Here is a 112,881-nt window from a genome sequence, read left to right as displayed (position 1 = left end):
GGACGGAGCGGTGGGCTCGTCGGTGATCACGGGCCACATCAACTACCAGGGCCAGGGCACCGGCTACGCCGCACGCTTTGCCAACATGAATCTCGGCGACGAGTTTGAGATCTACATCGACGGCAACCCACAGACGTTCCGTGTGACCCAGGCGCCGTACCGCCTGCCGAAGGGTTCGGACTTCCCGCCGGAGGTCAACGACGCCACCGGCCCGAACCGTCTCGTGCTGATCACTTGCGGTGGCCAATTCATTGGCGGTGCGCTGGGCTACGCCGATAACATCATCACCATCGCCGAGCCGGTATAAGGTACGCTCCCTATAAGACCGAAAGGGAGTATCAATGGTTCACGATCAGAACGACCACGAACTCGAGCAGATGCGCGACAATAAGAAGCCGCTGTGGATCGCGCTCGCCGTCATTGCCGCGATTGCGCTGGTGTTGACGGTGGCGGGGCCGTCGATACGCGCCGCGTTCACGCAGGAGGAAGAGACCGCCGCAACGTCGACGTCCGCGGACGCCGAGTACAACGGCGCTGACGTCCACTTCCTGGGCATGATGGTGCCGCACCACCAGCAGGCGATCGACATGTCGGACGTGCTGCTGGATTCTGACGTCGACGATGCGCAGGTGCGCGACCTCGCTCAGCGCATCAAGGACGGCCAGGAGCGCGAAAACGAGCAGATGAACGCGTGGGCCGACGAGTGGGGCATCGATAAGGATATGGCCGCTCACTCCAAGCACATTGCCAACGGCATGTTCCCGCCTGAGCAGATGGAGGAGTTTACGCAGTTGCGTGGCGACGACCTGCGCACCGCATTCCTCGAAATGATGCACTTCCACCACGCGCACGTGATCAAGATGACGCAGGGCGAGGTGGACGGCGGCGCCTACGAGCCGCTTCGCGAGATGGCCAAGGAAATGATCGAGGTCCAAACCGCCGAAATGGGCGAGATGGAAGAGATCCTGGGCTACAACCCGACGAAGTAGTTAGATAATCTCCGCGCCGGCGTCCTGCATCTCCTGCAGGGCGTCGGCACCGCTTTTATCGTCCACTGGCGAGCACATGCTGCGTAGCACGCGAACCTTGAAGCCCTCCTTCAGTGCGTCGAGCACCGTCGCCCGCACGCAGAAGTCGGTCGCGATACCGCACACGTCCAACTCGCGGACCTCGTTGTCGCGCAACCAGTCAGCCAGCCCGACGCCGCTCGGCGAGACCCCCTCGAACCCCGAGTAGGCGGCGGAGTACTCGCCCTTGCGGAAGAACTCGTCGATAAGCGAAGTGTCCACGGGGCCGCGCATCTGCGAGCCGTGCGAGTTGGCCACACAGTGCACGGGCCACGTATCCACGAAATCCGGATCGTCCGAGAAGTGCTCACCCGGATCGATGTGCCAGTCCTGCGTCGCCAGCACGTGCGAGTACTCCCGGGTGCGGTTGTCGGAGGACTTAATCAATTCCGCGATTTTCGACGCCACTTCATCCCCGCGGGCGGTTGCAAGGCTGCCGCCGGGGCAGAAGTCGTTCTGGACATCGACGATAAGAAGCGCAGTGTTCATAACTGTCAGCCTACTCTCAGGCGCGCTAAGCAAGAGTTAAAGCCCCTAGCCGGGGGTTCCGGTCAGGGGCTTGAAGTTTTGTGCGCCATCAGGGAATCGAACCCCGAACCCACTGATTAAGAGTCAGTTGCTCTGCCAATTGAGCTAATGGCGCTAATTTGGTTGTTGTTGCTCGCTGCAACGGGTCATTACATTAGCAGCGGGTTGCCAATGCGTGAAATCGGCAGGTGAGGGGCGGATTTTGTCGTCGTTAAGCGAGTGCAGAAACGCGGTGAATAGAGATAGTGGTTTTTGTGCCGATACCGGTTAAAGTAATGGCGTTTAAGAAAAACATTCGAGATGTTTAGGGGTTCGTCGTGCTTCACCTTCGCGCGGTTCGCCGCTGTACTGCGATGATGGCGGTGCTGGCTGCGGGGTCGATGATCGTCGCCTGCTCGCCGGCACAGAGCAACCAGTTGGAACAGGTTGCGGAAACGACGGAGGTGGAGACGTCGGAAAGCGCGCGCCCGCCGAAGGTGTCCGTGACCAACGGCGCGACCGACGTCGAGCCGGGCGAGCCGGTGACGGTGAGCGCGGAGGCTGGGCTGGAATCCGTGACCATGACCAACGAGGAAGGCCGCGAGGTCGAATCCGAGTTCAACGACGACAACACCGAATGGACCACCGCGGAACCGCTCGGATACGGCCGCGAATACACCATCGAGGCGCGTGATAAGGAAGGCCAGAAGGTCGTCTCGTCGTTTACTACGGTCTCGCCCGCGGCGACAGTGAACGCGTACCTCGGCCCGCTCGACGGCTCCGAGGTCGGCGTTGCGCAGGCGGTGACCATCCGCTTCGACAACGCCATCGAGGACACCAAGGCGATAGAGGAGCGCATCTCGGTGGAGACTTCCAACGACACTGAAGGCGCGTTCTTCTGGCTCGACCCGTACGAGGTGCGCTGGCGCCCGAAGGAGTACTGGGAGCCGGGCACCGAGGTCACGGTGAAGGCGGACCTGTATGGCCGCAAACTCGACGAGGGCGTTTACGGCGGCGACGACAGCGAGATCTCCTTCACTATCGGCAACAAGGTCGAGACCGTCGTGGACAACTACGACAAGATGCTGCGCGTCTACGAAAACGACGAACTGATCAAGGAGTTCCCGATCTCGCTGGGCACCGACGGGCAGTTCGACACCCCGAACGGCACCTACGTCGTTGGCGACGAGCACACCCACCTGACCATGGATTCGCGCACGTTCGGCCTCGGCTTGGACGCCGGCGGCTACGTCACCGACGTGGACTACGCCACGCAGTTGTCCTACTCCGGCATCTACGTCCACTCCGCGCCGTGGGCGCTGTGGGCGATGGGCTCGCAGAACCAGTCGCACGGCTGCATCAACGCCTCTTACGAGGACGCGCAGTGGTTCCAGGACACTGTGAAGCGTGGCGACCCGGTGGTGGTGAAGAACACCGCCGGATCCACCCTGACTCCGTACGACGGCCTGGGCTACTGGAACCTCGAGTGGGACCAGCGCTCCGGCGGCGACGGCGAGCAGCTGTACTCGTAGGTAAACGCGCTAGTTTTGCTGCGAGCTCACCGTGTAAAACGGGTAGTCGGTGTAGCCCTTCTCACCGCCGGTGTAGAAGGTTGACGCGTCCGGTGCGGTCACCGGCAGCCCTTCCTTCCAGCGGCGCACCAAGTCCGGGTTGGAGATGGCTAGCCGGCCCACTACGACGGCGTCCGCCTGCTGCACCAGCCGCTCGGCCGTGTCGCGGTCGGTTTCTTCACCGCGCCCATTGTTGAGGAACACGCGCGTGCGGCCATTCGCCCGGGCACGTGCGACCAGCTCGGTCACGACCTCCCCTGCGGGATCCGCGTGCGTGATGGAGACGTAGGCGATGCCGAGGTCGGCGGTAGCGCGGAGCAGCCCGCCGTAGGTGGCCAGCACGTCCGCCTCGTCCATTTCCTCGATACCTTGAATGTTGTTCTGCGGCGACAGGCGGATAGCCACCCGGTCCGCCCCGATTTCATCTGCCACGGCGCGAAGGATCTCCTCGACGAGCCGGAACCGATTTTCCGGGGATCCGCCGTAGACATCCTCACGCAAGTTCGAATTCGGGGAGAGGAACTGGTGCAGCAGGTAGCCGTTGGCGCCGTGGATCTCCACGCCGTCCATGCCCGCGTCGATAGCGTTTCGGGCGGCCTGGCGGAACTCGTCGACGATGCCTGGCAGCTCAGCGGCGTCCAGCGCGCGGGGGACCGGGCAATCCTTTCGCGATTCGAAGTCCCGGACCGCAGTGCCGGAGGCCACCGCGGATGGCGCGACCGGCTCCGTGCCTTCCTGCAGGCTGGCGTGGGAGAGCCGTCCGCCGTTCATCACCTGCATGAAGATGTGCCCGCCGGCCTCGTGGACAGCGTCGGCGACGCGGCGCCACCCGGCAATCTGCTCGGCTGTGTCGATACCGGGCTGACCGGGGAAGGTCCGGCGGCTGACGGTGGGGAAGACGCCTTCGGTGACAATGAGGCCCACCGAGGCGCGCTGCGAGTAGTAGGTCTTGTGCAGCGAGGTTGGCACCCCGTCGCGTCCCGCGCGTGAGCGCGTCAGCGGAGCCATGATAATGCGGTTTGGCAGGGTCATGCGACCCACTTCGAGGGAATCAAACAGTGTGGACATGCGCTCCACAACGAGTTCGCGGCAACAGCTATTCCGTGACCCACCGGAAATAAGAATTACCCCGCAACCTGTCCATACAGGCTACGGGGTATCTTCGGGGTGGCTGACGGGACTCGAACCCGCGACACCCAGGATCATGGGTAGAATGCATAGCGCGCTGTGGTGCGCCCCAGGCGGATTGGGTGTAGTGGCAGGTAATAGGTCATTTCTGTGCCATGATGGTCATAGGGTGAGCCAACTGGAGCGCACTGAAACTCACTGGACTACACGCAAATTGCGGGTAGTTTTGAGTGTAGTTTCGGCCCCGACGAGGACTGGCCCAGCTGCTGCTGCGATGCCCCCGAAGTTGGTTCGGTCGGTGTAAGCCTGACGGTTGATTTCCTCGGTGTGGCCGAAAAGGCGGCCCTCTGCTCGGACTACAGCGCGCTTTTGGTCAGTTCGTTGAGCGTGGTCCGCCAGAGGTGTGTCCGTGCATGCTTCAGTAAGGGGATGGACAGTTCTGTTGACCAAGCGGTGTAGGTAGCCGCAACGCATTTCCTACAGTTCCCGTCCTCCCAGACCTTTTTCGTGTCCGTGGGGCTACCGATCACAAACCGGTCCTCGTCGCCAGGCCGGCGGTCGAGGAAGTGGGCGTTGATCCGGGGATCGAGGATGGGAATCCGGTGAGCCCGGTTGGTCTTCGACTCCGAGATGGTGCCACCGCCTGATGCAGGGCCGGGATGACGGTGTGACGCCATGCAGGACCACCGGGAACGGTGTCTCCGTGAAGTAGTTCCAGCGACTCACCTTCTTCGATGCGATCGCAGTGCCAGACACCCTCCACAAGGTGGCCGGCAATCTCGCGAATAACCCTGAGGGCCTGCTGGACATCCTCCGTGACATCGGTGACGCACTGAAGATCAGTGCGATGTCGGTGGGCTCGATCACGCCCGTGAGCTCGAGGGTCAGAGGGACAGCATCGGGCGTGTCCACCCGCAGGATGGGGCCGAGTCGGTACTCGCGGTCCCTGGCGTGGTTCATACCGTGCAGATGATGCTGTCTTGCGGATAGAAGCCGAGGAGGGCAGGAACGTTGGCGATCAACTGACCTGGGTTGGTCAGAGTGGTGGCACGCGGGGCAGGGATCGGGGCAGAAATCGCGGTCTCCTAGAGTGATAGGGCAGAGTCAGTCTTTCTCCCGGAGCTGCGCAGCTGCTCATGCGCTGCGCCACGCGCACACTGCAGTGGGCAGGCGAGTCTACGTGAGCACCCGCAACTCAATGACGCGGGACCGGAAACAGCCTATCTTGAGCTCTCGGATGACCACACCGACACCTACCCTGATCAGGGCCGCCGTGAGGCCCCGGTGCTCGCTGTAGTCCTTGACGAAGACGCACTCAGAGGCTGGACTGTGATCTGGGAGCGTGATGCTTAGAACTTCAGAATCGCCGGTGTCGGGGTCAATGAGCTCCAGTATGCGCAAGTTGGCGTCGTGACGGATGACCCCGGTTAGTTCGTAGTTGGGTAGCGACAGGGTGATGGACATGAGAAAACCTCCGAGATCAGGTGTGAGTGTTCATTCCTGATCCCGGAGGCGGCTCTGGCGGCTCCTACAGCAGACGACGGGCTCAGCTTTGCACAATCTGGTCAACTGCCTTCGCAAACTGCTCATTGTTGAGGAGCCCCTGGTCTCTCAGCTCAACCAACCGTTGAATGTCGTCGACACGGTTGCTCGCGGACGACGGGACCGAGGCCAAAAACGGTTTTGCCAGGTGAGGGAAGTGGCTGGGGTCAAGGATTGACTTAATGAACGTGTACGGGTCGTTGTTCGCCGCCCCTTGGTTCACAGCCACATCAAAGCGAATTCTGTTCTGAGGATTCTCGTCCGCAAAGTCTCGGACGATCTTGCCAGTTAGAGTCAGAGCATCAGTCGCGTTTCTGACCTGCCTTTTGATTTCAGGACATTTATTCGGGTCGATGAATACCGCACCCGAGTAGTAGGGGGAGACGAAAACGGTGGGTTCCTTCCATTCAGCGTTCTCGCCGCTACCCATGAAGTTGATCAGTCTGATCGAGCTGGAGGATTTCGATGCGGACGCCTTGACGCTCCAGAGCGACCGCGATTTGTTGAGTAGGTCTCCAAGATCAAAGCCGTCTGCGTTGTGGCCCGACGGGGCGGTTAGAACCCCAGCGGACCACGATGCAGCGGCAAGGATCCATTCGGCCCCGTTGCCGAAAAGAAAACGCGTACCTCGGTCAGAGGGATTGGCGGCCGACAAGAGCGCCGAGAACGCGAACTCCACTTCGCGCCTCACGCTGCGAGATTCGTCAAGGTGTTTCTTGAGCTGGTCGAACTCAAGGGATCCGCTGCTGATCAATGTCCACTCCTCGATGTTTGGGTAGACCTAAGTCTAACCGAGGGGGTAGTGATTACCTGAACATATCTTCCGCGTAGATCAGGTCAAGGTCAAGATCAGTCGGGGGTATCAGTGCTTTATTAAGTCTGGCGACGAGGTGGCGGAGACGCTTAATGTTCTCGTTGACCTTGCCCGCGTTCATTTTGGTAACGAGTGATACCTCCTCGTCGTGGAGCAGGGCATTCAGCAAAGATTGGTCCAGCTCATCGATGCGGGGCACTGGCGTGGTCTCGAGCACACGTCGGGGTAAGGTGACGCCACCGTCAAGCGCCCGCCACCAGATATACGGAATCGATGAATTGAGTACGAGGGCCGCCATATCGCGGTCTTCCGCCGTCCTGAAGTGAAGCACTGCTTTCGACCCCCGGTCGAGGGGCCGGAAAGAAGCGGAGATGTAGTAGCGCGGAGTGAGCGCGACGGTGAGAGAGTGCGGCGTGACGTGCTTGACGATGAGGTCGCCGATGGCCTGAGGAGCTTCCGATAGCCAGTCCCCCAACGGCCCCAGTCCGGGAGGTAGCTTGGCCCACTCACCACGCCGACTCTTCTTAAGATCTGAGAGAAGCGAGCTACAGTTGGCGAACATCCTGGCTCTTGATACTGAGCGCCAGCGGATGATCGGTGTGATCCTCCAACGGTCGTGGTTCGGGCTGCAAACTGTGATAGCCGCCCGAACAAAGTTAGTCCTTGATGTGTTGGTGCTCCCGAACTTGTAGCCCCTGAAAAGCGTGTCGGGGACGTTGTCGAAGACAAAGACGTCTCCACCTCGGAAATGATCCTCAATGATCTCCCGCAGGACGCCGAATTTCGGCGCGGAAACGTAGGAAGCGGGTGTGACAGCAATGAAGCCTTCGGCGTTCTTAGCTATCTTCACCATGAAGTACGCGAAATTCTCCCTAGCAGGTCCCGTCATGAAATCGTGACGTAACTCAGACCTCGCGTATGGGGGGTTGACGATGACGAAATCATGGTCGGGCAGTTTGGCCCTGCTGAGAAAGTCTCGACGCACGGAGTGCTTCTGAAGCAGATGGAGGCCTGCGGAATCGGAGATCTGTAGGAAGTCGGCCCCGATCAACGCTATCGCGGTTTTGAGAGCAACTGGATCCGGGTCAATGGCACGAGTTGGTCACGGACGAACTTTCCCGTCTGTTCCTGATGGTGAACGAGATGCCATGCTAGGTTGCCTACGCCGCTGCAGGGTCCATCCATACGCCCTCACCAAAGTCCTTGGCTCGACTCGCCATGAACTCGGCAGCATCGTCGGGGGTGAAGTACTGACCCGAACTTCGACGAGAAGCAGGATCTAGGCTGGCGAGAAGTGCCTCGTAGCAGACGCTAATCTCCCCTATGGAAAGATCAGCCAGCACCTACCCCTGCCGGAGAGACCCCAAGTAACGAACAAAGCTCCGCTGCCAGACCAGAGCGTTGATTCGTCACCCGGGCGGCGACAGCCTGCAACCAGCGTTCCCGCGCTCCTCTCTTCGTTCCGACGTTGAGATGCTTGAGCACTTTCGTAACTGCGGACGCTGAAAACTGCTGGGTGTTGCCCACCGTGGTCGATCGAGGCGACATGTTATTCCTGCTCAGTAGGGGTACCGGGTTCATGCATGTAGCCCGGTTTCTAGGAAAAGAGCTGTTAGCTCTTTTTGAGATCCTATACTGATGCGAGCCGTTCAGCTAGCTAGCGTTTGCAGGCTGACTCACCCGACCGTGACGGTTACTGCGGTAACAGGTGCCTGCTAATAGACCGGGGCAGTCAGCAGTTCTTCGTCCGAGAGTTCGATGCCAGTAGTGACGACGCGGGCGATCCGATAGAGCGCCCCGGCTCGACGGCGGGCCCTGGTCGCCAGTGCTCGCCGACTTGCGAAGCCCAGACGGGGGCACTGTCGGGTTAAGGGTCAAAATGTGTGTCCGGAATTGGTGATTTCTGGTATCTGACCTTTGTGTTTTCCGGAAATATATGCCCCGAAAGCATATATCCGCTGTTGTGGTCGTATATCCCCGGTGTGGCGTGGTTGTTGTGGTAGGCGCCGGTGGTGTGGTGGCTCAATGCCGAGGAACCAACCACGCTGCCACTGCGGCGGCGAAATGAAACGCAACGGAACAACATCCAAGGGCACCACTCGGTGGCGGTGCAAGATCTGTGGTGCGTCAACCACCAAAAACCGCAGCGATATCACCTACGCAGCGGTGTTTCAACAATTCATCGCCCACTGCACATCGACCACCGCGCTGAGGCCGCTCGCAGAAGACGCTGGAATCAGCCACTCCACCATGAAACGGCGGTTTTCGTGGTACTGGCTCATTGACGTGCCCGATCCCACCATTGGGCACGAAGGCCGGGTCTACGACCAGATCTTCCTTGACGGCACCTACACCGCCGGCGGATGTCTCATTGTGGCCGCCACCTTGGATCACGTCATCGCCTGACACTGGTGCAAACGCGAAACCACGCGCGACTACTACCAGCAACTGTGCGAACGCATCCCCGCGCCCCTGATCGCCGTGATCGACGGTGGCCAAGGTGCGGCCACCGCGATCAAGACGTGCTGGCCCACAACCAAGATCCAACGCTGCCTCGTCCACGCCCAACGCGTGGTACGCGCTACACCACCTCACGCCCGCGCACCGATGAGGGACGGGCGATCTACCAACTCGCGCTCAACCTCACAAAGATCACCGATCTTGACGAGGCGGCCGCGTGGGGTGCCAAGCTCCACGAATACGGCAACGTCTACCGCGACTGGATGAACCAGAAAACGTGGACCACCGACCGTTGTACGAAACAACGCAGCTGGTCGTGGACGCATGAACGCACCCGCAAGGCCTACAACAGCCTCAACCACCTCTGACGCAACAACCTACTGTTCGTCTATCTCGACCCACCCGATGGTGTGCTCGATTCCAGCCGGATCAAATCGACCACGAACAGTCTTGAAGGCGGGATCAACGCCCAGCTGAAACTGCTTGCCCGCACCCACCGCGGCAGATCCGGGGAGCACCAGCGCCGGATGCTGGAGTGGTGGCTCTACCTCAAGGCGGAACTGCCTGACGACCCGGTTGAGATCGCCAGGCAGTCCAACTGGGGCCAAGACCAACTCGCCAAAGTATCCACCCTGACCCCACAACGAGAACCAAGCCGACCACGAAACCGGACGACCAGCCCTCTACGACAACGCTATCGACACCAACTACACACACTCAATCGGCATCCAAAAAGGCCACATCTAACCCCACGACACGCCGACGCCAGACACACATTTTGACCCTTAACCCGCACTGTCGCCCTGACTGTCTAACGCTTGAGCGTGTTTCAGGGTTAAGGGTCAAAATGTGTGTCCGGAATTGGTGATTTCTGGTATCTGACCTTTGTGTTTTCCGGAAATATATGCCCCGAAAGCATATATCCGCTGTTGTGGTCGTATATCCCCGGTGTGGCGTGGTTGTTGTGGTAGGCGCCGGTGGTGTGGTGGCTCAATGCCGAGGAACCAACCACGCTGCCACTGCGGCGGCGAAATGAAACGCAACGGAACAACATCCAAGGGCACCACTCGGTGGCGGTGCAAGATCTGTGGTGCGTCAACCACCAAAAACCGCAGCGATATCACCTACGCAGCGGTGTTTCAACAATTCATCGCCCACTGCACATCGACCACCGCGCTGAGGCCGCTCGCAGAAGACGCTGGAATCAGCCACTCCACCATGAAACGGCGGTTTTCGTGGTACTGGCTCATTGACGTGCCCGATCCCACCATTGGGCACGAAGGCCGGGTCTACGACCAGATCTTCCTTGACGGCACCTACACCGCCGGCGGATGTCTCATTGTGGCCGCCACCTTGGATCACGTCATCGCCTGACACTGGTGCAAACGCGAAACCACGCGCGACTACCAGCAACTGTGCGAACGCATCCCCGCGCCCCTGATCGCCGTGATCGACGGTGGCCAAGGTGCGGCCACCGCGATCAAGACGTGCTGGCCCACAACCAAGATCCAACGCTGCCTCGTCCACGCCCAACGCGTGGTACGCCGCTACACCACCTCACGCCCGCGCACCGATGAGGGACGGGCGATCTACCAACTCGCGCTCAACCTCACAAAGATCACCGATCTTGACGAGGCGGCCGCGTGGGGTGCCAAGCTCCACGAATACGGCAACGTCTACCGCGACTGGATGAACCAGAAAACGTGGACCACCGACCGTTGTACGAAACAACGCAGCTGGTCGTGGACGCATGAACGCACCCGCAAGGCCTACAACAGCCTCAACCACCTCTGACGCAACAACCTACTGTTCGTCTATCTCGACCCACCCGATGGTGTGCTCGATTCCAGCCGGATCAAATCGACCACGAACAGTCTTGAAGGCGGGATCAACGCCCAGCTGAAACTGCTTGCCCGCACCCACCGCGGCAGATCCGGGGAGCACCAGCGCCGGATGCTGGAGTGGTGGCTCTACCTCAAGGCGGAACTGCCTGACGACCCGGTTGAGATCGCCAGGCAGTCCAACTGGGGCCAAGACCAACTCGCCAAAGTATCCACCCTGACCCCACAACGAGAACCAAGCCGACCACGAAACCGGACGACCAGCCCTCTACGACAACGCTATCGACACCAACTACACACACTCAATCGGCATCCAAAAAGGCCACATCTAACCCCACGACACGCCGACGCCAGACACACATTTTGACCCTTAACCCGTGTTTCACGATCTAAAGCGTAGTTGCCGAGCTTTTAGCCGAAGAAAGAGTTAGCCCCTGACCTCATTTCTCGAGGTCAGCGGCTATTCTTTGGGGTGGCTGACGGGACTCGAACCCGCGACACCCAGGATCACAACCTGGTGCTCTACCAGCTGAACTACAGCCACCATCGCTGTTTTTTGCAGCGGGATACACCTTAGCCGTTCACCGGAAGTTTACAAAAACCGCTGGTAGGTCTCGGTCGCGCCGGCCGCAGCCTTCGCGGCCGCATCGGAATCCGGGCCGGGGGAGTCCACGAACACGGCGCGGCGGTAGTAGTCCAACTCGCGGATCGATTCCACGATGTCCGCCAGCGCCCTGTGTGCCATGCCCTTCTCCGGCTGCTTGAAGTATGCGCGCGGGAACCAGCGTCGCGACAGCTCCTTGACGGTGGACACGTCGATCATGCGGTAGTGCAGGGCGTCGTCGAGACGCGGCATGTGCGCCCGGATAAACGCCCGGTCCGTGGCGATCGAGTTGCCCGCCAGCGGCGCCGGGTGCGCAGGATCGCAGTGCTTATCGACGAGCGCCAGCACCGCATCCTCAGCCTCTCGGATACTGACCGTGGACGCCTTGATATCGTCCAACAAGCCGTTTTCGGAGTGCATCTGGGTGACAAAGTCGTCCATGCGCTGCAGGTCGTCGTCGGTGGCGTGGACGACCAGGTCCACGCCGTCGTCGATAATGTTGAGCTCCGCGTCGGTGACCAGCGCCGCAACCTCGACGATGACGTGGCGGGCCGGATCCAGACCCGTCATCTCAAGATCAACCCAGACAATGCGGTTGTCCTTGGCTGCGATTTCCATCTATTCCTCTCCCATCTTGGCGTAGAACTTGCCCATGATCGGCGGGAGCAACCCGCGCGGGGCGTATGTCGACACAACATCCATGGCCTTGCTCAGCGGGCCCGGCACCACGCGACGCCGGTTCTTGCGCATCGCTTTGAGCGTGTCGGCGGCGCAGGACTCGTAGGTGGTCCACAGAAAATCGGGCACTACCTTGTCCACAATCGACTGCTCCTCCTCCGGAATGTGCGCCTCGCGCACCGGGCCGGGGGCGAGCAGCGTGACGTTTACGCCGGAACCTTTAAGTTCGTAGTGCAGCGCCTCCGTGAACTGGTTGACGCCCGCCTTGGTGAACACGTAGGTGGCGTTGTTCGGAATCGGCAGGTTGCCGGCCGCGGAACCGACGTTGCACAGCGCGCCCTCGCCGCGCGGCACCATCTGATCCAGCACCGCCTTGGTGATGCGGAACACCGCCGTGGCGTTGAGATTGAACTGGTTTGTCTCGTAGTCCCAGTCCTGCTGCATAAACGGGCCGAACGAGGCGATGCCGGCCGAGTTGACGCAAATGTCGATCCGGCGCTTTCGGATGTGGTCGAGCAGCGCCGTCACGTCACGTTCCTTCGACAGATCCGCCGCGAAGACTTCGACGTTGACGCCGTGGGCGGAGGCGAGGTCGTCGGCAAGCGAGGTCAGCACCTCCTCGCGACGCGCCACGACAATGAGGTTGTGGCCGCCTTTCGCCAAGTCGCGCGCGATGGCCTCGCCGATGCCTTGGCTCGCGCCGGTGATCAGCGCGAACGATTGGGTGGAAGGTCCTGGAAAACTCATGCGTCCGAATCTACCCGTCCGCGATCTCGCGCAGCGCCGCCGTGTGGCGCTCGAACGCCTCCGCGCCCGTCGCCGTCAGCGTGACCCACACGGTGTCCTTCGCCCGGGATGAGCCGTACTCGCGAAAGCGCGTGACGTAACCGTGCTCCTCGAGCCGGTCCAACTGCTTCGACAACGCTGAATCTGACAGGTCTATTTGGTCCCGCAGCGAGCTGAAGCGCATCTCGTGCCGGGACGTTTGCTTCTCGACGGCACCGCCGTGGTACAACGCCGCACAGATCTTCAGCCGCGCCAGGGGGTGAATAACAGGGTCGATTTTAGGGGCGCTCATCGGTTCCTGCTTTCGTGGATCATGACGGCCGTGAATATGACCGCCGTGATTACGCCGGCGATGGTCCCGCCGACCACACTGCCCTCGGGGACCAACCAGGTCAGCGGAAAGACGAGCATTGGAGCAAGTGCGGAGGCCCAGTTCGGCTTCGGGTCTTCCTGTAGCGGCTGCTTCATGCTCGGGCGCACGTTACGGTTGTTGTCCCAGATGGCGAGCGCGATGCAGGCGACGACGATGAGCAGGAACAACACCCACCAGTACTTCCAGCCGATGATCGTGCCGGCGATCGTGACGCCGAAACTGGTGCCGAGGATGGCGTAGGCCCACGTCGGTGTGGGAGGCTTGCGGGCGCTTTGCTCGATCCCGTCCACCTGCTCGAGGGCGGCGCGTGCCTCTTCCTTTGAGATGTTGTTGTTTTCCATATGTGCAAGTGTGTCACTTGCTGGTGTGGAAAGCAAGGGGTTGGGGTGGCTGGGTGCGTGGTCGCCTGGGTGTGCGTGCGAGTTTGCGCGTTTCCTGCCTGTGCCGGCGGGCCAAATGGCGCATCCTGCATGGCGCATTTGGCGCGAAAGAGGCGAAATGTGCCATGCAGGATGCGCCATCCAGTGCCAGCGGGAGGTTCTAAACCTCGTGCATCTCCAAGTTCTTCGTCTCAGGGGCGGACAGGATCGCCACCAGCGAGATCACCGTGACCACCACGAGGTAGTAGCCCACAGCCTTCGGGCCGTAGTTGGTTTGCAGCGCCGTTGCGATGAACGGGGCGATCGCCGCACCCAGAATCGACGAGACGTTGTATGAAATGCCCGAGCCGGTGTAGCGCACATTCGACGGGAACAGCTCCGGCAAGATCGCGGACATCGGGCCGAAGATGAACCCGGTGAGCACCATGCCCAGGAACAAAAAGACGCCCAGCGAGAACATAGTGAACGTCTCCGGATTGAGCAGCCACTTGAAGCACAGGCCGTAAATGATGATCGCCACCGAGGTCAGCCCCAGCGTCGGGCGGCGGCCGTAGGTGTCTGCCAGGCGCGCGGAGATCGGGATGCCCACCATGAACCCGAAGATGCACACCAGCTGCAGCTTCAGGAAGGTCGGGTACTCGATGCCCAGGCCAACACCCTCCTCCGCGGAGCCGATGCCGTAGGAGAGGAACCACGTGGTCACGATGTAGAACAGCGTGTAGCAGCCGACCATGATGAACGTGCCCTGGATCAGCGGCTTCCAGGCGGTCTTGAACACCTCCGCCATCGGGGAAGCGGCCTTCTGGTCGTTCTGCTCCACCTGCTGGAACACTGGTGTCTCTTCAATCTGCAGGCGTACCCACAGACCGATGCCGACCATCACGATGGACAGCAGGAACGGCACGCGCCAGCCCCAGGCCATGAACGCGCCCTCGAAGTCGCCGGAGGTGTGGCCGAGCACGCTGACCAGGATGAGGAACAGGCCGTTAGCCAGCAGGAAGCCGAACGGTGCACCGAGTTGCGGCCACATGCCGGCCCAGGCGCGGCGGCCCTTCGCGGCGGTCTCGGTGGACAAAAGGGCTGCGCCGGACCACTCGCCGCCCAGGCCGAGACCCTGGCAGAAGCGCATCAACGCGAGCAGTGCCGGCGCCCAGATGCCGGCCTGCGCGTAGGTGGGCAGCAGGCCGATGATGAACGTGGTGATGCCCATGGTCAACAGCGCGCCAACCAGCGTGGCCTTGCGGCCGACCTTGTCGCCGAAGTGCCCGAACAGCACCGAACCGAGCGGGCGTGCGATGAACGCCAGGCCGAACGTTGCAAACGACGACAGCAGCGCGACCGTGCTCGACTCCGACCTAGGGAAGAAGAGGAACGGGAAGACCGCCACGGCTGCGGTGGCGTACGCGTAGAAGTCGTAAAACTCGATGGTCGTGCCGATCGTGGATGCGAGCCTGACGCGGGCGCGCTCCTCCGCTGTGGTCTCCCGGATGGCGGCTGGGGTTGGTGCCGCCGGTGTCGGGTGATGTTCGACGCTTGCTGTCATCGCTATTCCTTCCGTTCCGCCGTATGGAATTTATGTATCGCAGAATGGAAGGAATGTATCACATTGTGGGAATGGTGTTCCAAAAACGGGGAGCAGTCTGGAGTCGCGCCGGTGCGGGCGGGCCAAATGGCGCATCCTGCATGGCGCATTTGGCGCGAAAGGGGCGAAATGTGCCATCCACAATGCGCCATCCAGCGCCAGCCCCAGCAAACACCCCACAAGCACGAAAAAGGCGGCCGGCAACACCGCCAGCCGCCACAACCAAGGGGGGACTACCTAGTCCGCGCCGTCTGCCTCGAAGTCGTTGTCTTCGCCGGTTTCCTGCACGGAAGCGTCGGCATCCGGGTCGGACAGGTTGTCGATGCTGTCGACGTCTACGGGGGAGTTCTTCTCGTCAGCCATGTGTTGGCCTCCTTTGCGTCAAGGTGTGGGACTTCGTCAACTGTAGCGACGCACACGCAACAACAACCCCAAAACCGCCCTGACCAGGCAAAAAAGAAGCGCCCCCGGCAGGATTCGAACCCGCGACCAGCCGGGTAGAAACCGGATGCTCTAATCCACTGAGCTACGGAGGCAATGCGAACAATTGTAGTTATGGCCCAGGCAGGGGCGAAAGTAGGGTATGCAGCATGACTGAGACTGCCCGCAAACGCACTGTCGCCCCCGCCTGGCCGTTGTATCTCGCAGCATTCGTGGTCGCCGCGGTGGTGGCGGGCGCGGTGGCGCAGTCGTTTACCGGCGGTTCGCTCGCGGCGCTCGGCATCCCGGACCCGGGTATCGCCACGACGTTTGGCCTGCCGGCGCTTCGTGGGGTGGCGTGGCTGCTCATGGCGCTGGCCACGGGGTCGTTCCTGCTCGGGGCGTTTCTCATCCCGCCGAAGCAGACCCAGGACGACCTCAACGGCGCCCTCCTCACCGTCGACGGGCACATCGCTACCCGTACCGGCGCGCACGCCAGCGCAGGCCTCGCGCTCATCGGCCTGGTCATGATCCCGCTCGTGCTTTCAGACGTCTCCGGTCAGCCCCTGCGCACCGTGTTCTTCGAGGCCGCCGCCTGGTCGCAGGCGCTCGAGCAGGTCGCGGACGCGCAAGTGTGGCTGCTCGTCGCTATCTTCGCGGCCGTCGTCGCAGTCGGTGCCTACACCGCGACGAGTTGGTGGTCGCAGGTGGCGCTGCTGATCGGCTCGATCGTGGTCATCATGCCCATCGCGCTGACGGGTCACTCGGCCACCGGCGGCGCGCACGACTACGGCACCAACTCGCTGATCTGGCACCTGGTGGCCATGCTGCTCTGGGTCGGCGGCCTGATGGCGCTTACGGCGCATGCTTTACGACGAGGCCCTCACCTCACCCAAGCCACCCACCGCTACTCCCGCATCGCTTTGTTTTCCGTGATCGCGATGGCGGCTTCCGGCGTGGTCAACGCGCTGATCCGCGTGCGCCTGGAGGATTTAACGCAGTACAACTACGGTATCGTGCTCATCGTGAAAACGGTCGGCATCGTGGTGCTCGGCGTGATCGGGTATGTGCACCGCGCTCGCACGATTCCGGTGTTGGAGGGGGAGCCGACGGCGTTTCGTCGATTAGCGATGGGCGAGGTGCTCATCATGGCAGGTATTTCAGGCCTTGCGGTCACGCTCGGACGCACCCCGCCCCCGCCGCCGCTGGACCCGAATCTGACGCGCATGCAGGTGCAGATGGGCTACAACCTGTCCGAGCCGCTGACCTGGACCAACTGGGTCACCATGTGGCGCCCCGAACTGCTGTTTAGCGTCATCGCGATCCTGCTCGCGGTGTACTACCTGCACCTCACGCGTCGGGTGGACGGGTGGAAGGCGTCGCGGACGGCGTGGTGGTTGCTGGGGTGTGCAACGGTCGTGGTCACCTTGAGTTCGGGGTTAGGCATGCACATGCCGGCGTCGTACTCGGTGCACATGACGGTGCACATGATCCTGTCCATGGGCGTGCCGGTGTTTCTGGTGCTCGGCGCGCCGCTGACGCTGATTAGCCACGCGTACCCGGCCGGCGAGTTCAACCCGCGGATGTGGGCGGAGAGTTTCCAGCGCTCGAAATTCCTGCGCGTGGTCACGTTCCCGCCGGTGTCCGCCATCCAGTTTTTGGTGTTCTTCTACGCCATGTACATCTTCATCCCGCTCTACGAGCTGATGATCTCCGAGCACGCCGGCCACGTGATCATGAACGCCGTATTTATGGTCTCCGGCTACTTCTACTTCTGGGAACTCATCGGGCCGGACCACATCGAGGGCCGCGTGACCGCGAAGACGCGCCTGGCGTGGCTGTGGGTGTCCATGCCGTTCCACCTGTTCATGGGCGTCTACCTCATGCAACTTGGCGTGGTCATGGGGGAGGACTTCTACAACTCGCTTGAACTGCCGTGGGATCCGGACCTGCTCAAGGTGCAAAAGGAAGGCGGCGGCATCGCGTGGGCGTCGGGGTCCTTCCCGCTCGTCATCGTCTTCGGGGAACTGTTTCGCCAGTGGCTTCGCGACGACCGCGCCGAGACCGCCGAAGTCGACCGCCACGCCGAAGAGACCGACGACGAGGAATGGCGCCGGTACAACGAGATGTTGGCCCAATTTCAGAACCGCTCTTAGCAGGCGATTGTGGATAACAGGACAAAAGGCACCCGAAAGTTATCCACAGAAACCGTCCACCCCTTTACCGGGTTTTGAAACCGTGCGACGCTTTTGGTGTGCCAACCGGCACGCACACATCCGCAAATGGAAAGGGGGGCTCTTCCATGAGCCACAACAACATCACCATCATTGGCAACCTCACCGAGGACCCGAAAATCGTCGCGTTTGAAAGTGGGAGTGCGGTAACGAAGCTGCGCATTGCGTCGTCGAGAAGCAAGCGCGTCACCGACGACAAGGGCAAGGAAGTCTGGGAGGACTACGACTCGCTGTTCATCGACGTCGAATGCTGGGGGCAGCTGGCGGTCAACTGCGGCGCGTCGCTGAAGAAGGGCTTCCCGGTCATCGTGGAGGGCTCGCTGGTCAACGAGTTCTGGCAGGAAGGTGAGGGTGACAACGCGGTGACGCGTTCGAAGGTCCTGCTCAAGGCGCGCAACGTGGCCTTCGACATGAACCGCTTCCAGTTGAACTCCGCGCGCACGACCAATTCCGGCAACAGCCTCGACGGCCACGAGGCGGTGCCGGTGATGGATCTGGACGCGGTGCTGAAGCGACTCGGCGCCGAAGTCCAGCGCGCGCCGAGCTTCGACGACGCCGACGAGCCCATCGCAAGCGCCGAGGATCTCGAGCCCGCGGGGGCGCCGTTCTAAGGGGCAGCCGACTCAGCCGCGTGATGTACCCTAAGTGCGGTATTTAACGTCCACACTCACCAAAAAAGGGGAATTACGTGGCTGAGTTCATCTACACGATGAAAAACGTCCGCCGGGCCATCGGTGACAAGGTCATTTTGGACAACGTCACCATGGCCTTCTACCCGGGCGCCAAGATCGGTGTCGTGGGCCCGAACGGCGCCGGCAAGTCGTCGCTTTTAAAGATCATGGCCGGCATCGACCAGCCGAACAACGGCGAGGCCTTCCTCCAGCCGGGTGCTTCCGTTGGCATCCTGCTGCAGGAGCCGCCGCTGAACGAGGAAAAGACCGTCCGCGGCAACGTGGAGGAGGGATTAGGCGACCTCTTTGAAAAGAAGGAGCGCTTCGAGGCCATCGCCGAGGAGATGGCGACGAACTACTCCGACGAACTGATGGAGGAGATGGGCAAACTCCAAGAGGAGCTGGACGCCGCCGACGCGTGGGAGATCGACTCCAAGATCGAGCAGGCCATGGAGGCGCTGCGCTGCCCGCCGTCCGACTCGCCGGTGACCAACCTGTCGGGTGGTGAGCGTCGTCGAGTAGCGCTGGCGAAGCTCCTTTTGAGTGAGCCGGACCTTTTGCTTCTCGACGAGCCCACGAACCACCTCGACGCCGAGTCCGTGCTGTGGCTGGAGAAGCACCTCCAGACCTACCCGGGTGCTGTGCTCGCGATTACGCACGACCGCTACTTCCTGGACAACGTCGCCGAGTGGATCTGTGAGGTGGACCGCGGCAAGCTCTACCCGTACGAGGGCAACTACTCCACCTACCTGGAGAAGAAGGCCGAGCGTCTCGAGGTCGCCGGCAAGAAGGACCAGAAGCTGCAGAAGCGCCTGAAGAAGGAGCTCGACTGGGTCCGCTCCTCGCCGAAGGCCCGCCAGGCGAAGAACAAGGCGCGTCTCGAGCGCTACGAGGAGATGGCTGCCGAGGCGGAGCAGTACCGCAAGCTCGACTTCGAGGAGATCCAGATCCCGACCCCGCCGCGCCTGGGCAACAAGGTCGTTGAGGTGCAGAACCTGGACAAGGGCTTCGACGGGCGCGTGCTTATCGACGACCTGTCGTTCACCCTGCCCCGCAACGGCATCGTCGGCGTGATCGGCCCGAACGGCGTGGGCAAGTCGACGCTGTTTAAGACCATCGTCGGCCTCGAAGAGGCAGATTCCGGTTCCGTAGAGGTCGGCGAGACCGTCCAGATCTCCTACGTCGACCAGAACCGCGAGAACATCGACCCGGAGCAGACGGTGTGGGAGGTCGTCTCCGACGGCCTGGACTACATCCACGTCGGCCAGAACGAGATGCCGTCGCGCGCGTACCTGTCCGCTTTCGGCTTCAAGGGCCCGGACCAGCAGAAGCCGTCGAAGGTACTCTCCGGCGGCGAGCGCAACCGCCTCAACCTGGCGCTGACGCTCAAGCAGGGCGGCAACCTGATCCTGCTTGACGAGCCGACCAACGACCTCGACGTCGAAACGCTGGGCTCGCTGGAAAACGCGCTGCAGCAGTTCCCGGGGTGCGCCGTGGTGATCTCTCACGACCGCTGGTTCCTCGACCGCACCTGCACCCACATCCTCGCGTGGGAGGGCAACATCGAAGAGGGCAAGTGGTTCTGGTTCGAGGGCAACTTCGGCGACTACGAGAAGAACAAGATCGAGCGCCTCGGCGAGGAGACGGCGAAGCCGTCCCGCGTCACCCACCGCAAGCTCACCCGATAGGAGCACCTCATGGCTGAAATTCACGTGCACACCATCCCGGTGCGGTGGGGCGACTTCGACCGCTACGGGCACATCACTAATTCGGCGTACATCGAGTTGGCGCAGGAGGCCCGCTTGGCGTTTGCGGAGAAGTTCTTCTTCTCCCAGGGCCACGAGTTCGTCGTGTTCGTGCGCCGGCTCGAGGTGGATTACCTGCGCCCGATCCTGCCGAACACCACGCAGGTCACCGTGGAGACCCAGGTGTCCAACGTGGGCAGCACGTCGTTTACCACGCGTCAGGAGATCAAGGACGGCCAGGGCAACACCTGCTGCGTGGTCGACTGCGTGCAGGTCACCGTGGACACCGCGACGACCTCGCCGCGCGAGATCACGAAGAAGGAGATCGGCATCCTTTCCCAGGCGGCGGAGTCCTAGTTGATCACCCTCGACGTTGCTACCGGCGCGCGCGGCCTGGCCACGTTGCTCGGCCGCGCTGTCGGCCTGGACGAGCAGGCCTGCGCGCGCATTCAGGAGGTCGGCGACGGCGCGCTCGACGTGTTCGTGACCACGCCGTTCGACGTCATCGCTTCACGACGAATCACCGGCACCGTCTCCCGCAACAACGCCACCGTCGGCGCGCGCGACCTGCTCGAGGCGCTGCAGTCCGGCGCGCGTGAGATCGGCCCGGCGCGCGACGCGTCGTGGCCGGGTGCGCTGCCGCCGGCGAGCGGGTTCGTCGCTCGGGAACAGGTGCCCGTTGGCGTGGCGCGCAGGCTTGCCGACGAGGGCCGCAACCTGGCCCGCCAATTCTCCGGGCCGGCCGGCCCGCCGAAGTCGCTGCTCGACGGCACCGTGCTCACCGCCGACGCCGACAGCGCCGACCCGGTGGAGATCCCGATGCGGATGATCTTCGCCTGCACCGCACTCGGGCTGATCCCGGGGTTCGAGGCCCCGGCGGAGATCCCGCGGCACATGCGCGTGGCCACCTGCGGGCGCTGGACCCGCCTGGACGCGCCGTTCGGCTCCGTCTATCGCAACACCGGGCTGGGCCTGCTGTTTTAGTTAGTAGGCCCGCGGGCCCTGGTTGATCATCATGTAGGCGACCCGCTGCATGTGGTTCCACATCTGGGCGCGGTAGGGCTCGGGCAGTTCGTCGTCGTCAAACTGCTCCATCGATTTGCCCATCAGTTCCAACCAGCGGTCCGCTTCCTCCTCGCCGATGGCGAAGGGGAGGTGGCGCTTGCGCAGCATCGGGTTGCCGCGTTGCTCTTGGTACTCGCGGGGGCCGCCCCAGTACTGCACCAAAAACCAGCGCAGGCGGTCCTCTGCGCCTGAAAGATCGTCTTCCGGGTACATCGGGCCGATCAAGTCGTCGTCTTTGATTTGGGCGTAGAAGCCGTGGACGAGGCGGTGGAAGAACTCGTCGCCGCCGACGGCGTCGTAAAGCGTGTGCTCTTGCTTCGGACTAATTTCCATTGTTCTCCTTCAATTCCACGAGGACGGAATCCATTGCGGTAAGCACGACATCCTCGGAGTGCAGATCCTTCAGGATACGGTGGTTCAAGTAGCGTGCCACCGTCCACTGCTGGCCCGGCATCGTCTTCACCGCGAGTCGGAACGACACGTAGGTCGGGTTGAACTCGCTTGCGCCGAGCATTTCCGGCTCGCCCATGACCAGGTCGCGGATGGGTTCGTCGTGAATAGCGCGCTTCGCGGTCGCCTCGATGGTGGCGGAGACCTTGTCCGGATCCGCCATGACGGACACCGGGATTTGCAGGCGCGCGGTGGAAAAGCGGGCAGAGTGGTTGCCCACCTGGTCGATGTCGCCGTTGCGGATGTACCACAGGGCGCCGTCGATGTCGCGAAGCGTGGTGATGCGCAGCGTCATCTCCTCGACGTCGCCCACCACGTCGCCGACCTGGATCGTGTCGCCGACGCCGAACTGGTTCTCAATCAGGATAAACATGCCGGAGAAGAAGTCCTTCACCAGCGACTGCGCGCCGAAGCCGATGGCCACGCCGACAACACCGGCAGAGGCGATCAGCGGCGCGACGTTCACCCCCAACTGGTCCAGGATCGCGAGCACCGCCCACGCCCAAATCACAATGGCGGCGACGGAGCGGCCGACGTTGGAGAGCGTCGTCAAGCGTTGCTCGCGGCGCAGCTGCTGGGCACGGACCTGCTGCTCGCTGCGGCCCTCGACGGTGATGAGCGCCTGCGAGCGCTCGATGCCGTGGTGCGTGGTGCGGCGGATGATTTTGTTCGCCAGCCAGTTGAGCACCATCGCAACGATGAGGATGAGCAGGATCTTGATCGGCCGCTCGATGAGCATCTCGTGCGTTTCAGGGTTGTTCCACCACGCGGAGATGCCGGTTACGGCCTCGTCGACTTTTTGGGAGGCATCTTGAGTTTCCATCACGCGTCGAGTGTACGCGGTGCATATAAATGTCCGAAGAGTGGACAGCTTGGTCTAGTGTCTTTGCGTATGACTGCCAACGGATTCACCACTGACGCCATTCACGCAGGATACGAGCCGGACAGCCTGTACGGGCCGATCAATACGCCCATCTACGCTTCGACCACCTTCGCCCAGGACGGGCTGGCCGAGCTGCGCGGCGGCTACGAGTACACCCGCGTGGGCAACCCGACCGTGACCGCGCTGGAAAAGGCGGTGGCGACGCTCGAGGGCGCCGATTTCGCCGTGGCGTACGCCTCCGGCATGGCGGCCGTGGACGTGGTGTTGCGGGTGCTGCTCAAACCCGGCGACCACATCGTGGTGTCCAACGACGCCTACGGCGGCACGTACCGCCTGATCCAGCAGGTGTTCAGCCTGTGGGGCGTGGAAAACACGGTGGTGGACATGACCAAGCCGGAGGAAGTCGCCGCTGCGGTGCAGGACAACACGAAGGTGATCTGGGCGGAGACGCCGACGAACCCGATGCTGGACATCGTCGATATCGAAGCGCTCGCCGCCGTGAAACAGCACGCCACGCTGGTGGTGGACAACACCTTCGCGTCCCCGTACCTGCAAAAGCCGTTCGAGTTGGGCGCGGACGTGGTGCTGCACTCGACGACGAAGTACATCGGCGGCCACTCCGACGTCGTCGGCGGCGTGGTGTGCGGCATCGAGGGCAAGGTGGCGGACTTCCACGAGCAACTGCGCTTCTTCTTCGGCTGGGTCGGCGCGAACCCGTCGCCGTTCGACACCTACCTCACCGGCCGCGGCCTGAAAACGCTCGCCGTGCGCATGGACCGCCACTGCGACAACGCCGAGGCCGTGGCGACATACCTCGACGCCCAGCCGCAGGTCGCCCGCGTGTGCTACCCGGGGCTGGAATCGCACCCGGGACACGAGGTGGCGAAAAAGCAGATGACCCGCTTCGGCGGCATGGTCTCCGTGCTGTTCCAGACCACCGAGCAGGCCAAGCAGTTCTGCAAGTCGACGAAGCTGTTCTGCCTGGCCGAGTCGCTCGGCGGCGTGGAGAGCCTCATCGAGCACCCCGCCACCATGACCCACGTCTCCGTGGCCGGCTCGGCCCTCGAGGTGCCCGGCGAGCTCGTGCGCATCTCCGTGGGCATCGAGGACGAGGCCGACCTGATCGCCGACCTCGAGCAGGCCCTCAAGCAGCTCTAGTTCGCCGCTGCGTCCACCTCGCGGTTGCGCACGGCGCGCGCCGCGCGGTCCTGCCCCTCGGCGATGACGCGCTTCAGACCGGCCGGCGCATCGCCGTTTAGCAGCGCGTTCGCCTTATCGACGGCACCCGCCGTCACATCCCACCGCGGGTACATCCCCTCGAGCGTGCGCTGCGCCATCTCGTTGGTCAGCCGGTCCCACAGCGCGGGCGCCGCACGGAAGTACTCGTCGGTGAGCCCCTCCAGGCCGGCGTCGGTAAACGTCAGCCCGTCCATGAGGTAGCGCGCCTCGAGGTTGGTCAGATCCTCGTTGACCAGGGTGTCCCACGCCCATCGCTTATCGACGACCGCACGCGCCCGCAACCGAGAAATCGCCCCCTCCGAGGTGTCGTCCTGCTCTTCGTCCGCGGCTTCCAGCGGCAGTGCGCCCGCGGCGATGAGGTTGGTGATCGCCAGCCAGCGAATCTCCTGGTTGTCGGAAGTTTCCAGCAGGTCCTTGAAGTAGGCGACCGTTTCCTCGGTGGGGGTCAGGCGTGCCAGGGCGCGGTCGAAGATGGCTTTCGGCTCGGCGCCGCGGAGGGCGTCGTTAAGCAAATCCATGCCCTCGCCCTGCCAAGCCGGGTCAACGTACTGGCGAACCGCCTGGGTGGCCTGGGCGAGCAGACGCTCCTGCACGCTCGGGTGGGTCTCGTGGCTCGCTTCGCTCGCCACGAGACGGACAAACTCGCGCGCCGGGAGTCGGCCGTCGCGGGTTGCCTCCCACAGGCTCGACCACACCAGGGTGCGGGCGAGGGTGTCTTCAATCTTGCCGATGTTTTCGGTCGCGAAGCGCTGCTGGTGCTCGTCCAGCACCATGATGCAGTAGGTCAGATCGTCGTCGTTGACCAGCGCCAAGTCGTGCTCGATGCCGGAAAGTTCCGGGATCTCGGTGCGTTCGCCGTCGATGTCGGTTTCAACCTGTCGGATGCGGGTAACCGCGTCGTCGACAAGCTTGTACAGCCCCACGCGCACACGGTGGGGGCGGGGATCCTCCTGGACCACTGCGAAGGTGTCGCCGATTTCCGGGCGCAGCGTGGAGACGCCGGTGGTGCGCAGCCACTTTTCCGCCCAGGTGGACAGGTCGCGGCCCGAGGCGTCCTCGAGCGCGCCGAGCAGGTCCGCGAACGTGGCGTTGGAGTAGGCGTGGTTGTCGAAGTGCTTGCGCACACCGGCGAAGAATTCCTCGTAGCCCACGTACGCCTGCAGCTGCTTGAGCACGCTCGCGCCCTTGGCGTAGGTGATGCCGTCGAAGTTCTGCTCCGCCGTTTCGATGTCCGGGGCGTCGGCGGCGATCGGGTGGGTGGTCGGCAGCTGGTCCTGGGAGTACGCCCACGCCTTCTCCACGGACGCGAAGGTGGTCCACGCGTCGGCGTACTCGCCGATCGCCGTCTGCGCGGTGGCCGCGGACCAGGTGGCAAACGACTCGTTGAGCCACAGGTCGTCCCACCACTGCATGGTCACCAGGTCGCCGAACCACATGTGCGCCATCTCGTGCAGGATCGTGTCGTTGCGGCGCTCCAGGCGGTACGGGGTCGGCTCGGAGGTGAACACGTACTCGTCGCGGTACGTCACACACCCGACGTGCTCCATCGCGCCCATGTTGTACTCCGGGCAGAACACCTGGTCGTACTTGTCGCCGAACGGGTAGGTGCGCCCGAAGTTGGCGTGGTAGAAGTCGAAGCCCTCCTTAGTCTGGCGGAACAGGCGCTCCGAATCCATGTGGGGGATCAGGCTGGCGCGCGCGTAGAGGCCGAGCTCGATCGTGCGGCCGTCGCCGGCGTCGTAGGTGTCGGAGACGCGCTCGAATTCGCCGGCGCAAATGGCGATGAGGTAGGTGGACAAGGGGTAGTCGATCGTGGTCGCCCACGTCGCGGTGCCGTCGCCGTTGTCCTCGCGTTCGGTGGCCTCGTTGAGGATCACGGTGTAGCGCTCCGGCGCGGTGACGCTGATTGTGTACGTGGCCTTCAGATCCGGCTGGTCGAAGCAGGCGAAGACCTTCATCGCCATCGCCGGCTCGAACTGGGTGTACAGGTAATCCTTGCCGTCTACCGGGTCGGTGAACTTGTGCAGGCCTTCGCCGGTGCGGTTGTACGGCTCGGTGGAGGTGACGTGGAGTTCGTAGGCGCCGTCGTCGGCAAGCGAGAGCTCCCGGCCCTCAAGCGGCTGACCGTTGAGGAACGCCTGGAACTCCTGAGCGACGAGATCGAAATGTGTCTGCCCCGCCTTCGAGTCGAAGTGGATCGTCGAGGTCGTGGTGAACGTGTCCTCGCCGGTGATGTCGACGTGGACGTCGTAGCGGACATTGGAAATGAGCTGCGCGCGGGTTTGCGCGTCGTCACGAGTCAGATTTGTCTTCATCTGCCCCAACCTACACGCGCTATGGTGGGCGCTATGACGCAACAAGTGACATTCTGGTTCGACGTTTCCTGCCCGTTCGCATGGCAGACCTCCCGCTGGATGAAGGAGGTGGAAAAGGTCCGCGACATCGACATCGACTGGGTGCCAATGTCGCTCGCAGTGCTTAACGACGGTCGCGACATCCCCGAAGACTACGCCGCCATGATGGAAGCCAACTGGGGACCTGCGCGCGTGTTCGCCAAGGTCAAGGAGGAGGCTCCGGAAAAGGTCGACGCGCTGTACACCGCGATGGGCACCATCGTGCACGCCGGCGGCGAAGGCGGCAAGAAAGGCTACGGCGCCTACGACGACGTGATCAAGCGCGGTCTGGAAGAGGTCGACCTGCCGGAGCACTTCGCCGAGGTGGCCAACACCAACGATGTCGACGACCTGTTGCGCGGCTTCCATGCCAAGGCGATCGAGGCGGTCGGCGACGACGTGGGCACGCCTGTGGTTGCGTTGAACGGCACCGCGTTCTTCGGCCCCGTGATCACGCGTGTGCCGGAAGGCGAAGAAGCCGGCAAGCTTTTCGACCACGCCGTGGGCCTGGCGGAGTTCCCGTACTTCTTCGAACTCAAGCGCACCCGCACCGAGATGCCCCAGGTAGGCTAACCGCCATGCGTATTTACCTTGGAGCAGACCACGCCGGATTCGAGCGGAAAAACCAGATCAAGGCCCACCTCGAGGCCCAGGGCCACGAGGTGACCGACTGCGGCGCGCACGAGTACGACGCGCAGGATGACTACCCGGCGTTTTGCATCGCTGCGGCCGAGGCCGTGGTGAATGATCCGGGCTCGCTCGGCATCGTGCTCGGCGGCTCCGGCAACGGCGAGCAGATCGCCGCGAACAAGGTTAAAGGTGCGCGCTGCGCCCTCGCGTGGTCGGAGGAGACCGCGAAGCTCGCCCGCGAGCACAACAACGCCCAACTCATCGGCATCGGTGGGCGCATGCACACCGAGGAAGAGGCGCTCGCGATCGTCGACGCGTTTATCGCCCAGCCGTGGAGTGAGGAGGAGCGCCACCAGCGCCGCATCGACATCCTCGCCGAGTACGAGCGCACCGGGGTTGCGCCGCAGCCGTAACGCAGCCGAGCATTACCAGCCCGCGAAGTAGCGCTCCAGCTGCAGCGGGCCCTCCACAGGGGTCAGCCCGATCGCCTCGGGGTGGGCGGAGACGGGCTCCAACCCCAGCGCCGCCGCGCGCGCGGTGCGCAGCGTCGTCCCGTCCGGGCACAGCACCGACTCCGCGGCGAGCAGCAGCGACATGTCCTGCGGCGCCCAACCGGCGCCGACGGCCACGTTCACGCGGGCGTCGACGTCGGTGGTGCCGACGCGGGGGTCGTCGTCGAAAAGCGGCGGCACTTCTGACACCCGCACATACGCGCCGACCTTCAGCCACTCCGCGATGACGAACTCGCGCACGCCCGCCCCCTCCAACTCCGGGACCTCGACCTGGATGTCGAACGTGCCAAAGACCACCCCGTCCGGCCGCGCCAGCGGGTGGGTGACGCGCCGGGCGAGCGCGAGCGATTCGGCGTTTTTGACCTCGGTGGCGGTTTCGGGGTTGTCGTAACGCTTGCCGAAGTCCTCCTCCGGGTGGTGCGCGACGGCGTTCGGCTCGTGGATGAATGTCGCCCCGGCGTTCCACGCGCGGAAGCCGAACTCCCAGTCCTCGCCGCCGTAGCCGACCATCGAACCGTCGAACCCGCCGATGGCCTGGAAGAATTCGCGCGAGCACGTCAGCACCGCGGAGATGATAAAGCGCCACGAGGCGTGGTCGGCATCGCGCAGGTTGTCCGTCGCCTCCCATGCGTCTTGCAGCCACTGCGGCTCCGTGCCTTCCGCGCCGGTGCACCGCTTGCCGATGACCACCGCCCGCGAATCACCGACCACATGCGGCACCACTGCGGACAGGTAGCCGGGCTCGGGCACGGTGTCGGCGTCGAGAAACGCGAGGACCTCGCCGGTTGCCGCCTGCGCGCCGAGGTTGCGCGCGGCGGCGGCGCGGAAGCCTTTGTCCGCTTGGCGCACGACGCGCACGCCGTCGATGGCGGGAGGGGTGTCGGAGCCGTCGTCGGCGACCACGATCTCCACCGCGCCCGCGTAATCCTGCGCCCGCACCGCCCGGACAACGCGCTCAAGCGATTCCGCGTCGTTGTAGTACGGGATGACCACGCTTACGTGAGGCCAGCTAAACGCCATGTTTCCTCCCACAGTTGCGCAACCTCCGCCCAGCCGTAGCGCGGCGGGTCGAGTTGCTCGGGCACATGCTTATCGACGACCCCACGCCAATCCCCATCAACCAACGTGATCCGCCCCGGCAGCCACTGGTCGATCTCGCGCGCGTAGTCAGAGTCGCGCACCAGCACCGTCCGGCCCGCGCCGAGCCACGTCATCAGTGACCCAGAGGCGGAGAAGTGCCGGTGCGGGCACACCGGTACGGCGATGCGGCCCATTTCTTGGGCGAGTTGGTCGTCGCTAAGCCAGCCCGTTATTTCGGCATCGAGGCCCGCGGCCCAGTCCTCGTGGCCGGCGGAGACGGCGCCGAGGAAGCGCAGGCGACGGTCGGGCAGTGCCTCGATGAGGTCCTCGTGGCCCTTGCCGGGGTAGATGAAGCCGAGCACGCCGACGGTGCCCGGCTCAGGGTTGAAGGGGGAGTCGATGACGGGGATCGGCAGGCGGATCACGGTGGTTTCGGTGTTGAAGAACGACGCCTCGTGGTTGGAGTTGACCACGACGACGTCGGCGGCGTGGGCGAGCTGGTTGTACACCTTGGCGCGGCGCGCGTATCGAGCCTCACCCTCCTCCGGCTGGGGGATATCGTGCAAACTCACCGACAACGGGCCAGTTACCCGCGCCAGCAGGCGCTCAGCGGTGTCGTCGAAGAGGTGGTCGGTGAACGTGACGTGGACGGGGCCGTCTAGCGGGGTGTCGCCGAAGGTATCCTCGCGGATCACCTCGGCGTCCGTGGCGTTTGCGAGCCCCAGCGCGTACTCGGTCACGCCGTGGCCTTCGGGGCCGACGATGAGATGTTTCATAGCGCCAACCCTAGATTCGCGATCCGCTCTGCGTGGCGCTCCAGCCCGTGCCGCACCAGCGCGGGGCGCTCGCGGTAGAACTCCAGCTGGGCTGCGCGGATCTCGTCGGCGTCGATGACCCCGGCGGCCCGGTCGTGCCACACGTCGCGGCCCTCGACCGACACCCCCAGCGCCGCGGCCGCGTCCGGGTCCACCGGCGCGTCCAGGCCGCCGAGCATCTCGTAGTCCGGCGCCACCGGCTGACCGTCCAACCCCAGCGCGTCGAGCACCCGCTGCGCCATAAAGGTCAGCGTCGCGTTGTCCGGGTGGTTCACCGTGTGCCACACCGGGTTCGTCTCCAGGTAGTCGGACACGGTCACAGCCCCGTGCGCCTGTTCGCGGATGCGGATGTGTTCGATGGACATGGCTGCGGCTCGTCGATAAGCATCGCTCGAGGGCGCAGGCGTCGAGTCGTATCCTGCGGCGGCGACGAGTGTGCGCAGATCGTGGTAGGGCACGACCGGCGGGTTCAGCGACGGGTCGTCGGGGTCGCGGATGATGGCCTGGTATGGCATGAGGCCGTCGAAGCGTAGGACGGGGACGGTGACGTGGCGGGCGTCGTCGTCAAGCAATGCGCGCAGTTCACGCGTGCCCACCGGGAGGCCGCGGTAGCCGTCGCGGATGGGCTGGGTGACCAGAACGTCCGCGCGGCGCACAAGGTCCAGAAACCAGCCCATGTCGACGGCCTCCAACTCGTGGACCGGTTTGATGCGCTCGCCGGTGAAATGACCGGTGGACATGAGCAGTTTGCGCGTCGATTCCGCCTGGCAGTTGCCCACAACAACACACAGCATGCCCTCACACTATGCGAAAACGTTTATATTAGGGGAATGCGCGTTCTCTCCATCCCGGCCGAGCACCCGTACACGCAGGCCATCCGCCCCGCGTGCGCGGAATACCTGCCGGATCCGGACATCGACGGCAATTGGTGGCCGCACCCCGCGCTCGAAGCGTCGTACTGGGCGGTGCCGCGCGATGTGGACCTGGTGCATATCCACTTCGGATTCGAGCACCGCACCCCGGACGAGATCGCCGACCTTGTGCGCGCGCTGCCGGTGCCGTACGTGCTCACCGTCCACGACCTGGACAACCCGCACCTCACCGACCAGCGCCCGCACCACGAACGCTTGCAATTGCTTATCGACGACGCCAGCGCCCTCATCACCCTCACCGACCAAGCCGCAGACAGACTGCGCCGCGACTTCGGCGCAGGCGAGGTGCACGTGCTGCCGCACCCGCGCATCACGGACACTCACGCCAAGGCCGCGTCGAACGGGCGCGCCGCGGTGTTTTTGAAGTCCCTGCGCGCGAACGTGGTCGCCGACCCAGCGTTTTACGCCGCGATCGCAGCCGAGGTGCCGCTGGACGTTTACGTGCACGAGGGCGTGGACTTCAGCCCCGTCGACGGCGCGCACATGATCGTGCACGCGCCGATGAGCGACGCGGAGCTGCACGCCGCCGTGAGCCGCGCGGGCGCCTGCGTTCTGCCCTACACTCGGGGCACACACTCCGGGTGGCTGGAGATGTGCCGCGACCATGGCGTGCCCGTCGTCGTGCCGGACATCGGCTGCTACGCCGACCAGGCCGACACCCCCGAGGCTGTCGCGGTGTACCGCGCAGGCGACGGGCGGGATGCGGGACGGGCGGCGGCTGGGGTCGTCGTCAAGCAACGCGTGCCCTACGCGGGGGACCGGGCCGCGCAGCTGGAACAGGTGCGCCGCGCACACGAGGAGATCTACAACAAGGCGGTGGGTGCGTGACCGTAGCCGCGCAACCACGGGTGCGTTCGCCGCGCACCGACAAACTCCGCATCGCGCTCGTCGGCCCCGCGCGCTACCCCGTGCGCGAACCCTACGCCGGCGGGCTCGAGGCGTTTTGCCACACGCTGGTCGCAGCGCTTCGCGACCTCGGCCACGACGTCGACTTCTACGCCGCCGAAGGCTCCGACGGCAACGTCAAGGACTTTGAACTGCCGGGCGTCGACTGGGGCGCGCACGCCGACGAAGCGACCGACACCACCTACCCCGAAGGCGGCCGCGAACGCGAAGACGCCGCGTTTGTCGAGCTGCGCCGCCTGCTCGTCGCGCGCGGCTACGACGTGGTGCACAACAACAGCCTCAACCCGCTGATCTTCCCGTCGGCCGCCTCGCCCGAGCGCCTGCCGATGCTGACCACGCTGCACACCCCGCTTGTCGACGACATCCAAACCGCCATCTCCCAATCCGGCCTCCGCGCCGGACGCTTCGCCGCGGTAAGCCGCACCACCGCCCGCGACTGGCGCCTGCCGTCGGAGCCCGTGATCATCCCGAACGGGGTCAACGTCAACCTGTGGCGGCCCGGCCCCGGCGGCGACGCCGCGGTGTGGTTCGGCCGGCTCGTGCCGGAAAAGGGCGCGCACCTCGCCATCGACGCGTGCCGCAAGGCCGGGCTGCCGCTCGTGCTCGCCGGCCGCAACGGCGACCATCACTACTTCCGCGACGAAATCGAACCCCGCCTCGGCGACGGCGTCGAATGGGTCGGCGAACTGCCCCACGCGGAGCTTCGCAAACTCGTCGCAGGCTGCTGCGTCGCCATCGCAAGCCCCCGCTGGGAGGAACCCTTCGGCCTCGTCGCATTCGAGGCGATGGCGTGCGGCACCCCCGTCGCCGCGTTCCGGCGCGGCGGGATGGGCGAATTTCTTTGCGACGCCCCCGCGTGCCTCGCCCCCGCCGACGACGTCAACGCGCTTGCCGACGCCATCACCCGCGCGCGGGGCTTGGATAGGGAAGTGGTGCGGCGGTGGGTCGTCGATAAGCACTCGCTTTCGCAGACCGCGAAACGCTACACGGACGTCTACCGCCAGGTCGCGTCGTTTGGAAAGGTGGGAAAATGATCGGGATCTACGCCCACCACCACGGCTCCGGACACCTGCACCGCTGCCGCGAGATCCAGCGCGAACTGCGCGCCATGGGTCACGATGCCGAAATCCTTTCCACCGCCGACGGCGACGTCCCGCTTCCCGACGACGCCGGCTGGCCCCCGCGGGAACTACGCTCCGCGCGCGCCATGACCGCCGGCGGCACGCTGCACTACGCCCCCTACGGCGTGCCCGCCCTGCAGGAACGCTTCGCCGCAATCGCCGCGTGGATCGCGCAGCACCGCCCGCGCGCGTTCTACGTCGACGTGTCCAACGAGGTCGCCGCGTTCGTGCGGCTCATGGGCATCCCCGTGATCGTGCACGCCATGCCCGGCTACCGCGGCGACGCCCCACACCAACTCGCCTACACCCAGGCCGAGGCGATCATCGCCGCGTGGCCCGACTGGGTCGAGGTGCCGCAGCACCTGCGCGCGCACGCCGACCGGTTGCACGCCGTCGGCGGGATCTCCCGGCTGCGCCCCCGCGCGGGGGTGTCGCGCGACCCGCACCACGTCGTCGTCATGGCGGGCAAGGGCGGCTCCACCTGGGAGCCTGAGGACTGGGCCGCCGTCGAGCGCGCGCTGCCGGAGTACCGCTTCACATTCTTAGGCGGCGACAATCATGTCGACGACCCCACCGAACTGCTGCAATCCGCCGGCATCGCCGTCACCGCCGGCGGGCAGAATTCCGTTGCCGACCTCGCAGCGACGGACACCCCGGCGATCGTGCTGCCGCAGCCGCGCCCCTTCACCGAGCAGAAACTCGGCGCCCGCGCCCTCGACGGCCTCGCGACGGTGCGCAACACGTTCCCGCGTATCGACGAATGGCGCGACCTCCTCCAACGCCGCTCCACCAACTGGACGCGCTGGCAAACCGACGGCGCCGCGCGCCGGGCCGCCGAGGTCATCGCCCGCGTCGCCGACAACCCCGGCCAGCTCGCCACCTGCGTGATCACGCTTGCCGACGCCAACCGCGCCGACCACCTCACCCACCAAGTCAACCTCATGCCGATGGGCGTCGACCACGTCACCGTCGCACTTGACGACGCCGACGTGCTGGCCAAAGCGGTACCGAAAAGCCACGTCGTCGACGGCCCGCGCAACCTCGCCGCCGCGCGCAACCTCGGCGCCCGCACCGCCATCGCGCGCGGGGCGGACGTGCTCATCTTCCTCGACGCCGACTGCCTCGCGTCCGACGACCTCGTCCCGCGCTACCTCGCCGCGCTCAAGCAACGCCCCGACGCTGTCGCCGCTGGGCCTGTGACTTACATGAAGCAGGGCGAGCTACGCGTGACCGACCCGGACCCGCACCCCGCGCGGCCCAACCCCGCGCCCGGCGAGCTTGTCGACGCCGACAACTACAACCTCTTCTGGTCCCTGTCCTTCGCACTGACCGCCGACACCTGGGCCCGCATCGAAGGCGACTTCGGCGGCTTCGACCCCACCTTCGAAGGCTACGGCGGCGAGGACACCGACTTCGCGCGTGAACTTCAGCGCCACCGAATCCCACTCGTGTGGGTCGGCGGGGCGCACGCGTACCACCAGTGGCACCCGGTGTCGTCGCCGCCGTACGAGCACGCCGCAGACATCGTTGTTAATGCGAACCGCTTCTACGACAAATGGGGCGAGTTTCCCATGGAAGGGTGGTTGGACGCGTTTGAGGGGGAGGGGGTCGTCGCCAAGCAAAGTGCGCCTGAGCGCTATATCCTGCGAAACCATGAACTTCACCATCCACGAGGGAAGTAACGACTGCCCCGTCATCGTCCACGTGCCGCACGCTTCGCGCGTAATCCCCGCGGAGGTCGCGGCGGATTTCATCGCGACGGACGAGCAGATTGCCGAGGAGCTCGACCGCGTCACCGACGACCACACCGACACGCTTGCCGCCGCGGCGGCGGAGCAGTCGGGGGTGGCGCCGTGGATGATCGTGAACAACCTCTCGCGCCTGGTCGCCGATCCGGGGCGGTTTTCCAACGAGCGCGAATCGATGGATTCCACTGGTCGCGGCGCGATTTTCAAGAAACTCGCCGACGGCAACCCGCTGCGCCCCCTCGACATGGACGTCGCCGACCTGAAGGCCGAGTACTACTTCCCGTATGCCGACGCGGTGTCCAAACTCGTCGCCGGGCGGATCCAGGACTGCGGCTGCGCGGTGATCGTCGATGTCCACTCGTACAACAACCAGCCCGACGAGTACCGCATCCACCCGGGCAAACTCTTGCCGGACATCTGCATCGGCACGCACTCCGTGCACACGCCCGCGATTCTTGCCGACGAAGCTGACCGCGCCTTCACCGCCGCCGGCTTCAACGTCGAGCGCAACACTCCGTTCGCCGGCGCGTATGTGCCCGTCGATTACGCGAAGAACACTTCCGTGCTGGCCGTCATGTTTGAAGTGCGCAAAGATTTGCTTATCGACGACACCACCCGCCCCCGCGTCGAATCCGCCCTGGCAGAAGTGATGCGTAAGGCCGTCGAGATCTCGCGTACCGACGCCGCCCGCCCGCTCTAAACGCAGGCACGCCGAATAGCCCGCTCGGTGGCGGGGTATTCGGCTAGGTGAAGAGTTGTTCCATGGCGCCGGGGGTGTCGTTTTCTACCGGTGTGCCCCCAGGCGATACCCAAATCGGGGTGCCGTCTCTGATGCGGATGCGCCCGTATCTTCGCACCTCGGGGTCGTCGTCATTCCTACCGTTGTGGAACCGGCACAACGGCACCAGATTCGCCAGGTTGGTCTCCCCGCCGAAGCGCCACGCGTCGATATGATGCATCTCGCACGAATCAGCCCCGTGCCGGCAGCCCGGCACCGGACACGTGGGCGTCATCATCGACGCCAATACCCGCTGCTTGTCGTTGGCAAAGCGCGCCGTGCGGTACAAATTCACCGCACCTTCCACCGGGTGGAAGGCGGCGACTTCCAACGCCTCGCCGAACTCCTGTTGCAGAAACTCCGCCCCGGTCATCGTGGTGCCATCCGTCAGCGTGAGCACCACTTCGTCGCCAGCGCCGGACTGAATGCGCGTCCACTCCGGAAACGGCACCATAATGATCGGCCGTGGTACCGCACGCGCCACACCGCCACCCTCAACGTCGCCGTCGCCGCGCAGCAGACGCACCAGCGCATCAGCCATCTGCTCGGCTGCGGGCAGATCCGGGTTGATCACAGAGCGCAACGCGAACTCCAAATCGGCGATGTCGCGCTGGTTGTACGTCAACGCCACCGTGCGCATCCCGCCACGGGTCTTGGTGAACCGGCACGCCTTTTTCGGGGCGGGTTTCTCAGCACCGATCAGGCTGTCGGCAAGCCGTGACAACGCATCATAACGGCCGGAAAACTCGAGCAGCTCCAGTCGCAGCCGCCACCGCTCGGCAGGATCCGACACCACCGACAGTTTCCGTTCGATCAACCCCAACTGGTCCAACGGCATCGACCCCGCTGCCTTGCGCGCTGAAGCTTGTTTGCGGGTGAACTTCGTTTTGCCGAAGTAGACGTCGTGCACGCGAGACCAATCCTTCACACGCGACGGGGCCACGCCAGCATTCAGCGCGGTGTCGCGGTCGAAGTCGGCCAGATCCGCCAAACGCGGGCCGAGAAGGTCTGCAAAAGCCATGACCCAAACGCTAAAGCCGCCCCCAACGACCCAACAAGGCCCAACAAAAAATCTGTGGATAACCCACCGGCACACGCCGGAAAGTTATCCACAGATTGGCAAACCCCTTGACAGCTACCGCTTGGTCACTTTGCCGGTCAGTTTGGCAAGTGGCGCCGCAAACGACCCGCGGGCAACGAACCACCCGAGCGCGGTCACAGCCAGTGCCAGCAGGAACACCAGCACGCCGATCCAGTCCGACGACTCGCGCGCAGTGAACATGCCGTTCATGTTCGAGCGCACGCCGGTGGTCAGCACGAGGAAGACGTGGATGGCGATGAATACCAGGAAGTAGATCATCGTCGGGAAGTGCACGGCGCGCGCCCACGCGACGGGCACCCCGGTCCACGACTTCGGCCACATGGAGCTCATGCGGAACCCGGACACGATCGCCAGCGGCGATGCGATGAACACGGTGAGGAAGTAGAACAGTTCCTGCAGCGCGTTGTACGCCACCCAGCTGCGCTCGTTCGGCCAGTCCAGCGCGAGGTATTGCAGGCCGGCGGAGATGGCGTTCGGGATGGCCTCCCAGCTCGTCGGCACGATGCGCATCCATTGGCCGGTGGTAAACAGCAGCACGTAGAACACGACGCCGAGCACGACCCACGCGATGTCGAGGGTTTGGTGCAGCCATTGCGTCAGCGAGATCTTGCGTCCGCGTTTCGACGTCCAATAGCCCGCCGGCCGCTTCTCCCTCCGCACGTCGATGCCGGTTTTGATGATCATCGCCATGAGGAACATGTTGAAGAAGTGCGCCCAGTTCAGCCACGCGGGGAAGCCGACGGGGGCGTTGTCGGGAAGCGGCTGGGTGCCGTCGTAACGCTCGACGAAGTCGGCGCCGGTGTCGGTGCCGATAAACCAGCGCGCCCCGAGGATCGCAACCACTGCCAGCAGTGCGAGAGCCACGAGCCATCGCTTATCGACGACCCCACGCCCCCGCTCCGCCTCCACCGGTTCAGGCTTCGGCGTAGCGGCGGCAGCAGGTGCCGGGGCCGGTGCTGGTGCCGGTTCGGCTACCGGTGCGGGCTCAGCTGCGGGCGCAGCGGCCTCCGGCGGCGCGGCGACGCGCACGGTGCCAGCGGGCGGCCACCCGTCGCCGCCGGCGACACGTGGCAGGCCGCGGCGCAGCGGCACCTCGACGGTGTTTTCGGCGGACGCGGCAGCAGCGGTGTCGGCAGCAACAGGCGCGGCAGCAACCGGCGGCCACGGCTCGCCGCCTGGCACGCGCGGCAGGCCCTGGCGCATTGCCGGGGCTGGTGCGGGGGCGGGGGTGTCGTCGATAAGCGGGGGCCATGGCTCGCCGCCGGGAACGCGGGGCAGGCCGCGACGGAGTTGGACCATTACTTGCGTGCCTCGATTTCGGAGATAATGTCCGGCACCAGGTCGAAGATGTCGCCGACGATGCCGAAGTCTGCGATGTCGAAGATGGGGGCGTCCTCGTCGTTGTTGATCGCCAGGATGTGGTCCGCGGTCTGCATGCCCACGAGGTGCTGGACCGCGCCGGAGATGCCGATGCCGATGTAGAGCTTTGGGCTGACGACCACGCCGGTCTGGCCGATCTGCGCCTCGTAGTCCACCTGGTCTTCGTCGACGGCGGAGCGGGTTGCGCCGACCGCGGCGCCGAGGGTGTCGGCGAGTCCGCCGACGAGCTGTTCGAACATGTCGGCATCGCCAAGCGAGACACCGCCGGCGACGACCTTGTCGGCGGTGAGCAGGTCGGGGCGGGTGGAGGTGCGCTCGACCGGGGTGGCCGAGACGACCTCGACGACGCGTCGGCCGGAGGCCTCGACGGGCAACTCGCGCACCTCGGGCGAGGCAGCCGCGGCGCGGGTTTCCACGGCACCTGCGCGCAGTGTGATCACCGGCGCGGAGTGGGTCGCGGCGGCGGTGGCGTTGTAGGCGCCGCCGAAGTTCTGGTGGTCGGTGACGATGCCCTCATCGTCGCGGCGCACAGCCACGGCGTCGGTGAGCAGCGCCCTATCCGCACGCACGGCGACGCGGCCGGCGACTTCGCGCCCGCGCACGGAGTGGGAAAACAACACGGCGGCGGGGTTGATGGTGTCGATGGCGGCGGCGGTGGCGTCGGCAAGCGGCGCGTCGGAGACCAGCACCGTCGCCGCACCCAGCTCGCCCAAGGCGTCGGCGTGGGCGGTGGCGTCGGTAAGCACGACGGGCGTGCCGAGTTCGGACGCGGCGCCGATCAGCTCGGCGGCGCCGTGGTCGAGGCCGCCGTTAAAGGAGCGGTCCGGGACAACGAGAATTTCAGTCATGGGGGCTCCTTAGATGAGGTTGTTGTCTTCGAGGTAGTCGACAAAGCGGGCGGCGGCGGTGGAGTTACCGTCGATGATCTCGCCGCGCTCGCGAGCAGCGCGCTTGTCAATCGCGACCATGATCGCGCGCGGGTGGGTGAAATCCTCCGCGTCCACGCCCAGATCCGCCAGCGTGACGGCGTTGAGTTCCTTCTTCTTCGCCGCCATGAGCCCCTTGAAGTTGGGGTAGCGGGCGTCGGCGAATTCGTCGGCCACCGCAACCACCGCGGGCAGGTCGGCACGCAGTTCGACCACCGCGCCATCAGAGGCTTGCGTCGCGCTTATCGACGACCCCGTCACCGCCGCTTCCGTCACATTCGTCAGCACCGGCCAGTCGAGGTGCTCGGCGATCATCGGGGCGACAACACCGGTGCCGCCGTCCGAGGACATCGCGCCGGCGACCACCAGGTCGTAGCCGTTTTGGCGCACGAGCGCGGATAGCACCTCGGCGGTCAGCGTCACGTCGGCGCCGATCAGGGCGTCGTCGGAAACCAGGTACGCATCGGAGGCGCCCATGGCGATGCCGCGGCGCACGGAGTCGGCGGCGGTGTCGAGGCCGACGCTTAGGATTTCGACCACGGTGTCGTCGTCAAGCGACTCTGCGATGCGCAGGGCGGCCTCTACGGCGCGCTCGCCGACCTCGTCGGCAACGACGTCGCCCGAACGGTCCGTCAAGCCCGTCTCGAGGTTCATCTCGCGGTCGCTGTAGGTGTCCGGCACCTCTTTCAGCAGCACGGCAATACGCACGGCCACTCCTTATAGCTAGGGGTTAGGCAATCGTGCGCAGCTTAGCGCACTGTTAAAAGTCGAAGCCGCCGAAGTCGAAGCCGCCGCCGAAGTCGCCAAAATCCCCGCCGAAATCGCCGCCGGCATCCCCCATGTCACCCATGTCTCCCATGCCCTCGGCGCCCGCGCCCGCGTCGCCCAGGCCGCCGGCCTCAAACGCCTCAGCCGAAGCAGCACCGGACATGCCCGCGAACATGGTGGAGTAGAACATCATCGACGACGCCGCCCACATGCCCGTCATCATCGCCGGGGCCCACCATGCAGTGGAGTACCAACCGGCCGGAACCGGGCGCCCGGCAACCGCGCCGCCGGGGTAGTAGTGCGGGGTCGCCTCGGTGGCCACCGGCGATGCGGTGACCACGGTGCCGTCTTCCTGGCGCACGCTGCGCTCCTCGGTCACGCGCCCCGCCTGGCGCTGGCCTTCCAATTCAGGCAGCGCGGGGCCGGCGGGCAGCCCCATGATCTCGCGGGCGGCGTTGACGTAGTGTAGCCCCTCCAGCGCGGATTCGCGCGCGAGCATGGCCTGCTTGGGCGTGCGGGCGTCGGCAAGCCCTGCGGAAGCTGCGTTAAAACGCTCGGACGCGTCCGCCATCGCCTGGGTGGAGGCGGCGTCGTTGCCGGATAAGTTGAGCACCTGCGAGCCCAGCCGGTCGGTCCAGCGCTTCGCGTCCGCGTACGCGTCGTCGAACGAGACCTGCTGGCGCTGCTGCACTTGACGACGACCCCCCGACGACGGCAGCGCAAACAGCGCGCCGACGACGAGAACGATGAGCAGTAGACCGAGCATGGCTCCTCCTAAAATTCGTTGCTGTTTGGTTCAACGCATGCGCCTGCGCTAAAGTTCCTGGCAGCGATTTTCGCACATGGGAATGTCGTATAGTGGCTAATACCTCAGCCTTCCAAGCTGAAGACGCGGGTTCGATTCCCGTCATTCCCTCCAAGGGTAGACGCCGGTTCCGGTTGCGGGGCCGGCGTTTTTGTGCCCTTAATGCGAGGGGTGTTTTAACCCCCGCTACAATGTACGACCTGAGCCGCGTGCGGGCATTCCAATCCGGCTCATACCGTGGCGGTTTAGCCGCCAACCGGGGCGTGGCGCAGTTTGGTAGCGCACCTGCTTTGGGAGCAGGGGGTCGCAGGTTCAAATCCTGTCGCCCCGACAACGGCGGGTCCGCAGTAATGCGGGCCCGCCACATAAAAACCATCTGACACTCGTTGTTCGAACAAGTACAGGAGAAACCCGTGAAGACTAACGTCGAAAAGCTCAGCGACACCCGCGTGAAGCTCAACGTCAGCGTGCCGTTCGACGAGCTGGGCCCGGAGATCGACCAGGCGTACAAGGCGATCTCCCAGCAGGTCAACATCCCGGGCTTCCGCCGTGGCAAGGCCCCGCGCCAGCTCATTGACGCCCGCTTCGGCCGCGGCCCGATCCTCGAGCAGGTTGTCAACGACATGCTGCCGACCCGCTACGAGACCGCGCTCGCAGAGAACGACATCAACCCGCTCGGCCAGCCGGAGATCGACATCACCAAGATCGAGGACAACGACGTTGTCGAGTTCACCGCTGAGGTCGACGTCCGCCCGGAGATCACCGTGCCGGACTTCTCCAAGATCGACGTCACCGTGCCGGAGCTCAAGGTCGACGACGAGGCTGTCGACGCCGAGCTGGACACCCTGCGTGAGCGCTTCGGTGAGCTGAAGGACACCAAGCGCAAGCTCAAGACCAACGACTTCGCCATCATCGACCTCGAGGCGACCGTCGACGGCGAGAAGCTCGACGACGCATCCGCCGAGGGCCTGACCTACCGCGTCGGCGCCGACGACCTGCTCGACGGCCTGGACAAGGCACTGCGCGGCCTGAAGTCCGGCGAGGAGGGCGAGTTCACCTCCAAGATTCAGTACGGCGACCACAAGGGCGAGGAAGCCAACGTTAAGGTCACCGTCAAGCAGACCAAGGAGCGCAAGCTGCCCGAGCTTGACGACGAGTTCGCGCAGATGGCCTCCGAGTTCGACACCGTCGACGAGCTGCGTAACTCCACCCGCGAGCAGGTCGAGGAGAACGCGAAGGCGCAGCAGGCCGCCGACATCCGCGACGAGGTGCTCAAGGCCGCCCTCTCCCAGGTCGAGTTCGCGCTGCCGGAGTCGATCGTCGACGAGCAGGTGCACAACCAGCTCCACCAGCTGCTCGGCCAGATGGCCCACGACGAGAACGCGCTGGCGCAGATGCTCGAGGCGCAGGGTACGACCCGCGAGGAGTTTGACAAGCAGTCCCGCGAGCAGGCCGAGGAGTCTGTGCGCACCCAGCTGTTCCTCGACGCCGTCGCCGAGGAGGAAAAGCCGGAGGTCTCCCAGCAGGAGCTCACCGACCACATCCTGTTCACGGCGCAGTCCTACGGCATGGACCCGAACCAGTTCGTCGCCCAGCTGCAGCAGTCCGGCCAGATTGCCAACCTGTTCTCCGACGTGCGCCGCGGCAAGGCTCTCGCCGCCGCCATCTCGCGCACCTCGGTGAAGGACGAGGCCGGCAACAAGGTCGATCCGAACGAGTACTTCGGCGAGATCGAGGAAGAGGACGAGGCAGAGTCCGAAGACTAATTTTCTACGCCTTTTAAGCGGCCGGGAGCGATCATGCTTCCGGCCGCTTTTGCGTTGCTGAAAAGAGTGGCCCGTACGCCGGTAGCGAACAGGCTCGGAGTTGGCAGAGCTGCCGAGTAGGGTAGTGGCGTTACACGACAAAACTAGCGAAGGAGCATCTGCCATGACTTCCCCGACTCAAGGCATGAACTTGGGAGACTCGGTGTACGAGCGCCTCCTGCGGGAGCGCATCATTTTCCTGGGTCAGCAGGTGGACGATGAGATCGCCAACAAGCTCTGCGCCCAGATCCTGCTGCTCTCGGCAGAGGATCGGACCCGCGACATCAACCTTTACATCAACTCGCCGGGCGGCTCCGTGACCGCCGGTATGGCGATTTACGACACGATGAAGTACTCCCCGTGCGACATCGCCACCTACGGCATGGGCCTGGCCGCCTCCATGGGCCAGTTCCTGCTCTCCGGCGGCACCAAGGGCAAGCGTTACGCCCTGCCGCACGCGCGCATCATGATGCACCAGCCGTCTGCAGGTGTGGGCGGCACCGCTGCCGATATCGCGATCCAGGCAGAGCAGTTCGCGTCGACGAAGCGCGAGATGGCCGAGCTCATCGCTGAGCACACCGGCCAGTCCTTCGAACAGATCACCAAGGACTCTGACCGCGACCGCTGGTTCACCGCGCTCGAGGCCAAGGAGTACGGCATCGTGGACCACGTCATCGAGAACGCCGCCCAGGCCGGCGAGCACTCTATCGGCGAAAACTAAGGCACACGAGGATTCAAGGAGATAACGACTATGACTTTCCAAATGCCCAGCTCCCGCTACGTGCTGCCGCAGTTCCTCGAGGAAACCAGTTTCGGCACGAAGCAGATCGACCCCTACGGCAAGCTGTTTGAGGAGCGCATCGTCTTCCTCGGCACCCAGGTCGACGACACGTCCGCGAACGACATCATGGCGCAGCTGCTCGTGCTCGAGTCCCAGGATCCGGATCGCGACATCACCATGTACATCAACTCCCCGGGCGGTTCGTTCACCGCGCTGATGGCGATTTACGACACGATGCAGTACGTCCGCCCCGACGTACAGACCGTCTGCCTCGGCCAGGCCGCCTCTGCGGCTGCGGTGATCCTCGCCGCCGGTGCGCCGGGCAAGCGCGCGGCACTGCCGAACTCGCGCGTGCTCATCCACCAGCCGGCCACCCAAGGCACCCAGGGCCAGGTCTCGGACCTGGAGATCCAGGCCGCTGAGATCGACCGCATGCGCCGCCTGATGGAAAACACGTTGGCACACCACACGGGCCGCACGGCGGACCAGGTGCGCATCGACACCGACCGCGACAAGATCCTCACCGCCGAAGAGGCCGTGGAGTACGGGATCATCGATCAGGTCTTCGACTACCGCAAGCTCAACGGTTAGCAACACAAAAAGCGCCCGGCCAGGGCGCTTTTTAGCTTGTGGGGGTTACTCCTCGGTGTCGGTCTCGACGACCTAGGCCTCATCCTCGGCTGGGGCGTTGTCGTCGCAGAATTGCACCGCGTTTTGGATCTGCGCCGGAGCGCCCTCGAAGTCCTCGCGCGACCAGCACACGCCGTTCGAGGTGTCCTGCGGGTCCACCGACGCCCAGCCGTTGCCGCGGGCGGTCCAGTAGTAGTCCTGGCCGTCCGGGGTGACGGTGCGAGCCCACTCGCGGTCGCAGAACGTGGAGTACTCGTCGCCGGAGCCCTGGGAGCCCTGCGACGGCCACGCACACGCCGCGCCCGGCTCGTCCTGGGCGACGACCTCGCGCGCCGGCGCCGGCTCCGGCTCGCGCACGGCGTTGCCGGAGCCGCCGGAACCGCCGGAGCTGCTCGAGCGGCGGCTGGAGGACTTCGTCGATGTCCTCTTCGACGACGAGGTCTTCGACGAGGTCGACTTGCTTGACGACGATTTCGTGGTCGTCGACGAGGTTGTCGCCTCCTCGTCGTCGTTCTCGGTGGTCGTCGGCGTCGGGGTCGGCGTGGTGCTGGTCTGCGGGAAGTCGAGCACCGGCTCCGCGATGCGCACCTCGTCTTCCGAGTTTCCGCAGGCAGGAAGGACCGCCACGGCGATCATGGCTGCGGACAAAGCGGCGAGTGTGCGGCGGCGTTTCACGAGTCGGACTTCCTTTCAGGCACGGACAACTTCTTTAGGCTAGCTGATTACTCCGCTAGGAACGAGGTCAGTGCGGAGTTGAACGCGTCGGGGTTTTCAATTGCCACCTGGTGCGCCCCCGGCGAGATGACCACGGAGCGCACCGGGCCGGACACGCCCTTGGCAATGGTGTCCAAGTCCGCCGGGCTGGTCGACGCGTCATCGGCGCCGGCGATGGTGAGCACCGGGCAGGTGATTTTTGGCAGCTCCGCCTCGAAGTCCCAGGTTGCGAGGGCGTCGCCGTTTTGGGCGTAGCCTTCGTCGTCGATGCGCTCGACCATGTCGTGCACCCAGCGCACCTCGTCGGCGTGGGATTGGCGGAAGGCGTCGGTAAACCACGCCTGCATGAGTGCCCCTGCGAGCGCGCCGGTGCCGTCGCGGCGCACGATGCCGCAGCGCTCGGCCCAGCGCTCCTCACCGCCGAGGTACGTGGCGGTGGCGGCGAACACTGCCTTGTCCACGCGGTCGGTGTTGGCCGCAAGCCACTGGGCGATCGCGCCGCCGAACGACAGGCCGACGACGCAGAAACGACCCACCCCGGCGGCATCGAGCGCGTCAAGGACATCGCGCGCCAAGTCCTCGACACCGGCCGGCCGGGTGTTTGGAGTGGGGGAGTCGCCGTGCCCGCGATGGTCGACAGCGACGACGCGGTAGTCGTCGGCAAGCACTGCGATCTGCTTGTTCCAGGCTTCGTGGGTGGTGGCAATCGAGCTCAGCAGCACGACGGTGCGCGCCGCATCAGGGTTTCCGAATTCGGTGGTGTGCAACGTTGTCATGCTCCCCATGTGGCCCTTTTGGGCGGGAACTGTTTCGCGTCGTCACGCGTTGTAGGGTGAGGCATTCACGACCCACTAAACTTGGGTCTGTTTACGGCGAAAATACAGGAGTAGATACGCGCATATGGCAACCACGCACGACAGCGCCAGCCTTCTGAAGTGCTCTTTTTGCGGTAAGAGCCAGCAGCAGGTCCGCAAGCTCATCGCGGGCGGAGGCGTGTACATCTGCGACGAGTGCATCGAGCTGTGCAACGAGATCATCGAAGAAGAGCTCGCCGGCGCGGAGCGTCAGGAAGACACCGGCGAGCGACTGCCGCGCCCGAGCGAGATCACCGCGTTTTTGGACGAGTATGTCATCGGCCAGGACGCCGCGAAGCGCACGCTGGCGGTGGCGGTGTACAACCACTACAAGCGCATCCGGGCCGAGGGGTCGAATGTGACCTCGCGCTCGCGCGACGAAGACGTGGAGATCGCCAAGTCCAACATCTTGCTGCTCGGCCCGACCGGCTCCGGTAAGACGTATCTGGCGCAGACGCTGGCACGCATGCTCAACGTGCCGTTCGCGATTGCCGACGCCACCAGCCTCACCGAGGCCGGCTACGTCGGCGAGGACGTGGAGAACATCCTGCTCAAACTGCTGCAGGCGGCGGATTTCGACGTCAACCGCGCGCAGCACGGCATCATTTACGTCGACGAGGTGGACAAGATCTCGCGCAAGTCCGAAAACCCGTCGATCACTCGCGACGTCTCCGGCGAGGGCGTGCAGCAGGCGCTTTTGAAGATCCTCGAGGGCACGACCGCCTCCGTGCCGCCGCAGGGCGGGCGCAAACACCCGAACCAGGAGTTCATCCAGGTGGATACCTCGAACATCCTGTTCATCGTCGCCGGCGCGTTCGCCGGTCTGGACAAAGTGGTTGCCGAGCGCGTGGGCAAGAAGGGCATTGGCTTCGGCGCGGAGATCGACTCCAAGTCCGAGCGTGACGAGGCAAACCTGATGAGCCAGGTTCAGCCCGGCGACCTGGTGAAGTTCGGCCTGATCCCGGAGTTTATCGGCCGTTTGCCGATCATCGCGCACGTGGACGACCTGGACCGCGAGTCTATGAAGCGCGTGCTCACCGAGCCGAAGAATTCGCTGGTGAAGCAGTACAAGCGCCTGTTTGCCATGGACGGTGCGGAGCTGACCGTCACCGACGAGGCCCTCGGCGTGATTGCGGACAAGGCGGCCGAGCGCAAGACCGGCGCCCGCGGCCTGCGCGCGATCATGGAGGAGCTGCTCGTGCCTGTGATGTACGAGCTGCCGGACCGCGACGGGGTTGCCGAGGTCGTCGTCGACGAGGCGGCCGCGCGCGGGGATGCTGAGCCGAAGTTCCTCGAGGCGGAAGAAAAGCAGTCGGCTTAGACGATCCCGCCGTCGGCGCTGTAAATGCCGGCGTGGTCTTCCACCGACGCCGGGCTGGACTCCAGATAGGACTCGTAGCCGGAGTGGGGGATGTTGGACGTTAAAAACGTCAGCACGGTGTCGATGACCATGCGTCGCATCCCGTCGACGTTGCGGCGGCTTTCCAGGTCGACGTCACTCACGCTCAGGGCGGTCAGTCCGTTGCCGATGCGGAAGAAACACAGCGACGCGATCAGCGTCAGCAGGTCCACCGCGGAAATGCCGGGGCGGAAGGCGCCGGCGTCCTGGCCGGCGAGCAGGAGCCGCTCGACGTGGAGCAGCACGTCGTTCGCCTCGGCGAGCGTTGCCGCGTCCTCCTCGGCGGCCACCGGGTCGAGGTTTTCGCGCAGGATGAGCCGCACCGCGTCCGGGTTGTCCAAAAACGCGTGGTAGAGCGCGTCCACGTAGCGGCGCATCCCCTCCACCGGCGCGGCGTAGGAACGGTTGGAGATCTCCGCCGGCGGGGCGATCCGCCCGCTCGCCTCCTTCAGCGCCGCCAGATAGAGGCCGCGCTTGTCGCCGAAGTGGTAGTGGATCATGCGCTTGGTCATGCCGGTCTTCTTTGCCAGGCCGTCCAACTTCACGCCCGAGTAGCCGCGCCGGGCGAATGCGGACACGGCGGCGCGCACGACCGATTCGGGCGAAGGCGCTTCGTCGACCATGTCCTAATAAACCCCGTTTCCGCGTCGCGCGTGAATAATGTCTGCCCCATATCGTGCCCCAAGACCGTGCGAGTGAGAAGCATATTGCCCCCTGCGGGGGTAAGTTGAGTAGCGATCAACCGACAGAAACGAGGAGGTCCCTCCATGACCAAGGCACCTGTGAACGTCGTCGTCACCGGCGCGGCCGGCAACATCGCGTACTCGCTGCTGTGGCGCATTGCCGACGGCGACGTGTTCGGCCCGGACACGCCTGTTAATCTGACCCTGCTTGAGATCCCGGCTGCGGTGCGTGCGGCGGAGGGCACCGCGATGGAACTATCCGACTCGGCGCTGCCGTTGATTAGCGGGATCACGGTGACGGATTCTGCGAGCCTGGCGTTCGACGGCGCGCAGGCCGCGTTCCTCGTCGGCGCGAAGCCGCGCGGCAAGGGCGAATCGCGCGCGGACATGCTTTCGGCCAACGGCAAGATCTTCATCGGCCAGGGCCAGGCGATCAACGAGAACGCCGCCGACGACGTCCGCGTTTTGGTGGTGGGCAACCCGGCGAACACCAACGCCTACATCGCCAACAAGGCCGCCCCGGACGTGCCGGCGGACCGCTTCAACGCGATGATGCGCCTCGACCACAACCGTGCGCTGTCGATGCTGGCGCAAAAGCTTGAGATCTGGCCGAACGACATCGAGCGCCTCGTGGTGTGGGGCAATCACGGCGACACCCAGTTCCCGGACATCACTTACGCCACGGTGGACGGCACCCCGGTTCAGGTGGATCGCACCTGGTACACCGACGAGTTCATCCCGCGGGTGGCCAAGCGCGGCGCGGAGATCATCGAGGTGCGCGGCAAGTCCTCGGCCGCTTCTGCCGCCTCCGCCGCGGTGGACCACATGCGCGACTGGGTGCAGGGCACCGCCGGCAAGTGGACCACCGCCGCGATCCCGTCGACGGGCCAGTACGGCGTGGACGAAGGCCTCGTGTTCGGCTTCCCGGTGGTGGGGGAGAACGGGGCGTGGGAGGTCGTCGAGAAGCTCACGCTTGACGACGAGCAACGCCGCCGCGTCGACGCCAACATCGACGCACTGAAGCAGGAGGCGGCGATCGCCGACGAGCTGTTTTAGGCGGCTCGTTAAGATGGGGCGCGTGACTGAGAACAATCTGAACCGCGCCGACGCGCTGCCGAAGTCGTGGGAGCCCGGCGACCACGAACGCGACCTCTACGAAGGCTGGGTGAGCGCCGGGTATTTCACCGCCGACGCCCACTCCGACAAGCCCGCGTACTCCATCGTGCTGCCGCCGCCGAACGTGACGGGTCAGCTGCACATGGGCCACGCGCTCGACCACACGCTGATGGACTCGCTCGTGCGCCGCAAGCGCATGCAGGGCTACGAGGTGCTGTGGCTGCCGGGCATGGACCACGCGGGTATCGCCACCCAGACCAAGGTGGAGGCGAAGCTCAAGGCCGAGGAGGGCAAGGACCGCTACGACTACGGCCGCGAGGAGTTCATCGACCGCGTCTGGGAGTGGAAGGAGCAGTACGGCGGCACGATTACGTCGCAGATGCGCGCGATCGGCGATTCCGTCGACTGGTCCCGCGAGCGCTTCACTCTGGACGAGGGGCTGTCGCGCGCGGTGCAGACGATTTTCAAGCAGCTTTACGACCGCGGCCTGGTCTACCGCGACTACCGCCTGGTGAACTGGTCGCCGGTGCTGGAAACCGCCGTCTCTGACATCGAGGTGGTGTACAAGGACGTCGAGGGCGAGTTCGTCTCCATCCGCTACGGCTCGCTTGACGACGACCAACCGCACCTCATCGTCGCCACCACCCGTGTGGAAACGATGCTGGGCGACGTCGCCATCGCCGTCCACCCGGACGACGAGCGGTATTCGCACCTGATCGGCGAAGTGTTTGACCACCCGCTGCGCGACGACCTGAAGATCGAGGTCATCGCCGACGATTACGTGGACATGGAACTGGGCACCGGTGCCGTGAAGATCACCCCGGCGCACGACCCGAACGACTACGAGATGGGCCTGCGCCACGACCTGGACATGCCGATCGTGATGGACGAGAAGGGCCGCATTGCCGATACCGGCACGCGCTTCGACGGCATGACGCGTGAGGATGCGCGCGTGGCGGTGCGCGAGGCGCTGGCTGAGCAGGGGCGCATTGTGAAGGAAATCCGCCCGTACGTGCACTCGGTGGGCCACTCGGAGCGCTCCGGCGAGCCGATCGAGCCGCGGCTTTCGCTGCAGTGGTTTGTCAAGGTCGACGAGTTGGCGAAGCTCTCCGGCGATGCCGTGCGCGAAGGCGACACGGCAATCCACCCGGATTCGTTGGAGAAGCGCTACTTCGACTGGGTGGACAACATGCACGACTGGACCATTTCGCGCCAGTTGTGGTGGGGCCACCGCATCCCGATCTGGTACGGCCCGGACGGAGATGTCGTCTGCGTCGGCCCGGATGAGGAGCCGCCGGCGGGCTACGAGCAGGACCCGGATGTGCTGGACACCTGGTTCTCGTCGGCGCTGTGGCCGTTTTCCACCATGGGCTGGCCGGACAAGACGCCGGATCTTGAGAAGTTCTATCCCACGACCGTTCTGGTCACCGCGTACGACATCCTGTTTTTCTGGGTGGCGCGCATGATGATGTTCGGCACGTTCGCCGGCCAGGAGACGCCGGAGATCTTGGGTGCCGGCAAGGAGGGCCGTCCGCAGATCCCGTTCCACCACCTGTACCTGCACGGCCTGGTGCGCGACGAAAAGGGCCGCAAGATGTCCAAGTCGCTGGGCAACGGCATCGACCCGATGGATTGGGTGGAGCAGTACGGCGCCGACGCGCTGCGTTTCGCCCTAGCTCGCGGCGCGAACCCGGGCGTGGATCTGCCGATCGGCGACGACCACGCCACCGCCGCCCGCAACTTCGCCACCAAGCTGTTCAACGCCACCAAGTTCGCGCTGATGAACGGCGCGCGTGTCGACGACCTCCCGGCCCGCGACGCACTCACCGACGCCGACCGCTGGATCCTCGACCGCGCCGAAGAACTGCGCGCCAAGGTGGACGCCTACCTGGACGACTACCAGTTTGCCAAGGCCAACGAGGCGCTCTACCACTTCGCGTGGGATGAGCTCTGCGACTGGTACCTGGAAATCGCCAAGACCCAGATCCCGCGGGACGGCGAGAGCGAGCAGGGCGAAAACACCAAGATCGTGCTCGGCCGCGTGCTCGACGTCGTGCTGCGCCTGCTGCACCCGACGATGCCGTTTATCACCGAGGTGCTGTGGAAGGCGCTCACCGGCGAGGACACGGTCACGCTCGCGCCGTGGCCGACCGCGGAGGACACCAATGGCGGCGCCGCAACCGACGAGGATGCCCGCCGTCGCATCGAGGATTCCATCAAGCTGATCACCGAGTTGCGCCGTTTCCGCTCCGACCAGGGTGTGAAGCCCTCGCAGAAAGTGCCGGCACGCCTCGACTTCGCCGCCGCCGACTTGGCGGGCCAGGAGGCGATGGTGCGCCAGATTGCCAAGGTGGAGGTGCCGGAAGACGGCTTTGAGTCGTCGGCAAGCATTGAGATGCGCCTGAGCAAGGTGAACCTGGATGTCGCGCTGGACACCTCCGGCACCGTCGACGTGGCCGCGGAGCGCAAGCGCCTGGAAAAGGAACTCGCGGCCGCGCAGAAGGAGCTCGACACCACCGGCGGCCAGCTGTCCAACGAGCAGTTCCTGGCCAATGCGCCGGAGCAGGTCGTGGAGAAGATCAAGGTGCGCCAGCAGGTCGCGCAGGAAGAGTTCGAGCGCGTCACCGCGCGTCTTGAGGCGCTGAAGTAATGACCGAATTCGACCGGGACGCGTACGAGGCACTGCGCGCGCAGCTTGGCGACGACGCCCTGGAGGGCCTCGACCCCGCCGACTTGGAGTCCGCGCGCGAGACCGACTTCGGCCAGTTGGAGATGACCGACTACGGCATCACGCTGAAGCTCGGCGAGGCTGCCCCGGCCGACGAGCCAGAGGAGCCCGCGCAGGCTGTGCCGGCGGAGGGGGATCACCCGGAGTTTGCGGATGTCGTCGCAACGCTGGATGCGCGGCAGGCAGCGAACGACCCGAACCCGTCGCTGGACCGCATCGCCATGCTGACGGACTTTTTGGGCACCCCGCAGCAGTCCTTCGACGTCATCCACGTCGCCGGCACGAACGGCAAGACGTCGACGGCGCGGATGGCGGAGTCGCTGCTGCGCGCGCTGAACCGCCGTACCGGGCTGTTCACGTCGCCGGAGTTGGAGCGGGTCACCGAGTGCATCGTCATCGATGGCGAGGAGATCTCCCAGACCCGGTTCGTGGAAATCTTCCGCGACATCGAGCCGTACGTCGAGATGGTGGACCAGACGTTCGCGGAGCGCGGCGAGGCGACGATGAGCCGGTTCGAGGTGCTCGTCGGCATCGCGTACGCGGCGTTCGCGGACGCGCCGGTGGACATCGCGGTCATCGAGGTCGGCATGGGCGGCACCTGGGACGCGACCAACGTGGTCGAGGCGGACGTGTCCGTGATCACCCCGGTTGGCATCGACCACCAGGCGTTTCTGGGCGACACGCTCGAGGAGATCGCGGCGCAAAAGGCCGGGATCATCAAGGCACGCGAGCGCGACGGGTACGGCCCGGCGGAAAACATCGCGATCGTCGCCGAGCAAGAGCCGGAGGCCATGCGCGTCATTTTGGAGCGCGCCGTTGAAACCGATGCCGCGGTGGCGCGCCTGGGCCGCGACTTCGCCGTCGACGAGGCGGGCGTCGCGGTCGGCGGCCAGCAGTTAAAGCTCAACGGGCTCGGCGGGCTCTACGACGACATCTTCCTGCCGCTGTCCGGCGCCCACCAGGCCGCAAATGCCGCGGTGGCGCTGGCTGCGGTGGAGAGCCTGTTCGGTGTGACGCGCCAGCAGCCGCTGGATCTGGATTCGGTGCGCCAGGGTTTTACCGAGGTCGCAGTCCCGGCCCGCGTGGAGCGCGTGTTGGGCGATCCGGTGGTGCTTATCGACGCCGCCCACAACCCCCACGGCGCGGCAACGCTCGCCGAGACGATGGGCCGCGACTTCAACTACCAGTCCGTCATCGGTGTGGTTTCCGTGTTCGCGGACAAGGACGCTCGCGCGATGCTCACCGCACTTGAGCCTGTGCTTGCCGACGTCATCATCACCCACAACACCGACCCCCGCGCCATGGACGCCCACGCATTGGCTGAGATCGCCTACGAGGTCTTCGGCGACGAGCGCGTGCGTGTCGACGACCACCTGCCCTCCGCAGTCGAACTGGCCATCGAGTTAGCCGAGGAGGAAGGCCCGGAAGGCGTCGGCGTGCTGGTCACTGGATCGGTGGCCACCGCAGGCCAGGCGCGGGCGTACCTGCGCAGCGCCCGGGGTGTGTAGGCCGTGACCACTGCCTGGCTGGTGACCAACCGGTGGCTGCACTGGGACAAGTTTGAGTGGCAATTCGACCAGCTTGTGGCCAAGTCAGGCGGCAAGCTGACCCGCGTGACCACTGACTACGCCGTGACGCACTTGGATGAGGCGCCGGAGGTGGCGTTCATCATGGACAAGGACGTCGCCGCGGTTGCCCAATTGGAGGCGTGCGGGGTGCGGTGCGTGAATTCGTCGACAAGCATCGCGCTGTGCGACAACAAGGCGTACACGCACGCCGCGCTGACGAAGGCCGGCATCGCCCATCCGCGGACCATCACTGCGCCGCTTGCGTACCGAAACCTCGACGCGGAGGAGTGGGCCGAAAGCGAGTTCGCGCGCGCGGTGGGCGAGTTGGGGTATCCGGTGGTCGCGAAGCACGCGGTCGGCTCGTGGGGCAGCGGGGTGTTCCTGGTGGACAACGAAGATGAGTTGATCGAGGTGCTTCGCGAGGCCCATCCATCGCCGGTGATCGCCGAGGAGTTCGTGGCGGGATCGCGGGGTCGCGACGCGCGGATCTACATGGTGGGTCGCACTCCGGTGGCTGCGATGCGTCGTTTCGGTGAGGGCGGGGACTTCCGCGCGAACGTCACCGGCGGCGGGCGGGCGGAGCCGTGGGATCCGCCGGCCGAGTACATCGATATCGCGCGCCGAGCGATGGACGCGTTGGGCCTCGAGATCGGCTCGGTGGACTTCCTCGACGCGGACGCGCCGCTGGTGGGCGAGGTGAACTCCAACGCGCAGTTCCACTCCCTGAGCAAGACCACCGGGGTGGATGTCGCTGCTGCGGTGATCGACTACCTGGGGTTGTAAGCGGGCAGCTACCATAACCCCATGGCACGAAAGAAGACGCAACTCGAGATGGGCCCGCTCGGGCCCGGCAAACAGCCTGTCAAGGACCCGATGGCGGGCCTCGGTGGCGTCCTTTCCGGCACCTTGATCATGGAGGCGATCACGGTGCTGCTCATCCTCACGGTGATCCTCAAGGTTGACGACGGCGTGCACTGGACCACGTTCAACTGGGTCTACATCACCGTCATCGGCGTCGCGCACGTGGTCATGGCGGCGTTCCAGCGCAAGCCGGGCGCGCTTTGGATCGACCTGGCACTGCAGATCCCGCTAATCCTGGGCTTCTTCATCCACTGGTCGGTCACCGCGGTGGGCATCATCTTCGGCATCGTGTGGTACTTCATTATCCGCCTGCGCTCGGAGATGATTCAGCGCATGCGCCACGGATACCTGGTCACTCAGCACCTGGGGACGTAAGTTCGCGCCGCAGGATTTTGCCTGCCGCGCTGCGCGGGATCGCGTCGACGAACGTGACCACGCGCACCTTCTTGTACGGCGTGACGCGTGCGGCGACCCACGCCATCACTTCTTCCGCGTCCAGCGCACCTTGCTTAACGACGAACGCACGCGGCACCTCCTCAGCCACCCCGCCAACGGTGCGTGTGTGGGCGGTCACGGCGGCGTCGGCGATGCGCGGGTGGGTGATCAACAGCGCCTCGAGTTCCGCTGGCGCGACCTGGAAGCCGTGGTACTTGAACACTTCCTTGGCGCGGTCGACGATGGTGACGGTCTCATCGCTGTTGATGCGCGCGATGTCGCCGGTGTGCAGCCAGCCGTCGCGAATCGCAGCCGCCGTGGCGTCCGGGTTGCCCAGGTAGCCGCGCATGAGTTGGGGGCCGCGCACGAGCAGCTCGCCTGAGTCGCTTAAACGGAACTGCGTGTTCGGCAGCGCAAACCCGATGGTGCCGGGGTCCGACTTTCCGGCGATGCCGACATGGGTCACCGGTGCGGATTCGGTTGTGCCGTAGCCCTGAAGGATCTCCACGCCGATACGGCGCTCCACCGTGCGGGCGAGGGAGGTGTCCAAGGAGGCGGCGCCGCAGACCATGAACCGGGTGCCGGCGAAGTCGGCCGGGTCGGCGTGATTTGCCAGCGCGAGCGCGATCGGCGGGGCGATGTAGGAGATGTCGATGGCCCGGCCGCGGTGGGCGGCGGCGAATTCGGCGAAGTCGAAACGCGCGGCGGTGTACACGTGGCGGCCGGCGGCCAGCGACGACAACAGCAGCGTGTTCAGCCCGTAGATATGTGAAAAGGGCAGGGGTGCCACAACCTCGCCGCCCGGCCCGATGCCGCTGGCGGCGAGTGCGGCGTTGAACTGCGCGGCGTTGGCGGTCACGGCGCGGTGGGTCAGTTCGACCGCCTTCGGCAGCCCGGTCGTGCCGGAAGAAAAGGGGATGACCGCCACGTCATCGGGGTCGCCCACTGGGGTGAAGGTGCCGGGGCGGATGTCGTCGGCACGCACGCGGTCGGTAGCGCCGGCGAGGGTTGCTAGGTGGCGGGCTTCGTCGTCACGCAACGAGTGCCCGATCAAACACACGGTCGCGCCCGTGGCCGAGGCGCCGAGCAGGCCTGCGGCGAAGTTGATGGAGTTCGGCATGCGCAGCTCGACCACGCTGCCCGGGCCGACCCCGCGCGCGGCCAACGCGGACGCCGTGCCGAGGGCGAGCGCGCGCAGCTCGGCGTAGGTGACGCTGCGGCCGGTGTCGATTTCGGTGAGGGCGGGGGAGTCGTCGTCAAGCAATGCGAACAGCGTGGTTTCCGGCAGGGCGATATCCGGAAGCGGGCTGCGGTGGAACATGGAGGAAAGGGTACGGCATGGGTTATAAACAAAAGCATGCGCATCCTGAGTTTCGTCCTCGCCGCGGTGTTCTCGATCGCCGCCGTGGTCACCGCGTACACCGCGATTCCCGGCTGGGTGGGCACCGCCTCGATCGTGCTCGCCGGGCTGTTTCTCGTGATCGGGTTTTACGAGCAGTACAAGTTGCGCGAGTATGAACCGCCGGTGCTTGACGACGAGCAGCGCGAAACCATCCAGCGCATCAAAGACGAAGGCAACTTCCAGCTGGCGGTGCAGCAGGTGCAGCTGTGGTTCCGCGGCACGAGCCAGGAGGATGCGACGCGCATCGTGCGGGACGCTTAGGTAGAATCCCGGGCTATGACTGAACGTACTTTGATCCTGATCAAGCCGGACGGCGTGGCAAATGGCCACGTCGGCGAAATCATTGCCCGTATCGAGCGCAAGGGCCTGAAGCTCGCGGAGCTCGACCTGCGCACCGCCGACCGCGAGACCGCGGAGAAGCACTACGCGGAGCACAAGGACAAGCCGTTCTTCGGCGACCTGGTGGACTTCATCACCTCCGCACCGCTGGTGGCCGGCATCGTTGAGGGCGAGCGCGCCATCGAGGCGTGGCGTCAGCTCGCCGGCGGCACCGACCCGGTGTCCAAGGCCACCCCGGGCACCATCCGCGGCGACTTCGCGCTAACTGTCGGCGAGAACGTCGTGCACGGCTCCGATTCGCCGGAGTCTGCCGAGCGAGAGATCGGCATCTGGTTCCCGAATCTCTAAGCCGTAAGGTTGCTGCGGCACCTGCGCCTGGTCGGCGCGGGTGCCGTTTTCTTATATCTGGGTTAGCATTTTCACGGACTTTATGTATAAATAGTCTTGCATGTAACGGTTGTTGAGAAAGGTAGGAAGAGGTGTCTCGACGTGGAGAGCAGGCGCGTGCCGTGGAAAAGCGCGCCGCGATCCTGAACGCGGCGATTAAGCTGCTTCTGGATGAAGGACTGCGCGGGGTCACCCACCGCCAGGTAGCCGCGGCCGCGGGCGTGCCGGTCGGCTCGATCGGCTACTACTACTCCACGCGCGAAAAGTTGGTCGTCACCTGCTTGGAGAAGCTATTCGACGAACGCCGCCACGCCTTCAAACACGTCATGGGCGGCGACGTCGACCTGACCGATCCGGTGCAATTCGCCGAATCCGTGGTGGACATCATCGGCTGCGGGTGTGTGGAGCGCACGCGCAACGTGGTCTACGCGTTTGTGGAATCCGAACGCGAGGAAGGCGAGATCCGCGACTACTCGGAGCAGGTCTTAGCGGAGCTGCACAAGATGATCACCGAGATGATGCGCGAAGCCGGCATCGAGGGCTTGAGCGCGTCGCGCGTGGCGCAGATCGCCATCGGCTCGGCGGTGACCGAGATGCACCGCGACGCGCCCGTGGCGGCGGTGACGGACCTGCTGCGTCTCGCGGGGGCGTAAGCGGTCGCGGCGCCGGAAGTTGTGCAACAATGAGGGGCAAGTGACGGGCTTTCGGGCCCGCTGCTGAGAAACTTTCACAAAACCCCGCCTGCGCACGGTGTGCCGCGCGGCCGCTCGGCGAATTGCGCCAGCGCCCGGACACCGCGGTGCGCGGCGGCGAGACAACTGGAGCGTGCCGCTTTGGCTAAGAAACAATCGAATCCTGTCGCCGACTTTGACCGGTCGTCGTTGTCGGAGAAGACCCGTGTGTTCACGCTGGCGAAGCAGCTGGGTGTCCCGTCGAAGGACCTGGTTGTCGCGCTCGGCGAGATGGGCCTGGTTAAGGTCGCACAGTCCACGCTGACGAAGGCGGAGGCCGAGACGCTGCTCGACGCGCTCGCGGCCGGCAGCACCGCCGACACCGACCCGAAGCGTGACAAGGACGCCGACGAGAAGATCCGCAACCGGGTCCGCAAGGACGTGGAAAACGAGATCCACCAGATCGAGGAGAAGGTCGACGCGGAGCTCGCGCTTGACGATGACACCGCCGCCGACGACGAGCCCACCGACGACGAACCACCGCTGACCGACGTTGAACCGGACGTCACTCCCGCCCCGGAGGAGGAGCAGCAGCCGGCCAACCGCGCGCCGCTGTTCAAGGCGCCGTCGCGCTCCCAGCGCCGCCGCGCCACCCGTGCGGCGAAGCCGGCGGAGGAGAAGGAGCCGGTGGAGGAGGTCGTCGAGAAGCAAAGCGATAACGACGAGCCTGTGGCGATCAAGGGGTCGTCGCGCCTGGAGGCCCAGCGCCGCCGTCGCAGTGAGCGTCGCGAGGAGCAGCGTAAGCGTTCCCGGATCGTGAGCCAGGCGGAGTTTTTGGCGCGCCGCGAATCCGTCGAGCGCCACATGGTGGTGCGCGAGCGCGACCGTCACGACGGCCACGGCCGCATCACCCAGGTCGGCGTGCTCGAAGACGGGCTGCTGGTCGAGCACTTTGTCACCTCGGACGCGCAGGCGTCGATGATCGGCAACATTTACTTAGGCCGCGTGCAAAACGTGCTGCCGAGCATGGAGGCCGCGTTTATCGATATCGGGCAGGGGCGCAACGGCGTGCTCTACGCCAGCGAAGTGGACTGGAAGTCCGCGGGGCTAGGTGGGCGCTCGCGCCGCATCGAGCACGCGCTGAAGTCCGGCGACCAGGTGCTGGTGCAGGTGACCAAGGACCCGATCGGGCACAAGGGCGCGCGCCTGAGCACCCAGATCTCGCTCGCGGGCCGCTACCTGGTGTACGTGCCTGGCGGGCGCAGCGCCGGCATCTCCCGCAAGCTACCGGCCCCGGAGCGCAAGCGTCTGAAGGAAATTCTTGCCGAGGTCGTGCCGGGCAAGGGCGGTGCCATCATCCGCACCGCTGCCGAGGGCGTGTCCGAGGAGGCTATTGCCGCCGACGTGAACCGCCTGCACACCCAGTGGACCGCGATCCAGGAGCAGGCGGAGAAGGAGAAAAACGCCAAGGGCGCGAAGCCGGTGACGCTCTACGAGGAGCCGAACCTTCTGGTCAAGGTGGTCCGCGACCTGTTCAATGAGGACTTCACCTCGCTGATCATCGACGGTAAGAAGCCGTGGAACACCGTCCACGCCTACGTGAAATCCGTCGCGCCGGACCTGCTCGACCGGGTGGAGAAGTACGACCGGAACGCCCACGACGGCAAGGACGCGTTCGAGGAGTACCGCGTCGACGAGCAGATCGCGAAGGCCCTGTCGCGCACCGTGTGGCTGCCGTCCGGCGGCACGCTGGTCATCGACCGCACCGAGGCCATGACCGTCATCGACGTCAACACCGGCAAGTTCACCGGCTCCGGCGGCTCGCTCGAAGAGACCGTCACGTCGAACAACCTCGAGGCCGCCGAGGAGATCGTGCGTCAGATCCGCCTGCGCGACATCGGCGGGATGATCATCATCGACTTCATCGACATGATCCTGCCCGAAAACCAGGAACTCGTGTTGCGCCGCCTCAACGAGGCCCTCGGCCGTGACCGCACCCGTCACCAGGTCTCCGAGGTCACCTCGCTGGGGCTGGTGCAGATGACCCGCAAGCGCCTCGGCACCGGCTTGCTGGAGACGTTCTCCACCCCGTGCGACTGCTGCGGCGGCCGGGGCGTCGTGCTTTCCGACGACCCCGTCGAGCCCGAAACCAAAATCCCCGACAAGCCCGCACGCCCGCGCAAGTCGTCCAAGCCCAAGCCGAAGCCCTCGCTTAACGACGACGAAATGGACGACCTGCTCGACTCCATCTTCTCGGACACCCCGTCGGAGAAGCAGCCGGAGAAGAAGGACGACGACAAGCCGCGTCGCAAGCGCGGCCGCCGCGGTGGCAACCGGGGCCGCGGCCGTGCCGAGGCGCCCGAGCAGCCGGAACAGCAGGAGCAGCAGCCGGCCGACGAGCCGCAGTCTGAGCAGTCCTACGAGGAGGCCGTCGCCGAGTTCGAGTCCTCGCCGCGCCGCAAGCGCCGCACCCGTGGCAACTCCCGCTCGGACCACAAGCCGCGCCGTGAAGATTTCGAGGCTGTGTCTGAGCAGCCCAAGAAGGCTGAGAAGCCGGAGAAGTCGCAGCGCGAGACCCGCGCCGAGGTCACCACAACCACGAACCGCCGCGGCCGCCGCCGCGCCGTGCGCAAGACAAACCCGACGGCGCAGCAGGCTAAGCAGCCGGCGCAGGGGCGGAAGCGGGAACGGCAGCAGCCGGAGCGGGAGGCTCGTCGTCAAGCAAGCACCCCGCGGCGGGGACGCAGGCGTGCCACCCGGCGCAGCGGCGGGCGCGGTTTGGAGTAAAACGCCACGGCGGTGTAGTCTTTGGCAGTCGCTGTTTTGGGGCGTGCCGCCTCGTTGCCTTCGCATGCGGGCACGGCTGGCTCACGATGGGCCCCGAAACGCTCAGAATTGTTCCATTCCGACCCCGTGCATGCCGGGGTTGGGCGAGTAGAGATAAGGGGTAACCCTCTATGTACGCGATCGTCAAGACCGGCGGCAAGCAGTACAAGGTTGCCGAAGGCGACCTCGTCAAGGTCGAGAAGCTTGAGGGTGAAGCAGGCGACAAGGTCGAACTCACCCCGATCCTTCTCGTTGATGGCGCAGAAGTCACCTCCGGTGCCGACGCCCTGGCCAAGGTCAACGTCTCCGCAGAGATCGTTGAGCAGGGCAAGGGCAAGAAGGTCGACATTCTGAAGTACAAGAACAAGACCGGCTACAAGGTCCGTCAGGGCCACCGCCAGCAGCAGACCACCGTCAAGATCACCGGCATCAAGTAACCACTAGGAGAATTTGAACTATGGCAACCAAGAAGGGTGCATCCAGCTCCTCGAACGGTCGTGACTCTGAGTCCAAGCGCCTCGGTGTGAAGCGCTTCGGTGGCCAGCAGGTCAAGGCCGGCGAGATCATCGTCCGTCAGCGCGGCACCAAGTTCCACCCGGGCGACAACGTCGGCCGCGGCGGCGACGACACGCTGTTCGCACTGACCTCCGGCTCGGTGCAGTTCGGCATCAAGCGCAAGCGTCGCATCGTCAACATCGTTCCGGCTGATGGCGCCGGCGTTGCTTCCGAGGTCCTCGAGCAGGCCGAGGCAGCAGGCGTTGTCGAGGAAGACACCGCAACCGCGTAAGCGTATCGACGCTACCGGCGCCGCGGGTCCGTGCATTCGGGCCGGCGGCGCTTTTTGCATATCATCGTCCGTGTTGTGAAGAAAGGCGGTTCCCATGGCGCAATTCGTTGACCGTGCCACCCTGCACCTGCAAGCCGGCGACGGCGGGCACGGGTGCGTGTCCGTCCACCGCGAGAAGTTCAAGCCGCTCGGCGGGCCCGACGGCGGCAACGGCGGCCACGGCGGGGACATCATCCTCGAGGTATCCAACCAGGTGCACACGCTGCTCGACTTCCAGTACCGCCCGCACGTGAAGGCGAAGCGCGGCGGCAACGGCGAGGGCGACATGCGCAACGGCGCGCGCGGTGAGGACCTCGTGCTCGAGGTGCCGGTGGGCACTGTCGTGCGAAGCGAGAAGGGCGAGGTGCTTGCGGACCTCACTGTGCCTGGCACCCGCTTCATCGCAGCCGAGGGAGGGTACGGCGGCCTGGGTAACGCCGCGCTGGCGAATGCGAAGCGCAAGGCCCCAGGCTTTGCGCTGAAAGGCGAGCCGGGCGAGGCCCACGACCTCATCCTGGAACTGAAGTCCATGGCGGATGTCGGGTTGGTTGGTTTCCCGTCGGCGGGGAAGTCGTCGTTAATCTCGGTGCTCTCAGCCGCGAAGCCGAAGATCGCGGACTACCCGTTTACCACCCTTGCGCCGAACCTGGGTGTGGTTACCGTCGGCCACGACACGTTCACCATCGCGGACGTTCCGGGGCTCATCCCGGGGGCGAGCCAGGGCAAGGGGCTTGGCTTGGACTTCCTGCGCCACATTGAGCGCACGGCGGTGCTCGCGCACATCGTGGACGTGGCGACGATGGAACCCGGCCGCGACCCGATCTCCGACATCGAGGCGCTCGAGCACGAACTGGACTCCTACGCCGATGCGCTGGACATGGATTCCGGGCTTGGCGACCTCCGCGAGCGCCCCCGCATCGTCGTCCTGAACAAAATGGACGTGCCGGAAGCCAAGGAGTTAGCCGAGTTCCTGCGCGAGGACATCGAGGAGAAGTTCGGCTGGCCGGTCTACATGATCTCCACCGCCACCCGCGATGGGCTCGACGAGCTGAAGTGGGCGATGTGGGAGATCGTGAAGGCGTCCCGCAAGGCGCGACCGAAGGCCACCCGCGCCGCCGAGCCGGAGGTCATCCGTCCGCGCGCCGTCGGCCGTTCCGGCTCCACCGGTATCGATGTCGTGCGCGACCCGGACTACCCGGAAGGCTGGCTGGTCACCGGCGAGAAGGTTGACCGCTGGGTGCGCCAGACCGACTTCGAAAACGACGAGGCCGTCGGCTACCTCTCGGACCGCCTGAACAAGGCCGGCGTGGAGGACATGCTGCGCAAGCTCGGCGCGCACGAGGGCGACACCGTCACCATCGGCGAGATCTCCTTCGACTGGGAGCCGTCCATCGGCGGCGACCCGACCCTTGCAGGCCGTGGCCAGGACGCCCGCTTCGGCGGCACCGACCGCGTCTCGGCGGCCGAGCGCAAGCGCGCGTCCCAGGCAAGGCGCGGGCTTATCGACGAATACGACTACGGCACCGGCGAACAAGCCGACCGCGAGCGCTGGCAGGGCTAAAAACGGCATGCCAAAGTGGCAGCGGGGGAGGCCCGCTGCGTGGGGTCGTCGTTAAGCGAACAGCAGCTCCATCGCGCCGCGGTTGCCGCACCGGTTCGCCACGAGGTAGCCGCGCGGGGAGCGCCAGTAGAGCCTGCCGCGGCGGCGCACGATATGGCCGCGCTTGCCGGTGCCAACATCGTCGTTGACCCGGTTGTGGTAGCGACACAGCGGCGCGAGGTTGGCCAGGTTGGTCTCGCCGCCGCGCGCCCACGGGGTGATGTGGTGGGCCTCGCAGTGGTCGGCGGCGCGCTTGCAGTCTGGCGCGGCGCACACCGGCTGCGCGAGACGCAGCAGGTCGCGCTGCTTCTGGTTGGCAAACCGCGCGCCGCGGTACAGGTTCACCGGCCCCGCCTCGGGGTGGAACAGCGCGACCTCTAACTCAGCGCCGTGGAAGCGCTGCAGGTACTCCGCGCCGGTCATGGTGGTGCCGTCGGAGCAGCCGAGGAGCACCTCGTCACCATCGCCGGCCAGGATCTTGAGGTGTTCGGGCAGCGGCACCAGCACCGCCGGGCGCGGCACCGCGTGGGGGATGCCGGACTCGGAGCGCATGGCGTCGAGAAGCGGCCCGACCATCTGCGGCGCCTCCGGCAGCGTCGGGTCGAGCCCGGTGCGCAGCGCCGTCTCGATGTCCGTGATGTCGCGCTCGGGGGCGGTGACCAGCATCGTGCGCATCCCCATCTGCGCGGCGAAGAAGATCACCTGTGCGCGCGGCTTCTGCTTCGGCGGCTGCGGGACGATCTCCTTCGCGTGCCGGCGCAGCGCCTCGTACGAGCCGCGGAATTTAAGCAGGGTGTGGCGGAGTTTCCAGCGGGTGGAGTCGTCGTCAAGCGGGCGCAATTGCTTCTCGACGAGCACCAGCTGGTCCAACGTAAACCCCGACCCGCGCGCCAATTCGAGGGCTTCGCGCTGCTTCGCGGCCCATCTGGTGGCGCCGAAATACACGGCGTGGACCATGCGCCATTCGCCGATGCGGCGCGGGCTGAAGCCGGCGTCGAGAAGCCGCTGCCGGTCGAAATGCTCAACCAGCGCGATGCCGCTCGCGGCGAGGAGTGTGTCAAATTCGTTCATGCCGTGATCATTGCCCGAAAACGCGAAACGGACAACGGCCTGTGGATAGCCCTCGAAACGTTATCCACAGGCTGTACGCTTAGTCGGCATGGTTTCCCTGCGCGAAGAGATAGCAAACGCCCGGCGCATTGTCATTAAGCTCGGCACAAGTTCCCTGGTCAACGAGTCGGGCGCGCTCGATCCGGCGAAAATCGACCGAATCGTCGACGCTATTGAAAATAGGATCGCGCGCGGTTCCCAAGTCATTGTGGTGTCCTCCGGCGCGATCGCCGCGGGTATGGGGCCGCTCGGGTTGGCCGCCCGGCCGCGCGATCTGGCGTCGAAGCAGGCTGCCGCGTCCGTCGGCCAGATCCACCTCGCGCAGGTGTGGGGGAGGTCGTTTGCGCGCTACGGCCGCACGGTCGGCCAGGTGCTGCTCACCCAGGCCGATGCAGGTTCGCGCGAGCGCGCCCGCAACGCCCAGCGCACCATCGACCGGCTGCGCCAGATAGGGGCGGTGCCGATTGTCAACGAGAACGACACGGTGGCCACTTCCGAGATGCGCTTCGGTGACAACGACCGGCTGTCCGCGATCGTCGCAACACTGATCTCGGCGGACGCGCTGGTGCTGCTGTCCGACGTCGACGCGCTCTACGGCCGCAACCCCGCCGAGCCAGGTGCCACGCGTATCGACGAAGTCCGCACCGGCAACGACCTCACCGACGTCCAAGCCGGCGACGGCGGCGTCTTCGGCACCGGTGGCATGGCCGCGAAGGTCTCCGCCGCGCGCCTCGCCGCCCGCGGGGGCGTGCCGGTGTTGCTCACCGCGACCGCCAACATCGACGCCGCGCTCGGCGATGCCCAGGTGGGCACCGTCTTCCACACCCGACCCGAGCGCAAACTCAACGCCTGGAAGTTCTGGGCGCTCTACGCCGCTGACGCCGAGGGCGTGTTGCGTCTCGACGCCGGCGCCGTCGACGCCGTCACCCGCGGCGGCACCAGCCTGCTCGCCGTGGGGATCACGGGCATCGAAGGTGAGTTCCACGCCGGCGACATCGTCGAGATCTTAGGCCCCGACTCCGAGGCGATCGGCCGCGGCGAGGTAGCCTACGACGCCGCCGAACTTGCGACCATGCTGGGCAAGCACTCCGAGGAGTTAGCCGAGCACCAGCGCCGGGCCGTCGTGCACGCGGACTACTTGAGCAACTACGCCTCACGGTTGTAATGGCTACCCTGGGCGGGCATGAAGTTCGCGATTTTGCCCAAGCCCAAAGACGAGCCGATTGCAGCCCTCGAGGCGGAAGGCCACGAGCACGTCGGCATCGACGGCAACCCGGACATGATTCTGTTCGGCGGCGGCCCGGACGATTTCCCGGACACGCTCCCGGACAGCGTCCAGGTGGTGCAGCTCATGTACGCGGGCGTGGAAGCGCTACTCGAGGCCGGCATCCTGGCCAAGCACGCGGACAACGGCGTGCGCTTCGCCAACGCGGGCGGGCTTTTCGACGACACCGTCGCCGAATCCGCCCTCGCCCTCCTGCTTGCCGTCGAGCACCGCATAAAGGCGGTGGACCGTGAGTGGAACAACAAGCAGATCTTCAAGGAGAAGGAATACCTCTTCGACGGCAAGAAGTTGGCGCTGATCGGCGCGGGCGGGATCGGCAAGACACTGATTCGCTTCCTCGAGCCGTTCGGCATGGAGATCACCGCGGTGAACCGCTCCGGCAACCCGGTCGACGGCGCCGATCGCACCGTGGCGATGAAGGACGCCGATAACGTGTGGGCCGACAACGACTACTTCGTGCTCATCACCCCGCTGACGGAGGAGACGCGCCACATGATCGACGCGGAGCGCATCGCCACGATGAAGGACTCGGCGGTGGTGGTGAATGCGGGCCGGGGGCCGCTCGTCGATACGCAAGCGCTCACGGACGCGCTGAAAAACGGCACGTTGCGCGGCGCCGGGTTGGACGTCACGGAGCCCGAGCCGCTTAACGACGACCACCCGCTCTGGGACATGGACAACTGCGTGATCACCCCGCACGTGGCGAACATTCCGCGTTTCACGCTACGCCGCATCGGCGGGCTGGCAGCGACGAACTGGCAGCAGTTCGCGGCCGGGGAGACAATGGCGACCGAGGTTGACGTGGACGCGGGGTACTAGCGTGAGCGAGGTACTGGACAAGGCCCGCCGCGCGAAAGCCGTCGCCCCGGAGCTCGCAGTACTGCCGACCCCGGCCAAGGATGCGGTGTTGCGCGCGGCGGCCGAGGCGCTCGAGCAGCGTGCCGACGATATCCTCACCGCTAACCAGCGCGACCTCGCAGCCGGCCGCGACGCCGGGCTGGCGGAGTCGGTGCTGGACCGCCTCGCGCTGGATGACGAGCGCATCGCGGGTATCGCCGGCGGGTTGCGTCAGGTCGCCGGCCTGCCGGATCCGGTGGGCGAGGTGCTCACCGGCCGCACGCTGCCTAACGGGATCAAGATGCGGCAGGTCCGCGTCCCGCTGGGCGTGATGGGCATGGTCTACGAGGCGCGTCCCAATGTCACCGTCGACGCGTTCGGCCTCGCGCTCAAATCCGGCAACGCGGCGCTGCTGCGCGGTTCGAAGACGGCGCGGCATTCCAACGAGGCGCTGGTCACGGTGCTGCAGGACACGCTCGCCGCGCACGACCTGCCGCGCGAGGCAGTGCAGCTGCTGCCGAGCGAAAGCCACGATTCGGTGCGCGAGCTCATCACCGCGCGCGGGCTTGTCGACGTCGTCATTCCCCGCGGCGGCGCCCGACTTATCGACGCTGTGGTCACAGGCGCGACGGTGCCCACCATCGAGACCGGCACGGGCAACTGCCACTTCTACATCGACCGCGACGCCGACCTGGACCAAGCGATCACGATGCTGCTCAACGGCAAGACCCGCCGGGTGAGCGTGTGCAACGCCACAGAGACCGTGCTTCTCGACGAAGCTCTCGCCGACCACGACAAACTCGCCGTCATCGAGGCGCTGCAGGGGGCTGGAGTTCAGGTGCACGGTGACGTCGATACGCACGCCGCGTTCGGCGCGGAAGTGGTGCCCGCGACGGAGGCGGACTTCGCCGAGGAGTACCTCAGCATGGACATCGCGAGCGCCGTCGTCGACGGCGTCGAAGGTGCAATTGCGCACGTCACGCGGTATTCGAGCGGGCACACGGAGGCGATCGCGTCGCAAAGCGCGGATGCTTTACGACGATTCGCCGACGGCGTCGACGCCGCCGCCGTCATGCTCAACGCCTCGACCGCGTTCACGGACGGGGAGCAGTACGGCATGGGCGCGGAGATCGGCATCTCCACCCAGAAACTGCACGCGCGCGGCCCGATGGCGCTGCCGGAGTTGACCACCACAAAATGGATCCTGGAAGGGTCGGGCCAGGTGCGCTAGTCTATCCGCGTGTTAAAAACCTCGACCTCTTGGCGCACCAAGTTCGCGCTGCTCACCGCCGCTTTTGTGACAGCTGTTGCGGCAACGCTCTCGCCCGTCGCCCCCGCGCCCGAAGCTGAGGCGCAAACCCGCTGCCCGGCCGTGGCCGTCATCGCCGCGCGTGGATCGGGTCAAAACACGCAGATCTACCGCACGAAGTACTCCTACGGCGCGCCGTGGACCTCCAACGGCTGGGAGGGTGAGACGATTCGTGCGTTCTTGCAGCACGCGGAGCGTCGTTACGCTGCCACGCACGGCGGCAACTCGCTGATGAAGGACGTCGAGGTCATCGGGCTGGAGCCGCGTTACTACCCGGCGACGTTCCCCGAGTACGACGTGCCCGAGGTCGCCGTGCCGGGCACCGTGCTGCAAGCACTCGCCCTCGCGCTGCAGTACGCCAACCCGGTGTTCCTCATGGCGCGCCGGGCGGCCACGGAGTTTGTAGATTCGGTGCAGATCGGCCGCACCGGTGTCATGCAGATGGTGAACAACTACGAGCGCCGCACCGGCTGCCACCCGAAGTATGTCCTGTCCGGCTACTCCCAGGGCGCGATGATCCTGCTCGAGCACGAGCGTGAACTGGCGCGGCGCGGGCAGCTGGCGGGCGTGGTGTATTTCGGCAACCCGAACACGGCGCGAGGTGACTGGTCCACCGTCGGCGTGCCGGGTGGCGGCGCGGGCGGCATGCTCGGCTTCCTGCCGTTTAACACCAAGACGGCGGCGGCGACGCGCAACCGCGTGAATTACTGCCTGCCGCTGGACGCGGTGTGCGACCTGTCCATCCAGACGCTGCAAGCTGCCCAGCCCACCGGCGGCAACCACGCGCGCTACTACCGTTGGCGCTCGCGCTGGGACAACCAGGTTTCGGATTCTTTCGGTCGCTTTGTGGATCAAGTACGATACCGCTAATGCAACGCACCATTTCCACCTCCGTCGCCGCCGCGCTGCTGCTTGCCGCGGCGCCTGCCAGCGCGTCGGCCGATGTGCTCGTACGCGACACCGAGGAGACAAAGCGGGTCAAAGAAACCTGCACGTGGCTTGTCGACGAGCAAGGCAACCGAATCCTCGACAGCAACGGCGAGCCGCTGAAGCAAAAGTGCGTCGAGGAAGAGGTCGGTACACCGGGCAGCTCCGGCAAAGCGAAGTGGGTCGACGACGAGTCCGGTGACCTCGCGCTCGGCGCCATCCTCGGCATTGCCGGCGCGCTGGCCGCCGGCGTGATCGGCATGTCGCTGCTGTTCATCGAGTCCGTCGACATCCACTTCTTGCCGGCCGGGAGGTAGAAGCGCATGGGCATCGGCGTCATGGGCGGAACCTTCGACCCTATCCACCACGGCCACCTGGTGGCGGCAAGCGAGGTTGCGGACCGGTTCGACCTCGACGAGGTGCTGTTCGTGCCTACTGGCCAGCCGTGGCAGAAGGCGGGCCGGCAGATCACGCCCGCGGAGGACCGCTACCTGATGACGGTCATCGCCACCGCCTCCAACCCGCGCTTTTCGGTCTCGCGGGTGGACATCGACCGCGGCGGCCCGACCTACACCATCGACACGCTCAAAGACCTGCGCGAGCAGTACCCGGGCGAGCAGCTCTACTTCATCACCGGCGCGGATGCGCTGGCGTCGATCATGTCCTGGCACGATTGGGAGGAAATGTTCGAGCTAGCCGAGTTCGTCGGCGTGACCCGCCCCGGCTACGAGCTGCGCGAGGACATGCTGCCCGCCGACATCCAGGAGCGCGTGCACTTGGTGGAGATCCCGGCGATGGCGATTTCGTCGACAGGCTGCCGCGAGCGCGCCTCGCAGGGCCGGCCGGTGTGGTACCTCGTGCCGGACGGGGTGGTGCAGTACATCGCCAAGAACGACCTGTACGCCTAGCTGGCAATCACGGCCATTGTCGTGGGACAATGGCCAAGTCTGTTTGTCCGATAGCCGAAGGGTTCCCACTTGACTGCTCCGCAGATCTCCATCGACCGCGCCAAGGTAGCCGCCAAGGCCGCCGACGAGAAGCTTGGCACCAACATCGCCGTCATCGACGTGTCCAACGTCATGGCTATTACCGACGTGTTCGTCATCGCCTCCGCCGACAACGAGCGCCAGGTTGCCGCCATCGTCGAAGAGGTCGAAGGAGACCTCACCGACCTGGGTGTGGAGCCGAAGCGCCGCGAGGGCAACCGCGAGAACCGCTGGGTGCTGCTCGACTACGGCAACTTCGTCGTGCACATCCAGCGTGAGGCGGAGCGCGAGTTCTACGGTCTGGACCGCCTGTACGCCGACTGCCCGGCCATCGAGGTCGAGGGCCTCGAGCCGTACAACCGCCCGGCGTCGTTTGGCGACGAAGACGAGCTGCGCAAGGCCCAGAACCTCGAGGACCTGCCGCTGGCCGGCGAGGGCCCCGAGGTCGCGGACGACGAGTATTAAATGCAGCGCCGACTCATCCTGCTGCGCCACGGCGAAACGGAGTACAACGCCACCCGCCGCATGCAGGGGCAGCTAGACACCAACCTGTCCGAGCGCGGGATCGCCCAGGCGCACACGGCGGCCAAGGAGCTGCGCGACCTCGGCATTAAGAAGATCATCTCGTCGGATCTCACGCGCGCTCGCGACACCGCCGGTGTGGTGGGAGATGACCTGGGCGTTGAGGTGGTCGTCGATAAGCGATTGCGAGAAACCCACCTCGGCCAGTGGCAGGGCAAAACCCACGACGAAGTGGACACCGCGCACGACGGGGCGCGGGCGCTGTGGCGCTCGGACCCGACGTGGGCGCCGCCGGAGGGCGAAAGCCGCATTGATGTGGCGCAGCGCTCGCGCGCGGTGGTCGACGAGCTGCTGGACACCTATCACGAGTGGGGCAATTCGGCGGTGCTGTTGGTCGCGCACGGGGGCACGATCGCGGCGCTGACGGCCTCGCTTTTGGGCCTCGACGTCGCGCAGTACCCGCTGATGAAGGGCCTCGGCAACGCGAACACGTCGCGGCTGGTGGCGATGCCGCGCGTCGACGATCCCGCCCAAACCCAGTGGTACCTTGAGGCCTGGAATCGGGGCAGCAACTGATGGCCGTGCGCGTTGTGGTGGACTCGTCTGCCGGGCTGCCGGACGAGATCGTCCGCGAGCTCGGCATCACGGTCGTCGACTTACACGTGCTTGACGACGAAACCACCTCCGGCCTGACCTCCCTCGAACTCGTCGCCTGCTACGCGCGCCAACTCGAGCGCGGCGGCGACGACGGGGTGGTGGCGCTGCACCTGTCGAAGACGTTTTCCTCCACCTGGTCGGCCGCCGTGGCGGCGTCGGGGGTGTTCCCGGGGACGGTGCGCGTCGTAGAGACGGACGCGGCCGGAATGTCGGTCGGCGCGGCGGCGATGGCGGCGGCGACCGTGGCCGAGGAAGGCGCGACGTTGGACGAGTGCGAGGCGATGGCGCAATCCACCATCGCACGCTCCGAGACGTGGCTCTACGTGCACCAGTTGGACGACCTGCGCAAATCCGGCCGTCTGCCTACCGGCACTGCGATGTTGTCGGCGGCGCTTTTGGCCAACAAGCCGATCCTGCACATTAAGGACGGCAAGTTCGAGCTCGCGGGGAAGACGCGCACGCAGTCGAAGGCGTTTGCAAAACTCACCGAGTTGGTCGGGGAGCGGGCAGGCGGCGAGCCGGTGTTCGTCGCCATCCAGCACGCGGATGCCTCCGAGGCGGCCGAGCAGCTCGCTGAGATGCTGCGCGAGGCCCTGCCGGAAGGCTCCAGGGTGATGGTTGAGCCGCTTGTCGACGTTATCGCGTTGCACACCGGCGCGGGCGCCATTGGCCTATCTGTCGTGTTTTCTTCTCGAACTGTGGATAACTTTCGGGCCTAACTAGCCCAGTTATCCACAGATTTTTCGCCGCCTCTTGGCAAGCCCGGGGCGGCTTTTTAGCGTCCCAGGTGTGAACGCCACAGAACGCATCAAAGAATTGACCCGGCCGACGGGGGAGGAGGACTTGCTCGCCGTGCGCTACCCGGAGCCGCGGGTGCGCATCCCGGTCAAGCAGGCCGCCGCCGCGGCCGGGGTTGTGCTGCTCGCCGTCGGCGGGTGGGCCGCCACGCGCACGGGGCCGGACGAGGAGGACCCGGTGTCGTGGGAGCAGGTCGCTGACCCCACCGAGGTCGCCGGCTCGGTGGTGGTCTCCGTGGTCGGAGAGGTGGAAAACTCAGGACTGATCACGCTGAACAACGGCGCGCGCGTGGCGGATGCGCTGCAGGTGGCGCGCCCGCTGCCCGGTGCGGATCTGGTCTCGATTAATCATGCGCAATTGCTTGTCGACGGCCAACAGATCCACGTCCAACCCGTAGGCGCCGCCCCGGCCGTCCCGGTCGCACCTGGTGGGGCCGCGCCTGGGGTGGTGTCGATCAACACGGCGGACGTGGCGGAGCTGACCACGCTGAGCGGCATCGGGGAGGCGACTGCCGCAGCGATTGTGGCGCACCGGGAGACGAACGGGCCGTTTGCCACGGTGGACCAGCTAACCGACGTCAAGGGCATCGGCCCGGCGAAGCTCGAAGCGCTGCGCGACCAGGTGGGGCTGTAGCGGTGGGGGAGCTGCGCCTCGTTCCGGCCGCGCTGGCGGTGTGGGCGGCGGCTGCGTGCGCGATCGTGTTCGGGGTGCGCGCGGCGGTGGTCGTGGTGCTGCTGTGCGCGGGGATCGCGGCGGTGTGGCGGGCGTGGGGGCAGATGCTCATGGTCGCGGGGCTGGGCGCGGCGTCGACGATTATGGCGTGGTTGCGGCTGCGTACCGCGCATCGGTGGGACCCGGCCGGGGAGATCGCGGGCACTGTTGCGGGCGCTCCGAAGCAGATTGCCTCCGGCGGGTACCTCGTGCGTGTGCAGGTGGCGGGTGTCCCGTCGCCGACGCCGGTGTTTACCGACGAGGTGCCGGACGGCGTCGTCGCCGGCGCGTCGGTGGTGGTGCGCGGCAGCGTGAGCGAATCGGGGGCGGCGGGGGTAAATCCGTACGCGGTCAACGGCACGGTCCAGGCCACCGGCCCGCCGGAGGGATTCGCACGCCTCGCGCTGCACGTGCGCGAGACGTTTGCCGCGGCGGTGGAGCGCACCGTGGGCGATCACGCGCAGGGGCTCATCCCCGGCATGGTGCTTGGCGACACGTCGCTGCAGTCGGCGGGCGAGCAGCAGGCCTACGTCGACACCGGGCTGTCGCACCTGTCGGCGGTCTCCGGCGCGAACATAGCGATCGTGACCGCGTTCGCCGCGGTGTTGGCCGCGGCGGTGGGGTTGGGGCTGCGGGGCAGGGTGGTGGCGTCGACAAGCGCGCTTTTGCTCTATGCGGCGCTCGTGGGGCCGGATCCGAGTGTGCTGCGCGCGTCGGTGACCGGGCTGGTGGGGCTTACAGCGGTGCTGGCGTCGCGGCAGTCGGAGCCGGTGCACGCGCTGTGTCTTGCGGTGATCGCGCTGGTGCTCATCGATTCGGACTTAGCGGTGCATTACGGGTTCGCGCTGTCGGTGGCGGCAACGGCGGGGATCGTCGCGCTGTTTCCGCTGCTGTACCGGGCGCTGGCGAAGACCGGGTGGCCGGACATCCTCGTGCGCGCGCTGGCTGTGGCTGTCGCGGCTGACGTGGCGACGATGCCCATCGTGGCGCTCATGGCAGGCCGCGTCTCGCTCGTGTCGGTGGTCGCCAACGTGCTAGTCGCCCCGGTGACCGGACCGGTGACCGTGCTGGGGCTCGCCGCGGCGGTGTGCAGCCTCGCACCCGGCGGGATGGAAGCGGTGCCACTTTTCATCGTCGAGCCGCTCGCCAGGTGGGTACGGTTTGTCGCCGACGTTGGCGCAGGACTTCCCGTCGCGACGATCAACGCCGCCCCGCTCTACGTCCTGGTGGTCTACGGCTGGTTCCTCGCGGGCGTGTTGTGCGGTCGGCCGCGGATGACGCTGGCGGTGGCGGTGGTGTGCGGTGTGGTCGTCGTCAAGCAACCGCCCCCGGTGGAGCAGGACCACCTGCGTGCGCATGTCGTCGCCACGAAAGATGACGTCGAACCCGTCCCGCCCGGCACCCAACTGGTGGTCGTGCTGGAGCACGGGCGCCCGCACACGCGGCCCGTGGTCACTGACCAGGGAATTCCCGTGATCTTCCCGAACCGCGACGGCGTGGCGACGATCTACCCCGACGGCACCCAAGTACTTCCTCGGCGGGCCTTTTAAGATGATCGGCATGCTCAACCCCGTGCACCTCGTACTAGGCGAAGACGAGTTCCTCGCCGAACGCGCCACGAAGAAGATCATCGCCCAAGCCGGCGACGGCGTGGAGGTGTCCACCCTGCGCGCCGGGGAGGTCACCGATGGCGAAATCGCGATGGTCACCAGCCCGTCGCTGTTTGCCGAGGACCGCGTCGTGCTGGTGAAAAACACCGAACTCGCCGGCAAAGAACCCACCGAGGTGCTGCTCAACGCGTGCGTGGACCCCGCGCCGGGCATCATGCTCATCATCCAACACACCGGCGGTGGGCGGCAGAAATCGCTCGTGCCCAAGTTCAAGAAGATTGCCGAGGTCCACGAGGCCAACCCGCTCAACGACGGGCAGCGCCGCACATGGCTCACCGAGGAGTTCCGCTCCCACGGCGTGCGTCCCACCCCGGACGTGGTGGCGGCGGTGCTCGAATCGGTGGGTTCCGACCTGCGCGAGTTGGCCTCGGCGGTCAGCCAGTTGGTCGCCGACACCGACGGGGAGATCACCGTGGCCGCAGTGCGCGAGTACTACGTCGGCGTGGCCGAGGTCGCCGGCTTCGACATCGCGGACCAGGCGGTAGCAGGGCGCGCGGACAGGGCGCTCGCGTCGACACGCCGGGCGCTGCAGCTGGGCATCTCGCCAGTGACCATCGCGGCGGCGCTCGCGCACAAGGTCGGCGACATCGCGAAACTCTACGGCGTGCGCGGCAACCCGGAGCAGATTGCGCGCACGGTGGGCATGCACCCGTTCGTCGCAAAGAAAACGATGCAAGTCGCCCGCCAGTGGTCGGGCCGCGCGGTCTCGGAGGCTGTGGTCATCGTCGCGGACCTCGACGCCGAAGTGAAAGGCCAAGGCGGCGACGAGGAGTTCGCGTTGGAAAACGCCGTGCGGCGCATCGCGGAGCTCGTGTGATTTCGCCGGGGGACCTCGCCGTCATCGTCGGGCTGAACGTTCTCGGCGCTGCCGCACCCGGTCCGGATGTGGTGTTAGTGACACGCACCGCCACCCGCTCGCGCCGCCACGGGTGGGCCACCGCACTGGGGATCCAAACCGGGGTGCTCATGTGGTGCACGCTCACCGTCTTCGGGGCCGCGGCCCTGCTCAACGCGTTCCCGCACGTGCTCACCTACATCCAGATCGTCGGCGGGGCGATCCTTATCGCGATGGGCGCATCCAACGTCCGCTCCGGGGTGGAGGAGCGCCACTACCCGCCGACGAGCCTGGCAGAAGCGGAGGAGCGACTCGGCAGCGTGCGCGCGTCGTATCTCAAAGGCTTAGCGACGAACCTCGCCAACCCCAAGATCGTCGTCGCCCTCTCCGCGATGATCGCCCCACTGCTCCCGCCGAGTCCGAGCCTGGGCACCGCAGCGGTAGTCATCGTCGCGCTGTGGCTGAGCGCCTTCGCCCTGTTCGCCGTGTTTGTCCAGGTGGTCTCCACCGATCGGGTGCGGCGTAAGTTCTTGCGCGCCGGGCCCTACATCGACATCGGTGCCGGGGCGTTCTTCGTCGTCGTGGGCATCACGCTGATCGTGCGCGGCGCGCTGACGCTTTAGAGGTACTGCAGCAAAAAGCGTGCGGTCTCGGCGGACGCGCTCGGGTTGGTGAACCAGGTGTGCCCGCCGCCCTCGATGCGCTGCAAGCGGGTCTCCGCGTCGCAGTTCAGCGGCTCGATCGTGGTCACGTTGCCGGTGCGCGACTCGCGCGGGAGCATCACGCAGCCGTTCTTGCGCCCCAGCGTGCCAAACACGTCCTTCACCGCCTCAAAGGACGCGCCGTGGCGGACCCCGCCGTCGTAGCCGACGATGTCGTCGTTCGTGCCGTGCATCAAAAGCACCGGAACCGCGCCACGCTCGCAGCCGGTGACGGTGGGCGAGTAGTAGGCGCCCGCCACCGCCGCGGCCGCCGTAATGGTCTCCGGCGCGTGGCACGCCAGCGCCGCCGCAAAACCGCCGCCGTTAGACAGGCCGGCCACAGCGACGTGGTCGGGGTCGGCGCCAAAGGTCTGCGAGGCGTCGTCGATAAGCGCGCGAACGTACGCAATGTCCTCGTCGATGCTGGTTTTCGCGTACGGCGCGCCCGCCCACGCGTTGTCCACGCCTTGTGCGTAGATCACGATCGCGCCGTCGGTGGCGGTCTCGAACCGCTCGTAGTCGCGCGTGCGGGCCGCGTCGTGCTGCCACCCGCCGAAACCGATGATCACCGGGTACGACTTGTCGGCGGAATGCCCCGCCGGCAGTACCACGTCGTACGAGCGGGTCTTGCCGCCGACGGTGATGCGGCGCGTTTTCACACCCTGCGACACCGCGGTGCCGTTGCGTATCGACGACCCCGCCTCCACCAACGGCGCCACCACCGCGATACCGGCGATGACCAGCGCTAGGGCGGTGAGCGCCTGGGTGATCTGCTTGTTGTTGGCCGGCAGGATCTGCGCCAGCATGCCGATCAGTTCGGCGGCCTCCGTGGTGGTGGACACGGACGGGGTCTGGGCTTGCGCCACCGGAGTGATCGGGGCGGCCATCAGGCTGAAGGTGATCGCGGCTGCGACCGCGCGTTTTCTAATTTTCACGTTTGTCCTATTCGTCGGTGCCGCGATCGGCGTTACACACAAGTGAACCCGCCCGGGTTGCGGGCGGGTTCAACCTGTAGGCGATGGCGATATTAGTCCATCTTGTTCAGGGCGCGAGCCATGTTGGACTTCTTGTTCGCCGCGGAGTTGCGGTGGAACACGCCCTTGGTCACGGCCTTGTCCAGCTTGCGGGACGCGACGCGGAGCTGCGCCTCAGCTGCGGCCTTGTCGCCGGACTCCACAGCCTCACGGAACTTGCGGATCTCGGTGCGGGTCGCGGAGCGGAACGACTTGTTGCGCTGACGACGCTTCTCGTTGGTCAGGACGCGCTTCTTCTGCTGCTTGATGTTAGCCATCGTGAAATACCTCTTGGTTTCTCAATCGAACATGAACTGTCGCTCTCCGGCAGGGCATAAGCGCAGCGCTTTGGTTATCAACGCGAACCCAAGGTCCTGTCCACGTAGCGCCACGCACCCTCAACGTCGCCGGGTACGAACAACCTGCCAAGGATAACAGCCCGGTAACGCCTGGCCAAAACCTAGGACCAGTCGAAGCGCTCCCGCAGTGTGTTCGCCACCCGCTGGAACCGCCGCGGTGGCACCGATGTACCCCGGCGGTGCACGTCCGCCTCCGCCACCACCAGCGTTTTGTCCACCCGCACCCAGCACGGCCGGCCGGAGGATTCCCAGTCGCCGGGGCCGATTTCGAACCAGCGCTCGTCGTGCTCGTGCTCGGTGTCCGGGGAGATAAGCAGGCCGAGGACGTCGTGACGCTCGCGCCCCACCACCAGCATGGAGCGCTGCTTCGGCGGGTGCGACGGCACGGTGACCCACACGACCTCGCCGGGTTCGGCGGCCCCGTCCATGTCGGGGGCGTAGTAGATGCTGCGCGCAATCGAGCGGGTTGGCCGCACCGCGAGTTTCGGCGCCCGGGTGCGGCGTTTCTGGATTTGGTTGGTCAGGCGCTCGTTGAGCATGGTCAAGCCCTGGTCGAGGGGTGTTTTCCTTGTGCGCTTGAACCGTTGGAACGCCACGGTGAAACCTCCAGGTTGCAGTTACCGGTCACTGTAAAGGTTTTCGGGTGCCGGAACAACAATTTTGCGCCGCGAATTTTCGCCCGCGTCCTTTAATGCCCACAGCAGCAGCACGGTCACACCGAGGGTGATCAGCGACGAGATCGCCATCTCACTCATCGCAATCTCGGTCTCGCTCGGGTTGGAGGCGCCGATCGCGCCGTAGCCGAACACCACGGTGTTGCTCACTGCGTGCAGCATGATCGCGGCCTCCACACCTCCCGTGCGCCAGGTCAAAAGCGCGACGCACAGCGCGAAGATGGCGATGTCCACCAGCCCGATCCAGTTGTAGACGTGGCTGGCCACAAACCCAATCGCCGGCAAGCTGTAGCACAGCCAGGCCGGAGCGTTCCACTGTCCGAGAATCTGCGGCAGGCTCGCGCGGAAAACGTACTCCTCCGCGGCCGCCTGCAAGGGAACGAGCACCACAAACGCCGCCAAGAGCAGTGCTTCTCGACGACCGACACTCACCCCGTCCAACCCAAACGCAACCGCCTCGAACGCCACGAGCCCGCCGTAGGCCGCGAACACGATGGCGAACGCGCGCCCGGCAACACCCCAGCGGAACCGCCCCTCGATGCTGTGCAGCGCTCCCGCCTTGCGGCCGAGTACCCGCGCGGCGATAAACGGCGTCGGCAGCAGCACGGCGATAAACAGGACTTGCAGGAGCGACACGAGCGGGTCGGTGGCGTTCTCGTCGAAAATGTCCAGCCCGAAGTAGCCGGCGGCGAGCCCCACCGGGATGGTGACAGCCAGCGTGAACGCGACGACGAGCACAGCGAGCAGCACAAATTCCAGCAGTGGGCGCCACCACTTGGGCTCGCTTAGTCGGTACAGTAGTCCGGCACGGTGAAACTCAGTTGGCATGCCCACACGTTAGCGCGATTCGGGCCACGTAAGATGTGAAAATTATGGCTGCCAAATCGAAAAACTTCGCGGAAACCACGTTCACGGACCCGGCCCGCATCCGTAACTTCTGCATTATCGCCCACATCGACCACGGCAAGTCGACGCTGGCAGACCGCATTCTGCAACTGTCCAACGTCGTCGACGAGCGCGAGATGCGCGACCAATACCTCGACAATATGGACATTGAGCGCGAGCGCGGCATCACCATCAAGGCGCAGAACGTGCGCCTGCCGTGGGTGCCGTCGACGGGCGATCACGTTGGCGAAGAGATGGTCCTGCAGATGATCGACACCCCGGGCCACGTCGACTTCTCCTACGAGGTTGCGCGCTCGCTCGACGCGTGCGAGGGCGCTATTTTGCTTGTCGACGCCGCCCAGGGCATCGAAGCCCAAACCCTGGCGAACCTGTACATGGCGATCGACAACGACCTGGAGATTATCCCGGTGCTGAACAAGATCGACCTGCCGGCGGCCGACCCGGAGAAGTACGCGCTGGAGATCGCCAACATCATCGGCTGCGAGCCGGAGGATGTGCTGCGCGTGTCCGGCAAGACCGGCGAGGGCGTGCCGGAGCTTTTGGACCGCGTGGTGGATTTGATCCCGGCTCCCGAGTCCGAGCACGGCGCCGACGCACCGGCGCGTGCGCTGATTTTCGACTCCGTCTACGACACCTACCGCGGCGTGGTCACCTACGTGCGCATGATGGACGGCAAACTCGAACCGAACCAGAAGGTGCAGATGATGAACACCGGCACCACCCTGGAAATCCTCGAGATCGGTGTGGTTTCACCGACGATGAAAAAGACCAAGGGCTTAGGCCCCGGCGAGGTGGGCTACCTCATCACCGGCGTGAAGGATGTGCGCGAAACCCGCGTCGGCGACACCGTCACCTGGGCGAACAAGGGTGCCGCGGAGCCGTTGGAAGGTTTTGAGGAGGTCAAGCCGATGGTGTACTCGGGCCTGTTCCCGGTCAGCCAGGAAGACTTCCCGACCCTGCGCGAATCCCTGGAGAAGCTGCAGCTTAACGACGCCTCCCTGACTTGGGAGCCCGAAACCTCCGTCGCCCTGGGCTTCGGTTTCCGCTGCGGTTTCTTGGGTCTGTTGCACATGGAGATCACCCGCACCCGCCTCGAGCGCGAGTTCGATCTGGACCTTATTTCCACGGCGCCGAGCGTGACCTACCGGGTGGTCACCGAGGACGGCAGCGAACAGATTGTGCACAACCCCTCCGACTGGCCCGGCGGCAAGATCCCCGAGGTCTACGAGCCGATCGTGAACATGACCATCATCGTGCCGCAAGAGTTCGTCGGCTCGACGATGGAGCTGTGCCAGTCCAAGCGCGGCCAGATGAAGAACATGGAGTACCTCTCCGAGGACCGCGTGGAGCTGCGCTACCTCATGCCGCTGGGCGAGATCATCTTCGATTTCTTCGACATGCTCAAATCCCGCACCAAGGGCTACGCCTCGCTGAACTATGAAGAGGCCGGTGAGCAGTTGGCGGACCTGGTCAAGGTGGACATCCTGCTCCAGGGCGAGCCGGTGGACGCGTTTTCAGCCATCGTGCACAAGGATTCGGCTCAGTGGTACGGCAACAAGATGACGAAGAAGCTCAAAGAGCTCATCCCGCGCCAACAGTTCGAGGTGCCGGTCCAGGCCGCGATCGGGTCGAAGATCATCGCCCGCGAGAACATCCGCGCGCTGCGCAAGGACGTGCTGTCGAAGTGCTACGGCGGCGACATCTCCCGTAAGCGCAAGCTGCTGGAGAAGCAGAAGGCCGGTAAGAAGCGCATGAAGAACATCGGCTCGGTGACCGTTCCGCAGGAGGCGTTCGTGGCGGCGCTGTCCACCGACGAGGAGTAGCCCGCCGGTTGTGACAAATCGTGCACCAGCTCAGCTGCACGATTTGTCACTTTCCCCAGGTCGCCGGTTGGGCCGAATCACGATCTGTCACAGCTGCCGAAGCGCGTCGACGATGAGGGCCTCGATGGTCTGGACGCATTGACGCATCGTCTTTGCGGACGTCCGCGGCACTTTCCACCCCTCGGCCAGCGCAGTCATGTTGATCGACGAGTCCTTCTGGCGCTGCTCCCACTCCCAGTGGTGGTGCCCGTCGAACATCGCCCCGATCCTGAGCTGAGGGATGGCGAAGTCCAGCGTGGTGATGATCCGACCACCGACCACCACCGGAAACTGTTCCACCAGCGCAACGCCGTGCTTGGCGACGATCGGCTCCAGCATCAGCCGCAACTCCGTCTCTTTCGGCGAATCGGCGGTGTCCCTCGACCTGGCGAGTATTCCTGACAGCCAGCGGGCGTTGAGCTGGCCGAACGCTGCGGCCCGGATGCTTTTTGGTGTGACTCCGAGGTGGCGGCGGACGCAGTCGATGAGCTGGATGGCTCGAACGTCGACGGGGTCGAGGCCCTCCACCTCCTCGACCTGCCACGAGTGTTCGACGTGTCGAAGCTGCTGCAGCGCTTGCACTGTGGCTCGTTCTGGGGTGGCGACGCGGAGGTGTAGCCCGCGGTGGGTGAGCGTCCAGGTTTCGGTGTGGGGCGGGCGAAGCCGGGTCACCGAGGGGGCGTGCTGCGAGGCCGGCCGGTGTTTGCCGACGGGTGCGTGCAGGGTGGTGTCGGCGGCGTCGACAAGAAAGGGCAGGCCCAACACCGCGAGCGCTGAGAAACCGCTGATCACGCTACCGGGGTGTTCGTGGCAGTGTGCCACCGCGCGAACGGCTGCCGGCACCGGGTAGCTGCGGCCGTTGGGGTGGTGGCGGGCGTCGTGGGCGATGAGCCAGCTCGCCCGCGAGTGCTGCTCGTCGATGAATAAGGTTTTGCTGACGGCCAGGTATTTCCGGCCCGCCTTAACTTGCGAAGCGTTCACGATCACCGGGGCAAAGGTGATCTCCATTCCGTTGTGCGCCATGAGTATGAGACGCACGGATCACCGCGCCGGTTCCCGCGCCGAGCAAAATGCCCTACGGCAGGTGGTCCGCGGCGGACGGGTAGGACGGCTGCGCGCCGGGGCGGGTGACGGAAAAGGCGCCGACGCGGGCGGCGTACTGCGCTGCTTCAACCAGCGTGTCGCCTTCGACGATGCGGGCGCAGAAGGCGCCGGCAAACGCGTCGCCCGCGCCGACGGTGTCCACGGCCTCGACCTGGGGTGAGGCGACGTGGGTGAGGCCGGCGTCGTCGGCGACCAGGGCACCGGCGGCGCCCAGGGTGAGCACGACGGAAGCGAAACCGGCGTCCTTTAGCCGGCGCGCAAGCTCCTCCGGAGTGCCGGCAGAATCGAGCCCCAACTGCGCGAGGATGAGGCCGGCTTCGTGCTCGTTGGCCATGAGCGGATCGGCTTTGAGCAGGGCGGAGCGCGGCACGTCGACCACCGGCGCAAGGTTGACCACCACGCGGCCCTTCGCCAATTCCACCGCACGCGCGAAGCCGTCGGCGGGGATCTCGCCTTGCAGCAGGACGACCTCGGCGGACTCGATGGGGGTGCTGTGGCGGGCGACGAAGGTGGCGTCGACAAGCGCGTTGGCCCCGGGGACGACGAGCACGGTGTTCTCGCCGTTGGCGGCGACGGTGATCACGGCAAGGCCGGTGACCTCGTTGACCTCTTCGACGTGGGTGAGGTCGACGTCGGCTTCGTGCAGCAGCGCGGTGGCGGGTTTGGCGTTGGCGTCGGTGCCCACCGCGCCGACCAGCGCCACCGGCGCGCCGAGGCGGGCGGCGGCGCAGGCCTGGTTCGCGCCCTTGCCGCCGGCGGTGATGCCGCCGCCGGCACCCATGAGGGTCTCGCCCGGGATGGGGTGGCGTTCAACGTTGACGGTCAGGTCGGCGTTGATGGAGCCGACTACGCAGATCTTCGCGCTCATGGTGGCCTATATTACGGCGGCGAGTAGCTCCCGGGTGTAGGGGTGCTGGGGATTTTCCCAGATGTCGGCGGTCGTACCGTGTTCGACGATGCGCCCAGCCTGCATCACGGCGACAGTGGGGCACAGTTCGCGGGCGACCTTGAGGTCGTGGGTGACAAAGACGAGCGTGTGCTCGCCGACGCTTTCCCGCAGCAGGTCGAGCACCTGGTCTTGGATGGTGGCGTCGAGGGCGGAGACGGGCTCGTCGGCAAGCAAAATGTCCGGGCGGGGTGCTGTGGCGCGCGCGATGGAGATGCGTTGGCGCTGCCCGCCGGAAAACTGCGCGGGTTTGCGGCTGCCGGTGCCGGCGAGGCCGACGCGCTCGAGCATCGCGTCCGCGCGGGCCTGATCCACGCCCGCTTCGCGTATCGACGACCCCACGTCCATCCGCGGGTCCAACGACGAGTACGGGTCTTGGAAGACCATCTGCACGTCGCCGCGCACGTTCACGGTGCCGGCGGTGGGCTGGCGCAGTCCTGCGATGAGGTGCAACAGCGACGTCTTGCCGGAGCCGGACCCGCCGACGATGGCTAGGCGTTCGCCTTCGCGCACGGTGAGGGTGACATCGTCGACGGCCATGGTGGCGCCGCGCTTGAGTTTCACCGCGTCGAGGGTCACCACCGGCTCCCCGAGGGGGACCGGTAGCGCGGGCGCGCCGGGCTCGGCGGCCGCGGCGAGTGCGCGGGCGTAGTCGGAGTCGGCGTCGACGATGCGACCGTCCTTGAACACCAAAACGCGCTCGGTCATGCGGCGCACCACGGAAAGGTCGTGGGAGATAAACAGCAGCCCCATGCCGCGCTCGCGCACAAGCCGGTCGAGCAGGTCGAGGATTTCGGCTTGGACGATCGCATCGAGGGCGGTGGTGGGTTCGTCGCAAATGAGCACGTCCGGGTTTTGCGACAGGGCGAGCGCGATGAGCACGCGCTGGCGCTGGCCGCCGGAAAGTTCGTGGGGGTAGGCGTCGGGGCGGTCCACGCCGACGTCGCGAAGCAGGTCGCGTGGGACGAGTTTGCCGATCTTCTTCAGCGGGTCGAGCGCGGTCATCGGCTCCTGGAACACCATCGCGACTTTGGTGCCGCGCACGCGCCTGCGTACACGGTCGGGGGTGCCGACCATCTCGGTGCCGTCGACGGTGATGGATCCTTCCGCGGGCAGGTCGGAAAGTCCCATGATGGACAGTGCGGTGACGGACTTGCCGGAGCCGGATTCGCCGATGATGCCCACGCGCTCGCCGGCGCCGACGGTGAGTGAGATGTCGTGGAGGATGCCCTCGATGTGCAGGTGCTTAACGACGATCATCGCTACCTCCCAGAAGATTAAAGCCCAGCACAGTCAACGCGATGGCGAGTCCTGGCCACAGCGCGAGGTGCGGCGAGGTAGCCAGATACGGCTGGGAGGCCTGCAGCATGCGGCCCCAGGACGCGAACGGGGCGGGCGCGCCAAGCCCGAGGAAGGACAGGCCGGCCTCGGCAAGAATTGCCAGCGCCACCGCGACGGAGATCTGCGTGAGCACGATGGGCCAGATGTTCGGCAGCACGTGGCGGCGCGCGATCCGCGGTCCCGGCACCTTGGCAATCCGCGCGGCCAGGATGTAGTCGTTCTGCATCACCTGCAGCGTGCCGGCGCGGGCGACGCGGACGAACCCGGGGATCCCTGCGATGCCGATAGCCAGCACCACGATCCAGATCGAGGCGCCGAACACGGCGGTAAACACGATCGCAAGCAGCAGCGCCGGAAACGCCAGCAACAGGTCGGCGCCCGCCATGACGAACCGCGACGCGCCGCGGCGCATGCCGGCCCAGATTCCCAGCGGAACGCCGACAAGTGCCGACAGCCCCACCGCGCCAACAGCGACGGTGAGCGTCATCCGCGCGCCGTCCATCACTCGCGAGGCCATGTCGCGGCCGAACTGGTCGGTGCCCATCCAGTGCGCCGCGGACGAGCCTTCGAGCCGGTGGGCCACCTCTGCCTGGAGCGGGTCGTAGGGCGTCCACACCAGCGAAATGAGCGCGAGCACCGCCACGACCAACACGATCACGGCGCCAACAGTGCGTTTGGTTGTCATGCCTGCCTCCGAATGCGCGGGTCGATCACGGCGTAGGCCAGATCCACCACCAGGTTGATCACCAGCGTGAATGCGACGATGAGCATCATTACGGTTTGGACGGTGGTGAGGTCGCGGTTGCCGACGGCGTCGAGAAGCATCGTGCCCAACCCCGGAATCGTGAACACACGCTCGATGACCACCGCGCCCACCACGAGCGACGCCAACTGCACGCCCACGACCGTGATCACAGGCAGCGCGGCGTTGCGCAGCGCCGACGAGTAGAGCACTTTGCTTATCGACGACCCCTGCGCCCGGCCCGTGCGCACATAGTCGCGGCCCAGCTCCTCGCGCACCGAGGCCGCGACGTAACGGGTGAGAATCGACGCCTGCACCAGCGCGAGCGACGCCACCGGCAGCACGAGGTGCGCGGGCGTGCCCCAGCCGTTGGCCGGCAGCCAGCCGAGCCGCACCGAAAACAGGGCGACGAGCGCAATACCCACCAAAAACGACGGGACGATAATGCCCACCTGGGACAGCCCGCCGACGACAACGCCACCGGGTGAGCGGCGCCACCGCGCCAGGTACACACCCGCCGGGATGGCGACGAGCAGCGAGACCGCCATGGCCACAAGCGTGAGCGTGAGCGACACCCCGGCGCGCTCGAGTACGGTGTCGGTGATCTCTTTGCCGGACGACAACGAGATGCCAAAGTCGCCGGTCAGAAGCCCGCCGACCCAGTCGAAGTACTGGGTGGCAAGTGGCTGGTCGAGGCCGAGCCGGGTGTTTAACTCCGCGACGTCGGCGTCGGTGGCGGACACGCCGAGGGCGATGCGCGCCGGGTCGCCGGGCACCGCGCGCAGCAGCGCGAAGATGATCAGGCTGGCGGCGACGAGCAGCAGCACAAACCGCAGCAGGTGTTTGGTGATGGTGCGGATCATTTCTCTACCTCGTCAAGGCGCAGCGAGTCGGTGACCACGTTCGGGTTCAGCCCCGTCACCCCGGGTGCGTAGAGCACGATGTTCGGGGCGTTGACCAGGGTGAGCGCGGCGGCGTCGTCCATGATCTGGTCGATGGCGGCGGCCATGTCGCCGGCGGCGATGTCGGCCTGAACCTCGGCGGAGTTGTAGCCCAGGTAGTAGTCGGGGTTGCCGAAGAGCATGGGCACGTCGCGCGGCTCCACGTGCGCAATGAGCGAGGACTGGTAGTCGTGGCCCTTGTGCACCTCGGATAGCCACACGGCGGGGAATTCGACGGTGTCTAAGCGCACCTTGAACCCGACGTCGCGCAGTTGCGAGTAGAGCAGCTCGCTTGCCGTTTGTGCGTACGGCAGGTTGGGCACCGTGATCGTGATGTCCGGGGTGCGCCCGGCGAGCAGTTCGCGGGCCTTGTCCGGGTCGAAGGGGTAGTAGTCGCGGCCGGTGAACCACGGGTCGGTGGGTGGCACGGGGGCGCCGCCGGTGTCGGTGGCCAGGCCGTTGTAGACCACGTCGTTGATGGCCTGGCGGTCCACGGCGTAGGCCACCGCGCGGCGCACGTCCGGGTCGTCGAACGGGGCGCGCTGGTTGTTCATACTCAGCAGCACTTCGCCGTTGGTGGTGCCGACTTCCACGCGGATGTCGTCGGGAAGGGTGTCAATCAGTTGCGGCGCCTGCATCGCCCACACCACGTCCGCGTCACCCACGCGCAGCGCGTTGACGGCGGAGACCGGGTCGTCGAAGTAGCGCATCACGGCGTCGCGCTCGACGGGGCCCGCCCAATAGTCCTCGCGGGCGGTGAAGGTGATCTTCTCGCCGATGTCGAAACGGTCCACGGTGTATGGGCCGGTGCCCAGCGGGTTGGTGGCCAGGCGCTCCACGCTCGCCGGCGTCATCATCGCGCCGGTGAGCGTGCCCATGGACCACAGCCAGGCGTCCGCGTCGCCGTCGACTGTGACCTCCAAGGTGTGCTCACCCAGCACTCGCGTATCGACGACCGGATCCATCTGCGCCTTCAACCCATTCGTCCACTCGTGTTTGACGTAGTCGATGGAAAACGCGGCGTCGTCGGCGGTAAACGGCGTGCCGTCGGAAAAGGTCACGTCGTCGCGCAGGTGGAACGTGAAGGTCTCACCGTCGCGGTCCCACGACTCGGCGAGGTGGGGCACCGGGGTGCCGGTGTCGTCGATACGCACGAGTGTTTCGTACACATTGCCGACGAGCGCCTGCGGAGCCGCCGCGCCGCCGGTGGTGGTGAAGTCCAACCCGGCAGGGGCGGCGGAGGCGGCGACGACGATGTTGTCGCGCGGGCCCGCGCCGCTGCACGCGGCCAGGGGGAGGGTGAGGGCGACCGCGGCCGCCAACGGCCAAATACGCATGCGGGAAGATTAATGGATGCTGGAGTCCACCTGGAACCACAGGGGCGACGAGTGCCCCCGCACGTTGTTCAACCCGAAGGTGACCTTGTCCGCGCGGAAGATGTGCACGGCATACTCGAGCACGTTGCCGTTGTGCGTCAGGGCCTTGAGCTCGACGACGACCAGCGGGTCGTTCTCCTCGATGCCGAGCTTGGCTGCCAGGTTGGCGTCGGCACGCTCGACGGAGAAGGCGCGCGAGAGGTTGTTGAAGTCGGCGCCGGCGCGGATCAGCTCGCGGTGGATGGACTGGTCGGAGGTGTCCACGGTGTCGATGACCTCGGCCAGCGACGGGTCGAAGTACATCACCTCGGCCACCAGCGGCTCGTCGTCGGAGGTGCGCACGCGGTCGAGCACGTAGACATTGGAGCCGGGCTCGCGCTGCATCTTGTCGGCCACGTCGTCGTCGGCAAGCACAAGCCCGCGGCGCTCGAGGACCTCGCCCGGGTTTTTGCCCATGCGGTACAGCCACGACGTGGTGGACAGGATCTCCTCGAACGTCTCGGTGCGCGTGTTGGACAGCACGAGCGAGCGGCGGCCGCGTCCGGAGGAGAGCAGCCCCTCCGCGCGCAGCGTCGCTACCGCCTGGCGGACGGGGCCGCGCGAGGTGTTGAACTGCTCGCACAGTTCTACCTCGCTGGGCAGCGATTCGCCGGCGGGGATGTGGCCCGCGAAGATCTCGTCGCGGAGATAGTCAGCGATTTCTTCGTGCTGCTGCGGGCGGCGGAGGGGGCCGGTGGGCAGTTGCGCCATGGTGGTGTGCGTCCTTCGCGGAGTTGGCTCGGATTTGTATAGCCAAATCCTAGACCACCACTCAGATGATCTTTACTTTCCCCAGGCCTCCGCGAGAATTTCCATGTTGCGCATGGTCGCCTCAGTGCTTCCGGACTGCAGCGAGATCATCAGCTCGTCGGCCTTGGCCAGCTTCTGGAAGGCCTCGAGGTACTCCGCGACCTGCTCGCCAGTGCCCTTGGCGGTGTAGCGCAGCATGTCCGTGATTTGGCGGCCCTGGTAGGAGTTGACCACCTCGTCGAGTTGGTCGTCACTCAGCACAGTGCCCCTGCGGCCCATGAACGCGCGCACGCGGTTGCGGTGGACAACCTTGGTCTGCTCGAGCGCCTCGTCCTCGCTGTCGGCGGCGGTGACGTTGACCGCGGCGATGCAGTACGGCTCCGGGTAGCGCTCGGAGGGCTGGTAGTTCTCGCGGTAGTAGGTGGTGGCCTGCTCGAGGTGCTGCGGCGCGAAGTGCGACGCGAACGAGTAGGGCAGGCCCAGCTTCGCGGCCAGCGAGGCGCCGAACATCGACGAGCCCAGGATGATCAGCGGCACGTTCGTGTTGTAACCCGGCACCGCGGTGACACCGGGAAGCGGGGACTGGTTGGACAGCCAGGCTTGCAGTTCGAGCACGTCGTCGGGGAAGCGCTCGGCGGAGTTCGGGTCGCGTCGCAACGCACGCCCCAGCGTTTGCTGGTCGGTGCCAGGCGCGCGGCCGAGGCCCAAGTCGATGCGGCCCGGGTAGAGCTCCTCGAGCATGCCGAACTGCTCGGCGATGACGTACGGGGAGTGGTTCGGCAGCATCACACCGCCGGAACCGAGGCGAATGCGCTCAGTCTTCGCACCGATGTGGCTAATGAGCACCGCGGGTGACGACGAGACGATGCTCGACATGTTGTGGTGCTCGGAATACCAAATGCGCTCGTAGTTCAGCGCTTCCGCTTTCTGCGCGAAGGCGACGGAGCGCTCCATCGCCTGCCCGACGGTTTCGTCGGGGTAGCGGGTGCAAAAGTCGATCAGTGAAAGTGGTGCATTCATAAGGCCCCACCGTACGCGTTTTACGTCACGGTGGGGCCTTGGCTGCGGCTGCTAGTTGTTGGACAGCAGCGGGGCGGTGTCGCCCTCGGCGGAGAGGTCCTCGCCTTCCACGGACTCCATGGTGCCCGGGATCATCGCCGGCTTCGGCTTGGCAAAGTCCACGATCAGGCCGATGACAAAGGCGATGACCACCGGCACGACCCAGCCCAGGCCGGCCTCGAACATCGGCGCCCACTGCACAATCGGGGTGAGCACGTCGGCGCCCCACTCTAGGGAGATGAACGTCTCGATGGCGGACCACACGACGGAGACCCACAGCGGGACAAAGAATGCCCAGCTAAAGCGGGTGCGGGCGCGGAAGGCCGGCTCAATGAGCGTCAGCGCGATCAGGGTAATCGCCGGCGGGTAGAGGAAGCCGATGATCGGGGCGGCGATCGCCATGACAAAGTCGAGGCCCTGGGTGGCGATGATCATCGACGTCACAGCGAAGACGACGGCCCAGAAGTGGTAGGAGCCGGCGAACTGCTCGGAGAAGTACTCGCCAGTCGCGGTGATCAGGCCGACGGCGGTGGTCAGGCAGGCCAGCAGCACGATGGCGGAAAACATCGCCTGGCCCGCGCCGCCCATGGTCAGATTGGCGGCCTCGGCAAGCAGGCCCGCGCCGTTGTCGTAGCTCGCGGCATCCGGCATGACACGGCCGATGAGTCCCAGGCCGATGTAGACCAGGCCCAGCATGAGACCAGCGCCGACACCTGCGGTGATGGTGCCGCCGACGAGTTCCTTGCCCTCGTTGAAGCCGCGGTGGCGCAGGGTGGAAATCACGACGATGGAAAACGCCAGGGCGGCGATCGAATCCATGGTCAGGTAGCCCTCGAGCAGGCCTGCGGTGAACGGGCCGTCGTTGTACGGCTCACTCGGGGCGACAGGCTCTGCGGACCAGCGGAACGCGGCCACGGAAATCATGACGATGAGCAGGACAAGCAGCGCCGGGGTGAGGAACTTGCCCAGCTTTTCCATAATCGTCGTCGGGTTCCACGACAGGATCAGCGCGATGCCGAAAAACAGCACGTTAAACACCGCGGACGAAGCGAGGCCTTCGAAGCCGAACAGCGGGGTGACGGCGGTCTCGAACGACACGGCGCCGGTGCGCGGCAGGGCGTAGAAAGCACCGATGGACAGGTACGCCAGCACCGGGAAGACCACGCCGAACACCGTGCCGGCGCGCTGTGCGAGGTCGCGCAGGTTCGAGCCGGACAGTGCAATCGCGATCACGGCGAGCACCGGCAACAGCGACGCGGTGGCGAGGAAGCCGAACAGCGCCGGCCAAAAGTTGTCGCCTGCTTCGACGGCGAGCATGGGCGGGAAGATGAGGTTGCCCGCGCCGAAGAACATCGAGAACAATGCGAGCGCGGTGACGATGACGGCGCTATTCGAGCGCTTCGACCCCGTCTGGCCTTTTGGCCGTGAAATCGCTGTGGAACCCATGGGAGGACCTCTCTAGCTAAGTTGCAGTCGCCTTAGCATAAACCACCCGCCCGCTAGATGGGAAGTGGGTTCCAATAGGTGGGACGTTAGATCTCCGCGATCGCGTCCCCGATGCGTTTCACCGCCTCCTCCAGGATCTCCGGCGAGGTGGCGAAGTTCATCCGCGCGCGGTGCTCGCCGCCCGGCCCGAAGTCGACGCCCTCGTTCATCGCAACTTTTGCTTTACGACGAAGCCACGCCGCCGGTTTTTCGTCATCGAGCTTCGTGTTCTTGAAGTTGAGGAACATCAGGTACGTCGCACTTGGCACCTCGATTTCGATGCCCGGCACCGCCTTCGGCAGGTGCTCCACCAGCCAATCGCGGTTGGCTTTCAGTTGCGCGACCTCCTCGTCGAGGAATTCGCGGCCGTGGTTGTAGCAGGCCTCTGCCGCCACGATGCCAAGGGTGCCCACGCCATCCTTGGCCACGCCGGACATGCGGTTCCAGGTCTTCGCGTCCTCGTCGTTGGAAAAGATCATCTGCGCGCACTTCAGGCCTGCGACGTTCCACGCCTTGGAGGTGGCGGTGACGGTGATGCACACGTCCGGGTTGTTCGCCGCGGCGCAGACGTGGGTGCCGTCGTAGACGAGCGGGGCGTGGATCTCGTCGACAATCACGCGCGCGCTGTGCTTGCGCGCGACCTCGCAGACGGCATCCAACTCTGCTTCGGTGAAGATGTAGCCGCCCGGGTTGAACGGGTTAGTCACGATGATGCTGCCCGCACCGCCCGCAAACGCCGCGTCCACCTCGTCTAAGTCGAGCCCGCCCGCGCTGGAGACGTTTACGCGCTTGCGGCCGGCGACCTCCGCGACGTCGAGGAACGGGAAGTACGCCGGCACCGGCACGATCACGTCGCCTGAAGTGAAGTACTGGATGGCGAGCATCACGCCGCGCACCACGTCGGCGACGGGGAAGATCTTGTCGGCGTCCGGGCGCCAGCCGTAGCGGTCGGCGTAGAAATCGGACACCGCCTCGCCCAGGTTGTGCGCGTGCGGCGCCGGGGTGTAGCCGAACATTTCGCGCTCGGCCGCATCGACGATGGCTTCCTTCACCGCCGGCGCGGTGGGGAAGTCGCTTTCCGCGATGAACAACGGCAGTACGTCGGAATCGAACTGCGTCCACTTGCGCGTGCCGCGGGCCTGCAGGGTCTCAAGGCTGGGAAATTGCATGCGCCCCACGGTAGCGAGAAGTTCTTGCTTGTCACCCCTTCCCAGGGTGTAGCGCACGGTGCTACGGTCGATTCATGACGGAGACAATCAGTCAACGTGAACTGCGTAATGAGAGCGGACGAATCATGCGTGCGCTCGATGAGGGGGAAACATTCGTGATTACAAGTAACTCGCAACCTGTCGGAGAACTTCGGCCGCTGAGAAAGCCGAAATTCGGACGCAAGGAGGATCTCATCGCCGCCCTGCGGGGTGTTGCGAGTGTCGACTTCGCGCAGTTCCGTGCGGATATCGACGAGTTTGTCGATCAAGGAATTGATCCGCGTGGCTGAACGGGGTTTGTTAGATACTTCGGTGCTGTTTGGCCTGGACGACATTGACTTGGACCGACTACCAGACCATTGGGCGATTTCGGCGGTCACGATGGCGGAGCTGTCCGCTGGGCCGGCGGCGGCGAACGATCCGGTCGAACGGGCGAGACGGGCGAACCAAGCGCACGCGGTCTCGGAGTTGGTTGAATGTATTTCCTTCGACGACCGCGCGGCCCGCGCGTATGCGCTCGTCTACGGTGCGGTGATGAAAGCAGGTCGAAAGCCCAAACGCCGGGCGTTCGACCTCTTGATCGCAAGTTGCGCGCTCGCTGAAGGGCTCGACCTGTATACCCGCAATCCGGGAAATTTTCGCGGGCTTGAGGAGTTAATCCGCGTCATTCAGATTTAACGGTCCTCGTCCTCCTCGTCTTCGGCGCCGTCGGCGGCGAAGCCGAACGCCTTCAACCGCTTCCTATCGGCGGCGGACGACGAGGCAGTCAGGCGCAGCAGCTCTGAATAAATACCGCCGGAGACGGCGAGGTCTGCCGGGGAGCCGATTTCGTCGATACGCCCGTCGCGCAGGGTGATGATGGTGTCCACGCCGGCGATCGTCGACAAGCGGTGCGCGATCATGATGGTGGTGCGGTCACGCATGAGTTCGTCCAAGCCCGCCTGGACGGCGCGCTCCGCCTTGGTGTCCAGAGCGGAGGTGGCCTCGTCGAGGATGAGCAGCGGGGCGTCCTTGAGCATGGCGCGGGCCACGGCGACGCGCTGGCGCTGGCCGCCGGACAGGCGCAGGCCGCGCTCGCCGATGATGGTGTCGTAGCCGTCCGTGAACTTCATGATGAACTCGTGAGCGTTTGCGCGCTTGGCCACGTCGACGACCTCCTCGAGCGTGGCGTCCGGTTTGCCGTAGGCGATGTTTTCAAACACCGAGCCGGAAAACAGCGCCGCCTCCTGGAACACCACGCCGGTGGTGGCGCGCAGCTTCTCCACGTCTAGGTGCGAGATTTCCTCGCCGCACACCTCAAGGCGGCCGTCGGTGATGGGGTAGAGGCCGAGCAACAGGTTCACGATCGTGGACTTGCCGCCGCCGGACTCGCCAACGAGCGCGATCTTTTCGCCCTCACGCGCGGTGAAGGTCACGTCGTGCAGCACCGGCTCGCCGGGCATGTACTCGAACGTGACGTCCTCGAACGCCACGACAGGCTCCCGCACAGCCAGCGGCGCCTGCTGGGTGGCATCGAGCGCGGGCATGCCGGAGGCCTCGGTGGCGGCGACGAGTTGGCGGTTCGCGGTGGGCTCGACCGGCTCGTCCATCACCTTGAAGTAGTCGCGCGAGCCGGCGACGGCGCGCTGGGCGGCGTCGACAATCCAGCTCATCATCGTCACCGGCTGGCGGGCCATGGTGACCATCTGGATGAGCATGACCATCTCGCCGATGGAGAAGTGCCCGTCCAGCGTGCGGGTGAACAAGATGAGGTAGATGCCCATGAAAATGAGGTTCATCGCCACGCCGCGGGCGGTGTCCATCGAGTGCCACCAGCGCGATTGCGGGCGCGTGATGTCCACCACGTTGGTGTAGTGGCGGCCGAACTTGTCCAACTCGCGCACCTCGGCGCCGTAGGACTTGGTCACCTTCACCTGTCCCACGACCTCGGCAAACCGTCCGTTGCCCTCGTCGATGTTGGCGTTTTTCTCCTGTTCAAAGACCTGCCAGCGCTTCGACGTCAACGCGGTCAGCCACGTGTACAGCGGGAACAGCAGCGCCAGCAGCACCGTCAGCGGCCAGTAGTAGTAGGCGGTGATGCCCAAGATGGCGACGACCTGCAGCAGCATCGGCAGGAAGTTGTTGCTAAACGACTGGATGAACTGCGTGACGTTTGCAATCGAGCGATCCAGCCGGGCGATGATCGTGCCGGTGACCTGGTTGTCGTAGTAGCGCTGCGGCAATGCCAAAAGTTTGGCGAAGTAACGCGTGGACATGATCTGGCGCAGCCGCGCGACCATCACGTCGCCTAAATACCCGGAGACGTTGCGAAGCAGCGACGCGAGCGCCTCGGCGGCGAACAGGGCGATCGCGAGCCAGATGACGGTGCGGGCGGGTTCGGTCACGGTGTCGTCGTTAAGCGCTGCGACGATGGTGTCTGTCGCCTCGCGGATGAGGAACGGGGAGATCAGCCCGAGGCCCGCGACAATCGACGAGACCACCACCACCGCGATATAGAACGGCCAGAGGGCGGAGGCGCTGCGCGCGACGCGCATCAAAGACTGCATAATTTCGACAGCGTACCTGCGCGGTATTGTGAAGCAGCGACACATCTCAAGCGACAGAAAACGAGGCGCACATGTTCCACCGCACCAGCACCCGGCTCGCCGCCGTCCTTCTCGCCGCGACGCTGCCGTTGGCCGCCTGCGTGGACGAAAGCGACACCAAGGTCGGCGAGACCAGCGAGGACCTTGAGGAGTCTGTCGAGGCGAAGGAAAACGAGAAGCCGTCCTTCAACGTCGAGGAGACCGACCCGAAGGTGACCGACAAGATCACCGGTGAATCGGTCGAGGACCCGGCGATGGAGCTGTCCTACAAGTGGCAGGGCACCTCGAGTTCTGGCAACGGCTCGGTGGTCGTCGTTGCGGTGACGAACAAGTCGGACGCGCCGCTGCCTGTCGACGCGCTCACCCCGGCACTGCGCTACAACACCGGCGACGACAACTTCACGGACGCGACCTACATCTCCGATCCGGAGAAGGCGGACGTGGACGTCGTGGGCATCGACCGCCCGCTGGGGCCCGGCGCGACGACGAACGCGAAGTTCCCGTTCGACGTGGCCCCGGGCAACCTGTGGGACGCCGAATTCACGGTGGGCAACGTCACGTTCAAGGGGAATTTGAACAACTAGACTGGCGCGCATGACAAATCCACTGCTTGCGCCTTCGACCCTGCCGTACAACCTGCCGGACTTTGCCGCGATCCGGCTCGAGCACGTGGAGCCCGCCTTCGACAAGGCGCTTGCCACGCACGCCCAGGAGATTGCGGCGATCACCACCGCCGACGAGCCGACGTGGGGAAACACCGTGGAGGCGTTCGAGTTGGCGGGTGCGGATTTGGACCGCGTGATGGCGTGGTTTTTCAACCTGCAGGGCACCGATTCCACCGACGAGTTCGATGCGGTGGCCGACCGCATCGTGCCCAAACTGTCGGCGCACATCGACTCGATTTACCAAAACGGCGAGCTCTACTCCCGCATCAAGCAGGTGAAGGCTCCGAGCGATGAGGAGTCGCAGAGGCTTCACGACGAACTTATGCGCCGCTTCACCCGCCGCGGCGCCGACCTGGACGCGGCCGGCAAGTCGCGGCTCCAGGAGATCAACCGCCGCCTGTCGGAGTTGTCGGAGCGTTTCGGCCGCAACCTGCTCGCGGACACGAAGTCGCTCGCGGTGGAGTTGACCCGAGACGAACTCGCAGGTCTCTCGGAGGCCCAGATCGAGGCGTACAAGGACGGCGACCGCTTTGTCGTGCCGATCGAACTGCCCACCACGCAGGCTCTGCAGGCGGAGCTGGAGGATTCCGGGGCGCGCCACAAGCTTTTCGACGCCTCGCGCGCCCGCGGCCGCGACACCAACGCCGACATCGTGAAGGAAGCGGTGCGCCTGCGCCTTGAGCGCGCGAAACTGCTCGGGTTCGCCTCGCACGCCGATTACGTCATCGCCGAGGAGACCGCCGCCACCGCGCAGGCCGCGCGCCAACTCATCGCGGACCTGGCGCCGGCCGCGGCGGCCAATGCAGAAGCGGAGCGCAAACTCGCATCCGAACTCGCCGGCGAGGACCTAGACGGCGCCGACTGGCCCTACTGGCAGGCGAAGCGCCGCGAGCAGGCACTCGGCATCGACGAGGCCGAGATCCGCAAGTACTTCCCGCTCGAGCAAGTGCTCGAAGACGGCGTGTTTTACGCCGCGAACCTGCTCTACGGCATCACGGTAGAAAAGCGCGAGGACTTGAACGGCTACCGCGACGACGTCGACGTCTGGGAGGTCAAGGAGGAAGACGGCACCGGCATTGGGCTGTTGCTCACGGACTACAACGCGCGCTCGTCGAAACGCGGCGGCGCCTGGATGAGCTCCTTTGTGGACCAGTCGCACCTCGCCGGCACCAAGCCGGTGGTGGTCAACGTCATGTCGATCACCTCCAACCTGCTCACCATCGACGAGGTCACCACCGTCTTCCACGAGTTCGGCCACGCTCTGCACGGGCTGCTGTCGGACGTGCGCTACCCGTCGAACTCCGGCACGAACGTCCCGCGCGACTGGGTGGAATTTCCCTCCCAGATCAACGAGAACTACGCCTTTGCCCCCGAGATCGCGCGCAACTACGCCCGCCACGTAGACACCGGCGAGGTCATTGCCGACGAGCTGCTCGCCGCGCTGAAGGCCTCGCGGCAGTTCGGCCAAGGCTTCGACACCGCCGAGTACCTCGCGGCCAGCGCGATCGACCTGGCGTGGCACTCGCTTGACGACGACACCGAGCTCGACGCCGACCTCAACATCGCCGCCTTCGAGCAAGAGGCCCTGCGCGAGGTCGGCCTGGACATCGACGGCCTCGAGCCGCGCTACCGTTCCACCTGGTTCAACCACATCTTCGCCGGCGGCTACTCCGCGGGCTACTACTCCTACCTGTGGGCCGAAGCGCTCGACGCCGACGGTTTCCAGCTCGTCGAAGAAGAAGGCATCAACCGGCGCACCGGCGCGAAGTTCCGCGAGCAAATCCTGTCCAAGGGAGCCTCGCGCGACTACGCGGAGGCCTACCGCGCGTTCCGCGGCCGCGACAAGGACACCCGCCCGCTGCTTGAGCGCCGCGGCTTGTCCGGGTCCGATATTTCTTCCTAAGGCCACTGCCTGGGATAGGCTAACCGGCATGCGCAACGGCAACCTGCGACTCAAACGCGCCGGTGCGGCGGCAGCGGCGGCGCTCCTAGCGCTCGCTGTGCCCGCACCGGCGCCGGCGCAGGCTGCCCTGAAGGTGGAGCAGGGCGGGCGGATATTCGTCGATAATTTAGGCACCGACAAACTCACTGCCTGCACCGTCGGCTACAACGACCCGCGCAACCGCCGCAGCTACACCGCCGCCCACTGCACGGTGCACAACGGCGACTATCTGCCGCAGGGCGCGGTAGTCTACGTCGCCGACGAGCGCGGCCGCCAACGCCCCGAGCCCGCCGGCCTTGTCTTCCCGGCGCTGGCGTACAACGCGAAAAGCGGCGCGAACGACTGGGCGGTGATCTACTGGTTCGACGGCGTCGACATCGGCCGCAACCCGTTCGGCGGCGCGTACGTGCCCATCAGCGAGCTGACCACCGACGACACCATCTGCTACCACGGCTACGCCTCCCACGGCGACACCCAGGATGCGAGCTGTGGCAAGTTCGTCGGCACGATTGAAAACACCACCTACTTCGACGCGCCGGGCCTGCCGCAGCACGGCGATTCCGGCGGCCCAGTGTTCGTGCCCGGCCGCGGGCTGATCGGCGTGATCTCCGGTGCGAACTACTTCGCCGGCGACGACCGCCAGGAGATCCTCGGCTTCGAGCGCTCGTCCGCGCTCTACAGTGGCCCGTCGTACAGCGCGGAGCGCGTCAGCGCCTTCTTGGACGACGAGTACGCGCGTCGCTTTCCGACGACCCCAGCGTCGAAACCGCCCGTCGCCCTCAACCCGACCGCGGAGGTGGCACCGACGGCAACCGCCGCGCCCACCCCGGCGCCGATGCCCGAGCCTGAGGCGGGCGGCACGCCGACGTTCCCCTCGGGCGCGGCCACCCCGTCGTGGGTGCCGAAGTCGCCGCCGGCGACAACCGCTCCGGCACCGGAGCCGGAGTCGACCGACGCGCAGGTGGTCGGGATCGTGCTCGGCGTCGTCGCGGTGTTGGCGATCTTCGTGCCGCTGTTCGCCTGGGTGATGGGGCTGATCTAAGTGGGCTGGCTTATGGGGCTGGGACCCTGGCTTCAAGTGCCGGTGATCGTGCTGCTCGCGCTGCCGGTGTGCGCGGTGGTGGGCTACGGGCTGCTTTGGGTCGTCGATAGGCGAGCGCTAGGCTTTGACACCATGGCAAACCCCGAAGAGCTGCGTCGGCAAGACCAGCAGCTGCCCAAAGCAAAGCGCAAGTACCCGCAGTCGCGGGTCACCCAGGTGATGTGGGTGCTCATCGCGCTGGTGATCGTCGCCGCCGTCATCGGCGCGCTCTAGCGTTTCGACGCCTCCGCGATCCGCGCAAACGACTCCACCGTGTCCAGATCCTCGATGAGGACGGGGGTGCCGGTGGCGTCGCACAGCGGCATGCGCCAGTTGGAGTACTGCTCGCCGTTGGTGCCGGGCAGGTTCTGGATGCGCTCGTCGCCGACCATGTCCACCAGGGTCGTGCACGTCATCGCCGACGGGGTAGAGGCGACGAAGCGGGTGAGGCCCTCCACGATGTCGTCGGTAAGCGCCCCTTCTGCGCGGGCGAGGTCGATGACCTGGTCGATCCAAACCTTGTCGGCGGCGTTGAGCGCGTCGACGGTGTCGTCGACAAGCCCGAGCTCGTGGCGCAATTCGTTGTGCGCGCCCTTGAGATAGCCGGCGGTCGGCGGCAGATCGTGCGTGCCCACGGCGGTGAGCGCCAGGTTGCGGTACTGCTGCGACGGGCGCGGCATCTCCGGCGGCACCGACTCGAACCACAGCACGGAGGTGCCCAACACGCCCTTGTCGCGCAGCACGTCTTGGACCCACGGCTCGAACGTCCCTAGGTCCTCGCCGACGACGACCGCACCGGCGCGCTCCGCCTCGAGCACGAGCGTGCCCAGCATCGCCTCGAAGTCGTAGTTCATGTACGCCCCGTGCGTCGGAGTGGCGGTGCGCGGCAACCAGAACAGGCGGAACAGCCCCAGGACGTGGTCGACACGGATGCCGCCGGAGTGGCGCAGCACGGTGCGCAGCAGGTCGCGCCACGGGGCGTAGCCGAACTCCGCGAGTTGCTGCGGGTTCCACGGCGGCTGCGACCAGTCCTGGCCCTGCTGTGTGTACTGGTCCGGCGGCGCGCCGACCGACGCGTCCGGCACCAAGACCTCGTGCAGCGTTGCCGCGTCCGCGCCGCCGGGGTGGATGCCCACCGCCAGGTCCGTCATGATGCCGATGGACATCCCGGCGGCCACAGCACGCTCCTGCGCGTGACGACGCTGCTCGTCGGCGACGAACTGCAGCCACATGTAGAAGTCCTTCAACTCCTCGACATCGCCGCCGGCGTGCTTCGGCGCAGCCTCGTGCTCCGACTCGGCGGCCTGCGCCGCGCACCAGTACGCGAACTCCTCGAGGCCCTCGCCCTCTTCGCGGCAAAACGTCTCGAAGGCGCGGGTGCGCGCCGTATCGGCCTGCGAGCGCCAGAACAGCTCCCGCAAGCACGCGAGTTTTGTGGCGAACACGCGGTCGCGCTCCAGCGGCGCGGCGGTGGTGTTCATGGCTTTCAACGGTGCGGCGAGGTCGGCGATGGCGGCGCGTTGGTCGTCGTCAAGCAACGCGTACTCGGGGACGTCCTCGACCGCGATGTAGATGGGGTTGATGAAGCGCCGCGAGGTGGGCAGGTACGGCGAATCCTCCACCGGCGGCACTGGCTGCGCGGCGTGCACCGGGTTGATCAGCAAGTAGTCGGCCCCGTGCGCGGCCACCGTCTCGGCCAAAAGTGCCAGGTCGGCAAAGTCGCCGATGCCCCACGAGCCGCGCGAGCGCACCGAGTACAGCTGCGCCATGACACCCCACACCGGGTTTTGGATGACCTCCGCGTTGGTGGATAGCGTCTGCGGCACGACGAGCAGCGTGCACACCTCGTCCAAGTTGTCCGACTCCAAGTGCAACTCGTGCCAGCCAGCCGGCAGGTCGCCGGGGGTGCGGAACGTCGCCTCGCCCCACACCACCCCGTCCGAGGCGGTATACGGCGGCGCCCAGTTCTCGTCCTGGTAGCAGTCGCGCGACGAGCCATCCTCGAGCCGGATCCAGCAGTGCGCAAAGTGCCCGTCGTGGACGTGGACGTTGAAGTGCTTCTCCGCGCCTTCCTGCGCCACCACGGTGGGCGGCAGGGGGCGGGTCGCCCAGAATTCGCGGCGGGCGTCGAGGTGGAATTGGAGTTCTTCGGTGCCGGGGGCGTCGCTAAGCGAAAGACCTAACGCGCGCAACAACTTCACAAACGACGCCGCCGGAGGCTGCGTGATCAGCCCGCTGGTGGCGCGGTAGGAGGTGCCGAAGCCGTACGACTCCGCGAGAGCGTGCAGAAGATCCACGTTGGTCACGCTTCAGCATTCTGCCAAAACAGCGGTAGTCTTGGGGACCATGCCTTCAACTTCGCACACGACGGAACTCGGTTTCACACTCAGCGACACGGACACCTGTTTGAACAGGTTGATCGAGACGTGTGAGGCGCACCCGCACCTCGTGCTGTTTTCGCGCCCGCGCAACTACGAGTGGGTCTCGGTGACTGCGGGCGAGTTTTTGGAGGAGGTCTACGACGTTGCGAAGGGCCTGGTCGCCGCGGGTGTTGAGCCGGGTGATCGCGTGGCCATCTTGTCGTCGACGCGCTACGAGTGGACGCTGGTCGACTTCGCCATCTGGGCCGCCGGCGCCGCGTCCGTGCCCATTTATCCGTCGTCGTCGATGCACCAGATCCAATGGATTTTGGAGGACTCCGGCGCAAAACTCGCGTTTACGGAAACGCGCGACCACACCCAACTGATGAGCCCGTTTTTGCTCGGCGAGGAAGGCACCCCGCGCATGGCGGATTCCACCTCGAAACTCGAGCGCATCTACGAGTTCAACTCGGCCGCGGTGGAGCAGATCAAGTTCGAGGGCCGCGAGGTGGAGCAGTCGCTTATCGACGACCGCGTGGCCGCCATCCGCCACCCCGATCTGGGCTCCATCGTGTACACCTCCGGCACCACCGGCCGGCCGAAGGGCGTGGAGATCACCCACGGCAACTGGGCGTACCAGTGCTGGGCGCTGTTGGAAAACGAGATCGGCTCCGTGTCGTTCCCGGGCCAGCGCATGGTGACGTTTTTGCCGCTCGCGCACGTGCTCGCGCGCGCGGTGGCGCTGGCGTGGACGATTTCGGGAGCGACGCAGTCGCACTGGTCCGACACCTCGACGCTGACCGTTGAACTGCAGCGCGTGCGCCCGAACCTGGTCGTCGGCGTGCCGCGCGTGTTTGAGAAGGTGCGCGAGGGCGCGTACAACAAGGCGGCCGACGGCTCCGCGATTGGCAAGCGCCTGTTCCTGGAGGCCGAGAAGGCCGCCATCGAGTACTCCGAGGCGCTCGATACCCCGGAGGGCCCGTCGCGGGTGCAAAAGGCGAAGGTGAAGCTCTACGACAAGCTGGTCTACGCCAAGATCAAGGAGGCGATGGGCGGTTCCGTCTGGTACGGCATTACCGGCGGGTCGGCGATGAGCGCGGACTTGTCGCACTTCTTCCGCGGCATGGGGGTGCCCATCTACGAGGGCTACGGCCTGACCGAAACGTGCGCGGCGGCGTGCGTGAACAATGCCGACGGCAACAAGGTCGGCACCGTCGGGCGTCCGGTGAACGGCTACTCGGTGCGCATCAACGACGACGGCGAGATCGAGTTCAAGGGCCCGGGCGTGTTTGAACAGTACTGGGGGAATCCGGCCGCGACCGAGGAAGCGCTCACCGACGGGTGGTTCAACACCGGCGACCTCGGCGAAGTGGACGAGGACGGCTACGTCTCGATCACCGGCCGCAAGAAGGACCTGATCGTCACCGCTGGCGGCAAGAACATCTCGCCGGGGCCGATGGAAGAGATCATTCGCCAGGACCCGTTGATCTCCAACGCGCTGGTGGTCGGCGACGGCAAGCCGTTCGTCGGCGTGCTGGTCACCCTCGACGAGGAGGAGTTGAAGCGCTGGAAGGCGAACCACAACATTCCGGCGAACAAGAAGGTCGCCGATCTCGCCATGGACCCGGCGCTGCGCGCGGAGGTCCAAGACGCGGTGAACATGGCGAACGCGACCGTCTCGCGCGCCGAGGCGATCAAGAAGTTCCGCATCCTGGACCGCGACCTGTCGGAGCAGCACGACGAGATGACACCGACGATGAAGGTGAAGCGCAACGTGGTCTTCCAGCGCTTCCAGGAGGACATCGACAAGCTGTACCAGCGTTAGCGGCGCGCCTAACCTCCTTTGCGGGCGCTGTGGAATAGCATCCCAACTTGTCACTTCCACAGTCCGTTTTAAGGGGGTTCACGCCGTGCACAAAACTGCAGCCGTGCTGCGCCACCGTGAACTCACCCAGGAGATCTACAACATCGGCGACGAGGTTGCGGAGTACATCGAGCACGTCGCCGAATCCATCGCGGACTACGACGGGGAACTCACCGAGGATTGCCTCGCCGAGTTCGAGGAGATTGTCGACGACGCCCGCCAGGACGCCCGACGCGTCGTCGCCGAACTGATCGGGCTGCGCCAGGCGCTGACCTCCGGCCGGGCCGCCGGCACGTTATCCGCCGGCGCGCGGCCGGAGGAGCGCATCCCGGAACCGGAGCTGCTCGACGCTTCCGGCTTAAAGGACCTCTTCCCGCTCAACGCCCCGTTTTCGGTGCAGACGATGCAAGACGCGCTCGTCGGCCGCACCGAGCTGGTGGTGCAGCACTTAGAGGAGATCGTCTCCTACACGTTGGAGCAAACGGACATGGTCGCCCGCGAACTCGGCGTGGTCTCGCTGCCGCACCTTTACGCCCGCGCAGGCGAAATCGTCGAGGCCGCCGTGCTCGGCTGGGTGGAGACCGTGTGCCTGGACCACCCGGCGTTCGTGCGCACGATGCGCGGGTCGAACCCGCCGGAGTTTTTGGAGGAGCGCGAGCGCATCGACCGCATCGTGGCCAAGGTGGCGGCGAAGCGCTCGCGTCGCGGGGCGTAGATGGATTCCTTCGGCGTCTATATCCACGTGCCGTTTTGCGCGACGCGCTGCGGCTACTGCGACTTCAACACCTACACGCCCACCGAGGTCGACTCCTCCCACGCGCAGTACTTAAACGCGCTGGAGCGCGAACTTGAACTCGCCGCCGCCAAGGGGCTGCCGCAAGCCGAGACGGTGTTCATCGGCGGCGGCACACCGTCGCTGCTCGGCGCGGGGGGCTTAGGTCGCATCCTCACCGCCGTGCGCGATACGTTCGGGCTCACAGGGAACGCGGAGGTGACCACGGAGTCGAACCCCGAGTCCACCAGCCCCGAGTACTTCGCCGGGCTGTTAGAGGCCGGGTTCACGCGCGTCTCACTCGGCATGCAGTCGGCCTCCACGCCGGTGTTGAAGGTGCTCGACCGCCAGCACACCCCGGGCCGCGCCGTCGCCGCCGCCCGCGAGGCCCGCGCGGCCGGTTTCGAGCACGTGAACCTGGACATGATCTACGGCACGCCCACCGAAACCGACGACGACGTCCGCCGCACCCTGGACGCCATCTTGGGCACGGACGTCGACCACGTCAGCGCCTATTCGCTCATCGTGGAAGACGGCACCGCCATGGCGCGCAAGATCCGACGCGGCGAACTGCCGGCACCACAGGAGGACGTCTACGCGGACCGCTACGAGATCATCGCGTGCACCCTCGAGGCGAACGGATACGACTGGTACGAGGTGTCCAACTGGGCCAAGCCGGGCGGCGAGTGCCGCCACAACCTCCTCTACTGGCACAACCAGAAGTGGTGGGGCGCAGGCCCGGGCGCGCACAGTTTCATCGGCAACGAGCGCTTCTTCAACGTCAAACGGCCCGAACGTTACGCCCAATTGCTTGACGACGACCACCTGCCCATCCAGGCCACCGAAACCATCACCGACGAGGAAGCCCACACGGAGGCGGTCATGCTGGGGCTGCGTCTGTGCGAGGGGATTCCTGCCGGGTGGGTGGGGGATAAGGCGCGTGGGGTCGTCGATAAGCATGTGCGTGCTGGACTGCTGGAGCGCGGCGAGCGGCTGCGGGTCACGGACGCAGGCCGGCTGCTTGCGGACGGCATCATCACCGATATCCTGGCAGCCGAGTAAGGAGGCACACATGAGCGCAGCGGACGAGCGGCGCCAGGCGGTGCTGCGCGCGATCGTCGCGGACTACATCGCAAGCCAGGAGCCGGTGGGGTCGAAATCGCTGGTGGAGCGGCACAACATGCAGGTGTCCTCGGCGACGATCCGCAACGACATGGCGGTGCTGGAGCAGCAGGGCTACATCTCGCAAACCCACGCGTCGTCGGGGCGCATCCCTACAGAGGCTGGCTACCGCGCGTTTGTCGACGCGCTCCACGACGTCAAACCCCTGTCCGCCGCGGAGCGCCGCGCGATTCTCGAATTCTTGGAAGACGGCGTGGATTTGGAGGACGTGCTGCGCCGCTCGGTGCGGCTGCTGTCGCAGCTGACCAACCAGGCCGCGGTGGTGCAGTTGCCCACGCTCACGGTTTCGCGGGTCAAGCACTGCGAGGTCGTCGAACTTACCCCCACGCGGCTGCTGCTCGTGCTGATCACCGACGCCGGCCGCGTCGACCAGCGCAACGTCGACCTCGCCGCACCCATCGGCGACAACGGGGTGCGCGGGTTGCGGGATGTGCTCAATGAGGCGCTCGTCGGCAAGCATATGCGGGAGGCGTCTGCGGCACTTGCGCGCGTATCGACGAACGCCCCACCGCACCTCGCCGACGCCGCCGCCCGCGCCGCGGAGGTGCTCATCACCACGCTTGTCGACGCCACACCCGATCGCCTCATCATCGCCGGCTCGTCCAACCTGCTGGTGCCCTCTGGCGGGCTGCAGGACGTCATCGACGCGCTCGAGCAGCAAGTCGTCGTGCTGAAACTGCTCGCCGGCGCCCAAGAACTCGAACGCGTCTCCGTGCGCATCGGCCGCGAGAACGAGGATGAGGAATTATCTTCCGCCTCGATTGTTACAACAGCGTACGGAGCGGGAGACGCGGCCCTTGGCGGGCTCGGGGTAGTCGGTCCGACGCACATGGACTACCCCGGTACCATGCAAAAGGTTGCCACCGTGGCCCGCTACATCAGCCGCATCCTGCGGGGCGAATAGAAGGGAAGATATGGCTCGCGATTACTACGGCATCCTCGGCGTGGACAAGGATGCCACGGAGCAGGAGATCAAAAAGGCGTACCGCAAACTCGCGCGCAAGTACCACCCGGACGTCAACCCGTCCGAGGAGGCCGCCGAGAAGTTCGCGGAGATCGCGGCAGCGCAAGAAGTGCTGCTGGACCCGCAGAAGCGCTCGATCGTCGACCGGGGCGGCGACCCCATGGAGGCCCGCGGCGGCATGGGCGGCGCGGCCGGCTTCGGCGGCGGCTTGGGCGACATCTTCGAGGCGTTCTTCGGCGGCGGTGGCGGCGGGGCGCGCCAGCCACGTTCGCGTGTGCAGCCGGGCAACGACGCACTGCTGCGCACCTCGATCACGCTCGCGCAGGCCTACTCGGGCATCAAGCAGGACATCTCCGTCGACACGGCGGTGTTGTGCGACAAGTGCCACGGCTCCGGGTCCAAGTCCGAGTCCAAGCCTGTCACCTGCGACGTGTGCCAGGGCCAGGGCGCGGTGCAGGAGATGCAGCAGTCGTTTTTGGGCAACGTCATGACCACCCGCGAGTGCCCGAAGTGCCACGGCTACGGCGAAGTGATCACCGACCCGTGCACCCAGTGCGCCGGCGACGGCCGCGTGCGCGCCACCCGCGACCTGGTGGTCAACATCCCGGCCGGCATCAACTCCGGCATGCGCATCCGCATGGCGGACCAGGGCGAGGTCGGCCACGGCGGTGGCCCGGCCGGCGACCTGTACGTCGAGGTGCACGTCGAGCCGCACCCGGTGTTCGTGCGCGAGAACAACGACCTGCACGTGCGCCTGACGGTGCCGATGTACGACGCGGCGCTCGGCACCGAACTGTCTGTGGAAAACCTCGACGGGGCTCAGACCGCCATCAAGGTGCCCGGCGGCACTCAGCCGGGCGACCGCGTGGTGCTTTCCGGTGAGGGCATGCCGCGCCTGCGCCAGGAGGGTGCTGGCGACATGATCGCGCATGTCGAGGTCACCGTGCCCACCGCGCTGACCAACGACGAGCGCGCCACCCTCGAAGATCTTCGCGACGGCCACCCGGACAACCCCGCCGTCCAGTCGGAGGGCGAGTCGCACGACGGCTTCTTCTCCCGCATGCGCGACCGCTTCCGCCGATGAGCCTGCCGTACTTTCTTAGCGACGACCCCACCTCCGGCATCCTCACCGGCCCCGAAGCCAAGCACGCGAACGTCAAGCGCATCCAGCCCGGCGAGCGCATCATGCTCACCGACGGCCGCGGCACCCAGGCCGAAGTCGTCGTGGAGCGGGTGGCGGGCGACCGGGTGGAGGGGGTCGTCGATAAGCAAACGTTCGTAGAGCGCCCCACGCCGCGCGTGACGGTTGTGCAGGCAGTCCCGAAGGGCGAGCGCGCCGAACTCGCCGTGGATCTTGCGGTGCAGGGCGGGGCGGATGAGATCGTGCCGTGGATTTCGCACCGCACGATCGCGCGCTGGCCGGCGAATAAGCAGGCGAAACAGGTGGCGAAATGGCGCTCGCAGGCCGTGGCCAGCGCGAAGCAGGCCCGCCGTGCGTGGGTGCCCGAGGTGCGCGAGCCCGTGACGACGAACCAACTGTCCGAAATGCTCCCTGAAGGCTCTCTTGTGCTCCACGAAGACGCCGCCGTACCGCTGCGCGAGGTGGAGTTCGGTGACGACGTGTGGCTCATCGTCGGGCCCGAAGGCGGCATCGGCGCAGACGAACTCGAGCTGCTCGGCGCTCAGGCGGTGAAGTTGGGCCCGGAGGTCCTGCGCACCGCAACGGCCGCATTTGCCGCGTTGAGCGCGATCGGCGCGCTGACTACCCGCTGGTAGGGTAGGCGCACATGGAAGAAATGGTCACGCGCAAGGTCGAGCTTGATTCCGCCTACGCGCAGTCCGTCCTCGGCATCAACGACGACAACCTGCGGGTGCTCGACCGTTACCTGGACGTGGAGTTCCACGCCCGCGGCACCACCTTGTCCGTGCGGGGCGAGGCGGATCAGGTCGCGCATGCGCTCGCCGTGATCGAGGAGTTGGAGTCCATGGCGCGCCGCGGGGTGCCGCTCGGCACCGACACCGTCGTGGAGGCGGTGCGAATCATGGAGGTCGAGGCCCCCGGCTCCGTCGCGGAGATTCTGGGCGAGGAGATCATCGCCCGCCGCGGCAAGGTGATCCGCCCGAAGACGGCTGGTCAACGTCGTTACGTGGACGCGATCGACAACAACACCATCACGTTCGGCATCGGCCCTGCCGGTTCCGGCAAGACGTACCTTGCAGTGGCCAAGGCGGTGCAAGCGCTGCAGAACAAGCAGGTCAAACGCATCATTTTGACGCGCCCCGCGGTGGAGGCCGGCGAGAAGCTCGGGTTTTTGCCCGGTGGCCTGTCGGAGAAGATCGACCCGTACCTGCGCCCGCTGTATGACTCGCTGCGCGACATGATGGACCCGGAAGCCATCCCGAAGCTCATCGAGGCCGGCATCATCGAGGTCGCCCCGCTGGCGTACATGCGCGGGCGCACGCTGTCGGACGCGTTCGTCATCCTCGACGAGGCGCAAAACACCACCGGCGCGCAGATGAAAATGTTCCTCACCCGCTTAGGTTTCGGCTCGAAGATGGTGGTCACCGGCGACACGTCCCAGGTGGATCTGCCGCGCGGCACCGTCTCGGGCCTGCGTGTGGCGCGGCGCATCCTCGCTGATATCGACGACATCTCGTTCCAGGAGATGCGTGCCGACGACGTCGTGCGCCACCACCTCATCTCCCGTATCGTGGCCGCCTACGACCGCCACGACGCCCAAAACGCGCTGCGCTACGAAAAGCGACAGCAAAAGATCGAAGCCGAGCGAGAGGCGGAGGCAGCCGAGTGAGCATTGAAGTCTTAAACGAGTCCGGCGAGGCCGAGGTCAACGAGGAGATGCTTATCGACGTCGCCTCCTACGCCCTGCGCGCCATGGACGTCCACCCCGATACCGAGGCGACGATCACGCTTGTCGACGAGCCCGCCATGGCCGGCCTCCACGTCCGCTGGATGGACCTGGAAGGGCCCACCGACGTGATGAGTTTCCCCATGGACGAACTCACCCCGGGCGGCGGGCGCCCCGACGCCGACGTCCCGGGACCTGCGATGTTGGGCGATATCATCTTGTGCCCGGCGTACGACCGCAAGCAGGCGGAGATGGCCGGCCACGATCTCGCCCACGAGATGGCGCTGCTCACCGTCCACGGGGTGCTGCACCTGCTCGGCTACGACCACATCGAACCCCAAGACGAGCGCGAAATGTTCGCGCTGCAAAACGAACTGCTCGCCGACTGGTACGACGACCTGGCCCGCCGCGGCGTCGAATACCAGCCGAAGCCGGCCGGCCCGCACGCGTTCCCGTCGGCCGCCGACCGCGACGAGTTAGACAAACTGATGAAGGGCACCGAGTGACGCTCACCCTCACCTTCGCAGCGGTGACCGTTGTCGCCCTGCTGCTCTCCGGCCTGCTCGGCTCCATCGAATCCGCCCTGGCCCCCATCTCCCGCGCCCGCGTCGAGGGCATGGTCAAAGACGAGGAGGCGGGGGCGCAGGCGCTGCTGCGTGTCGTCGATAATCGCGCGAACCACGTCAACACGCTTGTGCTGCTGCGCACCGTGCTCGACGTGCTCGCCGCCGTGTCCGCAGCACTCGTGGCGATGGACCTCATCTCGGCGACGGGGTGGGCGATTGCGGTGGCGGTGGTCGTCGTCACGCTGTTGCAATTTTCCATCATCGGCGTGTTCGCGCGCACCGCGGGCAAGCGCAACCCGTACACCATCTCGCTCAAAGCCGCACAGGGGCTGCACGTGTTCCAGACGGTGCTCGGGCCGGTCGCGAAACTGCTCATCTGGGTGGGCAACCTGTTCCACCCCGGCGACGACTTCCGCGACGGGCCGTACGCCACTGAAGTCGAACTGCGCGAAATGGTCGAAGTCGCCCAGGAAAAGGGCGTGGTGGAAACCAGCGAAGGCCGCATGATCCAAAACATCTTCGACCTCGCCTCCACCAACGCGCGCCAAGTGATGGTGCCGCGGCCGGAAATGGTGTGGATCGAAGGCGAAAAACGCGCCCGCCAGGCCACCGCGCTCATGGTGCGCTCGGGGCATTCGCGCGTGCCGGTCATCGGCGAAAACGTCGACGAGATCATCGGCGTGGCCTACCTGAAAGACATGTTCACCGAACGCGGCGCGCCAATCGACCCGGACACGCCGCTGCCTGCCGTGATGCGCGAGCCGCTGTTCATCCCGGACTCGAAGCCGCTCGATGTGCTGCTGCGCGAAATGCAGCGCGACAACACGCACATCGCGTTGCTTATCGACGAATTCGGCACCGTCGCAGGCCTCCTCACCATGGAAGACCTGCTCGAGGAGATCGTCGGCGAGATTACCGACGAGTACGACGAGGACGAGGAAGCCCCCATCGAGGAGGTCGAGCCGGGGAAGTTCCGCGTGCAGGCGCGGCTGCCGCTCGACGACCTGGTGGACTACCTGGCGGACCACCTGGACTACGAGCTGGAGTACTCGGAGGAGGTCGTCGACAATGTGGACACCGTCGCCGGTCTGCTGTCCTACGAGCTGGGGCGCGTGCCGCTGCCGGGGGCGTCGATTCTGCGCGACGGCATCCGCTACACCGCGGAAGGGGGGAGGGATCGCCGCGGCCTGGTGAAGACGAGAACGGTGCTTGTGTCGGTGAACTAGCGACGCCACTCTAAACTTGCTCGTATGAGCAATATTCTCTCCATCCAGTCCGCCGTCGCGTTTGGCCATGTTGGCAACTCGGCGGCGGTCTTTCCGTTGCAGCGCATCGGCCACGAGGTGTGGCCGGTCTACACCGTGAACTACTCCAACCACACCGGCTACGGCGCGTGGGAGGGCCCGATCATTCCGGCCGCCGACGTCGCCGCCGTGTTGCGCGGTATCCGCGACCGCGACGCATTCCCGCTTATCGACGCCGCCCTCACCGGCTACCAGGCATCCCCCGAAATCGGCGACGTGATCGTCGACGCCGTCACCGAGATCAAGGCCGCGAACCCGGATGCGCTCTACGCCTGCGACCCGGTGATGGGCTCTGCAACGTCGGGGTGCTTTGTGCCGGATGCGGTGCCGCCGATGTTTAGGGAGAAGGTCGTGCCGGCAGCGGACATCATCACGCCGAACCAGTTCGAGTTGGGCTACCTCACCGAACGAGACGTCACCGACCTCGATTCCACCCTGGCAGCTGTCGACGCCGCGCGCGAAATAGGCCCGTCGACCGTCCTGGTTACCTCGGTGAACCGCCCGGAAACACCGGAGGACGCCATCGAGATGATCGCGGTCGACGACAACGGTAAATGGATCGTGCGCACCCCGCGCATCCCGGCGAAGCGTAACGGCTCCGGCGACGTCACCGCAGCGCTGTTTACCGGCCACTACCTGCGCGGCCGGGACGCGAAGGACGCGCTCGCCAAGACCGCCTCGTCGGTCTACGACCTGCTGCGCGTGACCTACGAGGCGGACGCAACCGAGCTCAAGCTTGTCGAAGCGCAGGACTTTTACGCCGAACCACGCATGCAGTTCAGCGTCGAAGCGCTCTAGTTAGCCGAACAGCACCTCCATCGCGCCGGTGACGGTGGCCACTTCGGCCCCGTTCGGCGCGATCCACCGGATGCGCCCGCCGCGGGTGTCGATGTGGCCGCGCCACCCGAGCCACCGGTCGTCGTCGTTGACGCCGTTGTGGTAGGCGCACAATTCGGTCAGGTTGTCCATGTTGGTCATCCCGCCGTGTTTCCAGGCCTGCATGTGGTGGGTTTGCGTGGTTTCGGCGCTGTGCCGGCAGTCGGGAAACGCGCAGCCCGGCGACATCAACTTCGACAAAGTGCGCTGCTTCGCGTTGGCAAACCGCTCGCCCCGGTACAGGTTTACAGCGCCGTCCTGCGGGTGGAACGCGGCGACCTCGAGCACGTCGCCGAATTCCTGTTGCAGAAACTCCGCGCCGGTCATCGTGGTGCCGTCGGTGAGCATCAACTGCACGTCGTCGCCGGCGCCGCCCATGATGCGAAGGTAGTCGTGCACCGGCACCAGGATCATCGGGCGGAACGTGGTGCGCGGCAGCGCGGAGCCGTCGCGAAGCACGCGAAACAGCGCGTCAGCCAGTTGCGCGGCGGCCGGCTCGTCGTCGGAGATCGCAGCTCGCAGCATGTGCTCCAGGTCGGCCAGGTCGCGCTCGTTATAGGTCATTGTCATGGTGCGCATGCCACCCCGCGAGCGGCTAAACCGGCAGGCGGGTTTCGGCGGCGGGGTGGGGTCGTCGATAAGCTTCGCGATGCGCTTCGACAGCGCCCGAAACGACCCGCGGTGCCGCAGCAGCTCCAACCGGATGCGCCACCGCTCCGCCGCCGACGGCACCGCTGCAAGTTTCTTCTCCAGGTGGACGAGTTGGTCGAGCGGCATGCCGTCGGCAAGCACGAGCGCGTCGGCCTGTTTGCGCGTGAACTGCGTGGGGCCGTAATACACGTCGTGGACGCGGGCGAGGTCGCGGATGCGTGTCGTCGATAAGCCAGCTGCGAGCGCGGCGTCGCGGGAGAAGTCGGCGAGCACGCCAACGCCTGCGGAAAGAAATGTCGTGAAGTTCATGGCCCGGACGCTAAGCAGCCCGGACACCGCGCACAAGACCCAGCAAAAAATCTGTGGATAACCCCCGCCCGGGCCGGAAAAGTTATCCACAGCGGTAGAATCCCAACCCATGATCGATTTCGGGTTCAGCAACGCGCCGGAAGGCTTCCGCTCGGGCTTTGTCAGTTTCGTGGGCCGGCCGAACACCGGCAAATCGACGCTGACAAACGCGCTGGTGGGGGAGAAGATCGCCATCATGGCGGACCAGCCGGAGACCACCCGCCACCCGATCCGCGGCGTGATCAACCGCGACGACGCGCAGGTGGTTGTCGTGGACACCCCAGGCATCCACCGGCCGCGCACGTTGCTGGGCGAGCGGCTCAACGATGTGGTAAAGGACACCTTCGCGGACGTCGACGTCATCGGGTTCACCGTGCCGGCCGACGAGAAGATCGGCCCCGGCGACCGCTACATCCTCGACGAAATCCGCACAACCAAGCCGAACACGCCGATTGTCGGCATCGTGACCAAACTCGACAAAACCGGCAAGGACACCGTCGGCGAGCGCCTGCTCGAACTGCACGACCTGCTCGGCCCCGACTCGGAGGTCGTGCCGGTCTCCGCCACGGAGCAGGTCCAGCTGGACACGCTGCTGGACGTCCTGGTCGCCCAACTGCCGGAGGGCCCGCGCTTCTACCCCGAAGACCACACCACCGACGAGGACCTGGAAACGCGCATCGCGGAACTCATCCGCGAAGAAGCGCTGCGCGGGCTTCGCGACGAACTGCCGCACTCGGTGGCCGTACAAGTCGACGAGATGATCCAGGAGGACCGCCGCCTCAAAATCTACGCCGTGCTCTACCTGGAGCGCCCGGGCCAGAAACGCATCATCGAGGGCCCGGACGGGCGGCGCTTGAGCGGCATCGTGCACCGCGCCCGCAAGCAGATCATCGACCTCGCCGGGCAGAACGTGTACCTCGACGTTCGCGTGAAAGTGCTGAAGAACTGGCAGCAGGACCCGAAGGCGTTGGGCCGGCTTGGCTTCTAGGCCGTCGTGGCGCGACCGCGCGTTCGTGGTGCGCACCTACGACTTCGGCGAGGCGGACCGCGTCATCGTCCTGCTCACGAAAGACCACGGCTTGGTGCGCGGCGTGGCCAAGGGCGTGCGCAAGAGCAAGAGCAGGTTCGGCTCGCGCCTGCAGCCCTTCGTGGACGTTGACGTGCAGGTGTATCCGGGCAGAGGCTTATCGACGATCACCGCTGCCGACACCGTCACCTACTTCGGCGCCCGCATCATCGACGATTTCGACCGATACGCCGCCGCCTGCGCCGTCATGGAGGTCGCCGAAAAGCTCTCCTACGACCAGGGCGACCCGGAGCTGTTCCGCCTGGTGCAGGAGGCGCTGACGAACCTGCAGACCGATATGCACCCGACGCTTGTGCTCGACGCGTTCATCCTCAAGGCCACCGAGCACGCCGGCTGGGGGTTGAGCCTGTTTCACTGCGCGAACTGCCAGGCGCCGGGCCCGCACAAGGCGTTCAACCCGGCCACAGGTGGGGCGGTGTGCAACAACTGCCGGCCCACCGGCTCGATGGATGTGGATCCGGAGACGTTGCACGATATGTGGTTGTTGCGGGGCGGGTACGAGGTGTCGTCGTCACGCGTGGCCCAGATTCACCGGGCGAGCGTCCAGCACGCGCAGTACAACCTGGAGACCGGGCTGAAAAGTTTGAAGATCATGGAGCAGGCATAATTGACGCCCATGGGCGCACCACAGATTGACAAGAAGTTCATCCCGAAGCACATCGCACTCGTGATGGACGGCAACGGCCGTTGGGCGCAGCAGCGCGGCCTCAAGCGCACGGAGGGCCACAAGGTCGGCGAGGAAAAACTCATGGACGCCGTCGACGCGTGCATCGAACTCGGCGGCGTGGAATGGCTGTCCGCGTACGCGTTTTCCACGGAGAACTGGAAGCGCTCGCCTTCCGAGGTGCACTTCCTCATGAACTTCACCCGCGACGTGCTGCGCCGCCAGCGCGACGAGCTGCACGCGAAGAACGTGCGCGTGGTGTGGTGCGGACGCCGGCCGAAACTGTGGGGCAGCGTCATCGAGGAGCTCGAAGTCGCCCAGGAGCTGACCAAGCACAACACCGGTCTCACACTCGCGATGTGCGTCAACTACGGTGGCCGCGCGGAGATCACCGACGCAGTGCAGGCGCTTATCGACGACCACGTGCGCCACGTCGACGAAAAAACCCTCCAGCGCTACCTGTACCACCCCGAGATGCCGGACGTGGACCTGTTCCTGCGCCCGTCGGGCGAACAGCGCACGTCGAACTTTTTGCTGTGGCAGTCGGCGTACGCGGAGATGGTGTACCAGGACGTGTTGTTCCCGGACTTCACTAAGCAGGACTTATGGGACGCGGTGCTGGAGTACGCCAAGCGCGACCGCCGCTTCGGTGGCGCGGTGGATAAGTTCGACCGCTAGCGTTTCGCCTGGCAGGCCCGGCAGACGCCGTAGATTTCGGCGTCGTGGCCGACCAAGTCGTAGCCGTAGCGCGCGGCGATGAGTTCGGCCCATTTTTCCACGGGCCCGCCTTCGATTTCCTCGCTGCGGCCGCATTCGGCGCACACGAGGTGGTGATGGTGGTGGTGCGACAGGCAGTCGCGGTAAAGCGTCTCGCCGTCGGGGGAGTGCAGCACGTCGACGGCGTGGACCTCGGCAAGCGAGGCGAGCGTGCGGTACACCGTGGTCAGCCCGACCGATTCGCCGCGCTCGGTCAAAAGCGTGTGGATGGTTTTCGCGGAGGCGAACTTGTCCAGGCCGCGCAGCGTGTCCACAACCGCCGCGCGCTGCTTTGTCATCCGCGGGCCCAGTTTGGGCACGGGACGTGTGCTGTGTGGGCGGGTCATGCCCGGCAAGCCTAGTCGCGCCGCGGTTTCGGCGTGCGTGGGGTCAGGCCCGGGTCGATTTCGGGGCGCACTTCGATTGGCGGGTTGATGATCGCGGCACCGGCAGCGGTTTCGTTGTGGATGCTGTTGCGGCGCTTACGCCGTGCGGCGAGGTCGTCGCGTGCTTCGTCGATACGCGACAGCTCCACGAGTTCGCCGATGACGTCGATGACTTCCGGGCGCGCCAGCGCGTAGAGCACCTCGCGGCCATTGCGTGACGACGACACCAGCCCCGCCCTACGCAGCA

The 112,881-nt window shown here is 65.8% G+C and carries 112 protein-coding genes, 5 tRNA genes and 2 pseudogenes (2 of these 119 running past the window's edge); 68 read left to right on the top strand and 51 right to left on the bottom strand.

All coding sequences use genetic code 11. The features are described 5' to 3' along the window. Positions 1–307, top strand: partial view of a class F sortase gene (locus tag IAU68_RS09260; protein ID WP_171194657.1) — the 3' portion only. 506 nt of this gene lie to the left of the window's left edge; the window shows 307 of its 813 coding nt (coding positions 507–813); the start codon falls outside the window, past its left edge; it ends in the stop codon at positions 305–307. A gap of 34 nt (positions 308–341) precedes the next feature. Further along, on the top strand, positions 342–989 hold the full coding sequence (locus tag IAU68_RS09255; protein ID WP_231699015.1) for a DUF305 domain-containing protein: 648 nt from the start codon (positions 342–344) through the stop codon (positions 987–989). Here IAU68_RS09255 and IAU68_RS09250 read toward each other — a convergent pair whose 3' ends face one another. Together IAU68_RS09250 and IAU68_RS09245 are read right to left on the bottom strand one after the other, a co-directional pair. Next, positions 990–1,556, bottom strand: coding sequence for a nicotinamidase (locus tag IAU68_RS09250; RefSeq protein ID WP_171194658.1), 567 nt, complete (start codon positions 1,554–1,556; stop codon positions 990–992). An 81-nt stretch (positions 1,557–1,637) separates the two neighbouring features. Continuing rightward, positions 1,638–1,710 (bottom strand) — tRNA-Lys (locus tag IAU68_RS09245). Between the two features lie 241 nt (positions 1,711–1,951). Here IAU68_RS09245 and IAU68_RS09240 point away from each other — a divergent pair. After that, on the top strand, positions 1,952–3,106 hold the full coding sequence (locus tag IAU68_RS09240; RefSeq protein ID WP_407928729.1) for a L,D-transpeptidase: 1,155 nt from the start codon (positions 1,952–1,954) through the stop codon (positions 3,104–3,106). Between the two features lie 9 nt (positions 3,107–3,115). Here the strand turns inward: IAU68_RS09240 and IAU68_RS09235 are convergent, their stop codons facing one another. From IAU68_RS09235 to IAU68_RS11620, 6 genes are all read right to left on the bottom strand, one after another. Further along, complete coding sequence (locus IAU68_RS09235) at positions 3,116–4,213, bottom strand: alkene reductase (protein ID WP_171194659.1); 1,098 nt, start codon at positions 4,211–4,213, stop codon at positions 3,116–3,118. Between the two features lie 1,016 nt (positions 4,214–5,229). Then, positions 5,230–5,313, bottom strand: coding sequence for a DUF4192 family protein (locus IAU68_RS11625; RefSeq protein ID WP_202880323.1), 84 nt, complete (start codon positions 5,311–5,313; stop codon positions 5,230–5,232). 136 nt (positions 5,314–5,449) lie between these two features. Then, positions 5,450–5,737: a hypothetical protein gene (locus IAU68_RS09225; RefSeq protein ID WP_171194660.1), complete on the bottom strand. Its 288-nt coding sequence runs from the start codon at positions 5,735–5,737 to the stop codon at positions 5,450–5,452. Between the two features lie 82 nt (positions 5,738–5,819). Further along, positions 5,820–6,569, bottom strand: a complete 750-nt coding sequence (locus tag IAU68_RS09220) for a hypothetical protein (protein ID WP_171194661.1) — start codon at positions 6,567–6,569, stop codon at positions 5,820–5,822. A 52-nt stretch (positions 6,570–6,621) separates the two neighbouring features. Next, a complete protein-coding gene (locus tag IAU68_RS09215; RefSeq protein ID WP_171194662.1) occupies positions 6,622–7,518 on the bottom strand; it encodes a hypothetical protein in 897 nt (298 codons plus the stop codon). Positions 7,519–7,789: 271 nt separating this feature from the next. Then, a complete protein-coding gene (locus tag IAU68_RS11620) occupies positions 7,790–7,972 on the bottom strand; it encodes an N-6 DNA methylase (protein WP_171194663.1) in 183 nt (60 codons plus the stop codon). 682 nt (positions 7,973–8,654) lie between these two features. On the opposite strand from IAU68_RS11620, the pseudogene IAU68_RS09205 reads away from it, so the two are divergent. Next, positions 8,655–9,836, top strand: a pseudogene (locus IAU68_RS09205) (IS1249 family transposase). Between the two features lie 246 nt (positions 9,837–10,082). Further along, positions 10,083–11,262 (top strand): annotated as a pseudogene (locus IAU68_RS09200) (IS1249 family transposase). Between the two features lie 136 nt (positions 11,263–11,398). Here the strand turns inward: IAU68_RS09200 and IAU68_RS09195 are convergent. From IAU68_RS09195 to IAU68_RS09165, 8 genes are all read right to left on the bottom strand, one after another. Continuing rightward, a tRNA-His gene (locus IAU68_RS09195) sits at positions 11,399–11,474 on the bottom strand. Positions 11,475–11,522: 48 nt separating this feature from the next. Beyond that, positions 11,523–12,152: an oligoribonuclease gene (gene orn, locus IAU68_RS09190; protein ID WP_171192991.1), complete on the bottom strand. Its 630-nt coding sequence runs from the start codon at positions 12,150–12,152 to the stop codon at positions 11,523–11,525. Then, positions 12,153–12,959, bottom strand: coding sequence for a mycolate reductase (gene cmrA / locus IAU68_RS09185; RefSeq protein WP_171192990.1), 807 nt, complete (start codon positions 12,957–12,959; stop codon positions 12,153–12,155). It abuts the gene before it with no gap. A gap of 10 nt (positions 12,960–12,969) precedes the next feature. Further along, entirely contained in the window at positions 12,970–13,290 is a 321-nt protein-coding gene (locus tag IAU68_RS09180; RefSeq protein ID WP_171192989.1) for a transcriptional regulator, read from the bottom strand. Beyond that, positions 13,287–13,712 carry a hypothetical protein gene (locus tag IAU68_RS09175; protein WP_171192988.1) on the bottom strand — a complete coding sequence of 142 codons (426 nt, stop codon included), beginning with the start codon at positions 13,710–13,712 and terminating at the stop codon, positions 13,287–13,289. The genes IAU68_RS09180 and IAU68_RS09175 overlap by 4 nt, the downstream gene beginning before the upstream one ends. 199 nt (positions 13,713–13,911) lie before the next feature. Then, positions 13,912–15,294, bottom strand: coding sequence for an MFS transporter (locus IAU68_RS09170; protein WP_171192987.1), 1,383 nt, complete (start codon positions 15,292–15,294; stop codon positions 13,912–13,914). A 276-nt stretch (positions 15,295–15,570) separates the two neighbouring features. After that, on the bottom strand, positions 15,571–15,696 hold the full coding sequence (locus IAU68_RS11555; RefSeq protein WP_268908677.1) for a hypothetical protein: 126 nt from the start codon (positions 15,694–15,696) through the stop codon (positions 15,571–15,573). Positions 15,697–15,795: 99 nt separating this feature from the next. Next, positions 15,796–15,869: transfer RNA gene (locus IAU68_RS09165), tRNA-Arg, on the bottom strand. Positions 15,870–15,923: 54 nt separating this feature from the next. On the opposite strand from IAU68_RS09165, the gene IAU68_RS09160 reads away from it, so the two are divergent. The 5 genes from IAU68_RS09160 to IAU68_RS09140 all read left to right on the top strand — a co-directional run bounded on the left by IAU68_RS09160 (position 15,924) and on the right by IAU68_RS09140 (position 21,387). Continuing rightward, positions 15,924–17,909 (top strand): cytochrome c oxidase assembly protein, encoded by a 1,986-nt coding sequence (locus IAU68_RS09160; RefSeq protein WP_171192986.1) that lies wholly within the window; start codon positions 15,924–15,926, stop codon positions 17,907–17,909. A 146-nt stretch (positions 17,910–18,055) separates the two neighbouring features. Next, a complete protein-coding gene (locus IAU68_RS09155) occupies positions 18,056–18,598 on the top strand; it encodes a single-stranded DNA-binding protein (RefSeq protein ID WP_171192985.1) in 543 nt (180 codons plus the stop codon). 77 nt (positions 18,599–18,675) lie between these two features. Beyond that, positions 18,676–20,346: an energy-dependent translational throttle protein EttA gene (ettA, locus tag IAU68_RS09150; protein WP_171192984.1), complete on the top strand. Its 1,671-nt coding sequence runs from the start codon at positions 18,676–18,678 to the stop codon at positions 20,344–20,346. A 9-nt stretch (positions 20,347–20,355) separates the two neighbouring features. After that, positions 20,356–20,760 carry an acyl-CoA thioesterase gene (locus IAU68_RS09145; protein ID WP_171192983.1) on the top strand — a complete coding sequence of 135 codons (405 nt, stop codon included), beginning with the start codon at positions 20,356–20,358 and terminating at the stop codon, positions 20,758–20,760. Continuing rightward, positions 20,761–21,387 (top strand): hypothetical protein, encoded by a 627-nt coding sequence (locus IAU68_RS09140; protein ID WP_171192982.1) that lies wholly within the window; start codon positions 20,761–20,763, stop codon positions 21,385–21,387. Here IAU68_RS09140 and IAU68_RS09135 read toward each other — a convergent pair whose 3' ends face one another. Beyond that, positions 21,388–21,801: a globin gene (locus IAU68_RS09135; protein WP_171192981.1), complete on the bottom strand. Its 414-nt coding sequence runs from the start codon at positions 21,799–21,801 to the stop codon at positions 21,388–21,390. Beyond that, a complete protein-coding gene (locus IAU68_RS09130) occupies positions 21,791–22,741 on the bottom strand; it encodes a mechanosensitive ion channel family protein (RefSeq protein WP_171193024.1) in 951 nt (316 codons plus the stop codon). The genes IAU68_RS09135 and IAU68_RS09130 overlap by 11 nt, the downstream gene beginning before the upstream one ends. Before the next feature lie 69 nt (positions 22,742–22,810). On the opposite strand from IAU68_RS09130, the gene IAU68_RS09125 reads away from it, so the two are divergent. Next, entirely contained in the window at positions 22,811–23,959 is a 1,149-nt protein-coding gene (locus IAU68_RS09125) for a cystathionine gamma-synthase (protein WP_171192980.1), read from the top strand. On the opposite strand, the gene pepN is transcribed toward IAU68_RS09125, so the two are convergent. Continuing rightward, entirely contained in the window at positions 23,956–26,355 is a 2,400-nt protein-coding gene (pepN, locus tag IAU68_RS09120) for an aminopeptidase N (protein ID WP_171192979.1), read from the bottom strand. The two genes, IAU68_RS09125 and pepN, sit on opposite strands and share 4 nt — an antisense overlap. A gap of 33 nt (positions 26,356–26,388) precedes the next feature. Between pepN and IAU68_RS09115 the strand changes: the two genes are divergently transcribed. Continuing rightward, a complete protein-coding gene (locus IAU68_RS09115; RefSeq protein ID WP_171192978.1) occupies positions 26,389–27,006 on the top strand; it encodes a mycothiol-dependent nitroreductase Rv2466c family protein in 618 nt (205 codons plus the stop codon). A gap of 5 nt (positions 27,007–27,011) precedes the next feature. Next, entirely contained in the window at positions 27,012–27,476 is a 465-nt protein-coding gene (locus IAU68_RS09110) for a ribose-5-phosphate isomerase (RefSeq protein WP_171192977.1), read from the top strand. Positions 27,477–27,488: 12 nt separating this feature from the next. On the opposite strand, the gene IAU68_RS09105 is transcribed toward IAU68_RS09110, so the two are convergent. Genes IAU68_RS09105 through IAU68_RS09095 form a run of 3 tightly spaced genes read right to left on the bottom strand, consistent with a single transcriptional unit; the run spans position 27,489 to position 30,264 of the window. Then, complete coding sequence (locus IAU68_RS09105; RefSeq protein WP_171192976.1) at positions 27,489–28,595, bottom strand: glycosyltransferase family 2 protein; 1,107 nt, start codon at positions 28,593–28,595, stop codon at positions 27,489–27,491. Further along, positions 28,571–29,431: a glycosyltransferase family protein gene (locus tag IAU68_RS09100; protein ID WP_171192975.1), complete on the bottom strand. Its 861-nt coding sequence runs from the start codon at positions 29,429–29,431 to the stop codon at positions 28,571–28,573. The genes IAU68_RS09105 and IAU68_RS09100 overlap by 25 nt, the downstream gene beginning before the upstream one ends. Beyond that, complete coding sequence (locus IAU68_RS09095) at positions 29,428–30,264, bottom strand: WcbI family polysaccharide biosynthesis putative acetyltransferase (RefSeq protein WP_171192974.1); 837 nt, start codon at positions 30,262–30,264, stop codon at positions 29,428–29,430. Before IAU68_RS09095 ends, IAU68_RS09100 begins: the two co-directional genes overlap by 4 nt. A 36-nt stretch (positions 30,265–30,300) precedes the next feature. Here IAU68_RS09095 and IAU68_RS09090 point away from each other — a divergent pair, with 36 nt between their 5' ends. From IAU68_RS09090 to IAU68_RS09075, 4 genes are read left to right on the top strand one after another with little or no spacing between them, the layout of a single operon-like run. Continuing rightward, the gene (locus tag IAU68_RS09090) at positions 30,301–31,230 is read left to right on the top strand and encodes a glycosyltransferase (RefSeq protein ID WP_171192973.1); all 930 of its coding nucleotides are present in this window, start codon (positions 30,301–30,303) and stop codon (positions 31,228–31,230) included. Further along, the gene (locus tag IAU68_RS09085) at positions 31,227–32,342 is read left to right on the top strand and encodes a glycosyltransferase family 4 protein (protein WP_231699014.1); all 1,116 of its coding nucleotides are present in this window, start codon (positions 31,227–31,229) and stop codon (positions 32,340–32,342) included. The genes IAU68_RS09090 and IAU68_RS09085 overlap by 4 nt, the downstream gene beginning before the upstream one ends. Then, entirely contained in the window at positions 32,339–34,111 is a 1,773-nt protein-coding gene (locus IAU68_RS09080) for a glycosyltransferase (protein ID WP_171192971.1), read from the top strand. Before IAU68_RS09085 ends, IAU68_RS09080 begins: the two co-directional genes overlap by 4 nt. Continuing rightward, the gene (locus IAU68_RS09075; RefSeq protein WP_171192969.1) at positions 34,083–34,877 is read left to right on the top strand and encodes an N-formylglutamate amidohydrolase; all 795 of its coding nucleotides are present in this window, start codon (positions 34,083–34,085) and stop codon (positions 34,875–34,877) included. Before IAU68_RS09080 ends, IAU68_RS09075 begins: the two co-directional genes overlap by 29 nt. Before the next feature lie 43 nt (positions 34,878–34,920). On the opposite strand, the gene IAU68_RS09070 is transcribed toward IAU68_RS09075, so the two are convergent. The 5 genes from IAU68_RS09070 to IAU68_RS09050 form a co-directional block, all read right to left on the bottom strand. Beyond that, a complete protein-coding gene (locus IAU68_RS09070; protein ID WP_171192968.1) occupies positions 34,921–35,976 on the bottom strand; it encodes an HNH endonuclease signature motif containing protein in 1,056 nt (351 codons plus the stop codon). Between the two features lie 114 nt (positions 35,977–36,090). Then, entirely contained in the window at positions 36,091–37,356 is a 1,266-nt protein-coding gene (locus IAU68_RS09065; protein WP_171192967.1) for a cytochrome b/b6 domain-containing protein, read from the bottom strand. Next, positions 37,356–38,285 (bottom strand): electron transfer flavoprotein subunit alpha/FixB family protein, encoded by a 930-nt coding sequence (locus IAU68_RS09060; RefSeq protein WP_171192966.1) that lies wholly within the window; start codon positions 38,283–38,285, stop codon positions 37,356–37,358. Before IAU68_RS09060 ends, IAU68_RS09065 begins: the two co-directional genes overlap by 1 nt. A gap of 9 nt (positions 38,286–38,294) precedes the next feature. Next, positions 38,295–39,071 carry an electron transfer flavoprotein subunit beta/FixA family protein gene (locus IAU68_RS09055; RefSeq protein WP_171192965.1) on the bottom strand — a complete coding sequence of 259 codons (777 nt, stop codon included), beginning with the start codon at positions 39,069–39,071 and terminating at the stop codon, positions 38,295–38,297. 52 nt (positions 39,072–39,123) lie between these two features. Then, the gene (locus IAU68_RS09050; RefSeq protein ID WP_171192964.1) at positions 39,124–39,897 is read right to left on the bottom strand and encodes a DUF1542 domain-containing protein; all 774 of its coding nucleotides are present in this window, start codon (positions 39,895–39,897) and stop codon (positions 39,124–39,126) included. 78 nt (positions 39,898–39,975) lie between these two features. Here IAU68_RS09050 and IAU68_RS09045 point away from each other — a divergent pair. The 5 genes from IAU68_RS09045 (at position 39,976) to IAU68_RS09025 (ending at position 43,113) form a co-directional block, all read left to right on the top strand. Next, positions 39,976–40,050 (top strand) — tRNA-Gly (locus tag IAU68_RS09045). Between the two features lie 143 nt (positions 40,051–40,193). After that, positions 40,194–40,267, top strand: a tRNA-Pro gene (locus IAU68_RS09040). An 82-nt stretch (positions 40,268–40,349) separates the two neighbouring features. Next, entirely contained in the window at positions 40,350–41,702 is a 1,353-nt protein-coding gene (gene tig, locus IAU68_RS09035) for a trigger factor (RefSeq protein ID WP_171192963.1), read from the top strand. Positions 41,703–41,865: 163 nt separating this feature from the next. Next, positions 41,866–42,462: an ATP-dependent Clp protease proteolytic subunit gene (locus tag IAU68_RS09030; protein WP_171192962.1), complete on the top strand. Its 597-nt coding sequence runs from the start codon at positions 41,866–41,868 to the stop codon at positions 42,460–42,462. A gap of 30 nt (positions 42,463–42,492) precedes the next feature. Further along, positions 42,493–43,113 (top strand): ATP-dependent Clp protease proteolytic subunit, encoded by a 621-nt coding sequence (locus tag IAU68_RS09025; RefSeq protein ID WP_171192961.1) that lies wholly within the window; start codon positions 42,493–42,495, stop codon positions 43,111–43,113. 72 nt (positions 43,114–43,185) lie between these two features. Here the strand turns inward: IAU68_RS09025 and IAU68_RS09020 are convergent, their stop codons facing one another. Both IAU68_RS09020 and IAU68_RS09015 read right to left on the bottom strand, forming a co-directional pair. Continuing rightward, entirely contained in the window at positions 43,186–43,827 is a 642-nt protein-coding gene (locus IAU68_RS09020) for a hypothetical protein (RefSeq protein WP_171192960.1), read from the bottom strand. A 47-nt stretch (positions 43,828–43,874) separates the two neighbouring features. Further along, entirely contained in the window at positions 43,875–44,642 is a 768-nt protein-coding gene (locus tag IAU68_RS09015; protein WP_171192959.1) for an alpha/beta fold hydrolase, read from the bottom strand. Between the two features lie 124 nt (positions 44,643–44,766). Between IAU68_RS09015 and clpX the strand changes: the two genes are divergently transcribed. Then, entirely contained in the window at positions 44,767–46,041 is a 1,275-nt protein-coding gene (gene clpX / locus IAU68_RS09010) for an ATP-dependent Clp protease ATP-binding subunit ClpX (protein ID WP_171192958.1), read from the top strand. Here clpX and IAU68_RS09005 read toward each other — a convergent pair. Then, a complete protein-coding gene (locus IAU68_RS09005; RefSeq protein ID WP_171192957.1) occupies positions 46,038–46,742 on the bottom strand; it encodes a TetR/AcrR family transcriptional regulator in 705 nt (234 codons plus the stop codon). The two genes, clpX and IAU68_RS09005, sit on opposite strands and share 4 nt — an antisense overlap. Before the next feature lie 144 nt (positions 46,743–46,886). Here IAU68_RS09005 and IAU68_RS09000 point away from each other — a divergent pair, with 144 nt between their 5' ends. The 5 genes from IAU68_RS09000 to IAU68_RS08980 are packed head-to-tail and all read left to right on the top strand — an operon-like array spanning position 46,887 to position 53,450. After that, positions 46,887–47,858, top strand: a complete 972-nt coding sequence (locus IAU68_RS09000; RefSeq protein WP_171192956.1) for a malate dehydrogenase — start codon at positions 46,887–46,889, stop codon at positions 47,856–47,858. Between the two features lie 13 nt (positions 47,859–47,871). Next, positions 47,872–50,568, top strand: coding sequence for a valine--tRNA ligase (locus tag IAU68_RS08995; RefSeq protein WP_171192955.1), 2,697 nt, complete (start codon positions 47,872–47,874; stop codon positions 50,566–50,568). Continuing rightward, positions 50,568–52,154 (top strand): bifunctional folylpolyglutamate synthase/dihydrofolate synthase, encoded by a 1,587-nt coding sequence (locus IAU68_RS08990; RefSeq protein ID WP_171192954.1) that lies wholly within the window; start codon positions 50,568–50,570, stop codon positions 52,152–52,154. The genes IAU68_RS08995 and IAU68_RS08990 overlap by 1 nt, the downstream gene beginning before the upstream one ends. 3 nt (positions 52,155–52,157) lie before the next feature. Next, a complete protein-coding gene (locus IAU68_RS08985) occupies positions 52,158–52,997 on the top strand; it encodes an ATP-grasp domain-containing protein (RefSeq protein ID WP_171192953.1) in 840 nt (279 codons plus the stop codon). 21 nt (positions 52,998–53,018) lie between these two features. Beyond that, positions 53,019–53,450 carry a DUF4233 domain-containing protein gene (locus tag IAU68_RS08980; protein WP_171192952.1) on the top strand — a complete coding sequence of 144 codons (432 nt, stop codon included), beginning with the start codon at positions 53,019–53,021 and terminating at the stop codon, positions 53,448–53,450. Here IAU68_RS08980 and IAU68_RS08975 read toward each other — a convergent pair. Then, positions 53,428–54,831 (bottom strand): AMP-binding protein, encoded by a 1,404-nt coding sequence (locus IAU68_RS08975; protein ID WP_171192951.1) that lies wholly within the window; start codon positions 54,829–54,831, stop codon positions 53,428–53,430. The two genes, IAU68_RS08980 and IAU68_RS08975, sit on opposite strands and share 23 nt — an antisense overlap. A 36-nt stretch (positions 54,832–54,867) precedes the next feature. Between IAU68_RS08975 and IAU68_RS08970 the strand changes: the two genes are divergently transcribed. From IAU68_RS08970 to obgE, 7 genes are all read left to right on the top strand, one after another. Next, positions 54,868–55,173: a hypothetical protein gene (locus IAU68_RS08970; protein WP_171192950.1), complete on the top strand. Its 306-nt coding sequence runs from the start codon at positions 54,868–54,870 to the stop codon at positions 55,171–55,173. A 15-nt stretch (positions 55,174–55,188) separates the two neighbouring features. After that, on the top strand, positions 55,189–55,599 hold the full coding sequence (ndk, locus tag IAU68_RS08965) for a nucleoside-diphosphate kinase (RefSeq protein WP_171192949.1): 411 nt from the start codon (positions 55,189–55,191) through the stop codon (positions 55,597–55,599). Positions 55,600–55,730: 131 nt separating this feature from the next. After that, positions 55,731–56,291, top strand: a complete 561-nt coding sequence (locus IAU68_RS08960) for a TetR/AcrR family transcriptional regulator (RefSeq protein ID WP_171192948.1) — start codon at positions 55,731–55,733, stop codon at positions 56,289–56,291. Positions 56,292–56,519: 228 nt separating this feature from the next. Beyond that, entirely contained in the window at positions 56,520–59,096 is a 2,577-nt protein-coding gene (locus IAU68_RS08955; protein WP_407928728.1) for a translation initiation factor IF-2 N-terminal domain-containing protein, read from the top strand. 170 nt (positions 59,097–59,266) lie between these two features. Then, positions 59,267–59,572 carry a 50S ribosomal protein L21 gene (gene rplU, locus IAU68_RS08950; protein WP_171192946.1) on the top strand — a complete coding sequence of 102 codons (306 nt, stop codon included), beginning with the start codon at positions 59,267–59,269 and terminating at the stop codon, positions 59,570–59,572. A 20-nt stretch (positions 59,573–59,592) separates the two neighbouring features. Next, positions 59,593–59,922, top strand: a complete 330-nt coding sequence (rpmA, locus tag IAU68_RS08945; RefSeq protein ID WP_171192945.1) for a 50S ribosomal protein L27 — start codon at positions 59,593–59,595, stop codon at positions 59,920–59,922. A 94-nt stretch (positions 59,923–60,016) separates the two neighbouring features. Beyond that, positions 60,017–61,522: a GTPase ObgE gene (obgE, locus tag IAU68_RS08940; protein WP_171192944.1), complete on the top strand. Its 1,506-nt coding sequence runs from the start codon at positions 60,017–60,019 to the stop codon at positions 61,520–61,522. Between the two features lie 51 nt (positions 61,523–61,573). Here obgE and IAU68_RS08935 read toward each other — a convergent pair whose 3' ends face one another. After that, positions 61,574–62,632: an HNH endonuclease signature motif containing protein gene (locus IAU68_RS08935; RefSeq protein ID WP_171192943.1), complete on the bottom strand. Its 1,059-nt coding sequence runs from the start codon at positions 62,630–62,632 to the stop codon at positions 61,574–61,576. Between the two features lie 88 nt (positions 62,633–62,720). On the opposite strand from IAU68_RS08935, the gene proB reads away from it, so the two are divergent. From proB to IAU68_RS08870, 13 genes are all read left to right on the top strand, one after another. Then, entirely contained in the window at positions 62,721–63,836 is a 1,116-nt protein-coding gene (gene proB / locus IAU68_RS08930; RefSeq protein ID WP_171192942.1) for a glutamate 5-kinase, read from the top strand. An 18-nt stretch (positions 63,837–63,854) separates the two neighbouring features. After that, complete coding sequence (locus IAU68_RS08925) at positions 63,855–64,775, top strand: D-isomer specific 2-hydroxyacid dehydrogenase family protein (protein ID WP_171192941.1); 921 nt, start codon at positions 63,855–63,857, stop codon at positions 64,773–64,775. Further along, positions 64,753–66,024, top strand: a complete 1,272-nt coding sequence (locus tag IAU68_RS08920) for a glutamate-5-semialdehyde dehydrogenase (protein WP_171192940.1) — start codon at positions 64,753–64,755, stop codon at positions 66,022–66,024. Before IAU68_RS08925 ends, IAU68_RS08920 begins: the two co-directional genes overlap by 23 nt. Before the next feature lie 9 nt (positions 66,025–66,033). After that, positions 66,034–66,972 (top strand): cutinase family protein, encoded by a 939-nt coding sequence (locus tag IAU68_RS08915; protein WP_231699013.1) that lies wholly within the window; start codon positions 66,034–66,036, stop codon positions 66,970–66,972. After that, positions 66,972–67,346: a hypothetical protein gene (locus IAU68_RS08910; RefSeq protein ID WP_171192939.1), complete on the top strand. Its 375-nt coding sequence runs from the start codon at positions 66,972–66,974 to the stop codon at positions 67,344–67,346. Before IAU68_RS08915 ends, IAU68_RS08910 begins: the two co-directional genes overlap by 1 nt. Before the next feature lie 6 nt (positions 67,347–67,352). Beyond that, positions 67,353–67,937, top strand: a complete 585-nt coding sequence (gene nadD, locus IAU68_RS08905; protein WP_231699012.1) for a nicotinate-nucleotide adenylyltransferase — start codon at positions 67,353–67,355, stop codon at positions 67,935–67,937. 69 nt (positions 67,938–68,006) lie between these two features. Continuing rightward, on the top strand, positions 68,007–68,480 hold the full coding sequence (gene rsfS / locus IAU68_RS08900) for a ribosome silencing factor (protein WP_171192938.1): 474 nt from the start codon (positions 68,007–68,009) through the stop codon (positions 68,478–68,480). Next, the gene (locus IAU68_RS08895) at positions 68,481–69,113 is read left to right on the top strand and encodes a histidine phosphatase family protein (protein ID WP_171192937.1); all 633 of its coding nucleotides are present in this window, start codon (positions 68,481–68,483) and stop codon (positions 69,111–69,113) included. Then, positions 69,113–69,913 (top strand): DegV family protein, encoded by an 801-nt coding sequence (locus tag IAU68_RS08890; RefSeq protein WP_171192936.1) that lies wholly within the window; start codon positions 69,113–69,115, stop codon positions 69,911–69,913. Before IAU68_RS08895 ends, IAU68_RS08890 begins: the two co-directional genes overlap by 1 nt. Positions 69,914–69,983: 70 nt before the next feature. Next, positions 69,984–70,625, top strand: coding sequence for a ComEA family DNA-binding protein (locus IAU68_RS08885; protein WP_171192935.1), 642 nt, complete (start codon positions 69,984–69,986; stop codon positions 70,623–70,625). A 2-nt stretch (positions 70,626–70,627) separates the two neighbouring features. After that, positions 70,628–72,253: a ComEC/Rec2 family competence protein gene (locus tag IAU68_RS08880; protein ID WP_171192934.1), complete on the top strand. Its 1,626-nt coding sequence runs from the start codon at positions 70,628–70,630 to the stop codon at positions 72,251–72,253. A gap of 1 nt (position 72,254) precedes the next feature. Next, positions 72,255–73,190, top strand: a complete 936-nt coding sequence (holA, locus tag IAU68_RS08875) for a DNA polymerase III subunit delta (RefSeq protein ID WP_171192933.1) — start codon at positions 72,255–72,257, stop codon at positions 73,188–73,190. Beyond that, positions 73,187–73,831 carry a LysE family translocator gene (locus IAU68_RS08870; protein ID WP_328700685.1) on the top strand — a complete coding sequence of 215 codons (645 nt, stop codon included), beginning with the start codon at positions 73,187–73,189 and terminating at the stop codon, positions 73,829–73,831. Before holA ends, IAU68_RS08870 begins: the two co-directional genes overlap by 4 nt. Here the strand turns inward: IAU68_RS08870 and IAU68_RS08865 are convergent. The 4 genes from IAU68_RS08865 to IAU68_RS08850 all read right to left on the bottom strand — a co-directional run bounded on the left by IAU68_RS08865 (position 73,828) and on the right by IAU68_RS08850 (position 76,783). Further along, on the bottom strand, positions 73,828–74,844 hold the full coding sequence (locus IAU68_RS08865; RefSeq protein ID WP_171192932.1) for an alpha/beta hydrolase family esterase: 1,017 nt from the start codon (positions 74,842–74,844) through the stop codon (positions 73,828–73,830). The two genes, IAU68_RS08870 and IAU68_RS08865, sit on opposite strands and share 4 nt — an antisense overlap. Positions 74,845–74,936: 92 nt before the next feature. Continuing rightward, a complete protein-coding gene (gene rpsT / locus IAU68_RS08860) occupies positions 74,937–75,200 on the bottom strand; it encodes a 30S ribosomal protein S20 (protein ID WP_070421324.1) in 264 nt (87 codons plus the stop codon). Between the two features lie 182 nt (positions 75,201–75,382). Continuing rightward, positions 75,383–75,877 carry a type II toxin-antitoxin system PemK/MazF family toxin gene (locus IAU68_RS08855; RefSeq protein WP_231699011.1) on the bottom strand — a complete coding sequence of 165 codons (495 nt, stop codon included), beginning with the start codon at positions 75,875–75,877 and terminating at the stop codon, positions 75,383–75,385. 21 nt (positions 75,878–75,898) lie between these two features. Next, positions 75,899–76,783, bottom strand: a complete 885-nt coding sequence (locus IAU68_RS08850; protein WP_171192931.1) for a CPBP family intramembrane glutamic endopeptidase — start codon at positions 76,781–76,783, stop codon at positions 75,899–75,901. A 44-nt stretch (positions 76,784–76,827) separates the two neighbouring features. Between IAU68_RS08850 and lepA the strand changes: the two genes are divergently transcribed. Next, a complete protein-coding gene (lepA, locus tag IAU68_RS08845; RefSeq protein WP_171192929.1) occupies positions 76,828–78,684 on the top strand; it encodes a translation elongation factor 4 in 1,857 nt (618 codons plus the stop codon). Positions 78,685–78,771: 87 nt separating this feature from the next. On the opposite strand, the gene IAU68_RS08840 is transcribed toward lepA, so the two are convergent. The 10 genes from IAU68_RS08840 to IAU68_RS08795 form a co-directional block, all read right to left on the bottom strand. Next, positions 78,772–79,746 (bottom strand): hypothetical protein, encoded by a 975-nt coding sequence (locus tag IAU68_RS08840; RefSeq protein WP_171192928.1) that lies wholly within the window; start codon positions 79,744–79,746, stop codon positions 78,772–78,774. A gap of 52 nt (positions 79,747–79,798) precedes the next feature. After that, the gene (locus IAU68_RS08835) at positions 79,799–80,695 is read right to left on the bottom strand and encodes a ribokinase (protein ID WP_171192927.1); all 897 of its coding nucleotides are present in this window, start codon (positions 80,693–80,695) and stop codon (positions 79,799–79,801) included. Between the two features lie 6 nt (positions 80,696–80,701). Beyond that, positions 80,702–82,033, bottom strand: a complete 1,332-nt coding sequence (locus tag IAU68_RS08830) for an ATP-binding cassette domain-containing protein (protein ID WP_171192926.1) — start codon at positions 82,031–82,033, stop codon at positions 80,702–80,704. After that, positions 82,020–82,799 carry an ABC transporter permease gene (locus IAU68_RS08825; RefSeq protein WP_171192924.1) on the bottom strand — a complete coding sequence of 260 codons (780 nt, stop codon included), beginning with the start codon at positions 82,797–82,799 and terminating at the stop codon, positions 82,020–82,022. The genes IAU68_RS08830 and IAU68_RS08825 overlap by 14 nt, the downstream gene beginning before the upstream one ends. Further along, positions 82,796–83,719, bottom strand: coding sequence for an ABC transporter permease (locus tag IAU68_RS08820; protein ID WP_171192923.1), 924 nt, complete (start codon positions 83,717–83,719; stop codon positions 82,796–82,798). Before IAU68_RS08820 ends, IAU68_RS08825 begins: the two co-directional genes overlap by 4 nt. Continuing rightward, positions 83,716–85,134 (bottom strand): ABC transporter substrate-binding protein, encoded by a 1,419-nt coding sequence (locus IAU68_RS08815; protein ID WP_171192922.1) that lies wholly within the window; start codon positions 85,132–85,134, stop codon positions 83,716–83,718. The genes IAU68_RS08820 and IAU68_RS08815 overlap by 4 nt, the downstream gene beginning before the upstream one ends. Before the next feature lie 9 nt (positions 85,135–85,143). Continuing rightward, complete coding sequence (locus tag IAU68_RS08810; RefSeq protein ID WP_171192921.1) at positions 85,144–85,923, bottom strand: GntR family transcriptional regulator; 780 nt, start codon at positions 85,921–85,923, stop codon at positions 85,144–85,146. Positions 85,924–85,995: 72 nt separating this feature from the next. After that, positions 85,996–86,982 carry an LLM class flavin-dependent oxidoreductase gene (locus tag IAU68_RS08805; protein WP_171192920.1) on the bottom strand — a complete coding sequence of 329 codons (987 nt, stop codon included), beginning with the start codon at positions 86,980–86,982 and terminating at the stop codon, positions 85,996–85,998. Positions 86,983–87,033: 51 nt separating this feature from the next. Beyond that, complete coding sequence (brnQ, locus tag IAU68_RS08800) at positions 87,034–88,467, bottom strand: branched-chain amino acid transport system II carrier protein (RefSeq protein WP_171192919.1); 1,434 nt, start codon at positions 88,465–88,467, stop codon at positions 87,034–87,036. An 86-nt stretch (positions 88,468–88,553) separates the two neighbouring features. Continuing rightward, on the bottom strand, positions 88,554–89,675 hold the full coding sequence (locus IAU68_RS08795) for a MalY/PatB family protein (protein ID WP_171192918.1): 1,122 nt from the start codon (positions 89,673–89,675) through the stop codon (positions 88,554–88,556). Between the two features lie 74 nt (positions 89,676–89,749). Here IAU68_RS08795 and IAU68_RS08790 point away from each other — a divergent pair, with 74 nt between their 5' ends. After that, positions 89,750–90,004 carry a type II toxin-antitoxin system Phd/YefM family antitoxin gene (locus IAU68_RS08790; RefSeq protein ID WP_171192917.1) on the top strand — a complete coding sequence of 85 codons (255 nt, stop codon included), beginning with the start codon at positions 89,750–89,752 and terminating at the stop codon, positions 90,002–90,004. Further along, the gene (locus IAU68_RS08785; protein WP_231699010.1) at positions 89,997–90,392 is read left to right on the top strand and encodes a type II toxin-antitoxin system VapC family toxin; all 396 of its coding nucleotides are present in this window, start codon (positions 89,997–89,999) and stop codon (positions 90,390–90,392) included. Before IAU68_RS08790 ends, IAU68_RS08785 begins: the two co-directional genes overlap by 8 nt. Here the strand turns inward: IAU68_RS08785 and IAU68_RS08780 are convergent. Further along, on the bottom strand, positions 90,389–92,260 hold the full coding sequence (locus IAU68_RS08780) for an ABC transporter ATP-binding protein (protein WP_171192916.1): 1,872 nt from the start codon (positions 92,258–92,260) through the stop codon (positions 90,389–90,391). The genes IAU68_RS08785 and IAU68_RS08780 overlap by 4 nt on opposite strands. A 71-nt stretch (positions 92,261–92,331) precedes the next feature. Here IAU68_RS08780 and IAU68_RS08775 point away from each other — a divergent pair, with 71 nt between their 5' ends. From IAU68_RS08775 to IAU68_RS08760, 4 genes are read left to right on the top strand one after another with little or no spacing between them, the layout of a single operon-like run. Further along, entirely contained in the window at positions 92,332–92,883 is a 552-nt protein-coding gene (locus IAU68_RS08775; RefSeq protein WP_171192915.1) for a hypothetical protein, read from the top strand. Positions 92,884–92,893: 10 nt separating this feature from the next. After that, positions 92,894–94,867 (top strand): M3 family metallopeptidase, encoded by a 1,974-nt coding sequence (locus IAU68_RS08770; RefSeq protein ID WP_171192914.1) that lies wholly within the window; start codon positions 92,894–92,896, stop codon positions 94,865–94,867. Between the two features lie 28 nt (positions 94,868–94,895). Further along, on the top strand, positions 94,896–95,948 hold the full coding sequence (locus IAU68_RS08765; protein ID WP_171192913.1) for a trypsin-like serine peptidase: 1,053 nt from the start codon (positions 94,896–94,898) through the stop codon (positions 95,946–95,948). Between the two features lie 12 nt (positions 95,949–95,960). Next, on the top strand, positions 95,961–96,221 hold the full coding sequence (locus IAU68_RS08760; protein WP_171192574.1) for a hypothetical protein: 261 nt from the start codon (positions 95,961–95,963) through the stop codon (positions 96,219–96,221). On the opposite strand, the gene malQ is transcribed toward IAU68_RS08760, so the two are convergent. Further along, positions 96,218–98,293, bottom strand: coding sequence for a 4-alpha-glucanotransferase (gene malQ, locus IAU68_RS08755; RefSeq protein ID WP_171192912.1), 2,076 nt, complete (start codon positions 98,291–98,293; stop codon positions 96,218–96,220). The two genes, IAU68_RS08760 and malQ, sit on opposite strands and share 4 nt — an antisense overlap. A 40-nt stretch (positions 98,294–98,333) precedes the next feature. On the opposite strand from malQ, the gene IAU68_RS08750 reads away from it, so the two are divergent. The 10 genes from IAU68_RS08750 to pdxY all read left to right on the top strand — a co-directional run bounded on the left by IAU68_RS08750 (position 98,334) and on the right by pdxY (position 108,664). Further along, positions 98,334–100,172 carry an AMP-dependent synthetase/ligase gene (locus IAU68_RS08750; protein WP_171192911.1) on the top strand — a complete coding sequence of 613 codons (1,839 nt, stop codon included), beginning with the start codon at positions 98,334–98,336 and terminating at the stop codon, positions 100,170–100,172. An 85-nt stretch (positions 100,173–100,257) separates the two neighbouring features. Next, positions 100,258–100,926, top strand: coding sequence for a hypothetical protein (locus IAU68_RS08745; protein WP_171192910.1), 669 nt, complete (start codon positions 100,258–100,260; stop codon positions 100,924–100,926). After that, the gene (gene hemW / locus IAU68_RS08740; RefSeq protein ID WP_171192909.1) at positions 100,927–102,045 is read left to right on the top strand and encodes a radical SAM family heme chaperone HemW; all 1,119 of its coding nucleotides are present in this window, start codon (positions 100,927–100,929) and stop codon (positions 102,043–102,045) included. Between the two features lie 10 nt (positions 102,046–102,055). Further along, entirely contained in the window at positions 102,056–103,069 is a 1,014-nt protein-coding gene (hrcA, locus tag IAU68_RS08735; protein WP_171192908.1) for a heat-inducible transcriptional repressor HrcA, read from the top strand. A gap of 10 nt (positions 103,070–103,079) precedes the next feature. Continuing rightward, a complete protein-coding gene (gene dnaJ, locus IAU68_RS08730) occupies positions 103,080–104,213 on the top strand; it encodes a molecular chaperone DnaJ (RefSeq protein ID WP_171192907.1) in 1,134 nt (377 codons plus the stop codon). Further along, a complete protein-coding gene (locus IAU68_RS08725; protein WP_171192906.1) occupies positions 104,210–104,905 on the top strand; it encodes a 16S rRNA (uracil(1498)-N(3))-methyltransferase in 696 nt (231 codons plus the stop codon). The genes dnaJ and IAU68_RS08725 overlap by 4 nt, the downstream gene beginning before the upstream one ends. 11 nt (positions 104,906–104,916) lie before the next feature. Beyond that, complete coding sequence (locus tag IAU68_RS08720) at positions 104,917–105,939, top strand: PhoH family protein (protein ID WP_171192905.1); 1,023 nt, start codon at positions 104,917–104,919, stop codon at positions 105,937–105,939. Beyond that, positions 105,936–106,502 (top strand): rRNA maturation RNase YbeY, encoded by a 567-nt coding sequence (gene ybeY / locus IAU68_RS08715; protein ID WP_171192904.1) that lies wholly within the window; start codon positions 105,936–105,938, stop codon positions 106,500–106,502. The genes IAU68_RS08720 and ybeY overlap by 4 nt, the downstream gene beginning before the upstream one ends. Beyond that, complete coding sequence (locus IAU68_RS08710; protein ID WP_171192903.1) at positions 106,499–107,788, top strand: hemolysin family protein; 1,290 nt, start codon at positions 106,499–106,501, stop codon at positions 107,786–107,788. Before ybeY ends, IAU68_RS08710 begins: the two co-directional genes overlap by 4 nt. Positions 107,789–107,812: 24 nt before the next feature. Then, positions 107,813–108,664 carry a pyridoxal kinase PdxY gene (pdxY, locus tag IAU68_RS08705; protein WP_171192902.1) on the top strand — a complete coding sequence of 284 codons (852 nt, stop codon included), beginning with the start codon at positions 107,813–107,815 and terminating at the stop codon, positions 108,662–108,664. Here pdxY and IAU68_RS08700 read toward each other — a convergent pair whose 3' ends face one another. After that, a complete protein-coding gene (locus IAU68_RS08700) occupies positions 108,665–109,702 on the bottom strand; it encodes an HNH endonuclease signature motif containing protein (RefSeq protein ID WP_171192901.1) in 1,038 nt (345 codons plus the stop codon). It abuts the gene before it with no gap. A 109-nt stretch (positions 109,703–109,811) separates the two neighbouring features. Between IAU68_RS08700 and era the strand changes: the two genes are divergently transcribed. From era to IAU68_RS08685, 3 genes are read left to right on the top strand one after another with little or no spacing between them, the layout of a single operon-like run. Then, a complete protein-coding gene (gene era, locus IAU68_RS08695; protein ID WP_171192900.1) occupies positions 109,812–110,729 on the top strand; it encodes a GTPase Era in 918 nt (305 codons plus the stop codon). Continuing rightward, positions 110,719–111,435, top strand: coding sequence for a DNA repair protein RecO (recO, locus tag IAU68_RS08690; protein ID WP_171192899.1), 717 nt, complete (start codon positions 110,719–110,721; stop codon positions 111,433–111,435). The genes era and recO overlap by 11 nt, the downstream gene beginning before the upstream one ends. 9 nt (positions 111,436–111,444) lie before the next feature. Further along, on the top strand, positions 111,445–112,170 hold the full coding sequence (locus tag IAU68_RS08685) for an isoprenyl transferase (protein ID WP_171192898.1): 726 nt from the start codon (positions 111,445–111,447) through the stop codon (positions 112,168–112,170). Here the strand turns inward: IAU68_RS08685 and IAU68_RS08680 are convergent. Further along, positions 112,167–112,595 (bottom strand): Fur family transcriptional regulator, encoded by a 429-nt coding sequence (locus IAU68_RS08680; protein WP_171192897.1) that lies wholly within the window; start codon positions 112,593–112,595, stop codon positions 112,167–112,169. The two genes, IAU68_RS08685 and IAU68_RS08680, sit on opposite strands and share 4 nt — an antisense overlap. An 11-nt stretch (positions 112,596–112,606) precedes the next feature. Then, positions 112,607–112,881, bottom strand: the 3' portion of a protein-coding gene (locus IAU68_RS08675; RefSeq protein WP_171192896.1) for an ArsR/SmtB family transcription factor. 181 nt of this gene lie beyond the right edge of the window; only the last 275 of its 456 coding nucleotides appear in the window; the start codon falls outside the window, past its right edge; it ends in the stop codon at positions 112,607–112,609.

It is taken from the genome of Corynebacterium lujinxingii, from assembly GCF_014490555.1.
GTDB classification, from domain to species: domain Bacteria; phylum Actinomycetota; class Actinomycetes; order Mycobacteriales; family Mycobacteriaceae; genus Corynebacterium; species Corynebacterium lujinxingii.
Note: the sequence above shows the minus strand (reverse complement) of the source record. Positions and strands in the feature narration are given on the sequence as shown.

Bases quoted from the DNA above. Each gene is read 5' to 3' on its own strand.
- IAU68_RS09255 (WP_231699015.1), top strand. From the start codon at position 342: ATGGTTCACGATCAGAACGACCACGAACTCGAGCAGATGCGCGACAAT.
- IAU68_RS09250 (WP_171194658.1), bottom strand. From the start codon at position 1,556: ATGAACACTGCGCTTCTTATCGTCGATGTCCAGAACGACTTCTGCCCC.
- IAU68_RS09240 (WP_407928729.1), top strand. From the start codon at position 1,952: ATGGCGGTGCTGGCTGCGGGGTCGATGATCGTCGCCTGCTCGCCGGCA.
- IAU68_RS09235 (WP_171194659.1), bottom strand. From the start codon at position 4,213: ATGTCCACACTGTTTGATTCCCTCGAAGTGGGTCGCATGACCCTGCCA.
- IAU68_RS09225 (WP_171194660.1), bottom strand. From the start codon at position 5,737: ATGTCCATCACCCTGTCGCTACCCAACTACGAACTAACCGGGGTCATC.
- IAU68_RS09215 (WP_171194662.1), bottom strand. From the start codon at position 7,518: ATGACGGGACCTGCTAGGGAGAATTTCGCGTACTTCATGGTGAAGATA.
- orn (WP_171192991.1), bottom strand. From the start codon at position 12,152: ATGGAAATCGCAGCCAAGGACAACCGCATTGTCTGGGTTGATCTTGAG.
- cmrA (WP_171192990.1), bottom strand. From the start codon at position 12,959: ATGAGTTTTCCAGGACCTTCCACCCAATCGTTCGCGCTGATCACCGGC.
- IAU68_RS09180 (WP_171192989.1), bottom strand. From the start codon at position 13,290: ATGAGCGCCCCTAAAATCGACCCTGTTATTCACCCCCTGGCGCGGCTG.
- IAU68_RS09175 (WP_171192988.1), bottom strand. From the start codon at position 13,712: ATGGAAAACAACAACATCTCAAAGGAAGAGGCACGCGCCGCCCTCGAG.
- IAU68_RS09170 (WP_171192987.1), bottom strand. From the start codon at position 15,294: ATGACAGCAAGCGTCGAACATCACCCGACACCGGCGGCACCAACCCCA.
- IAU68_RS11555 (WP_268908677.1), bottom strand. From the start codon at position 15,696: ATGGCTGACGAGAAGAACTCCCCCGTAGACGTCGACAGCATCGACAAC.
- IAU68_RS09160 (WP_171192986.1), top strand. From the start codon at position 15,924: ATGACTGAGACTGCCCGCAAACGCACTGTCGCCCCCGCCTGGCCGTTG.
- IAU68_RS09155 (WP_171192985.1), top strand. From the start codon at position 18,056: ATGAGCCACAACAACATCACCATCATTGGCAACCTCACCGAGGACCCG.
- IAU68_RS09145 (WP_171192983.1), top strand. From the start codon at position 20,356: ATGGCTGAAATTCACGTGCACACCATCCCGGTGCGGTGGGGCGACTTC.
- IAU68_RS09135 (WP_171192981.1), bottom strand. From the start codon at position 21,801: ATGGAAATTAGTCCGAAGCAAGAGCACACGCTTTACGACGCCGTCGGC.
- IAU68_RS09130 (WP_171193024.1), bottom strand. From the start codon at position 22,741: ATGGAAACTCAAGATGCCTCCCAAAAAGTCGACGAGGCCGTAACCGGC.
- IAU68_RS09125 (WP_171192980.1), top strand. From the start codon at position 22,811: ATGACTGCCAACGGATTCACCACTGACGCCATTCACGCAGGATACGAG.
- pepN (WP_171192979.1), bottom strand. From the start codon at position 26,355: ATGAAGACAAATCTGACTCGTGACGACGCGCAAACCCGCGCGCAGCTC.
- IAU68_RS09115 (WP_171192978.1), top strand. From the start codon at position 26,389: ATGACGCAACAAGTGACATTCTGGTTCGACGTTTCCTGCCCGTTCGCA.
- IAU68_RS09110 (WP_171192977.1), top strand. From the start codon at position 27,012: ATGCGTATTTACCTTGGAGCAGACCACGCCGGATTCGAGCGGAAAAAC.
- IAU68_RS09105 (WP_171192976.1), bottom strand. From the start codon at position 28,595: ATGGCGTTTAGCTGGCCTCACGTAAGCGTGGTCATCCCGTACTACAAC.
- IAU68_RS09100 (WP_171192975.1), bottom strand. From the start codon at position 29,431: ATGAAACATCTCATCGTCGGCCCCGAAGGCCACGGCGTGACCGAGTAC.
- IAU68_RS09095 (WP_171192974.1), bottom strand. From the start codon at position 30,264: ATGCTGTGTGTTGTTGTGGGCAACTGCCAGGCGGAATCGACGCGCAAA.
- IAU68_RS09090 (WP_171192973.1), top strand. From the start codon at position 30,301: ATGCGCGTTCTCTCCATCCCGGCCGAGCACCCGTACACGCAGGCCATC.
- IAU68_RS09080 (WP_171192971.1), top strand. From the start codon at position 32,339: ATGATCGGGATCTACGCCCACCACCACGGCTCCGGACACCTGCACCGC.
- IAU68_RS09075 (WP_171192969.1), top strand. From the start codon at position 34,083: ATGAACTTCACCATCCACGAGGGAAGTAACGACTGCCCCGTCATCGTC.
- IAU68_RS09070 (WP_171192968.1), bottom strand. From the start codon at position 35,976: ATGGCTTTTGCAGACCTTCTCGGCCCGCGTTTGGCGGATCTGGCCGAC.
- IAU68_RS09065 (WP_171192967.1), bottom strand. From the start codon at position 37,356: ATGGTCCAACTCCGTCGCGGCCTGCCCCGCGTTCCCGGCGGCGAGCCA.
- IAU68_RS09060 (WP_171192966.1), bottom strand. From the start codon at position 38,285: ATGACTGAAATTCTCGTTGTCCCGGACCGCTCCTTTAACGGCGGCCTC.
- IAU68_RS09050 (WP_171192964.1), bottom strand. From the start codon at position 39,897: ATGCTCGGTCTACTGCTCATCGTTCTCGTCGTCGGCGCGCTGTTTGCG.
- IAU68_RS09030 (WP_171192962.1), top strand. From the start codon at position 41,866: ATGACTTCCCCGACTCAAGGCATGAACTTGGGAGACTCGGTGTACGAG.
- IAU68_RS09025 (WP_171192961.1), top strand. From the start codon at position 42,493: ATGACTTTCCAAATGCCCAGCTCCCGCTACGTGCTGCCGCAGTTCCTC.
- IAU68_RS09015 (WP_171192959.1), bottom strand. From the start codon at position 44,642: ATGACAACGTTGCACACCACCGAATTCGGAAACCCTGATGCGGCGCGC.
- clpX (WP_171192958.1), top strand. From the start codon at position 44,767: ATGGCAACCACGCACGACAGCGCCAGCCTTCTGAAGTGCTCTTTTTGC.
- IAU68_RS09005 (WP_171192957.1), bottom strand. From the start codon at position 46,742: ATGGTCGACGAAGCGCCTTCGCCCGAATCGGTCGTGCGCGCCGCCGTG.
- IAU68_RS09000 (WP_171192956.1), top strand. From the start codon at position 46,887: ATGACCAAGGCACCTGTGAACGTCGTCGTCACCGGCGCGGCCGGCAAC.
- IAU68_RS08995 (WP_171192955.1), top strand. From the start codon at position 47,872: ATGGGGCGCGTGACTGAGAACAATCTGAACCGCGCCGACGCGCTGCCG.
- IAU68_RS08990 (WP_171192954.1), top strand. From the start codon at position 50,568: ATGACCGAATTCGACCGGGACGCGTACGAGGCACTGCGCGCGCAGCTT.
- IAU68_RS08980 (WP_171192952.1), top strand. From the start codon at position 53,019: ATGGCACGAAAGAAGACGCAACTCGAGATGGGCCCGCTCGGGCCCGGC.
- IAU68_RS08975 (WP_171192951.1), bottom strand. From the start codon at position 54,831: ATGTTCCACCGCAGCCCGCTTCCGGATATCGCCCTGCCGGAAACCACG.
- IAU68_RS08970 (WP_171192950.1), top strand. From the start codon at position 54,868: ATGCGCATCCTGAGTTTCGTCCTCGCCGCGGTGTTCTCGATCGCCGCC.
- ndk (WP_171192949.1), top strand. From the start codon at position 55,189: ATGACTGAACGTACTTTGATCCTGATCAAGCCGGACGGCGTGGCAAAT.
- rplU (WP_171192946.1), top strand. From the start codon at position 59,267: ATGTACGCGATCGTCAAGACCGGCGGCAAGCAGTACAAGGTTGCCGAA.
- rpmA (WP_171192945.1), top strand. From the start codon at position 59,593: ATGGCAACCAAGAAGGGTGCATCCAGCTCCTCGAACGGTCGTGACTCT.
- obgE (WP_171192944.1), top strand. From the start codon at position 60,017: ATGGCGCAATTCGTTGACCGTGCCACCCTGCACCTGCAAGCCGGCGAC.
- IAU68_RS08935 (WP_171192943.1), bottom strand. From the start codon at position 62,632: ATGAACGAATTTGACACACTCCTCGCCGCGAGCGGCATCGCGCTGGTT.
- proB (WP_171192942.1), top strand. From the start codon at position 62,721: ATGGTTTCCCTGCGCGAAGAGATAGCAAACGCCCGGCGCATTGTCATT.
- IAU68_RS08925 (WP_171192941.1), top strand. From the start codon at position 63,855: ATGAAGTTCGCGATTTTGCCCAAGCCCAAAGACGAGCCGATTGCAGCC.
- IAU68_RS08910 (WP_171192939.1), top strand. From the start codon at position 66,972: ATGCAACGCACCATTTCCACCTCCGTCGCCGCCGCGCTGCTGCTTGCC.
- nadD (WP_231699012.1), top strand. From the start codon at position 67,353: ATGGGCATCGGCGTCATGGGCGGAACCTTCGACCCTATCCACCACGGC.
- IAU68_RS08895 (WP_171192937.1), top strand. From the start codon at position 68,481: ATGCAGCGCCGACTCATCCTGCTGCGCCACGGCGAAACGGAGTACAAC.
- IAU68_RS08890 (WP_171192936.1), top strand. From the start codon at position 69,113: ATGGCCGTGCGCGTTGTGGTGGACTCGTCTGCCGGGCTGCCGGACGAG.
- holA (WP_171192933.1), top strand. From the start codon at position 72,255: ATGATCGGCATGCTCAACCCCGTGCACCTCGTACTAGGCGAAGACGAG.
- rpsT (WP_070421324.1), bottom strand. From the start codon at position 75,200: ATGGCTAACATCAAGCAGCAGAAGAAGCGCGTCCTGACCAACGAGAAG.
- IAU68_RS08850 (WP_171192931.1), bottom strand. From the start codon at position 76,783: ATGCCAACTGAGTTTCACCGTGCCGGACTACTGTACCGACTAAGCGAG.
- lepA (WP_171192929.1), top strand. From the start codon at position 76,828: ATGGCTGCCAAATCGAAAAACTTCGCGGAAACCACGTTCACGGACCCG.
- IAU68_RS08840 (WP_171192928.1), bottom strand. From the start codon at position 79,746: ATGGCGCACAACGGAATGGAGATCACCTTTGCCCCGGTGATCGTGAAC.
- IAU68_RS08835 (WP_171192927.1), bottom strand. From the start codon at position 80,695: ATGAGCGCGAAGATCTGCGTAGTCGGCTCCATCAACGCCGACCTGACC.
- IAU68_RS08830 (WP_171192926.1), bottom strand. From the start codon at position 82,033: ATGATCGTCGTTAAGCACCTGCACATCGAGGGCATCCTCCACGACATC.
- IAU68_RS08825 (WP_171192924.1), bottom strand. From the start codon at position 82,799: ATGACAACCAAACGCACTGTTGGCGCCGTGATCGTGTTGGTCGTGGCG.
- IAU68_RS08820 (WP_171192923.1), bottom strand. From the start codon at position 83,719: ATGATCCGCACCATCACCAAACACCTGCTGCGGTTTGTGCTGCTGCTC.
- IAU68_RS08815 (WP_171192922.1), bottom strand. From the start codon at position 85,134: ATGCGTATTTGGCCGTTGGCGGCCGCGGTCGCCCTCACCCTCCCCCTG.
- IAU68_RS08810 (WP_171192921.1), bottom strand. From the start codon at position 85,923: ATGGCGCAACTGCCCACCGGCCCCCTCCGCCGCCCGCAGCAGCACGAA.
- IAU68_RS08805 (WP_171192920.1), bottom strand. From the start codon at position 86,982: ATGAATGCACCACTTTCACTGATCGACTTTTGCACCCGCTACCCCGAC.
- brnQ (WP_171192919.1), bottom strand. From the start codon at position 88,467: ATGGGTTCCACAGCGATTTCACGGCCAAAAGGCCAGACGGGGTCGAAG.
- IAU68_RS08795 (WP_171192918.1), bottom strand. From the start codon at position 89,675: ATGCAATTTCCCAGCCTTGAGACCCTGCAGGCCCGCGGCACGCGCAAG.
- IAU68_RS08790 (WP_171192917.1), top strand. From the start codon at position 89,750: ATGACGGAGACAATCAGTCAACGTGAACTGCGTAATGAGAGCGGACGA.
- IAU68_RS08780 (WP_171192916.1), bottom strand. From the start codon at position 92,260: ATGCAGTCTTTGATGCGCGTCGCGCGCAGCGCCTCCGCCCTCTGGCCG.
- IAU68_RS08775 (WP_171192915.1), top strand. From the start codon at position 92,332: ATGTTCCACCGCACCAGCACCCGGCTCGCCGCCGTCCTTCTCGCCGCG.
- IAU68_RS08770 (WP_171192914.1), top strand. From the start codon at position 92,894: ATGACAAATCCACTGCTTGCGCCTTCGACCCTGCCGTACAACCTGCCG.
- IAU68_RS08765 (WP_171192913.1), top strand. From the start codon at position 94,896: ATGCGCAACGGCAACCTGCGACTCAAACGCGCCGGTGCGGCGGCAGCG.
- IAU68_RS08760 (WP_171192574.1), top strand. From the start codon at position 95,961: ATGGGGCTGGGACCCTGGCTTCAAGTGCCGGTGATCGTGCTGCTCGCG.
- IAU68_RS08750 (WP_171192911.1), top strand. From the start codon at position 98,334: ATGCCTTCAACTTCGCACACGACGGAACTCGGTTTCACACTCAGCGAC.
- hemW (WP_171192909.1), top strand. From the start codon at position 100,927: ATGGATTCCTTCGGCGTCTATATCCACGTGCCGTTTTGCGCGACGCGC.
- hrcA (WP_171192908.1), top strand. From the start codon at position 102,056: ATGAGCGCAGCGGACGAGCGGCGCCAGGCGGTGCTGCGCGCGATCGTC.
- dnaJ (WP_171192907.1), top strand. From the start codon at position 103,080: ATGGCTCGCGATTACTACGGCATCCTCGGCGTGGACAAGGATGCCACG.
- IAU68_RS08725 (WP_171192906.1), top strand. From the start codon at position 104,210: ATGAGCCTGCCGTACTTTCTTAGCGACGACCCCACCTCCGGCATCCTC.
- IAU68_RS08720 (WP_171192905.1), top strand. From the start codon at position 104,917: ATGGAAGAAATGGTCACGCGCAAGGTCGAGCTTGATTCCGCCTACGCG.
- pdxY (WP_171192902.1), top strand. From the start codon at position 107,813: ATGAGCAATATTCTCTCCATCCAGTCCGCCGTCGCGTTTGGCCATGTT.
- IAU68_RS08700 (WP_171192901.1), bottom strand. From the start codon at position 109,702: ATGAACTTCACGACATTTCTTTCCGCAGGCGTTGGCGTGCTCGCCGAC.
- era (WP_171192900.1), top strand. From the start codon at position 109,812: ATGATCGATTTCGGGTTCAGCAACGCGCCGGAAGGCTTCCGCTCGGGC.
- IAU68_RS08685 (WP_171192898.1), top strand. From the start codon at position 111,445: ATGGGCGCACCACAGATTGACAAGAAGTTCATCCCGAAGCACATCGCA.
- IAU68_RS08680 (WP_171192897.1), bottom strand. From the start codon at position 112,595: ATGACCCGCCCACACAGCACACGTCCCGTGCCCAAACTGGGCCCGCGG.